Here is a 115343-nt window from a genome sequence, read left to right as displayed (position 1 = left end):
CTCGCAAGGCTCCTCCGTCCCGCGTTCCCGGCCCGACCCAGGTGTTCGTCAACGCCTGGCTGCTCCTGGCCCGTGGCGTCGGGGGTGGCGTCCGCGCGGCCGGGCGTCAGGCCTCGAGCGCGCGAGACTTGCCGCCCGAGCACCGGCGCGACGGTGCCGGTCTGCTGGTCCTGGCACTCGGGATCGTCGCGGCCGCCGCGCTCTGGTTCGACGCGGGTGGCCCCACCGGTGAACTGACCCGGATGGCCGTCCGCTGGCTGTTCGGCTCCCTCGCCGTCGCGCTCCCGGTCCTGTTCGGAGCGGCCGCCGTCCGGATGATGCGGACGCCTGCCGACCCGGAACACCGGGGCCGCATGCTCGTCGGATGGTCGGCGCTCATCCTCGGTTTACTGGGCCTGTTCCACCTCGGAGCCGGTGACGCGAAGAACCCCGACACCTGGACGCACGCCGGGGGAGTGATCGGGCGGTTCGCGGCCGGTCCACTGGTCGCCGCGGTCACCGCCTGGGTGGCGATCCCGATCCTGGTCCTGGTCGTCCTGTTCGGAGTCCTGGTCGTGACCGCGACGCCGATCGCGGCGATCCCGGCGCGGCTCGACCAGCTCTGGGGCCTCACCCAGGGCCGGGTTCGCGTGCTGCCGGAGGAGGACGACGAGGACGCCGGGCTCGACGTCGTCGACGACGCGATCGCCGCGGCGCCGAGGCCACGCCGGCGCCGCCGGACGCCCGAGGGCATCACGCCCGACAACGGCCCGGCCGGCGACCCCGAGGAGACCGGCGCGATCCGGCGCTCCGGGCCCGAGAGCGTTCCGGCCGCCGGCGTACCCGGCCCGCGGCCCGGCGTGCGACGCGCGTCGCCGTCCGACATCCCGGCCACGCCGCCGAAGCCCGCGCCCGAGCACACGCCGGCACCGACCCGTGCCGAGCAGCTCGCGCTCACCGCGACCGAGGGCGACTACAAGCTGCCGCCGCCCAACCTGCTCGCGTCCGGCCCGCCGGCGAAGACCCGCAGCCGCGCGAACGACACCGTGATCGCCGCGTTGACCGGCGTCTTCGAACAGTTCGACGTGGACGCCGCGGTCACCGGCTTCACCCGCGGGCCGACCGTGACGCGGTACGAGATCGAGCTCGGCCCGGCGGTCAAGGTCGAGCGGATCACGCAGCTGTCCCGCAACATCGCCTACGCGGTGAAGTCGCCCGACGTCCGGATCATCAGCCCGATCCCGGGCAAGTCCGCGGTCGGCGTCGAGATCCCGAACACCGACCGCGAGAACGTGTCGCTCGGCGACGTCCTGCGGTCGCACGCCGCGACGTCCGACGAGCACCCGATGCTGGCGGCGCTCGGCAAGGACATCGAGGGTGGCTTCGTCGTCGCGAACCTCGCGAAGATGCCGCACATCCTGGTCGCCGGCGCGACCGGCGCCGGGAAGAGCTCGTGCATCAACACGCTGCTCGTGTCGATCCTGAGCCGCGCCACGCCGGACGAGGTGCGGCTGGTGCTCATCGACCCCAAGCGAGTCGAGCTGACGCTCTACGAGGGCATCCCGCACCTGGTGACGCCGATCATCACGAACGCGAAGAAGGCCGCGGACGCCCTGCAGTGGGTCGTGCGCGAAATGGACATGCGCTACGAGGACCTGGCCGCCTCGGGTGTCCGGCACATCGACGACTTCAACAAGAAGGTGAAGAACGGCGGGATCGTCGCTCCTCCGGGAAGCGAGCGGGTCTACCGTCCGTACCCGTACCTGCTGGTGATCGTCGACGAGCTGGCCGACCTGATGATGGTGGCGCCGCGCGACGTCGAAGACGCCGTCGTCCGCATCACGCAGTTGGCGCGGGCGGCAGGCATCCACCTGGTGCTGGCCACCCAGCGCCCGTCGGTGGACGTGGTGACGGGCCTGATCAAGGCCAACGTGCCGTCGCGGCTGGCGTTCTCGACCTCGAGCCTGGCCGACTCCCGGGTCATCATCGACCAGCCGGGCGCGGAGAAGCTCGTCGGGCGCGGTGACGGGCTGTTCCTCCCGATGGGGGCGAGCAAGCCGATCCGCATCCAGGGCGCCTGGGTGAGCGAGTCCGAGATCGCCGCCGTCGTCAAGTTCTGCAAGGAGCAGCGCGATCCCGAGTTCCGTGAGGACGTCACCGCGCCGACCGTGGCGAAGAAGGACATCGACGAAGACATCGGCGACGACCTCGAGCTGCTGTGCCAGGCGGTGGAGCTGGTCGTGACGACCCAGTTCGGGTCGACGTCGATGCTCCAGCGCAAGCTGCGGGTCGGGTTCGCCAAGGCCGGGCGGCTGATGGACCTGATGGAGTCGCGCGGTGTCGTGGGTCCTTCCGAGGGTTCGAAGGCCCGCGACGTCCTGGTGAAAACCGACGAGCTCGATTCGGTGATCACGATCCTGCGCGGCGGCAGCGTCCCGGACGAGTAGAGCCGGTCAGGGGGTCCGGTGAGCCGCCATCGCGGCGGCTCGCGCACCGGCCTCCCGCGGGGTGAGGACCTCGCCGCCGACCACCACGGCGTCGAACGCGTCCAGTGGGATGCGCTCGAAGAGCGGGGAGCCGAGCGTCTCGAAGACGTCCGGCGGCACCAGCCGGTCTGGCGTCGTGACGATGACGGTGGGCAGGCGCCCGGCCAGTTCCCGGGTGCCGACGATGTTGAGGATCTCGGTCGGCCCGACCGCGTCCGCCCCGGCGAGCCCGGTCTGCCCGTCGAGCGTGACGGCCGCGGACGACCCGATCTCCGCCGCACCGACGCGCGCCAGCAGCCGCTTGGTGATTCCGCTGCTCGGGGCGGCCAGGAACCCGCCGGTGCGGCCGGAGAGCAGCTCGTAGGCCGTGTTCACGGCGGCTTCCGCGTCGTGCTCCAGCTGCGCCGCGAAGCGCGGCAGCTCCACCCGCGGGTCGCCCGACCGCAGCCGCCGCTCGAGGTGCCAGAGGCTCGCGTACCCGGAGAGTTCGCGCCGCAGAAAACGCATGCTCTGCGTTACGAGTTCTGATTGATCCGCGATTTCTTCGAGTTCGGAAATGGCGCGCAAAGTGACTCCGGTACATCCGACGCCGCGAACGGACGTCAGTGCGACGAGCTTTGCGGGGATATTTTGCTCGGTCACCGCATGCGACCTTTCGAATCGGTATCTCGTTACCGGAGAACTAAGCTACCGTGGAGGGGTAGCGGCACTTCATCCGCGGTCGAATACAGCCGATGCTGCCCGAATGTGTGGACGCATCGCTGCGGTATGACTCCCCGGTGCAACCTGCGTCCGCGCGCTGTACTGGGACGATGACACCGGGCACGTCGAGCGACCGCCGAGCGGTCTGGAGGGGACGGTGCCTGCGCCGGACCAATTTGTCCGCCCGGCGAAGCCGGAAATCATTCAACTGGACACCGCTGCAATTCCCCGGCCGGTGGACGCCCGATTAGCTCACTCGGCGGTCAAGCGTCAGCTCTATTCGGTCGACACGTATTTTCGCGACTCCTGGGAAGACCTTTTCCGGATTGCCGGTAACGATGCATTCGGTATCGCCGACCGGCACGCATTTGCGCTGCTCAAACCCGATGCCGTGGTGCGCCGGAAACTGTCGGCGGCATTGGAGTGGCTGTCCGTGCGGGGATGGCGGGTGGTTTATGCCCAGCGGTTCCGCGTCAACCGGTGGGCGGTGCGCGCGTTCTGGCAGTACCAGTGGAACACCGCGACCCGTGACCGGCGGGAGATGGCCGATCTCTACATGTCCGCGACCGACTCGCTCGTGCTCCTCCTGCGGGCGCCGGACCCCTCCCGGTCGCCGGCCGAGACCGCCTGTTCGGCGCTGACCAGGGTCAAGGGCTCGTCGGACCCGGCCCGCTGCCGCCCCGGCCAGCTCCGCTACGTCCTCGGTACGCTCAACCAGCAGCTCAACCTCGTCCACAGCGCCGACGAACCCGCGGATCTGGTCCGCGAGATCGGGATCTGCTGCACCGCGGCCGAACGCGCCGCGCTCTACCGTGCCCTCCACCGCGACGACCGGGCCGACGACCGCGCCGCGGAGCTCGCCGTCGGGCTGGAGTCCGAGCAGGAGCGCGTCGACCTCACGCTGGCGGGCACGGTCGCCCGCATCCGCGGCCGGTTGACGCACCCCACCCGCCTCGAAGCGCTCCTCGGCGACGCACTCGACGGCCGGACCGGCAACTGGCGGGAGATCGTCGCGCTCGCCGATCGGTCCGGCCTCCCGCTCACCGGCTGGGAGCGGGTCGTGCTCGGCACCTCGCTGCTGGTGCCCACGCTCCCGCACGTCGTCCCGCTCGTCCCGGACGCCTCCGTCAGTAGTGCCACCCCACCCCGGTACCCCGGTAGTCCGCCACCGGAATGAGCCGTTCGCCCGGTTCCAGCAGATGCGAGTACAGAAGGCCGTCGAGGTGGTCGATCTCGTGTGCCACCAGACGCCCGACGCTGCCGCCGAACGTGCTCCGTTCCAGCGTGCCGTCTTCGCGCTGGTGCTCGACCGTGAGCGCGAGCGGACGCCGCACCCGTCCCCGGACGTCGAAGAAGCTCAGGCAGCCCTCGTAGCGCGGGACGTCGAGCGTCGCGGACTGGTCGACGACCCGCGGGTTCACCAGCGTGATCGCCTCGTCGGAACCGGCCGGGAACACGATCGCGGCCCGCCGCGGTACACCGATCTGCGGAGCGGCGAGCCCCATGCCCTTACTGAACGTATGGACGAGACGGATCCGCCGGACCGCGTCCCGGAGCTGATTCATGGTTTCCGTCGCGAGCGCGGCGTCGAACGGGAACACGAATCCGTCGGCTGCGCACTGCAGACCGGGGTCGTCCTCCACCTGTGCGATCCCCAGCGCACGCATGTCCGCACTGGACGCGGAGCGAGCGGGGCCAACAGGCGTGAACGTTGTGACGGAAGTTGCTAGAGAGGCCACGGAAGCGCAGATTAGCGCTTCGACCCCGATTCCCGCTGACACCCCACCGGGGCGATACCGCCCCGGAACCGCCTTACCGGCGGGAATACTCATCCATTCTCACGCCGATGGGGCATCTGAGCGATTGCCTCCGCCCAGGTGTCGAATCACTCTGGGGTGTGTCGCACTTGCCGGGAAGTGAGGAAAGCCCACAGGATGACGTCGCGTTACGGGCCGTGTTGTTCGATATGGACGGCACCCTGGTCGCGAGCGACGACGTGTGGGACCAGGCCATGGCCGAATTGGCCGCCACCCACGGCGGTCAGTTACCGCCGGAGTTCTTCGTCCGCAGTGTCGGGTTGGCCACAGCCGAGGCGATGCTGATCGCCCACGAAGTGCTCGGCCTCCCGGACGACCATCTCGACCGTAACCTCGCCTGGCTCCAGGAGCGGGCGCTCACCCTTCTCGCCGAAGAGCCGCCGCCCTGGTTCGACGGGGCCCGCGAACTCGTCCGGACCGTCCGGGCCGCGGGTCTGCTCACCGGCCTGGTGACGTCGTCCGGGCGTGAGCACGTCGAGGCCGCGATCGCGGCCACCGACCGCGGCCGCTTCGACGTGATCGTCTGCGGCGACGACGTGGTGACCCCCAAGCCCAGCCCCGAGCCGTACCTGCGTGCCGCCCGCCTGCTGGGCGTCGACCCGGGGGCGTGCGCGGTGGTGGAGGACTCGGCGATCGGCGTCGCCAGCGCGGTGGCGGCCGGGTGCCGGGTCGTCGTCGTGGCACCCGTCACCAACGCCTGCCTCAACGCCGACGGGATCGGAGCGGTCGACCTGGACCTTCTCCGGTCACTGCACCACGGCCGGCCGTCTCCGGTTCAGGGCTGATCTCCGTACCGCTGAGCGCCCACCGTGGTCACTCCGGTCGGTGGGCTCGGTCCGGTCCGGACGGTCGACCGCCCGTCCGGACCGCGGCTCGGGCTCGGCCCGGGTCTGGAACTGCCAGAGCAGGCGGTAGCGAGCGTTCAGCTGGGGCTGCGGCACCTCCCAGAGCCACTCGACCTCACCTTCGGACGAGTGGCTCACCCGGGGGTTCGCGGCCAGCGGAGCACCGTCGGCGGTCATCGACGTCTCGGTGCCCCAGACCCGCGGCTCCAGGTGCGCCGGGAACCGCAGCCGCACCGAGAGATACCGGGTGGGCAGCCGGATCGCGCGCTGGAACCAGTGCCCCCAGGTGCCCTCGGCGACCGTGTAGGAGTACTCGATCCAGGTCCGCTCGCCCGGGTAGAGCGGGAACTCGTAGTCGCCGTTGCGGAACTGGAGCCAGACCTGCTTCACCGTCGGCTGGTCCTGCGCGACTCGCCAGTCCATCGGCTCGCCGTCGCAGGTCGCCTGCAGGTCGATCGTGTCCCAGTCGAGCGCGGACTCGGAGTCGTCGTCGCTGGAGATCTTGATCCAGTACAGCGTGACCGGCTTGCTGCCCACGTTGTGCAGGTGACGGCGGATCGTCATGACGTAGTTGCGCCCGTCGAACCGCATGGACGCCTCTTCGCGCTCGACCACCAGGTCGGAGTGCGGGTCGGCCGCGGTGGCCGACGTCGGCGCGGCCGGGCCGGTGGCGGCCTCGTGCCGTGAGCGGTCGTATTCACGCCAGAGCAGCCACAGCCGGCCGCCCGAGCCGAGGACGTCGTCCGCACGGCGGGCGAAGTCTTCCGTCGGTCGATGCCGGCCACTCTCGATGTGGCTGACGTACGACGGGTCGAACGACATCCGGCGCGCGAGGGCCTTCTTCGATAAGCCGGCCTCGACACGACGGCGCGTCAACTCCTTGCGAAACGCGTCCATCGTCGCTGTCACCTGCGTCACCGGGGTAGTCGTGACGTTCTGGTCCATGTGCGCACCTCACTGAGTGCGTGGACATACTCCACACACTGTAAGCCGTAGGAGCGTCACCCGGCGTTGTGTACGCGGACCTCGCCCGTTTTGTGGGCATTCAACCGTGAATCTGCACGCGGCTTCTGTCACGGTAGATGCACATCGGTTCCCCCCGCTACGTGTCCGGCTCCCTCGGTCCGGTAAGGAAAGCTCCGGAGTGCCGGTAGGCTCGCCGCATGCCTCGGAATGCCGGCGACCGACGGGTCGCCCTCGTCACGCTGGGCTGCGCTCGCAACGAGGTCGACTCCGAAGAGCTCGCCGGCCGGTTGGCCGGTGACGGCTGGGAACTGGTCGACGCCTCGGACGCGGACGTCGTCCTCGTCAATACCTGTGGGTTCGTCGAGCAAGCCAAGAAAGACTCGGTCGACACACTGCTCGCGGCCTCCGGCAGCGGCGCGAAAGTCGTCGCCGCCGGATGCATGGCCGAGCGGTACGGCAACGAGCTCGCCACCGCGCTGCCCGAAGCCGACGCCGTGCTGGGCTTCGACGACTACACGAACATCTCCGACCGGCTCAACCGGGTGCTGGCGGGCGAGGAGCTGGCCGCGCACACCCCGCGCGACCGGCGTACGCTGCTGCCGATCACGCCGGTGGAGCGGTCCGCCTCGAAAACCGCGATCCCCGGCCACGCCGACCTCCCGGAGGGCATGGCTCCCGCGTCCGGCCCGCGCGTTCTGCGGCGGCGCCTGGAGGGCGGCCCGGTGGCGCCGCTCAAGCTGGCCAGTGGCTGCGACCGGCGCTGCGCGTTCTGCGCGATCCCGTCGTTCCGCGGTGCGTTCGTCTCCCGGCGCCCCACCGAGATCGTCGAGGAGGCACGCTGGCTGGCCTCGCAGGGCGTCCGCGAGGTGGTACTGGTCAGCGAGAACTCGTCCTCGTACGGCAAAGACCTGGGTGATCCCCGGCTGCTGGAGGCGCTGTTGCCCGAGCTCGCCGCGATTCCCGGCCTCGTCCGCGTCCGGGTCTCGTACCTGCAGCCGGCCGAGACCCGGCCGTCGCTGGTGAAGGTCATCGCCGAGACGCCCGGCGTCGCCGCGTACTTCGACCTCTCGTTCCAGCACTCCAGCGAGCCGGTGTTGCGCCGGATGCGCCGGTTCGGCTCGACCGAGCGCTTCCTGGAACTGCTCGCCACCGCGCGCGAGCTCGCCCCGGAAGCCGGGGTCCGGTCGAACTTCATCGTCGGGTTCCCGGGCGAGACGAAGGCTGACGTCGCCGAGCTCACCCGGTTCCTCACCGAGGGCCGTCTCGACGCCGTCGGCGTCTTCGGCTACTCCGACGAAGACGGCACCGAGGCCGCCACACTGCCCGACAAGATCCGGCGCGACACGGTCACCCGCCGTTTCGACCGGATCTCCCGGCTGGCCGAGGAGCTCACCGCGCAGCGCGCGGAGGAGCGCGTCGGCACGCTCGTCGAGGTTCTGGTGGAGTCGGTCGACGAGGACGGTTCGGCCGAGGGCCGCGGCGAGCACCAGGCGCCCGAGGTCGACGGTTCGGTCACGCTCCGCGGCGACTGCCCGGTGCTGGGCCGTCTCGCCGTGGGCGACCTCGTGCGGGCCCGGGTGACCGGCAGTCTGGGTGTCGATCTGGACGCCGAGGTGCTCGGCGTCATCGACCGCGTGGGCGTCGATCAGGCCCGATCTGCCTTCGGAGCCGAGTTCGACGTCCGGGAGCCCACCGCCGTCGGCACCGGCGGATGAGCGACGTGGCGACCGGCGCGACGCCGTCCGGAGCCGCGCCGAAGCGGCAGGCGCCGCTGCTGAACATCGCGAACGTCCTCACCGCGGTGCGCATCGCCCTCGTCCCGGTGTTCGTCGCCGCGTTGATCGTCTCGGACGGGACGCACCAGGGCTGGCTGCTCGCGACCGCGGCATTGTTCCTGATCGCGTCGATCACCGACTACTGGGACGGCTGGATCGCCCGGGCCCGTGACCTCGTCACGCCGTTCGGCGCGATCGCCGACCCGATCGCCGACAAGGCGCTCACCGGGGCGGCGTTGATCGGGCTCTCCGCGTACGACCTGCTCCCGTGGTGGGTCACGGTCATCATCCTGGTCCGCGAGTGGGGCATCACCGCGCTGCGGTTCGGGGTGCTCCGGCACGGCGTGATCCCGGCCAGCCGCGGCGGAAAGCTCAAGACGCTGCTGCAGGTGATCGCCATCATCTGGTACCTGTGCCCGATCACCGGCCCGATCGACTGGATCGGCGCGATCCTGATGGGCGCCGCGTTCGTTCTCACGGTCGTGACCGGCGCCGACTACGTCGTCCAGGCGGTGGCGCTGCGACGCAAGGGCCGCGCCGCCGGCGAGCCCGCCGAGTGACCCACGCACCGGTCCCGCCGACCGAGCCGACCGCGGCCGGTGTCCTCGCGGCGCTTCGTGCCCGCGGCGAGACCCTCGCGACCGCCGAGTCGCTCACCGGTGGCCTGCTCGCCGCGCACCTCGTCGACGTTCCCGGCGCTTCCCGGGTGTTCCGTGGCGGCCTGGTGCCGTACGCGACCGACCTGAAGGCGGCGCTGGTCGGCGTCGATCCGGACCTCCTCGACCGGCTGGGGCCGGTGGCGGCCGAGGTCGCCGCCGCGCTGGCCGCGGGCACGGCGCAGCGGTGCGGGGCCGACTGGGGGATCGGCACCACCGGCGTGGCCGGGCCCGACCCGCAGGACGGCAAGCCGGCCGGCACCGTCTTCGTCGGCGTGGCCGGCCCGGCCGGGCCACCGGCGGTGCGGGCGCTGCACCTGGCCGGCGACCGTCCGGCGATCCGCGCGGCCACCGTCTCCGCGGCGCTCGCGCTTCTGGCCGAACGGCTCGACGGGAAGCCGTAGGAGCGTCCGGACGTTACCGACGCTGATGGCTGATGCAGACGGAACCCCACTCCTAGCCGACGCACGAGTAAACGGCGACCGGTTACGCCCTCGGCAAACGCGGACGCCCCGACGGCCCGTCACCGTGCCTCACGCTGGCCGCTCGGAGTACGGTGAGCCCATGCCTGATCCCTGGCAGCTGCGCGAGAGGGGTGCCTGATGGTCCTGCTGCGCCGGATCCTCGGCGACACGCTGCGATCGCAGCGGCTCGCCCAGCGACGCACTCTTCGTGAGGTCTCCTCGGCTGCGAAAGTCAGCCTCGGGTACCTCTCCGAGGTCGAACGCGGCCAGAAGGAGGCCTCCTCCGAGCTGCTGTCGTCGATCTGCGACGCGCTCGGGGTGCCGCTCTCCGAGGTGCTGCGCGACGTGAGCGACACGCTCGAGGTCGCCGAGACCACGCCTGCCGCCAGCGCGAGCGTTCTCAACGCGGTCGAGCCGGTCGCGGCCCTCACCGGCGCAGCCGTCGGTGGCGACGGCGCCGAGCTCGAGGTCGTCGGCACCGGTCCCAGCCGCCTCGAGGTCCACCTCGACCACGGCCACCACCTCGACAGCCACCTCGACGCGCGCACCCGGCACCGGGTCGTCGCAGCCGCGTGAGCGGCCCCATCCCGGGTGGCCCCATCCCGGGTGGCTCGGTTTCCGGTGGCCCGAGTCGGCCCGACGAGGGCTCCCGGGAGCTGCTGCGCGGCACTCGGGTCCGGGCCGGCAACGCGATGGGGCGCACCCGGGCGTCCCTGCTCGACGCGGCCGTCCGGCTGATCGCCGACCGCGGCACCCGGCGGACGTCGATGACCGATATCGCCCAGGCCGCCGGCATCGCCAAGGGCACGCTCTACAACCATTTCCGGAACAAGGACGAGGTTTTCGCCGCGCTGGTCGAAGCCGAGGTCGTCCTGATCGCGGACGAGTGCCGCGGCCTGCCGCTGGAAGACGCCCTCGCGGTGGCCGCCATCCGGCTCGACACGCACCCGGCGTTGCGTCGGGTTGCCGACGATGACCCGGCCGCACTCGCCGCCCTGGTAGGGGCACACCCGGACGCGCCGGGCCGGCGGGCCGCCCACGCCGCCGCCGCCGACGCGCTGTCGGCGAGCGGCCGCGACCCGCGCGGCGCCGAACTGGTCGTCCGGTGGCTGGCCAGCCATCTCGCCTGGCCCGACCCGGACGACTCCGAGGCGAGCGCCAGACTGCTCTCCGCGGTCCTTCCGCTACGAACCCTGGCTACGGTCTGACCCTGACGCCTACCCTGAGGTTGACCCTGAGCCTGGTCGCGGTCAGGTGACGATGGTGCGCAAGCCTGAGACGATAGGGGAAACGCACCGCATGTCGAGGGTCGAGCACGACTGGTGAACCGGCCGGCTCTGCCGCGGCCGGCTCCGGCCTGGTCGCACGCGCCACAGGGAGTTGAGGACACCGATGGCCAACCCGATCATCAAGGCCTGGAAGTACTTCATGGCATCGCTCGGCGCCACGGTTGACGCGCACGCGGATCCCAAGGTGCAGATCGAGCAGGCGATCGATGACGCCAAGAACCAGCATCGCGCGCTCGTCGAGCAGGCCGCGAACGTCATCGGCAACCAGCGCCAGCTCGAGCTCAAGCTCTCCCGCCAGATGACGCAGGTGGAGAAGCTGCAGAGCTCGGCCAGGCAGGCGCTGGTACTCGCCGACAAGGCGCGCGCCGAGGGCAACGAGCAGCAGGCCGCGCAGTACGAGAGCACCGCGACGGCGTTCGCGACCCAGCTGGTCGCCGCCGAGCAGTCGCTGGAAGACCTCAAGACGCTGCACGACCAGGCCCTCTCCGCCGCTCAGCAGGCGAAGCAGGCCGTCGACAGCAACGCGATGCTCCTCCAGCAGCGCCTGGCCGAGCGGGCCCAGCTGCTCAATCAGCTCGAGCAGGCGAAGATGCAGGAGCGGGTCGCCGACTCGCTGCAGGGCATGTCGCAGCTCACCGCCTCCGGCAACGTCCCCAGCCTCGACGAGGTGCGGGAGAAGATCGAGAGCCGGTACGCGACCGCGATGGGCCGCTCCGAGCTGGCCCAGAACTCGGTCGAGGGCCGGATGCTCGAGGTCCAGAAGTCCGCGCTCGACATGGCCGGCGCCTCCCGGCTCGACCAGATCCGGGCCAGCATGGCCGGTGGTCAGCTCGGGCAGGGCCAGCAGGCGCCCGCCGTCGGCCCGGCCGCCACGACGACGCCGCCCGCGGCCGTGTCCAACGGGTCGCTGCCGCTCGCGGAGCAGCGTCTCAAGGAGCTGCGGGACGCCGATGCGGCCTCCGGCCCGCGGCCGCCGGCGTAGGCCATGATCGGATCCCGAGGGCCGGACGCTCGGGCGCTGCACCTCCGCGCCCTGCGGAAGGCCAAGACCAAGGCCCGCACCTGGACCGTCTGGGCCGCCACGCTGGGCGGCTCGGCGCTGGTGGCGGTGCCCTACGCCGGCCTGGGCCTGCCCGACATCTTCTGGGCGGGCGCGGCCGGTGGGGCCACCGCGATGGCGATTCTGCGCAAGCGCGACCACCGCGAGCTGGCGGCGGCACCGGTGCCGGAACCGGAGCGGCGGCGTGAGCTGACGATCGGGCAGCGGCTGACCCCGCTGCTCGGTCCGCGGATCGGCGCGCTGATCGACTTCCCGCACCGGGTGGTGCTCCCGGCGACGTCCCCGGCGTTCGACGCCGCCCGGCGGCTGAACGAGGCCGCGCGGATCCTGCCGGAGATGCTCGACCGGCTCGGACCGTACCGGGGAGACCTTCCGGCCGAGGCCGACGCCGCCTACGCGACGCTGAAAGACCTCGGCAGCCGGCTCTCACTGATCGAGCGGACGCTGCCGTCCGCCACGCCGGAGGCCCGCCCGCAGATCCTGGCGGCACGGGACGAACTCGTCTCCCGGTTCGTCGAGGGCGTCGACGCGTACGAGTCGCTGACGATCGCGGCGGCCGAGTGTGTCGCCGCCGTGGCCCGCGGCGGCGAAGACAGCTTCTCCACCCGTCTCACCGAAGCCGCCGACCGCCTCGCCGGTATGTCGTACGGGCTCAACACCGTCCACGACACCAACCGCGAGCGCGGCGTCCAGCACTGACGACGGCGTCAGGCCGGCCCCTTCGGCGGGTCGGGCAGGGGCTGGCACGCCGGGCACCAGAAGACGGTTCGTTCGGCGTCGGTGCCTTCGGCGCCGGAGCCGAGCGGACCGGACCGGATGCGGGTGCCGCACCGCAGACACGGGCGTCCGCGGCGCCCGTAGGCGTACCGCTCCTGCCCGCGGAGGAGCGAACCGGTGGTCGACTGCTCGACCCGCGCGCGGTTCGCGAACAGCAAGCGGTGCGCCGTGTTCACCATCGCGGGCAGGTCCGCGACGTCGCCGGCCGGGGTTTCCGGGTGGACGCCCCGGAGGAACAGCACCTCGGCCCGGTAGAGGTTGCCGATCCCGGCCAGATTGCGCTGGTCGAGCAGGGCCAGGCCGATCGGCCGCCGCGGGGTGGCCCGTAGCCGCCGGACCGCCTCCTCGGGGTCCCAGTCGGGCCCGAGCAGATCCGGCCCGAGGTGCCCGACCAGCGACGACTCGTCGTCGGTCGAGATCACTTCCAGGTCGTGCAGCCGGGAGCCGACCGCGACCACCTCGTCGGTGGTGAGCACGACCCGCACCTGGTGACCCGGGCTGCGCCAGCGCTGACCGGGCCGGTAGATCCACCAGTTGCCGTCCATCTTCAGGTGGCTGTGCAGCGTGATCCCACCGGTGACGCGGATCAGCAGGTGCTTTCCCCGGGGCACGGCCTCGGTCACCGTGCGTCCGGACAGGTCCACCAGCGCGAGACGCGGGTGCCGCAGGTCGGACTTGACGATCCGTTGGCCGGCGAGAGCAGCGTGCAACCGGGCCGCGGTCCGGAAGACCACATCTCCCTCGGGCATACTCCTATTTTGACAGCACTCCGGCGGGGCGGCCGGGTCAGCGACAGCGAACGGAGAGCCGAGGTCGATGCCGACCGAGCCTGGTTTCCGGTACCGCCGCTCCGCGGTCACCGAAGCACGTCACGGCCAGGACCGCGTGGTCGCGGTCCGTCGCAAGCCGCGGCGGAAGATGATCGGCGTGCTGATCGTGATCCTGCTCCTCGTCCCGGCCGGCCTGCTCGCGGCGAAATCGCTCTACGGCACGATGAGCGGCTCGGTCGTCGACCCGGAGGTCGCGGCGGAGTCGTCCGGTCCGACCGCGCCCCCGCTCGACCCGAACAATCCGTTCGACGGCACGCCCGCCGACGAGTACCTCCCGCCCGAGCAGGGCATCCAGATGCCGACCGCGACGAAGACCGGGTCCTGGGCGGCCAAGGACGTCGGAACCGTGCTGGAGAAGACCAGGGCGGTGCTGATCGCGGCCCGCACCGACCCGGCCGTGCTCGGCGGTGACTCGTCCGATTACGTGAAGACGCTCGCGCCGAACGTCCAATCGCAGGTGAAGAAGGCGATCGTCAGCGGCACCGACACGCTCGGCTACGTCACGAACCTGGGCGCCGGGTACACGCTGGCCAAGCCGATCCGGGCCACCGGGTCGCTGACCGTCACGTCCGGCTCGCTGAAGCAGCTGATCGTGCGAGCGGACGTGGTCTGGATCTATCCGCTCGCCGGCCCGATGCCCGAGCAGTCCACCGGCGCCGGGGTCCGGCTGGTCGTGCTGCACACGGTGGAGAGCTACGAGTGGTTCCCGTCCAAGGGCTTCGCCGACGAGGACCAGGGCGCGCGGCCGGGTGAAGGCGAGCGGGCGGTGTTCAACGCCGACTGCCCGAAGTACCTCAAGGGTGCGCTGGCGCTGCCGGCCACGGCCGTGCAGGACCCGGTGAAGGGCAACGAGAAGGTGTTCGTCGTGACGACGCCCCTGACGTCCTTTCCCGCCGGCTGCTAGCACGGGCCGACCAGCTACTAGCACGGGCCGACCGGGAGGTCCCGCGCACGCGAGCGGCTGAGGTTCGCGCTGTACCAGGGCTCGTGGTCGGGCAGGTCGTAGAGCAGCGGCCCGAGCGCGCAGGCCCGCCTCGGTTCGGGTAGGCGATCCAGTGCGGGGATCGCGTCCGCCGAGAGACCGGACAGGTAGCCGACGTCGATGCGTCCGGTGCGCTCGTAGCGGGTCACGTTGTGATCGGCGATGAACCCGTCGGGGTTGAGCGCGGCCAGGCCGAGCAGGGTGAGCGCGCCGGTCGCGAGCACGGCGCGGGGGAGCCAGCGGGCCTCCAGCCGGAGGCCGGCGACGGCGATCAGCCCGAACACGACCCCGAGCCCCAGCTCGACGGCCTGGACCAGCACCCGGAGCCGGGTGAACCCGTACGCGTCCTCGTACAGCCACATCCGCCGCAGCGCGGACGCCACCACGAGCGCGCTGAGCAGGCACAACAGACCGAGGAGCGTACGCAGCGCGATCCGGTCCCCGCGGGTCGCCCGCCCGGCGATCCGCACCACGACCGCGATCACCAGCAACGTCAGCGCGGTGACCGCGAGCAACTGCCAGAACCCTTGCCGTGCGTAGTCGGCGTAGGTCAGGCCCGCCGTCCGCCTCACGTAGCGGTCCCCGTCCGCCAGAACCACGAGTTGGACGCCGACGAAGCCGGCGAAGAGCAGGTTCAGGGCGGTGAGCGGGATCGCCCATTCGAGGCGCGGACGGGTCGGGCGGGTCGTCGGGGCGAGCGCGTCGAAGTCCGGGGCCTGGTGGGCCAGCGTGGCGGCGAGCAGCGCGACACCGGCGGCGAACGCGAACAGGACCACGCGGCCGACGCCGGGCCCGGGTTCCGGGCGCGGGAGCAGGTTTCCGACGAGCTCGGCGAAGACCGGGTCGGCCCCGGCGAACAGTGCACCGAAGATCGTCAGCAGGGTGAGCGAGACCGCGGCGACGAGCAGCGCGCGGACGACCGGGAAGCGCCGCCGTTTGAGGCGGCTCGTGCCGCGGACGGTCCAGGTGAACGTGCGCAGCGGCGCGGTGAGCGGGGAGAGCGCGCCGAGCCCGAGGCCGGTCCAGGTGCGTCCGGCCGTCACCGAAAGGATGCCGGTGAGTACCGCGCCCAGGAGGCAGAGACCGACCAGCCAACCGGCCGACCGGATCGCGGCGACGCTGGTCAGCGCGAGCGTGAGCGCGGCGAAGGCGACCTGGCGGTGGCGCAGGGTGTGCGGGCGGGTGGCGAGGGCGGCGCCGAGCACCGCGGTGGCCGCGAGCACGATCCCGAGGCCGAGCCGGTCGGTGACGAGCGTGGCGGCGCCGATGCCGCCGGCGGCCACGGCCGCCAGGAGCACCCGGGGAGGCGCGCCGTCGCGGGTGAGCGGCCACACCTCCGGAGACCAGACCGGCTGCGGTGCGGGCCAGCTCGATCCGGACGCCCACGCCGGCTGTCCGGGCGCGGCCGGGGGCCGCGCGGCCGGGGCCGGGGCCGGGGGCCGGGCGGTGGTCGCGGTGGTGCCGGTGAGCGCGGTGCGCGGCGCGGGCGGCCGGGTAGCGGCGGACGTGTCGCCGGCGGGCGAGGCGAAGCCGCCACTCGCGGTCGCGGACTTTCCGGGCTCGGCCGCCTGGGCGGCCTGGTCTTCGGCGGGGTCCTTCTCGGGCACGACGCTCCTCGGGAGGGTTCACGGACAGGGCGGCAGGGCCGGATGGCGGTTTCGGCCACGCGGCGGGTTGCTACGGGGGTCAGGCGGGCAGCGTCACCTGGATGCGGCAGCCGGGTGCGGCGTCGGCGACCGAGATCGTGCCGCCGTGCAGCTCGACCGCCCAGCGGGCGATCGCCAGGCCGAGACCGGTGCCGCCGTCCCGGGCGACCCCCGGGGTCGAGCCGCGGCTGAACCGGTCGAACACCCGGGTGCGCTCCTCCGGCGGTATACCGGGACCCTCGTCGGTCACCTCGAGCAGCAGCCCGGGCCGTCCGCCGCCGAGCGCGGGCAGCCCGCGGGCCCGCACCAGCACCTGCCCTCCCGGCGGGCTGTGCCGGGCTGCGTTGTCCAGCAGATTGGCCACCACCTGGTGCAGCCGGGCCTCGTCCGCGTTCGCCTGCAGATCCCAGGGCAGGACGTCGACCTCGAGACGCACGTCCGTGCCCACGGCGGCGGCCTCGACGGCGGCGGTGAGGAACGGTCCGAGCTTCACCGGGCTGCGCCGCAGCGGCGCCACCCCGGCATCCAGGCGGGAAAGGTCGAGCAGCTCGGTGACCAGCCTCGACAACCGCTCGGTCTGCCCGAGCGCGGCCCGCAGCGTGACCGGATCCGGCTCGGCGAGCCCGTCGACCAGATTCTCCAGCACCGCCTGCAGCGCGGTGATCGGCGTCCGGAGCTCGTGCGAGACGTTCGCGATCAGCTCGCGCCGCTGCCGGTCGGCGGTCTCCAGGTCCTCGGCCATCCGGTTGAACGCCCGGGCCAGGTCGCCGACCTCGTCGCGGGACGACGTCGAGACCCGCTGGCTGTAGTCACCGCGGCTCATCGTGCGGGCCGCCGCGGTCATCGCCCGGATCGGCGCGGTGGTGCCGTGGGCCAGCAACTGGGACGTGATCAGCGCGACGGCCAATGCGGTGATCGTGGTCCACGGCGGTAGCCATCCGATGCTCAGCACGAACACCGCGAACCCGGCGGCGCCCGAGCCGACCAGCAGGATCGCGAGCTTGAGCTTGATCGACCGGATCCGCCCGAGCGGCTCCGGGAGCCGCCGCAGCGGGGTGGCGACGGTCTGCCAGAGGTGGCGGATCACCGGTTCGGCTCCCAGGCGTAGCCGATCCCGTGGACGGTCCGGATCCGATCGCCGCCGAGCTTGCGCCGCAGCGCCTTGATGTGGCTGTCGACGGCCCGGCTCCCGGCGCCGTCGGTCCAGCCCCACACCGTGGCCAGCAACCGCTCCCGGGGCAGCACCGCCCGGGGCCGGGAGGCCAGACACACCAGCAGTTCGAACTCCGTGCGGGTCAGATGCACTTCCTCGCGGCCGACCCAGACCCGCCGCTCGGTCAGGCTGACCTCGACGTCGTCGATCGTGATGCGTTCGTCCGCGGGCGAGTTCAGCTCGGCGGCCCGGTCGGTGCGCCGCAACAGTACGTGGGCCCGGGCGACCAGCTCACGCATGCTGAACGGCTTGGTCAGGTAGTCGTCCGCCCCGACGGCCAGCCCGACCAGCAGGTCGGTCTCGGCGTCCCGGGCGGTGAGCATCAGCACCGGCACGGCGCGGATCGCCTGCACCCGGCGGCAGACCTCGAGCCCGTCGTATCCGGGCAGCATGATGTCGAGGACGATCAGGTCGTGCGGGTTCGCGGTGAACGCCGCTACCGCGGCGGGCCCGGTGCCGGCCAGTTCCACCGCGAACCCTTCGGCCCGCAGCCGGGTCGCGATCGACTCGGCGATCGTCCGCTCGTCCTCGACCACGAGGACCCGCCGCTCGCTCATGGGCCTCACCGTAGGACCAGGTGGTGGCGGCGGGGCGCGGACGTTGTGGAGATCCGGTGGAGGTTACGCGTCCCGGCGCAGGAGGACGGTGGCGCCGACGCCCAGGAGCGCGGTCACCCAGAGCGCGAGGACGACGGCTCCGGCGGACGGACTCAGCAGGTGGATCGGCCCGTCGTCGCGGCCCTGCGTGTAGAGCGCCTGCGCCGCCGCGAGCGGGAGGTACCGCAGCGTCCGGTCCTCCAACGACTGCGACATCGTGGCCGGCAGCAGGGCCGGGATGATCAGGAACACCGCGACGAACACGGTGATCGCGGCCGCGCTGTGCCGCAGCGCCGTGCCGATCCCGAGCCCGATCAGCGCCGCCGCGACCGGGTAGACGGCGGCCCCGAGGACCGGCCGCACGGCATCGCCCAGCGACACCCCGTCGTCGCCCAGGAACGCCTGCGCGACGAGGAAACTCGCCACGCTGACGACGAGCGTGATCGGTGTCAGCAGCGCCACCAGCAGCAGCCCTTTGCCCGCGAGCACCCGCCACCGGCGCGGCACCGCGGTCAGCGTCGCCCGGATCGTGCGGGCGCCGTACTCACTGGTGACCTGCAGCACGCCGAAGACCCCGAGGATCAGCGCCAGCAGGTCGACGCCGAGATACGTCACGTCGACGGCCTGCGCCCGGCTCGCTGTCTCCTCCCCGGCCCGGATCGCGCCCTCGTACCCGTAGCCGAACGCTCCGGCCAGCGCGATCGTGAGCGCACCGGCCAGCGCCAGCGTGACCCAGTTCGATCGCAACGATCGCGTCTTGATCCACTCGGACTTCATGCGTACTCCACCGCTTCCCTGGTCAGGTTCATGTAGGCCTCTTCGAGCGAGGCCCGGTGCGGGGTCAGTTCGTGCAGAGCGAGCGACTCGCGGTTCGCGATCTCTCCGATCTCGGCGGCGGTGAGCCCGCGGACGGTGGCCGTCCCGGGATCGTCCGCGGTCACGGTGGCGCCGTTCCGGACCAGCGCGTCCCGCAGCGGGGTCGCGTCCGGCGAGCGGACCAGCACGGTGCCGACCTGCACCCGGTCGATCAGGTCCTCCAGGCCGGTGTCCGCGAGCAGACGTCCGCGTCCGATGATCAGCAGGTGGTCGGCGGTGACCGCCATCTCGCTCATCAGGTGGCTGGACACGAGCACGGTCCGGCCCTCCTGGGCCAGATCCCGGAGCAGGGTGCGGATCCAGAGGACGCCGTCCGGGTCGAGGCCGTTGACCGGCTCGTCGAGGATGACGACGCCGGGGTCGCCGAGCAGCGCGGCGGCGATCCCCAGCCGCTGGGACATTCCCAGCGAGTAGCCGCCCGCGCGCCGTTTCGCGGCCCCGGCCATCCCGACCAGCTCCAGGACCTCGGTGATCCGGCTGCGCGGGATGCCGTGGGTGGCGGCGAGGAACTCCAGGTGGGCGTGACCGCTGCGGCCCTTGTGGAGCGGCGCGGCGTCCAGGACGGCGCCGACCGCGCGGAGTGGTGCGTCCAGGGCGGCGTACGGCTTGCCGTCCACCGCCGCGGATCCGGAGGTGGGACGGTCGAGGCCGACGATCATCCGCATCGTGGTGGATTTGCCGGCGCCGTTCGGGCCGAGGAATCCGGTGACGCGGCCCGGTTTCACCGTGAACGTGAGTCCGTCCACCGCGACCGTGCCGCCGTAGCGTTTGGTCAGTGCGTCGAGTTCGATCATGGGTCCAGTCGACGCTTTCCGGGCCGGGGTGCGGCAGACCGCAACGTCGCGGCCGGCCCCGACGAACGTCGTCGCCCGCGGGTGCACCCGCGACTTTCGTCGGTTCCAGTCGGGCGCGGCCGAGCCGTACCGTTTCCGGTGTGAACCGGCCTTCCCCCCACGTGCGCGCGCTCGCGTACGACCTGGCCGCAGTCGGCCTGGCGATGGTCGTGGCGGTGCTGCTGATGCGGTGGTCGCCGTCGCCGTTGCGCCCGCTCGGCGGCGTCGTGCTGCTGCTTCAGTGCGCGCTCGCGCTGGGGCTGCTGGTGAGGCGGCGGGCACCGGTCGCGGTCGGGTGGCTCGTGGTCGCCGCCACGGCGGCGCTGGCGGTCGGTGAGGCGGTGGCACCCCGGTCACTGGTGTCAGTCGATCCGGCCGGGGACGGCTACCCGTGGCTCCCGGCCGCGGCACCGTTCGCGGCCTACGCGGCCACCGCCTACGGCTTCCGGCGCGGGCTGGCCCCGGCCGGAGTGCTGGCGGTGCTGGCGACGCACTTCTGGGCGCTGCCGGAGGATTCGCCGTGGCTGCTGCAGGGCCTGGTCTTCGCGGGCGGGCCGCCGCTCGTCGGCCTCTACGTCGGCGCCCGCAGGCGGCTGGTGGCGTCCCTGGTCGAGCGCACCGAGCGGGCCGAGCGGGAGCGTCACCTGCTGGCCGAGCAGGCCAGGGCCGAGGAGCGGTCCCGGCTGGCCGCCGAGATGCACGACCTGGTCACGCACCGGGTGAGCCTGATGGTGCTCCAGGCCGGAGCCCTACGGGTCACCGCCGGCTCCGGCGCGACGCGGGCGGCCGCGGACGAGATCCGGGCCACCGGGAGCCAGGCGCTGACCGAGCTCCGCGAGGTGATCGGGTTGTTACGAGGGCCCGCCGAGGCGGGCGCGGGATCAGTGAAGGCGGGCGTGACGTCCGCACCGGCCGGGGCGTTGTCGGTGCTCGGGGAGGCGGCACCGGGGAGTCTGGCCGCCTTGGTGGGAGAGTCGGGCGTACCCGCAACGCTCGTCGAGGACGGGGACGCGGCCGGGGTGCCGGCCGTGGTCGGGCGGACGGCCTACCGGCTGGTCCAGGAGGCGCTCACGAACGTCCGCAAGCACGCGCCGGGCGCGGACGCCACCGTGACGCTCAGCTACCGGCCGGACGGCGTCCGGGTCCGCGTCCGCAACGGGCCGCCGGTGTCGGCGCCCGACGCGGCGCTCACCGGCACCGGCTCGGGCACCGGGCTGCTCGGCCTGCGGGAGCGCGTGGAACTGCTCGACGGCGACCTGACCGCCGGGCCCGCCGCCGACGGTGGGTTCGTGCTCGAAGCCCGGTTACCGGCGTGATCCGGATCCTGGTGGTCGACGACGAGCCGATGGTGTGCGCGCACCTGCGGACGATCCTCGACTCGGCTCCCGATCTCGAGGTCGTCGAGCAGGCCCACGACGGTGCCGCCGCGGTCGAGGCGGTGATCCGGCACCGGCCGGACGTCGTGCTGATGGACCTGCGGATGCCCGGAGTGGACGGTCTGGCGGCGATCGAACGCCTCGGGCGGCTGCCGTCGCCGCCGGTGATCGTGGTGCTGACCACGTTCGACACCGACCACTACGTGACGCGGGCCCTGCGCGCCGGTGCAGCCGGCTTCCTGGTCAAGTCGACGCCGCCGGAAGACCTGATCGGGCTGGTGCGGGTCGCCGCCGACGGCCACACCGTGCTGTCGCCGGTCGCGACCCAGCGGCTGCTGGACGGCGCGGGCACCCGCGAGCGCGCCCGGGCGGTGCTCGAGGGCCTGACCGAGCGCGAAACGCAGGTTCTGGCGTGTCTGGGCAGCGGGATGTCGAACGCCCAGATCGGCGCCCACCTGTTCCTGGCCGAAGCGACTGTGAAGGGCTACGTCTCCCGGCTGATGCTCAAACTCGGCTGCGCCAACCGGACGCAGGCCGGCCTGCTGGCCCAGCAGCTCGGGTGCACGGCCCGCCCAGAGCGACGCTGACAGGCGAGCGCGATTTGCTTGTACGCGGCGGTCTCGCGCTCGACTGCCGGCGCCGCTCTGGGCGGGCTCCAGGTCAGAGCCTGCGCCTTTCGGCGTGCCTCAGGCGCGGAGGCGGAGTCCTCGGGGGGTCGGGCGGAAACCGGCGGCTTCCAGGGCTTCGGCCAGCGGGCTGCCGCCGACGTGGGTGCCGTCGGCGCGCTCGACCGCCATGCTGCCGAGCCAACCGGCCCGGACCGCGTCGCCGAGGGCACTGGCGGCCAGGGCCAGCACCGCCGGGTCGTCGTGGTAGGACAGCAGCGTCTTCCCGCCTCGCTCGACGTAGAGCACGAGTGCGCCGTCGACCAGCACGACGACCGCGCCGGCCTTCCGCCCCGCCTGGTGCCCGCGCCCGCGGCCCTTGGCCGCGAGCCCGTCCGCCGCCCGGCCCGCCACCGCGCTGCCGGTCGTGGTGCCGGCCGGGACGCCGGGTGCGGCGCCGGTCGGGGCGTCGAGGTCGGTGCCGTCGTCGGCCGCGGCGCCTCGGCCGGGCCACCCGAGCGCCGCGCCGTACGGGTTCGCCGGGTCGGTCGCGGCCAGCACCACGGCCTGCGGCGCCCGCTCGTCGGCGTCGAGTTCGGCCGCGACCGCCCGCAACCGCTCCACCGCGCCGGGCTCGGCGAACTGCGCCCCGCCCAGCCCTTCGACGAAGTAGCCGCGCCGCACCCGCCCGGTGTCTTCGGCCGCACCGAGCACCCGGTACAGCCCACCGAACCCGCCGGGCAGCCGCTCGGGCCCCACGGTGCCGCGCACGACGACCCCGTAGCGGTCGAGCATGACCTCCGCCGCCGCGTGCGTCCGCCGCGTCGGATCCAGCTCGCGTTCTCCCACCAGCGACCACCGCCCGGCCATGCTCGGCGGCCCCGTCCGGCTCGGCATCGTCGGACGGGCCGGGCGCACCCCACCGGTCAGCCCGCTGAGGCCGCCGCGCCCCGGGCGGCGCAGGCGTGACGCCGGGGCCGCGCGCCGCACCGGGTGGCGGGTCTTGCCACCGGTCTGCAGCGCCCGCAGCGGCGCCAGCGTGTCGTTCGTGACCAGGCCGGCCCACACCAGATCCCACACCGCCCCGGCCAGCTCCGCGTCGTCCGTCGTTCCGGCCGCGGCGCCCACCGCGTCGGACAGGTTCCGGAAGAACAGCGCGCGCCCGCCGTCGAGCGCCTTGAGCACCGACTCGTGCAACGGTGTCGCGCTGTACTCGGCGGGCGGCGGAAGCAGCAGCGGAGCCGCGTCCGCGTACGCGAGCGTCACCCACCCGTCGTTGCCCGGCAACGACCCGGCACCGCTCCAGACCACTTCACCGGCCGCGCACAGCTCGTCGAGCAACGCCGGCGAGTAGCCGGGCACCCGCGACGCCAGCACGAGCTGCTCCAGCGCCGACGCCGGTACCGCGAGCCCCTGCAACTGCTCGACCGCCCGCAGCACCGCGTCGGCGGCGGCGAGCCGGGGCCCGGCCGGACGCTTGCCCCGGGGAGCCTCCCGGGCCGCACTCACCTGCTGCCAGCGGGCCAGGAACGTCGCGTAGGCCTCGGCCCCGACCGGCTCGACCTCCTTGCGGAGCGCGGCCAGCGACCGGCGGCGCAGCGTCCGCAGCACCTCGGCATCGCACCATTCGGTACCGGCGCCGTCCGGCCGGAACTCGCCCGACGTCACCCGTCGCGACGCCGAAAGCCGTTGCAGGGCCCCGTGCACGACCGCGACGCCCAGCCCGAAGCGCTCGGCGCACTCAGCCGCCCGGAACGGGCCGTGCGTCCGGGCGTACCGGCTGACCAGGTCGCCGAGCGGGTCGCGCACCGGCTCGGTGAACGCCTCGGGTACGCCCACCGGCAACGCGACGCCGAGCGCGTCCCGCACCCGGCCGGCGTCTTCGATCGCGAGCCAGCGTTCCTCGCCCGCGATGCGCACCCGGATGACCCGCCGGGCCGCTTCCAGTTCGGCGAGCCACTCGGCGGTGCCACCCCGTTCGAGCGCCTCGGCGGTCGTCAGCCCGCCCAGGACGCGGAGCAGGTCGGCGGTGGAATCGAGGTCGTACGCATGCCGCTCGTCGGTGAGCCGCTGCAGCTGACGCTCGGTCTCGGTGATGACCGCCGGATCGAGCAGTTCGCGCAGCTCCGCCCGCCCGAGCAGCTCCGAGAGCAGCGACGAGTCGAGCGCGAGCGCCTGCGCGCGGCGCTCGGCCAGCGGAGCGTCCCCCTCGTAGAGGAAGGCCCCGACGTACCCGAACAGGAGCGAACGGGCGAACGGCGAGGGAGCCGGGGTCTCGACCTCGACCACCCGCAACGTCCGCGACTGCAGGTCACGGGTGAGCCCGACGAGCCCGGGGACGTCGAACACGTCCTGCAGACACTCCCGCATCGTTTCCAGGACGATCGGGAACGACCCGAACTCGGACGCGACGCCGAGCAGCTGAGCGGCGCGCTGACGCTGCTGCCACAGCGGCGTGCGCCGCCCGGGGTTCCGGCGGGGCAGCAGCAGCGCCCTGGCCGCGCACTCGCGGAACCGGGCCGCGAACAGCGCCGACCCGCCGACCTCGTCGGTGACCAGCGGCTCGATCTCGTCCGGCTCGAACAGCGCGAGCTCGGCCGTCGGCGTCGCCAGATCACCGGTGACGTCGGGCAGCCGGAGCACGATGCCGTCGTCGGAGTGCAGCGCCTGGACGTCGAGCCCGGTGCGTTCGCGCAGCCGGGCCGCGATCGCCAGCGCCCACGGGCCGTTGACCGGCGTCCCGAACAGCGAGTGCACGACGACCCGCCAGTCTCCGAGCTCGTCGCGGAACCGCTCGACGAGGATCGTCCGGTCGTCGGGGAGCCGCCCGGTCGCCGCCCGCTGCTCGTCGAGGTACGCGAACAGGTTCGTGACCGCCCGCTCGTCCAGCCCGGCGGCCGCCGCACGGGCGGACCGGGCTTCTTCGTCGAGGCCGGAGAGCTCACGGAGGAACCCGCCGATCGCGCGGCCCAGCTCGACCGGCCGGCCCGCGGTGTCGCCCTTCCAGAACGGCATCCGCGCCGGCTGGCCCGGCGCGGGCGTGACCAGCACCCGGTCGTGCGTGATCTCCTCGATCCGCCAGGACGTCGAGCCGAGCAGGAACACGTCGCCGACGCGGGACTCGTAGACCATCTCCTCGTCGAGCTCACCGACCCGGCGCCCGGGCTCACCCGGCTGCCCGACGATGAACACGCCGAACAGGCCGCGGTCGGGGATCGTGCCGCCGCTGGTGACGACGAGCCGGTGCGCGCCGGGCCGGGCGGTGAGCACGCCGGTCACGCGGTCCCACACCAGGCGCGGACGCAGCTCGGCGAAGTCGTCGGACGGATAGCGCCCGGCCAGCATGTCGAGCACCGACTCCAGCGCGGAGTCGGGCAGCTCGGCGTAGGGCGCGGCCCGGCGGACCAGCGCCACCAGGTCTTCCACCGTCCAGGGCTCCATCGAGACCATCGCGACGACCTGCTGGGCCAGCACGTCGAGCGGGTTGCGCGGGTAGCGCATCGACTCGATGCTGCCCGAGGCCATCCGTTCGGCGACGACCGCGCACGAGACCAGGTCGCCCCGGTGCTTCGGGAACACGACGCCCCGGGACGCGGCCCCGACCTGGTGCCCGGCCCGCCCGATGCGCTGGAGCCCGGACGCGACCGACGGCGGCGCCTCGACCTGGACGACGAGGTCGACCGCGCCCATGTCGATGCCGAGCTCGAGGCTCGACGTGGCCACGACGGCGGGCAGCCGCCCGGCCTTCAGGTCTTCCTCGATGTCTCGCCGTTCCTCCCGGGACACCGACCCGTGGTGCGCCCGGGCCACGAGGGGCGCCGCACCGGCCGCCGCACCGGCCTGAGCCATCACCTCGGCCGGCGCCCGCGCGGCCCGGTCGCCCCCGCCCGGCCCACCGGACACCTCGTCGGCCCGCTCTTCCGCGAGCTCGTTCAGATGCGCGCACAGTCGTTCGGCCAGCCGCCGCGAGTTCGCGAACACGATCGTCGACCGGTGCGCCCCCACCAGATCGAGCACTCGCTCCTCCACCGCGGGCCAGATCGAGTTGCGCCGCGGTGCCCCGAGCGCGTTCCCGTCTACCTCACCGGACGGCTCGCCGAGCTGCGACATGTCGTCGACCGGCACCTCGACCGTGAGCTCGACCTGCTTCGACGAGGGCGGCTGGACGATCGTCACCGGCCGGGCGCCGCCCAGGAACCGGGCGACCTCTTCCACCGGACGCACGGTCGCCGACAGCCCCACCCGCTGGGCCGGCGTTTCGAGCAACTCGTCGAGCCGCTCCAGGCACAGCGCCAGGTGCGCGCCGCGCTTGGTGCCGCACACCGCGTGCACCTCGTCGACGATCACCGTCTCGACGCCCTTCAGCGCCTCTCGCGCCTGTGACGTGAGCAGCAGGAACAGCGACTCGGGCGTAGTGATCAGGATGTCGGACGGGGCCCGGGTGAACGCCCGCCGGTCGACCGCCGGAGTGTCGCCGGTACGCATCGCGACCGTGATGTCGGGCGGCGTCTGACCCAGCCGCTGGGCCGCCTGCCGGATGCCCGCCAGCGGCGCACGCAGGTTGCGCTCGACGTCTGCCGCGAGTGCTTTGAGGGGGCTGACGTAGAGCACCCGGCAACGGCGGGCCGGATCGGCCGACAGGCCCTCACGACTCAGCCGGTCGAGCGCGGAGAGGAAGGCGGCGAGCGTCTTGCCGGACCCGGTCGGTGCGACGACCAGCACGTCTTCGCGCCGGGCGATGGCCGACCAGGCCCCGAGCTGCGCCGCGGTCGCGTCTGCGAACGCGGACCGGAACCACGCACGAGCCGGTTCGCCGAACGCCTCGACCGGGTCGGCACCCGGGAACGCCCAACGCGATTCTTCGCCTCTACCTACCACGCCACCATCGTGCCTCGACCCACCGACAGAAACGGAAAGGCGAACCGATCAAGATCCACCCTGGGGTCGACGCACACGAGTTCAACTCACCGTTACGGTCTTAACACGCTGAGCGTTCGAACGGCGGGGGGTCGGTCGGACGGAAGCGTGAAAACCGGGCGAAAGGGCGGTACGGAGTGTTATCCACCGCGCGTGTCTTGAGCCGGACCCACCTCCGGCTCAGGTGACGCCTACCTGATTGGCCCGGCCGGATTGAAACCCGGCAGGGTGACCTGCCGGGAACGGACCGGTTCGACCGGCCCGTACACGGCACGAGGAAACCACCGCGGGGACGCGGTGATCGGTCGGCAACTGCTGACGGTGCGTACGCCGCCCTGATTCAGGGCCGCGCGGTGAGATCGGTGAGCTGGTCGGATGGGGGTCCGGCTGGTACGACGGCGCTGATCGGACCGGGAGCATCGCTCCGGCTGCTCCATCCTCCCGCGGAGAGGGGACGCAGGGGGACCGGACGCCGGGCTCTGCCGCCTTCGGGCGGCAGGGGTCAGTGGGAAGCACGGCCGTCCAGCGGCTGGGCGGCGGAATCGAGGGGGTTCCGTCGTCCAGCCGCGCCATAAAGCAATAGGGAGCAGCCGCCGGCTGGTGTGTGGGGCACACGACCGACGGAAGGGCGCTCCCCGAGGGCGGTGGCACCAGGGAAACTCCCGTCTCCCGGTGCCGCCGCCCTTACGCGTGCAGCCGCGCCCGCAACCGGTCCCGGTTCGCCGGCCACTCCTCGCTGGTCATTCCGTAGACCACCGTGTCGCGCCAGGATCCGTCCCGGCGGCGCTTGTCCCGCCGCAGCACGCCCTCGCGGACCGCGCCGAGCCGCTCGATCGCGGCCTGCGACCGGAGGTTCCGGTTGTCGGTGTGCCAGGTGACCCGTTCGGCACCGAGCGTGCCGAACGCGTGGTCCAGCAGCAGCAGCTTCGACTCGGTGTTGACGCCGCTGCGCCACCACGGCCGGCCCAGGAACGTGTAGCCGATCGCCAGCGACGGCCGCTCCGGCGCGATGTCGTAGTAGGAGGTACTGCCGATCGCCTGCCCGGTGCGCACGTCGATCTGCGCGAACGGCACCCGGATCCCGCGCTGCGCGTCGGCCCGCGCGACCTCCACCAGCCTCGTCATCGCCTCGACCGTCGAGGGCACCGGGTGCGGGAGGTGTTCGTACACTTCCGGCTCACCGGCGTTCGCGACCAGGTCGTCGATGTGCTCCCGCCCCAGCGGCTCGAGGCGCACGAGCGTCCCCCGCAGGGTGGGAGGCCGGTACCAGGGCGTACGCGGGCCGGACCCGCGGGCGTAGGTCTTGAGGTAGGCCGGGACCGGCCGTTCGCCGAGGTCGGCGGAGGCGACCGGCGCGTCGGCGACGGTCCGCAGCGGGAGGAACCCGGCCCAGTGGGGGAGCGTGTCGTCTCCGGGCTCCTCGTCGACGACCGCGCCGGGGACGAGCCGGTCGCCGATCTTGGCCGAGGCCTCGTCGAGGCCGATCGCGAGCACCGCGGTCGCGGCCAGTTCCTTTTGGCTCGGCGGACGGCAGTCGGCGGCCCGGCCCGGGGCAGTGTGGTCGAGCAGCGCGTCGAGCACCTTGGCCTTCTCGGCCGGGTCGGTGACCGTGCGGGCCAGGCCGTGCACCACCACCGACCGGTAGTCGACCGAGTGGTTGAAACCGGACCGTGCGAACACCAGCCCGTCGAGCAGTGTGACCGTCACGCAGACCGGCGCCGGGGCCTCCCGCAGCGGGCGGCTGCCGGTGGATCCGTGCACGTAGAGCGTGTCGCCGACCCGGACGTGCAGCGTCGGGATCACCCTCGGTGCTCCGTCGATGACGATCCCGAGGTGCGCGACCAGCCCTTCGTCGAGGATCGCGTCGATCGTCGGACGGTCGTAGCGGGCCCGGTCGGCGTAGCGGGTGGGAACGATCCTGCTCGTCATGCTGGCCTCTTTGTTCTGGTACAAAGTTAGGTTTGTGTCGACACAATATCGGATCACCGGCTCCGGAGCTTCTGAGATTGCCGCCGCGGTCGAGCGGGGGATCCGCGACGGGGTGCTGGCTCCCGGTGGTGCGCTCCCGCCGGTGCGACGGCTGGCCGCCGACCTGGGACTCGCTGTGGCGACGGTGGCGGCCGCCTACGCCGACCTGCGCCGGCGCGGCCTGGTGGAGACCGGAGGACGGCGAGGGACCCGCGTCCGCCCGCGTCCGGCGACCGCACCGCTCCGCACGGATTCCCTGACCATTCCTCCCGGTGCGCTCGACCTCTCCTCCGGAGAACCGGACCTGACCCTGCTCCCGCCCCTGGGACCGGTGCTGACGCGCCTCGACCCGCCCTCCGTCGGCTATGCGGACGATGCGGTGCTGCCGTCCGTGCGCAGGCTCGCCGCGGGCCGGCTGGCTGCCGACGGAGTGCCGACCGAGGCCCTGACGCTGTGCGCCGGGGCGGCCGACGCGATCGAGCGGTGCCTGGCGACCCGCGTCCGTCCGGGGGATCGGGTCGCGGTCGAGTCGCCGGCCTGGGGGAACCTGCTCGATCTGCTGGCCGTGCTGGGCGTCGAGCTGGTCGGCATGGAGGTCGACGACTTCGGCCCGTTGCCGTCGGCGGTCGAGGCGGCGCTGGACCGCGGGGTGAGCGCGATGATCGTGACCAGCCGGGCCCACAACCCGACCGGCGCGTCGGTGAGCCCGGAGCGGGCGGCCACGTTGCGGGCGCTGCTGGCCGGGCGCGACCTGATGGTGATCGAGGACGACCACGCGGCCGAGCTGGCCGGGGTGCCGCTGGCGCCGCTCGCCGGGTGCGTGGCGTCCTGGGCGCACGTCCGGTCGTTGAGCAAGCCCTACGGGCCCGACCTGCGGTGCGCGCTGCTCGCCGGTGATCCGGTGACCGTCGCGCGGGTCGACGGCCGCCGCCGGCTGGGGCCGGGCTGGGTCAGTGGGCTGACCCAGCGGGTGGTGGCCTCGCTCTGGCAGAGCACCGAAGTGGACGCTCTGGTGGCGCGCGCCGCGGTGTCGTACGACGCCCGGCGAGGGGCGCTGCTGGGGGCGTTGCGGGAGCGGGGGGTGGACGCTCGGGGCCGGACCGGCCTCAACGTGTGGGTTCCGGTGGCCGACGAGACCGCGGCGGTGACCGTACTGAGGGACGCCGGGATCGTCGTGATGCCGGGGTCCCGGTATCGGGTACCGGGGGTTGCCCGCGCCGGCGGCGGATCGTCGTCGACGGCGGGACCGGCGATCCGGGTGACGACGAGCACGCTGCCGGTCGAGGACGCGGCGGGCGTCGCGACCGCCGTGGCGGCCGCCGCGGCCACCCACCAACCCGCCCCGCGCGCGTGAGGCTCTCGGCCTGCGTGCGGCCGGGGCGGGTGCGCGAAGGGAGCAGGTAGCCTGGCCGCCGTGCGTCTCACCGAATTCTGGCAACGGATGGACTCCGCCTTCGGGCGTGGCTACTCCCGGTCGATCGCGACCGACCAGGTCCTCTCGACGCTCGGCGGCCGGACCGTGGAGCAGGCCCTGGCCCAGGGCGAGGACGCCAAAGCGGTCTGGCGTGCGGTGCACGCCGCCTTCGAGCTCCCCGCTACGCAGCGTTGATCTTTCCGACACGCCTGGGAGCGGTGTTGCGCGATCGAACATAAGTTCGGTTAACATGGCCACACGCGCATCGTGGTCGACGTCCGAACCGGGGTATCCACAGATCCGAGTCGGATCAGAAAACTGTCGGACCCAGGCTCTAGCGTCAGCCGCGATGAAAACTTCCCGACGACTTCCCAAGGCGGCAGCCATGCCAGCAGCACCTGACCGCGACAAGGCGCTCGAGGTAGCACTCGCCCAGATCGACAAGCAGTTCGGCAAGGGCTCGATCATGCGCCTCGGCGACGACGATCGCCCGCCGATCTCGTCGATCCCCAGCGGCTCGATCGCCCTCGACGTGGCGCTCGGCATCGGCGGTCTGCCGCGCGGTCGTGTAGTCGAGATCTACGGGCCGGAGTCCTCCGGTAAGACCACCGTCGCCCTGCACGCGGTCGCGAACGCGCAGGCCGCCGGCGGTATCGCCGCGTTCATCGACGCCGAGCACGCGCTCGACCCGGTGTACGCCAAGGCCCTCGGCGTCGACACCGACGCGCTCCTGGTGTCCCAGCCCGACACCGGTGAGCAGGCGCTCGAGATCGCCGACATGCTGGTCCGCTCCGGCGCCATCGACATCGTCGTGATCGACTCGGTGGCCGCGCTCGTGCCCCGCGCCGAGATCGAGGGCGAGATGGGTGACAGCCACGTCGGCCTCCAGGCCCGGCTGATGAGCCAGGCGCTGCGGAAGATGACCGGCGCGCTGAGCAACTCCGGCACGACCGCGATCTTCATCAACCAGCTGCGCGAGAAGATCGGCGTCATGTTCGGCTCGCCCGAGACCACGACCGGTGGCAAGGCGCTGAAGTTCTACGCCTCGGTCCGGCTCGACGTCCGGCGCATCGAGACGCTCAAGGACGGTTCCGACGCGGTCGGCAACCGCACCCGCGTCAAGGTCGTCAAGAACAAGGTCGCGCCGCCGTTCAAGCAGGCCGAGTTCGACATCGTCTACGGCCAGGGCATCAGCCGCGAGGGCTCGCTCATCGACGTGGGCGTCGAGCAGGCGCTGATCCGGAAGTCCGGAGCCTGGTACACGTACGAGGGTGACCAGCTCGGTCAGGGCAAGGAAAACGTCCGCAAGTTCCTGGTCGACAACCCCGATCTCGCCGACGAGATCGAGAAGAAGATCAAGGAGAAGCTCGGCATCGGCGCCATCCCCGCCGTAGACGTCAACGGCGTCGCGCCGGCCCCGGTCGACTTCTGACCCCGGCTGACGGGGCGCCGAACACCCCACCTCACGCCGAGCGCCCGTCGGCCGCGCCCGGCGCCGGCCCCGATGGTGGGGCTGGTGGCTTCGGCGGTGTGGTCGGTGGGTTCGGTGGTGGGGCTAGTGGCTCCGGTGGTGGGGCTAGTGGCTCCGGTGGTGGGGCTAGTGGCTCCGGTGGTGGGGCTGGTGGCTCCGGTGGTGGGGCTGGTGGCTTCGGCGGTGTGGTCGGTGGGTTCGGTGGTGGGGCCGGCAGGCCTCGGTGGTTGGCTGGCGTATCTGATCCGGTGCCCGACGGCGATGGCCCGGTCGGCTGTTCTGCGCGGTTGGCTGGCGGGCCTGGGTGGTTGGCCGGCGGATCCGATGCGGGGTTCGCCTGCCCGAGCGGCGGGTCTGCTGCGGGGCCGGGGTGTTTGGCCGGCGGCTCCGGGCGTGCGGTCGGCAGCGTCGGTGGCGGTTCTGAGCGGGTGGCCGGTGGGGCGGTCGTTCTGGTAACGGTCGTCCGGGGTCGCTTCCCATCTCTTTTGGATCGAATCCGCGGTCCGGGGCGTTGGCTGATCGGCCCGGTGCTGAGTCCGAGCGTGTCGCTGGAGTCTTCCGAGCAGGGCCTGAGCGCGCCGTCGCGCCCGGTGCTGAGCCCGAGCGTTTCCCCGGCGCGTCGAGTGACGGGGTCCAAGCGTGTTGCCGGCGCGTCCGGGCGGCTGCCCGACGCTGATCCTTGTGCCGTTGGATGAGGCGCCTGGTGCTGAGTCGGATCGTTTCTCTGGTGCGTTCGGCGCGGTGTCTGTGGATGTCGCTGGCGCGCCGCGCTGAGCCTGTGCAGTTGGCCGGGGCGTGCGGTGCCGAGTCCGAGCGTTTCGGCGGCACACTCGACGTCGAGCCCGGGACCGTCGCCGTCGCGTCCGGCGACGGTTTGAGCGATTGGTCGGAGCGTCCGATGCTGAGCCCGAGGGGGTCGTCTGCGTGTCCGGTGTAGATCCCGACCAGGTCGCCGTCGCGCCCAGCGTGGAGCGCGGGCAGCTCTCCGCCCCACCCGATGCGGCACCGGAGCGCGTCGCCGGCGCGCGTGGCGCTGGGCCCGTGCCCGCGGCCAGTGATGCGGAAACCGGGCCGGATGCCGGACGCGCGGCCGGTGAGGGCGCGGCTAACACGCGCGCTGGTGCCGCAGACCGGGCGGCGTTGGCTCGGGCGGTGTTGGAGGAGGCAGAGCGCGTCGCGCGGTCGCGGACCGCATCCGGCGGTGCGGCTGCCGCTGAGGCGAGCGGCGCACGCACCCGGCGGCGCTCGAACGGCGATCCGGCGAGCCGCACCGACGCTCGGCGCTCCGGGGATTCGGAGGGCGCTGGGCGTTCCGAGGGCTCTGGGCGTTCCGAGGGGCCTGGGCGTTCCGAGGGCCCTGCGCGTTCTGGGGGCTCCGGGCGTTCCGACGGCTCCGGGCGTTTTGAGGGCTCCGGGTATTCCAGCCGTCCCGCAGGCTCTGGGCGTCCTGACGGCTCTGGGGGTTCTGAGGGTTCTGCGCATACCGAGGGCTCTGGGCGTTCCGGGCGTGGTGGGGCGTGGCGCTCGGGGCGCAGCGACTCGGAGGAGTCCGACCGTCCCTCTCGTCGGGGGCGAGGGCGTGGGCGCGGCGTGTCGGGGAGTGGGAATCGGGAGCGCAGCGGGGAATCCGAAGCGGCTTCCGGGTGGACGGACGGTGACGACCTCGACAGTGCCGGGGTCTCCGGGACCGACGACGACTCGGGCTCGGTCGCCGATCCGGAACAGGCGGCCCGGACGATCTGCCTGCGGCTCCTCACGACCCGTCCCCGCACCCGCACCGAACTCGCGACCGCGCTGGCCAAGCGCGACATCCCGGCCGAGGCCGCCGACGCCGTGCTCGACCGCTTCAGCGAGGTCGGCCTCATCGACGACGTCGCGTTCGCCCGGGCGTGGGTCGAGACCCGGCATCGGGGCCGGGGCCTCGGGCGGAGCGTGCTAGCCGGTGAGCTGCGCAAAAAGGGCGTCGATCGCGAGATCGTCCAGGACGCCCTCGACCAGATCGAGCCCGGCGACGACCTCGACGCCGCCCGTCGACTGGTCGAGAAGAAACTCGCTGCGACCCGCGGCCAGCCCGCCGACAAACGTGCACGCCGGCTCGTCGGCCTGCTCGCCCGCCGGGGCCACCCGGCCGGAGTCGCGTATCGGGTGGTGCGGGAGGCCCTCGCCGCAGAGGGGGCGGACCCCGACCTGGCCGGCGTCCCCGACCCGACGCTCACCGACGACTAGTCGCTGACCTGCGGTTCGATCGTCGGCCGGGGCGTCCGGATGGTTACTATCCGTGTCCGGGCATTGACCTCGGGTCGAACGTGAGCCTCGGATCCGTTCCTTGACCGGTCGGTAACCTCCACATAGCCTCACGGGTACTGAGATCGAGCCTGTGTACGTGACATCTGCTGATACGCACCCGCAATACCTATAGCTCCGCGTAGCGCGCCTTTGTGTGGATAGTCCGTCGGTGCCTGCCGCCTTCGCGGGCGGTATGTGCGGTCGGCGTCGGTGGCGACGACGTGGTGCGCTCCCGTCGCGTGCGGGCTCCTGTCGCTTGCTGGGCTTCTCTCGCGTGCCTCGGCACGAGTACGGCCCGGCTTCCGGACGACTCTGTTCCGTGGCGCCGCGTGCCGGGGACGAGGAGGAGCCATGGGCTTGCCGGGAGCCGCGCTGGTCGGTCTCGTCGTGGTCGTCCTGCTGGTAGCGCTCATGGTCGCCGTGGTGACGGCGTTCGTGGTGCTCCGTCTCCTGGTGCCGAAACTCCGGCTCTCGGAAGCCTCACCGCCGGCCCTGGCCGACCTTGGACGGCATAGCGCGCGCCCGAGCCCGGGCTCCGCGCCCGCCCCGCCTGCGCAACGAGCACTCACCACCGTCCCCGCGACGACCCGTGACGCCGGATCACCCGAAGCCACCGCCGCCATGCCAACGCTCACCGCACACTCGCCCGCCGTTGCCTCGCCCGCCGTTGCCTCGTCCGGCAGTGCTTCGGCCGCTAGTTCCTCGCCCGGCGGTGGTTCGTCTGGTGGGGCTCGCGCGGCTACTTCCCCGCTCGGGGGTGGCTTGGCCGGCGACGAGGGGGTCGGCCGCGTCCCGCCCGGCGCGGAAGCCGACGAAGGCGCCCGTGGCGTGGACTCGATCGGCGGTGCCTCGCCCGGCTCCTCGCCCGGCTCCTCGCCCGCTGCGGGCGCCGGTATTCAAGCAGACGGCGGCCTTGCGAGCGCGGATTCGACCACACCCGACGGCGGTTCCGGGCCGGCGTCCGGACCTGGAGTGAGCGGAAACCGGACCGCGGCGCCCGCCGTGCACGTGGTGGTGCCTCGGCAGGCCGCGGACGCGTTCGATCCGCAGGGGACGGAGACGGCTCGGAGCCAGGCCGACCGGGTGGTCGAGGCCGCGCAGGAGGAAGCGACCGAGATCGTCGCGCGGGCCCGGCGCCGGGCCGAGCGCGAGGCCGAAGACCTCCTCGCGGACGCCCGTCGCGCCGCGGAGCGGGAGGTGGCGAGCCTGCGCGCCGAGGTCACCGCGCGCCGCGACGAAGCCCAGCGCCGGGAGACGCGGGTGACCGAGCGCGAGGAGCGCGCGACCCGGTCGGAGGGACGCCTGGCCGAGCGCGAGACCGAACTCACGGCGCTCGCCGACGACCTGGCGACCCAGCAGGAGTCTCTGGTCGGCAAGGCCGACGAACACCGCGTCGAACTCGAACGGATCGCCGGACTCTCCGCCGACTCCGCGAAGACCCAGCTCATCAAGGAAGTCGAGACCCAGGCCAAACGGGAAGCCGCGATCCTGGTCCGCGACATCGAGGCCGAGGCCCGCGCGAAGGGCGAGGAACGCGCCAAGCGTATCGTGGTCGACGCGATCCAGCGGGTGGCCAGCGAACAGACCGCCGAATCCGTCGTCAGTGTGCTGCACCTTCCCGGCGACGACATGAAGGGGCGGATCATCGGTCGCGAAGGCCGGAACATCCGCACGTTCGAATCGGTCACCGGTGTCAACCTGATCATCGACGACACCCCGGAAGCGGTTCTGCTCTCCTGCTTCGACCCGGTCCGCCGCGAAGTCGGCCGCCTGACGCTCGAGAAACTCGTGCTCGACGGCCGGATCCACCCGCAACGGATCGAAGAGGTCTACGAGCGGGCCCGCGAGCAGGTCGAGGAGCTCTGCGTGCGGGCCGGCGAGGACGCGCTGGTCCAGGTCGGGATCGCCGACATGCACCCGGAACTGATCGCGACGCTCGGCCGGCTCCGGTACCGCACCAGCTACGGCCAGAACGTGCTGAAGCACCTGATCGAGACCGCGCACATCGCGTCGCACATGGCCGCGGAATTGAGAATCGACGTCGAGCTGGTCAAACGGTCGGCGTTCTTGCACGACATCGGCAAGGCGCTGACCCACGAGGTCGAGGGCAGCCACGCGCTGATCGGCGCCGACCTGGCCCGCCGCTACGGCGAGCGGGACGAGGTCGTGCACGCGATCGAGGCGCACCACGACGAGGTGGCACCGCGGACGCTCGAGGCCGTGCTGACGCAGGCGTCCGACTCCTGTTCCGGGGGACGCCCGGGCGCGCGGCGGGAGAGCCTCGAGACGTACGTGAAGCGCCTGGAGCGGATCGAGGAGATCGCGTCCGCGATGCCGGGTGTCGAGAAGGTCTTCGCCATGCAGGCCGGTCGCGAGGTGCGGGTGATGGTCGCGCCCGAGCAGATCGACGACCTGGCCGCCCAGATCCTGGCGCGGGACGTCGCCAAACAGATCGAGGACGAGCTGACCTACCCGGGCCAGATCCGCATCACCGTGGTCCGAGAATCCCGAGCCACGGGAATCGCCCACTAGCCCCGCGGAACCCCGCCGACCCGCTAAAGCGCACCGGGGCCGGCGCCGATGTCCTGCACCGGGGCCATCGGGGGAGCGGACGTACGGGCCCGTCCCATGCGGCGCTCCAGCCACGTGGCGAACCACGACAGCAGCAGGCACGTCGTCACGTAGATCGCGCCACCCACGATCACCAGCGGGATCAGCGGATACTCGAACTGGGGCGCGGTCGCCAGCTGCTTGAGCTGCTTGAGCAGTTCGTCGTAGGTGACCAGGAACCCGAGCGCGGTGTCCTTCAGCAGCACGACGAGCTGGCTGATGATCGCCGGCAGCATCGCCCGCACCGCCTGCGGGATCAGCACCGACATCATGACCTGGGTCTTCCGCAGGCCGAGCGCGTACGCGGCCTCCGACTGCCCGCGCGGAACGGACGCGACGCCCGCCCGGAACAACTCCGCGAACACCGAGCCGTTGTAGAGCGTCAGGCCCAGCACCACGGCCCAGAGCGGCGAGACCTTCAAGCCCAGCGACGGCGTCCCGTAGTAGAACAGGAACATCAGCAGCACCAGCGGGACGGCCCGGAAGAACTCGACGACCCAGAACGACGGCAGGCTGAGCCAGCGGTGGTCCGACAGACGAGCCGCCGCCAGCCCGATACCCAGCGCCAGGGCGAGCACCGCGGCGATCCCGGCTGCTTTCAGCGTGTTCAGGAAACCGTTGAGGATCGTGATCTGCGGCTGCTTGTACTCGAAGATCTCCCACTTCTTGGCCGAGAACTGCCCGGTCTCGTTGAAGCGGTAGAGCACGTACGCGAGCAGCGCGAGGATCACGGCCGAGCCGACGACCCCGATCAGCAGGTTCCGCCGCTGAGCGGCCGGCCCCGGAATGTCGAACAGGACAGCGGTGGTCGGGGTCTTCGTGCGCCGACGGCGGACAGCAACAGTCATCGGGCCACGCTCCAGCGACGCTCGAGGTTGCGCTGCGCGGCGGAGAGCGGCAGCACCAGGATCAGGAACCCGACGACGACCCAGAGCAGGCCGCCCAGCGCCGGATAGCCCAGCTCGGAGAGGTTGGCCCGGATCGAACCGGCCTCGGCGACGCTGAACCCGGCCGCGATCGTCGTGTTCTTCAGCAGCGCGATCAGGATGCTGGCCAGCGGGGGAACGACCGCCCGGAACGCCTGCGGCAGGATCACGTAGCGCAGCGTCTGGGTGAACGTCAGCCCGACCGCCCGGGCCGCCTCGGCCTGCCCGGCCGGCACCGTGTTGATGCCCGCGCGAACCGCCTCGCAGATGAACGCCGACGTGTACGCGGTGAGGGCGATCACCGCGAAGACCGTGAACGAGAAGTTGATCTCGAGGTAGGGGAACCCGAACGCGACGAAGAAGAACACCAGCGTCAGCGGGGTGTTGCGCACCAGGTTCACGTACCCGGCACCGAACCACCGCAGTGCGGGCACCGGCGAGACCCGGAACGCTCCGAGCACCGTGCCGACGATCAACGCCATCAGCCCGGACAGGACGAACAGCACGATCGTGTTCCAGAATGCCTTGCCGAACAGCGACCAGTTGTCGGTCAGCGTAGGCACGAAGTCACTCATCGGGCTCCCGGTTCACATGCGGCGGGGGCCGCCCCGGGGAAGGGCGGCCCCACGAACAACGACCGTCAGTACCGCTCGAGCGCCGGCGGCGTCGACTTGGATCCCGACTTACCGAGAGTGGCGTCGTAGATGCTCTGCCACTCGCCGTCCTTCTCGGACGCCTCGATGATGTCGTTGATCTTGCCGCGCAGCGCGCTGTCGTCCTTGTTCAGACCGACGCCGTACTTCTCCTCGGAGAACGGCTTGCCGACGACCTTCAGCTTGTCGGGCTGCTGGGCGGCGTAACCCTTGAGGATCGCGTCGTCCGTGGTCACCGCGTCGACCTGCTTGTTGATCAGACCGTCGACGCACTGCGAGTACTTCTCGAACTCGACCGTCTTCGCGTCCTTGTGCTCGTCCTTGATCCGCTGGATCGAGGTCGAACCGGTGGCCGAGCAGACCGTCTTGCCCTTCAGGGCGTCCGGACCGGTGATCGTCGAGTCGTCCGAGCGGACCAGCAGGTCCTGACCGGCCAGGTAGTACGGACCGGCGAACGAGATCTGCGCCTTGCGCTTGTCGGTGATCGAGTACGTACCGACGTAGTAGTCGATGTCACCGTTGACGATCGCCTGCTCGCGGTTCGCCGACGGGATCGCCTTGAACTGGATCTTGTCTTCGCTGTAACCGAGCTTGGCGGCGATCATCTTCGCGATCGAGATGTCGAAACCCGAGTACTTGTTGGTCGTCGGGTCCTTGTAGCCGAGGTTCGGCTGGTCTTCCTTGACGCCGATGATCACCGAGCCGCGGCTCTTGATCGCGTCGAACGTCTTCGAGCCGGAGACCGCGACCGCGCTCTCCACCGACGACGAGGGCTCGTCCGAGCCGCTGTCGCCTTCCTTGCCACAGCCGGTCAGTGCAAGTGCACCGGTAATCGCCAGTACGGCGAAGAGCCGGAGTTTCATGGGTTTTCTCCTGGGGATCCGTCGGATGGGGTCGGCGGGTCGGACAGGGTGCAGGTCAGAACAATCAGTGCGTCAGGATCTTCGAGAGGAAGTCCTTGGCCCGATCGGACGTCGGCTTGGTGAAGAACGTGTCCGGGTCCGCGGCCTCGACGATCTGCCCGTCGGCCATGAACACCACCCGGTCGGCCGCACGACGGGCGAAGCCCATCTCGTGCGTGACGACGACCATCGTCATGCCGTCCCGGGCCAGCGACGTCATGACGTCGAGGACCTCGTTCACCATTTCCGGGTCGAGCGCCGAGGTCGGCTCGTCGAAGAGCATCACCTTCGGACGCATCGCGAGCGCCCGGGCGATCGCGACCCGCTGCTGCTGCCCGCCGGACAGCTGCGCGGGGTACTTGTCGGCCTGACTGGCGATGCCGACGCGCTCCAACAGTTCCAACGCGTGTTTCCGCGCGGCGTCCGGAGACTCTTTGCGCACCTTCGTCGGCCCGAGCGTGACGTTCTGGACGATCGTCTTGTGCGCGAAGAGATTGAACGACTGGAACACCATGCCGACGTCCGAACGCAGCCGCGCCAGCGCCTTGCCCTCCGCGGGCAGCGGCACGCCGTCGATCCGGATCTCGCCGTCCTCGATCGGCTCGAGCCGGTTGATCGTCCGGCAGAGCGTCGATTTCCCGGACCCGGACGGCCCGACGACCACCACGACCTCGCCCCGGCCGATGTTCAGGTTGATGTCGCGCAGGACGTGCAAGTCGCCGAAGAACTTGTTCACGCCCTCGACTGCAACGAGCGGGGTGTCGGTCGGCTGATCCGGCATCGGGCTCCTCGGTCGGGACAAGTGCGGCCTGTGGTAGTCCCGAACACTATCGAGCGATTCCCGGTAGTTCCGATGCCGAGCGATCACGGACAAGTAACGAGCGCCGACATACCCGTAGGCTGTGAGCTGTTATGAGCACCCCCGTCGAACAGGCAGCGCGTACCTACTCGGTGCGCACCTTCGGCTGCCAGATGAACGTGCACGACTCCGAGCGCCTGTCCGGTCTGCTGGAGGCGTCCGGCTACCGGCCCGCCGAGGCCGGTACCGATCCGGACGTCGTCGTGCTGAACACGTGTGCCGTGCGCGAGAACGCGGACAACAAGCTGTACGGCAACCTCGGCCACCTCGCGTCGGTCAAGCGCCGCCACGACGGCATGCAGATCGCGGTCGGCGGCTGTCTCGCGCAGAAAGACCGCGGGACGATCGTCGAGAAGGCGCCCTGGGTCGACGTCGTGTTCGGCACCCACAACATCGGTTCGCTGCCGGTGCTGCTCGAGCGGGCCCGGCACAACCAGACGGCCCAGGTCGAGATCAAGGAAGCGCTGGAGACGTTCCCGTCGGCTCTGCCGGCCCGGCGCGATTCGGCGTATTCCGGCTGGGTCTCGATCTCGGTCGGTTGCAACAACACGTGCACGTTCTGCATCGTGCCGTCGCTGCGCGGCAAGGAGACCGACCGCCCGCCGGCCGACGTCCTCGACGAGGTTCGCGCGCTGGTCGGCGAGGGCGTACTCGAGGTGACGCTGCTCGGCCAGAACGTGAACTCCTACGGCGCCGAGTTCGGCGACCGCTCCGCGTTCGCGAACCTGCTCCGCGCCTGCGGCGAGATCGACGGTCTCGAACGCGTCCGATTCACGTCCCCGCATCCGCGGGACTTCACCGACGACGTCATCGCCGCGATGGCCGAGACGCCGAACGTCTGCCACCAGCTGCACATGCCACTGCAATCCGGGTCGGACGCGATGCTCAAGGCGATGCGCCGGTCCTACCGCTCCGACAAGTACCTGGGCATCCTCGACCGGGTGCGCGCCGCGATGCCGGAGGCGGCGATCACGACCGACATCATCGTCGGCTTCCCGGGCGAGACCGAGGACGACTTCCGCGCGACGCTCGACGTGGTGGCCACCGCCCGGTTCTCGCAGGCGTTCACGTTCCAGTACTCGCCGCGTCCGGGCACCCCGGCCGCGACGATGCCCGACCAGCTGCCCAAGACGGTCGTGCAGGAGCGGTACGAGCGGCTGATCGCGCTCCAGGAAGACATCTCCTGGAACGAGAACAAGACGGTCGTCGGCCGGGAGGTCGAACTGCTGGTCGCGACCGGTGAGGGCCGCAAGGACTCGGGCACCGGGCGGATGAGCGGCCGGGCCCGCGACGGGCGGCTGGTGCACTTCGCCGGTGACCCGTCGGTGATCCGCCCCGGAGACGTCGTCACGACGACCGTCACCTACGCGGCGCCGCACCACCTCGTCGCCGACGCCCCGATCCGCGAACACCGCCGCACCCGCGCCGGTGACAACGCCGAGGCCGGCCGCCGGCCGAAGACCAACGGTGTCGGTCTCGGGATGCCCACCCTGGGCCCGCCGGTGGTGGCGGCCGCCGCACCCGCCTGCGGCGCGTAGCGATGCGCGTCCTTCTGGTCGAGGACGACGACCGGGTGGCCGGCGCGCTGTCGGTCAACCTCACCCGCCAACGTATGGACGTCGACCGCGTCGGCACCGCACAGCGGGCACTGGAACGGTTACGCACCGGTGCCGGTCACGACGTCATCCTGCTCGACCTGGGGTTACCCGACCTCGACGGGCTGGCGCTGTGCAAACGGATCCGCGAGCTGTGCGACGTGCCGGTGATCATGGTGACCGCGCGCACCGACATGGCCACCCGGCTGCACGGTCTGCACGTCGGCGCCGACGACTACGTCACGAAGCCGTTCGACCCCCGCGAGCTGGTCGCCCGGATCCACGCCGTGACCCGCCGGGCCGCCCGCCCGGCGCCGGTCTCTCCGGTGTCGCCGGCTGAGGGACCGGACGGCTCGGTGCCCGAACCCCGGGCCGACGGCGGAATCGCCGGCCCGGGTGGCGTCCGCATCGATGTCGAACGGTGGGAAGTGACCGTCGACGGGGAACCGGTCGCGCTGACGCGCAAGGAGTTCAACCTGCTGGCGATGCTGGCGCGGCAGCCCGGGATCGTGTTCACGCGGTCGCGGATCCTGGCCGAGGTGTGGGATTCGGCCTGGGTCGGCAACCAGCGGACGCTCGAGGTGCACGTGGCCGCGGTCCGGGCGAAGCTCGGCGTGGCCGGCGTGATCGAGACCGTCCGCGGCGTCGGCTACCGCTTCCCGGCCGGATGACGCCGTGCGCGCCCGGCTGTTCGCCCTGCTCCTGACGCTGATCGCGCTGGTCGTCGTCTCGCTGCTGACGCCGCTGGCGACCAACTACGCGACGAACGCGCAGCGCCAGGTGTACATCGACCGGCTGCAGGACACGAACCGGTTCGCGCTGCTGCTGCGCGACGGGGCCGGCAGCTCGGAGCTCTCCGGGCTGCGCGACGAGATCGACCGTTACTACCAGGTCTACGGCATCCCGACGGTCGTGCTCGACGCCCACCGCCAGGTACTGGTCAGCTCCGCGGCCGTCGACATCGACGACGCGACGGTGAGCGATCGGATCGACACCGCGCTGTCCGGGCGCAGCACCGAGGAGATGGCGATCTGGCCTTGGCAGCACCATCCGCTGGTCGTGGCGGTGCCGTTCCTGGCCGGGGAGGGCGCCGGGGTCGCCGGGGTGGTCGTGACGGTGTCGCCGACCGGCGAGCTGCGCACCCGGGTCGGGACGGTCTGGCTGGTGCTGGCCGCGTTGAGCCTGGGCGCGATCGCGCTGTTCGTCGCGGTCGCGGACGCGCTCGCGACCTGGATCCTGCGCCCGGTGAAGAACCTGGACGCGGCCGCGCACGCGATCATCTCCGGCGACCTGGAGTCGAGAGCGCCGGACGCGACCGGTCCACCCGAACTGAGACGCCTGGCGCGGTCGTTCAACGAGATGGCCGCGACCGTCAGCGGCGCGCTCGACCAGCAGCGGGCGTTCGTCGCCGAGGCGTCGCACCAGATGCGCAACCCGCTGACCGCGCTGCTGCTGCGGGTCGGGAACCTCGCCGACGTGGTGGCCGACGAGCACGCCGGGACGATGCCGAACCCGGCGAAGGCCGAGTACGACGAGGCCGTCCGCGAAGGCCAGCGGCTGCAGCGGGTGCTGGAGGAATTGCTCGCGCTGGCCCGGGCCGAGCGGCACCTCGGTGCGGTGCGGCGAGTGGACGTGGGCCGCGTGCTCGACGAGCGGCTGTCGGCCTGGCGGGTCCGGGCCGATCTGCGCGGACAGCTGCTGGTCCGGTCCGGGGTGGCGTCGGCGGATGCGGTGGTCGATCCGGAGTCGCTCAGCCGGGCCCTCGACGAGCTGCTCGACAACGCGAGCCGCTACGCGGGTGACGACGGGGTGATCGTGGCCGCGGTGCGCGCCGGGGCCGGGTCGCCGGGCGTCGTCCGGCTGACGATCTCCGACGACGGCGACGGGCTGCCGATGACCGAGCTCGACAAGGTCGCCGGGCGGTTCTGGCGCAGCCCTTCGCATGCCAACGTGCCCGGCACCGGGCTCGGACTGTCGATCGTCACGTCGCTGCTCCAGACGTTCGGGGCGCGTCTGGAGGTGACGACGGGGCCGCAGGGCGGGCTGGCGGTCACCTGCGTGCTGCCCGCACCGGCGGTGGCGCCGACACCGCCGCCGGAAGAGCCGCAGTCGTCCAAGGACGGAGCCCCGGAGCCGAGCATTCAGGGTTTGACCGAGCGGTAGTAACGCATCGCACCCGGGTGCAACGGAATCGACGCGGTGCTGATCGCCGACCGCACGTCGAGCACCCGGCCGCTGGGCACCACCTCGGCGATCCGGGTCCGGTGGGCGAACAGCGCGCCGGTCAGCCGGAAGACGAGATCCTCGCTCAGCTTCGTGCTCGCGAGCAGGTAGCTCGGCACCGCCGCGGTACGGGTGTCGGGCACACCGGTGTACGTGCCGGCCGGCACCGTCGCCGACTGGTAGAACGAGCCGTACTGACGGTGCAGCGTGTCCACGTACCGGTCGAGCGGCAGCAGCCGGACCGGTACCGTGCTGGCCAGCGCGGCGACGGCGGCCGTCGGGAGGCCACCGACCCAGACGAACGCGTCCAGGTCGCCGCTGGCGAGCAGTTTCGCGGACTGGCTGACGCCGTACCCGCGCCGCCGGATGTCGGTCTCGTCGTTCATGTTCGCGGCGGCCAGCAGGCGCTTCGCGGTGATCTCCACCGACGAGCCGTTCGAGCCGACCGACACCCGCTTACCGCGCAGGTCCGACAGCGACCGGATCGTCGAGTCGCTGCGCACGAAGACCTGGACGTACTCGTCGTACACCCGGGCGATCGCGCGGATCCGCCCGGGCGAGCCCGCCTGCTCCTCGAGCGCCGGGACCCGGAACGCGGTGTCGGCGGAGATGAACGCGAGGTCGGCGCGGCCGTTCGCCATCTTGGACAGGTTGTCGACCGAGCCGCTGCTGTTCTCGACCGACACCTTCAGCCCGGGCATCTCGCCCTCGAGGATCTCCTGCAGCACCAGGCCGTACGCCTCGTAGACGCCGCCGACGCCGCCGGTGCTGATCACGATCCCGCCCGCGGGATAGGCGACCGAATCACACACCGGCGCACGGCAGCCACGTAAAGCGACCAGCCCGACCGCCGCGATGGCGAGTGCCACCACGGTGACCAGCAGGACCCAGCGCCGACGCCGGGTCATTGCGGGCATCAGCCGGTTTGCTCGGCGAGGTTGAGGAACTGACGCTTGGAGTCCAGGGCCTTCTGTGCCTCGGCGATCCGGCGCTGGTCACCCTGCGTCTTGGCCCGCTCGAGCTGCTTCTCGGCCTTGGCGACCTGCTCCCGCATCTGGGCGAGCAGCGGGTTGCTCTCGACGCTGCCGCGGCGCCACTCGGCGTCGGCGGCGACCCGGACCCGCTCCTCGACCGCACGCAGCCGCCGGTCGAGGTGCGCGACCGCCTCCCGCGGCACCCGGCCGATGTCGTCCCAGCGCGCCTGGACGTCACGCATGGCGGCCTGGGCGGACCTGAGATCGGTGCCCGGGTCGATGCGTTCGGCCTCGGCCAGCAACGCCTCTTTCGCCGTCTGGTTGCCCTTGAGCTCGGCGTCACGCTCGGAGAACGTGGCCGAGCGGCGCGCGAAGAACGTGTCCTGAGCGGCCCGGAACCGCTTCCAGAGCTGCTCCTCGGCGTCCCGGGGGGCGCGGCCGGCGGCTTTCCAGTCCGACATGAGCTGCTTGAGCCGGTTCGCGGTCGACTGCCAGTCGGTCGACTCGGCCAGCTCCTCGGCTTCGGTGACCAGCTGCTCCTTGATGCCCTGGACCTGCTTGCGCTGCTGGTCGAGCCCGGCGAAGTGGCTACCGCGGCGGCGGCTGAACCCGTCGCGGGCCGCGGCGTAGCGACGCCAGAGCTCGGTGTCGGTCTTGCGGTCGACGCCGCGGATCGTCTTCCACTCGGTGAGGATGTCGCGCAGGCGGTCGCCGGCGACCTTCCACTGGTTGGAGTTGTTCGCGATGTCTTCGGCCTCGGCCACCAGCGTCTGCTTGCGGGCGGTGGCCTCCTCGCGGGCGCGGGCCTTGGCGACCTTCTGCTCGTCGGCCTTGGCGGCGGACGCGTCGATCAGCGTGTTGAGGCGGGCGGCGAGCGCGTCGAGGTCGCCGATGACCGCGGCCGACGCGAGCGACTCGCGGAGGCGGGCGGCGGACGACTTGGTGTGGGACGCGTCGCTCATGCCGCCGGAGAGGCGGGCTTCGAGGAGTTCGACCTCGGTGACCAGGTCGTCGTAGCGGCGCTGGTAGTGCTGGATGCCCTCGTCGGGGGTGCCGGCCTGCCAGGAGCCGACGGAGCGGGCGCCGCCGGAGGTCTTGACGTACACGGTGCCCTCGGCGTCGATCCAGCCAAATTCGACGGCGGTGGCGCCCTCGCCGGGCTCGATCTGCTCGAGCACGCTCCCCGCGGCGGGCGCGTCCACGGTGGCCGGGGCGCTGGCCGGTTTGGCGGCGTCGGCGGCGTTGGCGGCAGCGGCCGGGGTGGCGGCGGCGGGCTCCGCGGCGGGCGGGCTCGGAACCGGAGCGGGCGGCGGGGTCGGGACGTGGTGCGCGACGGCGGCGACCTGTGCCGGCGACGGCACCGCGACCGGAGGCGCCGGAACCGGCGCGTCCTCGGCCGGTGCATCCGCCACCGCGGCGGGCACCACGTCCGCTGCGGCGGGCACCTCGTCCGCTGCGGCGGGCACCTCGTCCGCTGCGGCCGGGCCGGCGTCCGCAGCGGCCGCGGCGTGCGAGGGCACCGCGGTGGGGCTCGCGTCTGCGGCGGGTGCTGCGTCAGAGGGTGAGGCCGCGTCGGCGGTGGGGGCCGTTTCTCCGGCAGCTGCGGCCACGGGGGCGGCGGCCACGGGGGCGGTGGCCTCGGGGGCTGCGGACACGACGAGGACCGGGGCGGGGGTCGTTTCGGCGGCGGGGACCGGGACCGGCGTCGGCTCCGCAGCCGCGTCGGCGGTCGGAGCCGCCGCGGGGTCGGCGGCCGGGGTTGCGTCCGGGCCCTCGGCGGCACGAGCCTCATCCACAGCGGGGGCCTCGGGAGGCGCCGACTCCCCAGGCGTCGCCGCAGGCGGTGTTGCCGCGGTGCTGTCGCTGCCGGAAGTGTCCATGACCATCCTCGTTCCCGTTCCGGTGGCAGGTATATTCACCACCGCATCTGGTGCGCCACCCTAGTGATCCGGTCAGTGCCGTCGGTATACGGTCACCGGCCGGGTCCCGGGCTGCCTGACGAGCATTGTCACAGGTTCTGGCGAACTACTCCGCACCGATGCGGGCATCCGTTGCCTAATCGCTCCCTGACCCGCGTGCGAACTGGGCATTTCACGTTGTGTCGGGTTCCCGCCTCACTGCGCTCCCGCGCCTGGACGCCCCCACTCGGACGACGGTTACCCTTCCGGGGTGTTGCTCGCCGCCGCGGTCTGTCCGCATCCGCCCCTGCTCGTCCCCGCGCTCACCGGCGCGTCCGGCGGTCCGCCGACCGGACCGGCGGCGGACGCCGCCACGGCCGCCGCCGAGCTGCGAGCAACCTGCCTGGGCGCCGTTCGCGACCTCCTCGCCGCGGGCCGGTCCGCCGGTACCGATCTGGACGTCGTGGTGGTGGGCACCGGCCCGACGCCGGGCAGCGCGGCACCGGACGCGGTCGGCTCGCTCGCCGGGTACGGCGCCGATCTGACGCTGGGACTCGCCCGGGTGACCGGCGAGGCCCCGGCCGCCGTTCCGACGCTGCCGCTCTCGGTCACGATCGGGATCTGGCTCCTGCGCGAGGCCGGTCACGACGGGCCGGTGCGCGCCCGGGTAGTGACCCAGCACGCGACTCCGGCCGAGTGCGCCGACCTGGGTTCCCGGCTGGCGGCGTTCCCGGCCCCGACCGTGCTGCTGGTGATGGGCGACGGTTCGGCCAGCCGCGACGAGAAGGCCCCGGGCTCGCTCGACCCGCGGGCGCTGCCGTTCGACGCCGCCGCCGCTGAGGCGCTGGCCTCGGTCGACACCGCCGCGCTGGCCGCGCTCGACCCGGACCTCGCCCACGACCTGCTCGCGCCCGGCCGGGCACCCTGGCAGATCCTGGCCGGTGCGGTCGAGGCCGACGGGCGTGACTGGAAAGGCGAACTGCGCTCCGCCGACGCCCCCTACGGCGTCGGCTACCTGGTCGCGTTCTGGTCGCCCACGTGAATCCCCAGGTCGCGTCGCCCTCGGATGCGTCGCCCTCGGATGCGTCGCCCTCGGGTGTGGGGGGCGCGCCGGGCGGCCCGCCGGTGCTGGCCGTCGTCGGGCCCACCGCCACCGGGAAGTCCGGCCTCGGCGTCGCCCTCGCCCAGGCGCTCGGTGGCGAGGTGATCAACGCCGACTCGATGCAGCTCTACCGGGGCATGGACATCGGCACGGCCAAGCTGACGCCCGCCGAGCGCGAGGGCGTCCCGCACCACCTGCTCGACCTCTGGCCGGTCACCGAAACGGCCTCGGTCGCGGAGTACCAGCGCCGGGCCCGCCCGCTGATCGACGGCCTGCGCGCCGCCGGGCGGGTGCCGATCCTGGTCGGCGGCTCCGGCCTCTACGTCGACGCGGTGCTGGACCGGATGGAGTTCCCCGGCACCGACCCCGACGTGCGGGCCGCGCTGGAGGCCGAGCTCGCGGCGAGCGGTCCGGCGCCCCTGTACGCCCGGCTGACCGACGCCGACCCGGCGGCCGCGGCCGCGATCCTGCCCAGCAACTCGCGGCGGATCGTCCGCGCGCTGGAAGTGATCGCGCTGACCGGTTCGTTCACCGCCGAGCTACCACGTGAACCCGAGCCGTACTACGACGCCGTCCGGATCGGCCTGGACCGTCCGGTATACCAACTCGACGCCCGGGTGGAACAGCGCGTCGACGTGATGTGGGCGGCGGGGCTGGTCGACGAGGTCCGCGCGCTGGAGGCCGAGGGGCTGCGCGAGGGCCGGACGGCGTCCCGCGCGCTCGGATACGCCCAGGTGCTCCGGATGCTGGACGGCGACCTGGATGAAACCGGGGCGATCACGGCGACGCAGGCCGCCACGCGCCGATTCGTCCGGCGCCAGCGGTCCTGGTTCCGCCGTGACGAGCGCGTACGGTGGCTCGACGCGAGCGACGAAACGCGCGTACGGGACGAGGCGATCGCTCTCGTGCCACGGGAGTCACATTCACTCACTACGGAACCACGGGGAATAGCGGGACAGCCCTCGTAGGATCTAGTGGTGTGAGCGACTCTCCACCCCGATCCGGACGCACCCACCACGGGCCCGTGCCGTTCGCCAAGGGCCACGGCACGGAGAACGACTTCGTGATCGTGCCCGATCCGGACGGTCTCCTGGACATCTCGCCCCAGCTGGTGCGCGCACTCTGCGACCGCCGGGCCGGGATCGGGGCCGACGGGCTGCTGCGCGTCGTCCGGACGAGCCGGATTCCCGACGGGCTGGGGCTCGACGGCGAGTGGTTCATGGACTACCGCAACGGCGACGGTTCGATCGCCGAGATGTGCGGCAACGGCAGCCGGGTGTTCGCCCGGTACCTGGTCGAAGCCGGGCTCGCCCGGCCGGGGACGATGCGGATCGCGACCCGGGCGGGCACGAAGCTCGTCGTGGTGCCCGACGAGCACAGCGACATCACGGTCGACATGGGGCCCGCGGTGTTCGGCACCGAGGCCGTCGTCGAGGTCGGCGGGCGCCCGCTCGCCGGGATCGCGGTCTCGATGGGCAACCCGCACCTGGTGTGCGGCACGGTGTTGCCGGTGGCCGACATCGACCTGTCGTCCGCACCCGAGTTCGACCACGAGTCGTTTCCGACCGGCGTCAACGTCGAGGTCGTGAACGTGCTGGCCGGAGACCCGCGGGCAACGCCGGGCGTCCCGGCGCCGGAGGGGTACGACCTGGCCGTGCGGATGCGCGTGTACGAGCGTGGCTCGGGGGAGACCCGGTCCTGCGGCACCGGCGCGTGCGCGGTCGCCGCGGTCGCGCTGCGGTCGGCGGGCCGGTCCACCGGCCGGGTGGCGGTCGACGTGCCCGGTGGGCGGGTCTCGGTCACCGTGACCACCGCGACGACGCTGCTCGAGGGCCCGGCCGTGCTGGTCGGGGCCGGGCGGCTCGCGCCCGAGTGGGTCGCCGAGATCACCGGCGGCGGCATCCCCGCGACGCCGCCCAGCATGGTCGTCCAGGCCGAGCAGGGACGTCCGGTCGACGACGACGTGCCCAGCGGCCCGGGCCGCCACGGAGCCACCGCCCCGCGCTACGCGCCGGCCGACCCCGCCGACGTGCCCTCCGCCGCTGATCGCAGCCGTCCGGCGCCCGGCGCGGCCCGGCCCACCTCCGGGCCGCCGTCCACCGCTCCGCGCCCGGCCCCCGCGCCCCCGGCCGCTGAGCCGCGATTCACACCTGAGCCTCCCACCTCCACCCCGCCGCCGCACCAGCCCCACCCGGCCCCCGCGGCCGGCCCACACCCGAGCGGGCCTCCGGCGTCCGGGCCGCGCCCGACGTCTGCGCCTCCGGCGGTCGGCCCGCGACCCACTTCCGGGCCTCCTGCGGCTGGGCCGCGCCCGAGCGCTTCTCCTGCGGCTGGGCCGCGCCCGAGCGCGCTTACGGCGTCCCAGCCGAGCCCGAGCGGGCCTCCGGCGTCCGGGCCGCGACCCAATACCGCGCCACCCGCGGCCGGCCCGCGGCCGAGCGGGGCTTCGGCGGCTGGGCCGCACCCGGGCTCGGTGTCTCCGGGGGCGCCGCGGCCGGGGTCTGGGCCTTCGGCGGGTGCGCCGTGGGCGGCTCCCGCGCCTCCGAGCGGTGCGGAGCGGGCCGCCGCTCCGCGAGCCGCCGCCGCGGAGTGGCTCGCTTCCACGCGCCCGGGCGCTACCGAACGGCTGATCTCCCTGCCCCCGCCCGCTGCACCTCCGGGGGCCGCCGAGCGGCTGATTTCCGCGCCCCCGGGCGCGACGGAACGCGCTCCGGAGCGCGCCGGCGAACGCACCCCGGCGGACGCCGCCGACGGACGACCGGCCGCCGACGAACGGCCGGATCCCCGCCCGAAAGACCGGGCCGCGCACCTGCGTGCGGTCGCGGACGAGGCCGCGCACCGGGCCGTGCAGCAGGCCGCGACGGTCGGGCCGCGCGCGTGAGCCTCGACGCGGACCGGCTCAAGGAAGTCGCGGCCCTCGCCGGAACCGTGCTCGACGAGGTCACGCCGTACTTCGTCAGCGAGATCGGCGCCAAGGAAGAGGTCGTGAAGGGCGTCGGCGATTGGGCCACCGCGGCCGACCTCGCGCTGGAACGGCAGATCACCTCGGCACTGGTCGAGCGCACCGGACTGCCGGTGCACGGCGAGGAGTTCGGCGGCCCCGACCTGCACACCGGCGTCACCTGGGTACTCGACCCGATCGACGGCACCGCCAACTACACCGCGCGGATCCCGCTCACCGGCATCAGCCTGGGGCTCCTGCAGGACGGCCTCCCGGTCGCCGGGCTGATCCGGCTGCCGCTGCTCGGCGAGTCGTACGAGGCGATCGCCGGTGGTCCGCTGATCCGCAACGGCGAGGCGATGCCGACGCTGGAGCCCGGCCGGGTCGAGGACGTCACGATCACGCTCGGCAACGTCGCCCCCAAGGGCACGCACGGCGGCCCGACCCCGCGCTACCCGTTCCGGTACCGGATGGCGCTGGCGAACGCGATCGCGCACACCGCGATGCGGGTCCGGATGTTCGGTTCCTCGGCGGTGGAGCTGGCCTGGGCCTCGTCGGGGGCGATCGGCGCGACGCTCAACTTCGGCAACCACGCCTGGGACAACGCGGCCGGTGCGCTGCTGGTCGAGCAGGCCGGCGGGGTGCTCCGCGACCTCGACGGCGACCCGTGGAGCCTGCGCAGCCACTCGATCATGGTGGGGCGGCCGGGTGTCGTGGAGGAGCTCACCGATCTGATCGCCGCGCTCGGAGATCCGGCCTCCTTCGCGTAGGGGCTTGTGCTCGCGGCCCGGCGGGTCGACCGTGGAGGCATGGAGATCTGGACGATCGAGGTTCTCGACGGTCAGTTCTCGGCGGACGTGTGGTCCGCGTCGCACCGCGAGCACCTGGACGAGGCGGCGGTAACCCACGGGGCCAAGGACTGGCGATGGGTACGGCGGAGCTGGGGGCTCATTCTCGAGCTCGAGTTCGCCGACGAGGCGGACTGGTGGCGCTTCCGGGCCACGTCCGCCGTGCAGGCCGCGCTGGACGCGGTTCCCGACCCGGTGAACGGGCTGTTCGTCTACAGCGGCCCGGGCGGGAGCAGCGGTGTCCGCGCCCCGCGCCGGCCCCGCCCGATCCCGGCCGCCGGCGCCGCGGAGATCCCGCTGCCGGTCCAGCCGCCCCTCCGCGCCGCGCCCGAGCCGACGTTGCGCCCGCCGGCGAACGCGCTGGCGTGACGCCGCACGATCCGTAACGGCAAACGGCTGCATCGGCGGAAGCCCATACACCCATTCGCCGTCGCCGCGACCCCGCCCCGGGCCGCGACCCCGTGCCGAGCCGCGACCCCGTGCCGTGCCGGGCGGAACCCGTGCCGGGCGGAACCCCGTGCCGGGCGGAGCCCAACGCCGGGCGGAGCCCCGCGCAGGGCGCAACCACGCGCCGGGCGTGAGCCGGTGCGCGCGGCGGCTCGGGGGCGGCCACAGGCGGAGGCGAGGAGCGCGTCGCGCGCGGTCACCGCAGGCGCGGGCGCACCTGCGGTGGTTCGCCGGGCGGCGTGAAGATCAGGCAGTTGTCCTGCGGGCGGCCTCGGTGACGGCGGCGGCGACCGCCGGAGCGACCGACGGGTCGAAGACGCTCGGGACGATGACGCTGGGGTTGACCTTGTCGGCACCGACGACGTTGGCGATCGCCTCGGCGGCGGCCAGCGCCATCGGCAGCGTGAACTCGCGCGCCTGCGCGTCGAGCAGGCCCCGGAAGACGCCCGGGAACGCGAGGACGTTGTTGATCTGGTTCGGCTCGTCCGAACGGCCGGTCGCCACGACGGCGGCGTGCTCGCGGGCCTCGCGGGGGTCGACCTCCGGGTCGGGGTTCGCGAGCGCGAACACGATCGACCGGTCGGCCATCGTCGCGATGTCGTCGCCGGTCAGCAGGTTCGGCGCGGAGACGCCGATGAACACGTCGGACCCGCGCAGCGCACCCGCGAGCGAGCCCGAGAAGCCGTCCTTGTTGGTGTGCTCGGCCAGCCACTGCATGCTCGGGTTCAGGCCCTGCGACCCGCGGTGCAGCGCACCCTCGCGGTCGCAGGCGACGATGTCGCCGACGCCTTCCGCGAGCAGCAGCTTCATGATCGCGGTGCCGGCCGCACCGGCTCCGGACACGGCGATCCGGACGTCCTTGAGCTCCTTGCCGACGACGCGCAGCGCGTTGGTCAGCGCGGCGAGCACGACGATCGCGGTGCCGTGCTGGTCGTCGTGGAAGACCGGGATGTCGAGCTCGTCGCGCAGCCGGGTCTCGATCTCGAAGCAGCGTGGCGCGGCGATGTCCTCGAGGTTGATGCCGCCGTACACCGGCGCCAGCGCCCGGACGATCGAGACGATCTCGTCGGTGTCTTGCGTGTCGAGGCAGACCGGCCACGCGTCGACCCCGGCGAAGCGCTTGAACAGCGCGGCCTTGCCCTCCATCACCGGCAGCGCCGCGGCCGGGCCGAGGTTGCCCAGGCCCAGCACGGCGGACCCATCGGTGACGACCGCGACGGTGTTGCGCTTGATCGTCAGGCGCCTGGCGTCGTCCGGGTTCTCGGCGATCGCCCGGCAGACGCGGGCGACACCGGGCGTGTAGGCGCGGGAGAGCTCGTCGCGGGTGCGCAGGTTGACCTTCGGGGTGACCTCGATCTTGCCGCCGAGGTGCAGCAGGAACGTGCGGTCGGAGACCTTCCGGACCTCGACCTCGTCGAGCGAGCGGAGCGAGGAGACGACCGCGTCGGCGTGCGGGCCGTCGGCGGTGTCGCAGGTCAGGTCGACGAGCACCCGGTCGGCGTCGGAGTCGACGACGTCCAGTGCCGTGACCACGCCGCCGGCCGTGCCGACCGCGGTGGTGAGCCGTCCGACGCCGGTGGGGTCGGCGGGAGCGGCGATCCGGATGGTGATCGAGAAACCGGCACTGGGCATCGGGGTGGACACGGGATTTCCTCCGGTCTGGCCGGCCGTTGCGGGGCCGACGCGATGGGCGCTAGCAAATGACGCCGCGCGAGTCGTCGGAATCCTTCCAGAGTCCGCATGGCGGGATGAAATCTGGGGAATCCCTCGTGCCGCAGCGCCGTTTCAACGGTAGTCCTGGTGCTATTCCGGATGACCGTGCGCCGCTACCCGTGTCACGATGCCTGCACGGACTTTCCCCACGAAAGGACCCGCACTGACTACTGACGGAGTTGACCTGCCGATGAATCCGACCCCGTCCACGGCCGGTCGTCGAGCCGGTTCGCTCGGCGACAGCACGATTCGGCTCTCGCCCGACGATCTCGACGAGTTCGACGGCGAGCAGTTCGAGCGGGAGGAACGGCAGGCGCTGCGTCGCGTCGCGGGCCTGTCCACCGAGCTCGCGGACGTCACCGAGGTCGAGTACCGCCAGCTGCGGCTGGAGCGGGTCGTCCTGGTCGGTGTCTGGACCGAAGGCACCGTCGAAGACGCCGAGAACTCCCTCACCGAGCTGGCGGCGCTGGCCGAGACGGCCGGTTCCGAGGTGCTCGAGGGTCTGATGCAGCGCCGTGACCGGCCCGACCCGTCGACCTACATCGGTTCGGGCAAGGCGGCCGAGCTGCGAGAGGTCGTCCTGGCCTCGGGCGCGGACACCGTGATCTGCGACGGCGAGCTCTCACCGGCGCAGCTCAACGCGCTGGAGAAGGTCGTCAAGGTCAAGGTGATCGACCGGACCGCGCTGATCCTCGACATCTTCGCCCAGCACGCGCACACCCGCGAGGGTCGCGCGCAGGTCTCGCTGGCCCAGATGGAGTACATGCTGCCCCGCCTGCGCGGCTGGGGTGAGTCGATGTCCCGTCAGGCCGGTGGCGCCGGTGGTGGTGCCGGTGGCGGCGTGGGCACCCGTGGTCCCGGTGAGACCAAGATCGAGACCGACCGGCGTCGTATCCGCGAGCGGATGGCGAAGCTGCGGCGCGAGATCAAGGACATGAAGACCGCCCGCGACACCAAGCGCTCGTCCCGGCGGCGGAACTCGGTGCCCAGCGTGGCGATCGCCGGTTACACCAACGCGGGGAAGTCGAGCCTGCTCAATCGGCTCACCGGCGCCGGCGTGCTGGTGGAGAACGCGCTGTTCGCGACGCTCGACCCGACCACCCGGCGTACGTCCGCGGCCGACGGCCGGGAGTACACGCTGACCGACACGGTCGGGTTCGTGCGGCACCTGCCGCACCAGCTGGTCGAGGCGTTCCGGTCCACGCTCGAAGAGGTCGCGGACGCCGACCTGCTCGTGCACGTCGTCGACGGCTCGCACCCGGATCCGCTCTCCCAGGTGAACGCGGTCCGCGAGGTGCTCGCCGACATCGAGGCCGGGCAGGTGCCGGAGCTGCTGGTGATCAACAAGGCGGACGCCGCGTCGGCCGAGCAGCTACTGCAGCTGCGACAGGCGCTACCGGGCGCTCTGGTGGTCTCCGCGCATACCGGTCTCGGGGTCGACACCCTGCGTGACGCCATCGAAGACCGGTTGCCGCGGCCGGCGCTGGAGCTACATGTGCGGTTGCCCTACGACCAGGGCGGGCTGGTGTCGCGCGTGCACGCGGAGGGCGAGGTGCTCTCCAGCCGGCACGCGTCCGACGGCACCGAGCTCCACGTGCGGGTACACCCCGGGCTGGCCGCGCTGCTCCAGCCGTACGCGGGTACTACTCAGCAGGCCTGACCGGACTATTTCGGGTCCTCCGGACGGTTGAGCGGGTGAACAACCGGTGACACGCCTCTCGCTGTTACCGTCCGGAGTCTCACGCAACGCCGCCGATTGGTGTCCACCGGTCTGCAAGACTGGGGGCGTGACTCGGTGTGGACGGATCTTCGTAGCCCTTCTGCTCGGGGCGGCCTTCGGGCTGCTGCCGGGCGGTACGGCTGCCTTGGCCGCGCCGGCGACCGTTTGCACGGTGAACGACAACCGGCTGCCGGAGATCAGCGGCTTGGTGGCGGTCGACGACGGCTATGCGGTCATCACTGACAGTGACGACTCGGTCCAGCAGGTCGAGATCTACCTGCTGGACGCCAAATGCCAGGTGACGAAGAAACTCACCTCGGCCGTGGACCCGTTCGACCCCGAGGATCTGGCCCGGACGTCGGACGGCTCGTACTGGGTGGCTGACATCGGTGACAGCGATTCGGCGCCCGAGCGCGCGACGATCGCGGTGCACCTGTTCCCGCCGTCCGGTACGCCGACGATCCAGCGGATGCGGTACCCGGACGGCGCGAAGAACGCCGAGGCGCTGATCGTCCAGAACAACAACATCCCGGTGATCGTCACGAAGTCGGCTTCCGGCGTCGCGAAGGTCTACAAGGCCAGCAAGGCGATCAGCGGCCCGTCGAAGTCGGCCGACCAGGCGGTTCCGCTGACGCTGGCCGGCACCGTGACGCTCGGCGGGGTCGAGGCCGTGACCGGTGGTGCGCTGTCGCCCGACGGCAAGCGCGTCGCGCTGCGGACGTACTCCGCGATCTACGAGTGGACCGTCACCGGCGGCGACGTGGCGAAGTCGCTGACCAGCGGGAAGCCGAAGAAGACGCTGCTGACCGGCCAGAAGGGCCAGCTCGGCGAAGCGGTGGCGTACACCCCGGACGGGACGTCGTTCCTGACCGTTCCGGAAGGCACCAAGGAAAATCCGTCGTCGACGATCCAGAAGTGGCCGATCGCCAACGCGGTCAAGGCGGCTCCGGCGGCCAAGGACGGCGGCGGCTCCGACTCGGACTCCGGCGGCGGTCTGCTGAGCGGCATCAGCTTCTCGCAGCTCACCACGATCGTCGCGATCGTCGGCCTGATCGGTCTCGCGCTACTGGTGGCCGGCATCGTGGGCATCGTCCGGTTCCGGCAGCGGGCGCAGTCGCCCTCGTCCGGCGGCGGCTCGCGGGTTCCGCCGGGGGCCAACCGGGTCGGCAACGGTCCGGGCCCGGGCTTCGCGGAGATCGACGCGATGGGTCCGGCCGACTCGACGATGAACCTGCCTCGGGTGACCGGGTCGGTGTACGGCGCTTCGCGCGGGGGCGCGGCCGTGCCCCCGGCGCCCCGCGGTGCGGCACGGCCGCCGTCACCGGTCGGTGCGGCCTCCGGGCCGAACTCGCCGGTCGGCTGGTCGGCCGATCGGGGACCCGAGGGCGGGTTCCGATCGGAGGGCCCGGTTTCGGGTGCCGCCCCGGTGTCGGGGCCCGCGGTCGGTGGTGCGGCGATCGGTGGTGCTCCGGTGAGCGGAGCCGCCCCGGTGTCCGGGCCCGCGGGACGCGGGACGGTCTACGGCGGTGGCGGTGGCGGGTACGACGCCGAGTCGACCGGCGGGCGGGGACGACGGCCGGGCGCCTACGACCCCGAGACGACGGGCGGGCGTGGCCGAGGGCCGGGTGGGCCGGGTGGGCCGCCGCCCGGGAACGTACCGGCGCGCGGGTACGACCCCGAGACGACCGGCGGTGGCCGGGTCCGGCGACCCGGTGGGCCGCCCCGGAACGGTGATCCGGAGACGACCGGTGGCGGACGGGTGCGTCCGCCGGGAGACCGGATGCGACCGCCTCCTCCTCCCGCGGACCGCCCGGTGGACCGCTCGGCTCCGACGCGGGCACGACGGCCCGGTCCGCCGCCTCCGCCGCCCGGGACGACGTACGGCAGCAGCCGTGATCCCGAAGACTCCCGCGGTGGCCGGCGCGACACCGATGGACGCGGCTGGGACAGTCGCACCGGTGGACGTCCCCCGCGCGACGACCGTGATCCGGACTGGGAATCGACCGGGGGCCGTGGCGGCCGTGACCCGGAGTCCACCGGTAGCGGACGGGCCCGTCCGCCGGTCGACCGGATGCGCCCTCCGCCACCCCCGGGCGAGCGGCGAGGCTACCGGGACGACGACGGAAACCCTCCGCCGCCACCCGGAGGCCGGCGTCCGCCCCCGCCTCCCGCGCGCTAGCGAAGACGCCTCCGCGCTAGCGAAAACGGCGCCGCCCCGCTCGAACCGAGCGGGGCGGCGCCGTTTCGGCGTCGGTGATCAGAGGCGACGCAGCACCGTGACGACCCGCCCCAGGATCGTGGCCTCGTCGCCGGGGATCGGCTCGTAGGCCGCGTTGTGCGGCACCAGCCAGACCTGACCGTCACGTCGGCGCAAGCGCTTCACGGTGGCCTCGCCGTCGAGCATCGCGGCCACGATCTCGCCGCTGTCGGCGTCGGGCTGCTGGCGGACGACGACCCAGTCTCCGTCGCAGATCGCGGCCTCGATCATCGAGTCACCCACGACCCGCAGCAGGAACAGGTTGCCGTCACCGACGATCTCGCGGGGGAGCGGGAACACGTCTTCCACGGCCTGCTCGGCCAGGATCGGCCCACCGGCGGCGATGCGCCCCAGAACCGGCACGTGCACCGGAGCCGGACGCCCGTCGGCCTCGGCCGCCTCCGTCGCGCCGACCGCGCTGACGCCGCCACCGATACCGACCACCGTGTCGCGCCCGTTGCCGTTGGCCGGCGTCCGGATGTCGACCGCGCGTGGGCGGTTGGGGTCGCGGCGCAGCAGGCCTTTCTCTTGCAGCGCCTGGAGCTGGTAAGCCACGCTCGACGGCGACGTGAGCCCGACGGCCTCGCCGATCTCGCGGACGCTCGGCGGGTAGCCGCGCTTCTCGACCGAGTCGCGAATGACCTCGAGAATTCGGCGCTGGCGCGGGCTCAGCGGGGTGCCGGCCGTCGTCGTGCTGCGGCGCCCGCGGCGGCGAGGGGCGTTCTTCTCCGCGCCGAGGGCTCCGTCGGAGACGGCCTCGACCCGGTCGGTGCCCGCGGCCTCGGCGACAGGTGTGCCACCGGCCCCATCCGTCGCGCTACCGCCATGTCGACGTTCCGTCACGGTGTCCTCCTCGTCTCACGGCACCACCGCCGTCACCTCGCCCGTTGACCGTAACCACTGTGGACGAGGATTTCAAACAAACGTACGACGTCGGTGTGTCGGGTGGTGTTGGTGGGGAAGGCCCGCGCAGCCGAGGAGGTGCTGCTCGAACGTGTGATCCGAACATACGGTCGAAATAATTGCGCGCGCAAGCCTGGTATCGGTGGGGCGGTCGTGATAAAAGTTCGTACACGCGTTCGTCGAACTTTCGTACGCCTCTCCTTCCGGGGGTTCGTGTGGTCACGCTCAAGCTGGTGCCGGTCGCGGTCGAGTCCGGGCTCGAGCGCGTCGATCCGTTCGAGCAAGCCGTCCAGGTCGGCGCCGGGCGGGTACGGCGTCTTCGCGCGGTGCCGCCGGCGCCGCGCACGCCCGGTCAGCGTCTGCCCGGTGAGCGTCTGCCCCGGCAGCGGGGGGCGGAGTGTTCGGGTGCCGGTTCGCGGCCGCGGGCGTCCCGCGCGCCGCGGGCCGCCGCCCCTCGTCCGCCGTCGGCCGCCGTGGCCGGGGAGGTTGCCAGAAGGGTCGCCGGGCCAGCGCCGCGGGTGCGGCTCACCCGGCGGGGCCGGGCGCTCCTGCGCACGGTGGTGCTGCTCGCGCTGGCCATCGCCGCGCTGGCCATCGCGGTGTCGACGAGGGCGGACGACGTCACCCCGGTCTCGTCGCGCAGCATGGTCGTCACCGAGCACGACACGCTCTGGACGATCGCCGAAGAGACCGCGCCCGGCCGCCCCCGGAGCGAGACGATGGACGAGATCCGGCAGCTCAACCACATGCCCGACGCCACGGTCCACGTGGGCCAGCGCCTGCTGCTCCCGGCCTCCCGTTAGGCTGGCACCCCGGCGCCCAGGCCGCGCCGGGACGGAGCGCGCATGGATGCCGGACGACGAGAACCGGGCCGGCCGAACCGCGCCCGCCGCGTCGCGCTGATCTACGTGGGGCAACCGGAGAGCGAAGTCCGCCCGGTGATGAGCCCGCCGATCGGCCCGCAGCTTCTGGGCACGCTGCTGCTGCAGCACGGCGCCGACGTCGCGTTGTTCGACTCCCGCCTGCAGCCCGCGGGCCGGTTACTCGCCGCGGTCGACGACTTCGACCCGCACCTGATCGGGTTCAGCTACCTCTCGCCGAACGCCGCCGAGGCGGTGGAGCTGGCCAGGGCGGTCCGGCGTCCCGGCCGGGCGGTGGTGGCCGGGGGTGTCCACGCCAGCATCCACACCGAGGCCACGCTGGCCACTGGCGTGTTCGACACGGTGGTCCGCCGTGAGGGCGAGTCGGCGATCCTCGACCTGTACGACCGGGTCGTCGCCGGTGAGCCGCTGCCGCCGATCGTGGAGGGCACGGCCTGGCCCGACGTCGACACGCTGCCGCCCTACGCCGACTTCGACTGCTACCGGGAGGTGTACGCGCAAGACGGCTACCGGCCCGTCTACCTCCAGCTCGGGCGCGGCTGCCCGATGCGGTGCACGTTCTGCGAACTGCCGAACCGGTCGGTCTTCGAGCCGCCCCGGCGCCGGTTCCGCACGGTCGACACGGTGATGGCCGAGGTGCACGAGTACGTCCGCCGCTGGGGCGTCGACTTCGTGACGATCGCCGATCCGATCGCCACGCTCAACCTTCCGCTGCTCACGGGCGTCGTCCGGCGCATGGACGCCGAGCTGCCGGACGTCGGACTGATGTTCAACGGGCACGTCAACCGGTTCAGCGCGGCCCTGGCCGAGGTGCTGGGCGAAGCCCAGGCCGGTCGGACCCGCGATGGACAGCGGATCACGGTGTGGTTCGGGTTCGAGAGCGGGTCCCAGCGGCTGCTGGAGTTCATGCGCAAGCGCACGTCGGTGGCCGACGGGGTGGCGGTCGCCCGGCTCTGCCGGGACCACGACGTGCAGGTGGGCGCGAACCTCCTTCTCGGCGTCCCGACCGAGACGGCCCAGGACTACGCGGCCCACCACGCGTTCATGGACGAGATCGAACCGACGTTTCCGAACCCGAACATCCTCAACCCGCTGCCGGGCACCGAGATGTACGACTACTGCGCGTCCCGGGGGCTGCTGCGCGACCCGGCCGACTACTCGATCTGGCGCGACACCGACATCGCCGCACGGGGTGAGGGGCCGGTGCTCGGCATCGACTACGAGCGCGTGCTCGCGACGTACCGGCACTACCGCGAGGAACCGACGCCCGAGTCCGAATCGCGCTACCGGTCGTGGGCGGCGGACGACGAGACCACAACAGGTTGTGGATAACTCGGCTCTGCGCACCACTCTGTGTCGTCGGTGATCCACGGGTTGTAGAAGTTGTCCGTGTTCTGGGATTTACCGGCGGGTCGGCTTGCAGTCGTGGGGTTGCAGGCCTACTGTCGCCACTAGATCTAGTGCTTACGGGCGTGTAACTCACCTACCGGTTGAGTCGGGGAGGAGGAAGTGCGGTGAAGTGTCCTTACTGCCAGCACCCCGACTCCCGAGTGGTCGACTCGCGTGAGGCCGAGGACGGAAAAGTCACCCGGCGGCGGCGTTCTTGCACCCAGTGCTCCCGGCGCTTCACCACGGTGGAGGAGCCGGTGCTGGCGGTCGTGAAGCGCAGCGGCGTCAGTGAGCCGTTCAGCCGGGAGAAGGTCGTCTCCGGCGTCCGGAAGGCTTGTCAGGGCCGCCCGGTCGACGCGGATGCGCTCGCGGTGCTGGCGCAGAAGGTCGAAGAGGCGATCCGGTCGCGGGGCGCGGCCGAGGTTCCCTCGCACGAGGTGGGCCTCGCGATCCTCGGGCCGTTGCGCGAGCTCGACGAGGTGGCTTACATCCGGTTCGCGAGCGTTTACAGGTCGTTCGCATCGTTGGAAGACTTCGAGGCGGAGATCGCGTCGCTCCGCCGCCACGGGCCCGGTGGGTCCGGAGCGCCCGGCGAGTCCGGAGCCCGGCCGGTCGCGAACGTCACCGCGTCTCCACCGCTGCCCCACGGCGGCAAGGGAGACGAGGGCGGCGGCCGGGACGACCGCGGCGGCGAGCCGGCCGAACTCGTGGACGCGCATTCCACCAGCCCCTAGCGGCCGCACAGACGGTCCGGCGACGAGGCCGGGCGGGCAGTACACACCAACACACACTTACGGCGGTTCGGCTCGGGGCGGATCCGAAACGCCGGGGGCGCAGCCTTGTGGGCGCGTCCGGAAGTAAATCCAAACACACGGCAGTACGGCGGGCGCGCCGTCAGCGTGCGCTTCGCCATGCCCACACACCGTGGGCCTAGGGCTTTGAACACGGGCGAGATCACGAGGGACAGGGGACGCCGATGACCGAGACGGTTGGCTCGTCAACAGGGAGTGGGGCCGCGCCGGCTCCGCGAGCGCGGAAGACCGCGGCCAAGCCTGTTGGCGGAAAAGGCCTGACTGTCGAGCGGGTGTACACCACGGCGGGCGTTCATCCGTACGACGAGGTGACCTGGGAGCGCCGCGACGTCGTCATGACGAACTGGCGCGACGGCAAGGTCAACTTCGAGCAGCGCGGCGTCGAGTTCCCCGACTTCTGGTCGCTGAACTCCACGAACATCGTCACGACCCGGTACTTCCGGGGTGCGCTCGGGACCCCGCAGCGCGAGAACAGCCTGCGGCACCTGATCGACCGGGTCGTCCGGGTGTACCGCGCGGCCGGCATCGAGCACGGCTACTTCGCGTCGCCGGAAGACGCCGAGATCTTCGAGCACGAGCTCGCCTGGATGCTGTTGCACCAGGTGTTCAGCTTCAACTCGCCGGTCTGGTTCAACGTCGGCACGGCTGCGCCGCAGCAGGTTTCGGCGTGCTTCATCCTGTCGGTCGACGACGAGATGGACTCGATCCTGAACTGGTACCGCGAGGAAGGCCTGATCTTCAAGGGCGGCTCCGGTGCCGGCCTGAACCTCTCCCGCATCCGTTCCTCGAAGGAGCTGCTGGCCAGCGGTGGTACCGCGTCCGGCCCGGTCAGCTTCATGCGTGGCGCCGACGCCAGCGCCGGGACGATCAAGTCCGGTGGTGCCACCCGCCGGGCCGCGAAGATGGTCGTGCTCGACGTCGACCACCCCGACATCGAGGAGTTCGTCGAGACCAAGGCGCGCGAGGAAGACAAGATCCGCGCGCTGCGGGACGCCGGGTTCGACATGGACCTGGGCGGCAAGGACATCAACAGCGTCCAGTACCAGAACGCGAACAACTCCGTCCGCGTCTCGGACGAGTTCATGCAGGCGGTCGAGGACGGCAGCGAGTTCCACCTGCGCGCCCGCCTGGACGGCTCGGTGATCGACACCGTCGACGCCCAGGGCCTGTTCCGCAAGATCGCCAAGGCGGCCTGGGAGTGCGCCGACCCGGGCATCCAGTACGACGGCACGATCAACGACTGGCACACCACGCCGGAGTCGGGCCGCATCACCGCGTCCAACCCGTGCTCGGAGTACATGCACCTCGACAACTCGTCCTGCAACCTCGCCTCGCTGAACCTGATGCGGTTCCTCCGTCCGGACGGCACGTTCGACGGTCCGACGTTCGTGAAGGCCGTCGAGCTGGTCATCACCGCGATGGACATCTCGATCTGCTTCGCCGACTTCCCGACCGAGCCGATCGCCGACACCACCCGGAAGTTCCGCCAGCTGGGTATCGGCTACGCGAACATCGGCGCGCTGCTGATGGCGACCGCGCACGCCTACGACTCCGACGGCGGCCGTTCGCTGGCCGGGGCGATCACCTCGCTGATGACCGGCACCGCGTACCGTCGCTCGGCCGAGCTGGCCGGCGTCGTCGGCGCGTACGAGGGATATGCGCGCAACGAAGAGGGCCACAAGCGCGTCATGCGCAAGCACGCGGCGGCCAACGACGCCGTGCGTCCGGTCGGTGCGGACGCCGCGCGCGTCCTCGAGCTGGCGACCGCCGAGTGGCAGAGCGGCCTGCGGATCGGCGAGAAGAACGGCTGGCGCAACGCGCAGGCCTCGGTGCTGGCCCCCACCGGCACGATCGGTCTGATGATGGACTGCGACACCACCGGCATCGAGCCCGACCTGGCCCTGGTCAAGTTCAAGAAGCTCGACGGCGGCGGCTCGATGCAGATCGTCAACCAGACGGTCCCGCAGGCCCTGCGGACGCTCGGCTACCAGAACGAGCAGATCGAGGCGATCGTCGAGCACATCGCGCAGAACGGTCACGTCGTGGACGCCCCCGGCCTGCGCCGCGAGCACTACGAGGTGTTCGACTGCGCGATGGGCGAGCGGTCGATCCGCCCGATGGGCCACGTCCGCATGATGGCCGCGGTGCAGCCGTTCATCTCCGGCGCGATCTCGAAGACCGTCAACTTGCCCGAGTCGGCGACGATCGAAGACATCGAGAAGGTCTACGCCGAGGGCTGGCGGCTGGGCCTGAAGGCTCTGGCGGTCTACCGGGACAACTGCAAGGTCGGCCAGCCGCTGTCGGTGGGTGGCAAGAAGGCGGACGCGGCCCGGGCGTCCGCTGCGGCTGCTCCCGAGCCGGTCATCGAGTACCGGCCGGTGCGCAAGCGGCTGCCGAAGACGCGGCCGAGCACCACCACGTCGTTCTCGGTCGCCGGCGCGGAGGGTTACCTCACCGCGTCGACCTACCCGGACGACGGTGTCGGCGAGGTCTTCCTCAAGCTCGGCAAGCAGGGCTCGACGCTGGCCGGAATCATGGATGCGTTCTCGGTCGCGGTGTCGGTCGCGCTGCAGTACGGCGTCCCGCTGGAGACGTACGTCGAGAAGTTCCGCAACATGCGGTTCGAGCCGGCCGGCATGACCGACGACCCCGACCTCCGGATCGCGAGCTCGGTGATCGACTACATCTTCCGGCGGCTGGCGCTCGACCACCTGCCCCGGGAGACCCGCGCCGAGATGGGCATCCTGACGAACTCCGAGCGGGCGGCCGAACTCGACGGTGCGCCGAGCGACGACGTGGACATCGCCGGCATGGCGGTGTCGGCACCGGTGTCCTCCGCTCCTTCCCAGGAGCCGAAGGCAGCGGCACCGCGAGACCTGAGCTCGGCGCACTCGTCGACCGAGCTGCTGGAGCTGGTGCAGGGCACGGCGGCGGACGCTCCGCTCTGCCTGACCTGCGGCACGAAGATGCGGCCGGCCGGTTCGTGCTTCGTGTGCGAGGGCTGCGGCAGCACGTCCGGCTGCAGCTGACGTCGTGACGCCGTAGGGCCTCGGGGGTTTCCCCGGGGCCCTACGGCGTGTCTGGTGGGGTTCACAGGGTTCGCGGCAACACTGGCCCCATGCCGCTCACGTACGTGTCCCACCAGGTGCCGGCGTTCGCCGCGAAACTCGTCGCCGCGCAGTGGTTCGACGGGACCGCGCTCGCGCTGGGCTCGATGTCGCCGGACTGGCCGTTCGCGCTGGCCGGGACGCGGTGGCAGGTGAACGCGCACAGCACCGCGGGCGTCGTATTGCTCTGCGTGCCGGTCACCACGGCGGCGGCGCTCGCGGTCCGGAGCCTGGCGCCGGTCGCGGCCGCCTACCTGCCGGAGTTCCCGGGGCTGCCGCTGCGGCGGCTGGCCCTGCTCGACTACCGGCAGCCGCCGTTGGCGATGACGGTGCTGAGTGCGCTGGCCGGGGCCTGGAGCCACGTCGCCTGGGATTCGTTCACCCACGATGGACGCTGGGGCGCACGGCGGCTGCGGTGGCTCGCGTCGACGCACCACGTGAACGGGCATCCGATCAGTGGCGCGATGCTGGCACAGCACGGGAGCACGGTGGTGGGTGGCGTCGTCGGGCTGGTGCTGCTGTCGCGGGTGCTGCGTGAGCTGCCGGTCTGGGCCGAGGCGAAGCCGGTGGGTTGGTCGCGTGTCGAGCCGGCGGGGGTCGAGGAGTCCGGCGCGGGCGTCGAGGGCGCTGGCGTCGGGGCGGCCGGCGTCGAGGGGGCCGGTGCTGGGGCGGGGGGCTCGGCGCAGCCGGGCTTGGTCGCTGGTTGGGCGCAGGAGGGTTGGGCGCAGGCGGGGTGGGCGGCCGGTGGGCCGGCGGATGGGCCGATTCCGGGGCGAACGGAGTTCTGGGCCGCGGTCGCGGTGGGTACCGCGACGGGTGCGGTCTGGGGCAGCCGCGGCGGCTGGGACGGACGGTTCAACATCGCGGTCCTCGTGATCCGGACCAGCATCGGAACCGCTGCGGGAGCGGTCGTCGGCGCACTACGGGCCCGCCGTAAGCTGCGGACGCCAACCAGCGCGTGACCGTCGGGTGAGGACCGGACGGCGGCCGGGTACTGGCTGTCGTGGAGGTGCCCGGTGAAGAAGAAGCTCGTAGTCGTGAGTATGGCGCTGGCGGCCGTGCTGGCCGGTGCCGGATGTGACGGAATCGAATTCGTCGACCCGGCCGCGTCGGCGACCGGAACCCCGGCGGCCCAGGTCCCGGCCGACCCGGGCAGCGTGGCCAAGCCGTCGAAATCCTCGATCGCGCAGGCGCGCAAGACGTTGAGCGGGATGACGATCAAGACGATCCCGGGCAAGGACCCCAGCTACGAGCGGGACAAGTTCGGCGACGCCTGGAGCGACGCCGCGAAGGGCGTCACGTTCGCCGGTAACGGCTGCGACACCCGCAACGACATCCTGCGGCGGGACGCGGTCAAGGGCACGGTGCGGACGAAGAACGGCACCGAGGGTTGCAAGGTGATCGCCGGTACCTGGGTCTCCCCGTACAACGGCGTGAAGTACACGTCGACGAAGAAGGTCCAGATCGACCACATCGTCCCGCTGGCGCGGGCGTGGGCCTCGGGCGCGAAGCGGTGGTCGGCCGCGCGGCGGCTGGCGTTCGCGAACGACCCCGACAACCTGGTGGCGGTGGACGGTTCGTCGAACCAGTCCAAGAGTGACAAGGGGCCGTCGGTGTGGCGGCCGGCGAAGGCGTTTCAGTGCGTGTACGCGGTCCGGTACATCCGCTCGGCGACGAAGTACCAACTGCCGATCACCAGCGCGGACAAGTCGGCGCTGAGCTCGATGCTCAGCGACTGCCCGAAGTAGGCCGGCCGGGTCAGCGAGGCTGGCCGGCCGGGCCACCGAAGTAGGCGGCCGGGCCACCGAGGTGGGTCGGCCGGGTCAGCGAGGCGGGCCGGCCGGCCTCGGTCAGCTTTCCGCGGCCAGGACCAAGGGGTAGACGGCGTCGGCGCCGGCACGGCGCAACGTCCTCGCCGCGACCGTCAGCGTCCATCCGGTATTGACTCGGTCGTCGACCAGCAGCACGGTCCTTCCCTGCACCGCCGACGGATCGGACAGCACGTACCGATCGGCCACCGCCCGCAACCGCTGCGCCGAGTTCATTGCCCCTTCGCCGGTGCCGGCGCCACCGACGATCCGGAACGACGTCAGCATTGGGATCACCGCGTACCGCGAGAGACCGTTCGCGATGTGCGCGACCAGCGTCGGATGCGTCAACGAGCCGAAGTGGACGATCCCGTCCGGGACGCCGGAACCGAACTTCCACGCGTCCAGCACCTGCACCAGCGCGTGCCGCAGCGGCACCGGCAACTCGCCGTCCGGCGTCCCGGGCGCGAACAGCTCCCGGAGCTGGTTACCCCAGCCCAGGTCGGTGAGGCGTGCGATCGCCCGTCCCGGCTCCGCCTGCTCGCCGGCCGCGATCTTGCCCTTCAGCTCGACCCCGATCGCGGCCATCCCGGTCGGCCACATCCGTCGCGTCTCCACCGGTATACCGGGACGGCTGAGCCGATCCGTCGCCGCTTCCAGGCTGGCCGCGTCGGTCGCGGACGACAACGCGAGCCCGCCGCAGTTGTCGCACCGGCCGCAGGGCTGGGCCTCCACGTCGTCCAGCGCCCGCCGGAGGTACACCATCCGGCAGTCGGACGTCGTCAGGTAGTCGAGCATCGCCTGCTGCTCGATGCGTCGCGTCGCGCTGACCCGCTCGTACCGCTCGGCGTCGTAGCTCCACGACTGGCCGGTCGCCGTCCAGCCCCCGCGCACCCGGCGCACCGCGCCGTCGACGTCGAGGACCTTGAGCATCATCTCCAGCCGCGTCCGGCGCAACGGGACGTAGGTCTCGAGCACCGCGGTCGACATCGGGCCGTCGTGGTCGGACAGCACCCGCAGTGTTTCGCGCACCTCGTGCTCGGGCGGGAACGCCAGCGAGCCGAAATACTCCCAGACGTCGCGGTCCTCCCGGCCCGGCAGCAGGACGACGGTGGCGCGCGACGTTCCTCGGCCGGCGCGTCCGACCTGCTGGTAGTACGCGATCGGCGACGGCGGCGCACCGAGGTTGATCACCCAGCCGAGGTCGGGCTTGTCGAAGCCCATGCCCAGCGCCGACGTGGCGACCAGCGCCTTCACCCGGTTGTTCAGCAGGTCGTCTTCGGCCGCCAGCCGCTCGGTCTGCTCGGTCTGGCCCGAGTACGCCGAGACGACGTAGTTCCGGGAACGCAGGTAGTCGGCCACGTCCTGGGTCGCGGCGACCGTGAGGCAGTAGATGATGCCGGAGCCCTCGAGCTCACCCAGGTGGTCACCGAGCCAGGCCAGCCGGGCCGCCTGATTCGGCAGCGCGACGACGCCCAGGTGCAGCGACGACCGGTCGAGGCTGCCACGCAGCACGAGCACGTCGTCGAGCGTCCGGGACCCGGTGATCGACAGTTGCTCGGCGACGTCACGCGTCACCCGCTCGTTGGCCGTCGCGGTCGTCGCGAGCACCGGTATACCGGCCGGGAGGTCGGCGAGCATCGTCCGGATCCGCCGGTAGTCGGGCCGGAAGTCGTGTCCCCAGTCGGAGATGCAGTGGGCCTCGTCGATCACCAGAAGCCCGGCGCTGGCCGCCAGTTCGGGCAGCACCTCGTCACGGAACTCGGGATTGTTGAGCCGCTCCGGCGAGACCAGCAGGACGTCGACCTCACCCGCCCCGATCGAGCCGTAGATGCGCTTCCAGTCGTCGGAGTTCGTCGAGTTGACGGTGGTCGCCCGCACGCCCGCCCGTGCCGCCGCGGAGATCTGGTTGCGCATCAGCGCGAGCAACGGCGACACGATGACGGTCGGCCCACCCCCCGCGGCCCGGAGCAGGGCCGTGGCGACGAAGTAGACCGCCGATTTACCCCACCCGGTGCGCTGGACCACCAGTGCCCGGCGCCGATCGGCCACCAGGGCCTCGATCGCGGTCCACTGATCGTCCCGGAGCCGGGCGGCGGGATCGCCGACGAGCTCGCGGAGATGGTGCTCGGCGCGCTCGCGGAGCGCGGCGCGGTCGCTGTGCGCGGCGCGGTCGCTGTGCGCGGCGCGGTCGCTGTGCGCGGCGCGGTCGCTGTGCGGGATCGCCTCGTCCGAGGCAGACATGTCGTCCCCCGTGTCAGTCGGAATTCGGTCCGGTCGAGTTCGTGGTCCGGTCGTCGCGGATGTAGACGAGGAGGTCGCCGGTCTCGAGCTGACGCGTCTCGGGGTCGGCCAGCTGCACCACGCGCCCCCGCCGGACCACCGCGATGACGACCTCGTCGAGCGTCCGCGGTGATTTGCCCACCTCGTCGCGGACGACCGAGCGACAGGCGAAGGCCATGCCGTGCCCGGGCGTGAGCAGGTCTTCCACGACGTCGATCACCGGCGGGTCGGTCGTCGCCAGGCCGAGCAGCCGCCCGGCCGTCGCGGAGGACACCACGACCTGGTGCGCGCCGCTCTGCCGCAGCAGCGGGGCGTTCTCCGCCTCCCGCGCGGTCGTGACGATCCGGACCTGGCCGTTCGTCAGCTGCCGGGCGGTGAGCGTGGTCAGCACCGCGGCGTCGTCGGCGTCGGGGGCCACGATGATCGCGGTCGCCCGTTCGACGTGTGCCTGGGACAGCACCGCCGAGCGTCCGGACGAGCCCTCGACCACCGCCAGACCGGCGTTCACCGCGTGCTGGGCGACGCGGTGGTCGCGTTCGACCACCACGATCTTCTCCCGCGGCACGCCGTTCTCCAGCAGCGCGTCGACCGCGCTGCGGCCCTTGGTGCCGTACCCGCACACCACGTAGTGGTCTTTCACCGTCTGCCTCCACCGCTCCCGCCGGAACTGCCCGCGGTACTGCTCGGTCAGGACCTCGAGCGTGGTGCCGACCAAGATGATCAGGAACAACACCCGCGCCGGAGTGATGAAAATTACGTTCACCAGCCGGGCCGAGGGCGAGGCCGGTGCGATGTCGCCGTAACCGGTCGTCGACAGCGTCACCACCGAGTAGTACGCCGCATCGAGCAGGCTCAGCGGGCTGCCGGTGTTGTCGTGGTAACCGTCGCGGTCGATGTACACCATCGCCACCGTGACGCCGACCAGCGCAAACGCGGCGAACAGCCGCAGACCGAGTGCACGCAGCGGCGAGGACCGCTTCTGCGGTAGCCAGACCGTTGCCCTCGGCAGCGCGGTCGGAGGAGCGGGACGCGTCACGATCTGCAGACGGTAGCGGCAACAGGCGTTCGCGGCAGCGGGGACTCGCCTGCCTGTGGACAGCGGCACCCGGCGCTGACCCCGGCAATGACGAAGGCCGCCCCGCGGAACGGAGCGGCCTTCGGGTACGCCGACCCGCCGGGTCGCCTCTCGGCGGAAGGTCGCTCGCAGCGACTTAGTTGGGACCGGGGGCCTGGATCGAGCCGACGCACTGAGGTCATTTTACAGGGCCGGATGTGAATCCTGTCGACGCTGGATCGTGCAGAGGCGCCGCGTGTTCCCCTCGCTCTGCTTACGCTGGAGTGGTCCCATCCCTTGCGTCCAGGAGGTCGCCTTCGTGTCAGAACCTCCCCGTCATACCCGTCCGATCCTCGCCGCCGACCTCGAGCGTCTGATCGAGGGTTCGGTCGCAGGCGAGCCCTCGGCCCGGCTGGAGCTGGCGCACGCCACCGCCGCGGCGCTGGTTTCGGTCGGGCGCGACGCGGCAGGCGATCCGACCGACCGCTTCGTCCGCCTCGCCGACACCGTCGGGTTGGACACGCTCGCCGACCTGTGGCGCGGCGCTCCGGCCGACTCGCTGCCCGGCGCGCTCTGGGCGCTCTACCTGCTCCAGACCTGGTGCACCGAGAACGGCACCGAAGTCGCCCGTCTGTATCGCACCGGCCGTTCGCTCGCGCCGGTCGACGAGGTCGTGGCCGGCGTCCGCGACGACGCCGACCCGGACGCGATCGCCGCGGTGGCGGATTCCGTGCTCAGCGGGCTCTACGACGGCGATCTCGGGGTCGCGCTGGAGCGGGGTGCCGCGTTCTTCCGGGTCGTTGCGGCGGGGCGGCTGTTCCTCGCGGCCGAGGGCCCCGACGGTGATGCCGAACGCGATCGGTCCGGCCGCAACCGCGCCTGCGCCGAGGGCCTGACCCGGGCCGCCGCGGCCTGGCGCGCCGGTACCTTGCGCTAGCGGGCGTCTGCCGTCGTCCACAGGGCGGCGGGTTGTCCCCAGCGGGAGGCCGAGCACCCCCGTCGGAGTGGTGACTTCCCGCATGCTCCGGTGCCATGAACTCCCTCTCGTCCCCGCCCGGCCAGCCGGTGGTGCAGCTCCGCACTCCGCCGGAGATCGTCCGCGCGGTCCCGCAGCTCCTCGGATTCCATCCGGCGGCGAGCGTCGTCCTGCTCGGTCTGGCCGGCCCGCACCTCCGGTTGCGGATGACGATGCGCATCGACTTGCCCGAGGCCGGCCTCGAGCGGCCCGCGGCCGAACATCTCGCCGGTCGGCTGGCCGCCGAGAACATCTCGGCGTGCGTCGCGGTCCTGTTCACCGCCCCGCCCCCGGACGCCCGCCCGACGCCGGCCTTTCCGCGGTCTGCGGCCTTTCCGGGGTCTGTGGACGTTGCGGGGTCTGCGGGCGCCGTGGGGCCGGCGGGTAGCGCGGGCGCGGGCGCCCTCGGAGCGGCGGGCGCCGCGTCGGTGCCATCGGCATCCGAGCCGGTGCGAGTCGCAGGGGAGGGGCGCACCTACCTGCCCGGGGCCCCCATGGCGTTCGCCGTGCGGGCGGCGCTGCACGACACCGGGCTCGAGGTGCGGGAGCTGCTCCGGGCCGAGGCCGGCCGCTGGTGGTCGTACACCTGCGAAAACCCCTGCTGCCCGCCCGACGGACTGCCGCTCGGGTCGGGGCCGACGTCACTGCTGGAGGTGCTCCGGGTCGCGGCCGGGCGTCCGGTGTTCAGCGACCGGTCGGCGATGGTCGGATCGGTCGACCGAGAGCCCGGCGAGCCCAGCAAGGGCTTGGAAGCGGCCCTCAGCGCGCGCGAGGACGCACTGGCGGGCGAAGCCCAGGCCGCCCAGGCCGCCCGAGACCTGGCCGCGATCCAGGGCCGCCTGACCCGCGACGCCGCCCGCCCCGACGGCTCCGCCCGCCCCGAGGCCTCCGAGGCCTCCGGGGGCTCCGCCCGCTCCGCGGGCTTGGGCGGCGCCGGCGGCCCGGCCGCCGGGCTCGACGGCTCGGCGAGGGATGACGGGTCTGAGGGCCCCGAGGAGCTCGGGCGGTACGACGACCGGATGGTTGCGCTGGCCGCGGTGGCGTTGCGGAACCTCGCGGTCCGGGACGCGTCGTTCGCCTGGACCGGCGGCCCGCTCGCCGATGCTGCGGCCGCGCTCTGGCGCGCGCTGGTCCGCCGGGTCCCGCCGCCGTACGCGGCCGCGCCCGCGACGCTGCTCGCGGTGAGCGCGTACCGCCAGGGCGACGGTGCGCTGGCCGACGCGTACCTGCGGCGCGCGCTTGCCGACGATCCCGACTACCGGATGGCCGACCTGGTCCTCACCAGCCTCGAAAACGGCTTCCGGCCTTCCGACGTCGAGTCGGCCCTGGGTCTGAGCAGTCCCCACGCCGGGACACCTGCCCCGGCTGTGCACGACGCCGACGCCGACGGCCGAGAGTCGGGCACGGTGCCGAAATCCACCGGCGGTAACGCCTCCCCGCGCCGGGCGGGTGGTGCCGATGCGCGATGATGGCGGCCGAACTGTCCGCGCCTCAGGAGGCGCCGCCGAACTGTCCGCGCCGCAGAAGGCGCAGAAGCCGGAGGAGCCGGAGATGCGTCCCCCCACCCGCCTGCTCGGCGTCGCGCTCGCGCTCGGGGGCCTGGTCGCCACCGCGGCCTGCACCGGGGACGACGCCGACCCGTCGTCCGACAAGAAGACCGCGGTGGCCGCGCCGACGGTCGGCACGACGGCCTCGGCATCGCCGTCGGCGTCGCCCTCGCCGTCCGCGATCCCGACCAGCGTCCCGCCGGCTGCTTCGGCCGGCGGGATCTGCAAGTCGATCACGTTCAGCGAGGTGCGGACGTATCTCGGGCTGACGTTCCAGGCCTCGGCCGCGAGCGGCAAGGAGGGCGGTGTCCGCACGTGTGTGCTGATGACGCTCGACGAGGCCCTGCCCGATCTCACGTTCGTCGCGACGCCGCTGGAGGGCGAGGTCTCCGAGGACGACTACGAGAAGGACTTCGTCCCCGACAAGGCCGACGACCAGGGCGGCCTCGGCCGGGCGGCGTACAAGCGGGTGATCGCGCCGAGCGGCACGAACGGCCCGGCCGCCGAGGTCGGCTGGCTCGGCGACGAGACCGCGTACACGCTCACGCTCACCACCCCCCAGGCCACCGGCACCGCGGGTGCTACCGCCTACCTCTCCAAACTCGCGGGCCTGGGCCCCAAACTCATCGCCGGCTAACGCCGAGCCCGCCGCAGTCCGCGCCGCGCCGACCGCGCCGATCCGCGCCGCGCTGACCCGCGCCGCGCTGACCCGCGCCGCGCCGATCCGCGCCGCGCTGACCCGCGCCGCGCCGATCCGCGCCGCGCTGACCCGCGCCGCGCTGACCCGCGCCGCGCTGACCCGCGCCGCGCCGATCCGCGCCGCGCTGACCCGCGCCGATCCGCGCCGCGCTGACCCGCGCCGCGCTGCCGAGCGCCCCGCGGCGCAGGGTCGCGAGGCGTCCCACCCCCGGAAGCGAAGCACGCCCCGGGCGGGGCCGCAGGGACGTCGCCTCGGCGAGGCCGAGCGAGGGCCGCGTCGTGCAGCGCGGCGATCCCGCGACGCCAGGCGTAGGCCGGGCCGCGCGTCGTGCGCCGCTCCCGCGACACCAAGCGAGGACGGGGCGCGTAGGTGGCGCCTCCGCGAGGCTAAGCGGGAGTCGGGTGGCGCGGCGCCCCCGCGACGCCAGACGAGCGCAGGGCCGTGAGGAGGTCGCCTCCGCGACGCTGTAGGGACGTCGCCTCCGCGACGCTGTAGGGACGTCGCCTCCGCGACGCTGAGCGGGGGTAGGGCCGGGCGGCGCGGCGACCCCGGGACGCCAGGCGAGAGCCGGCCATGTCGCTTCTGCGAGGCCGGGCGAGGGCCGAGCCGCGCGGCGCGGCGCTCCCGCGACGCCACGCGTGGGCCGGGCCGCGTCGCCCGGCGACACCGCGACGCCGAACGAGGGCAGCGCCGTGGGAGACCTCGCCTCCGCGACGCCACACGGGCCCGAGTTGGGTGGCGTGTCGCTCCCGCGACGCGAGGCGAGGGGCAGGTCGCGAGGGCGTCGGCTCCACGACGCTTAGCGAGGGCAGGGCTGTGGGGGCGTCGCTCCCGCGACGCCGAGCGTGGGCCGGGCATGGGAGACGTCCCCTCCGCGAACGCCGAGCGCGAAGGCCCGGGCCGGGTGGCGCGGCGGCCCTCCGACGCCAACTGCCCCACGGCGGGCCGCGGCATGCGCCGCCGCACAGCACCCCGTCGGCGGCTCCGCGGTCCTCAGCGTCGCCCCGGTGACGCGGGGTGCCCGGTGACGCGAGGTGCCCGGTGACGCGAGGTGCCCGGTGACGCGAGGTGCCCAGCAACGCGAGGTGCCCAGCAACGCGAGGTGCCCAGCAACGCGAAGCGCCCCGCGGCCGGGCCGCGGGGCGCTTCGTCGACTCGGAACGCTCAGCCCGCGGTCACGAACACCAAGTTGGCCAGCGACCGCGGAATCTTCACGGTCGTGTCGCCGTGAGTCAGCGTCACCTCGCGGTCACTGCGATCCACCATCACCGAAACCCCCGGCTCCACGCCCGCCGAGTGCAGGTCGTGGATCAGGTCCGTGTCGGTCTGCAACTGCTCCGAGATGCGCTGGATCACGACCTCGTCGCCGGTCGGCGTCACCGCGAGCGTGACCTCGCGGCCCGGCCGGACGTCTCCGTCGATCACGTCGGTGTCGAGCTCGGCCAGCCCCGGGATGCGGTTGCCGTACGGCGAGACCCGCGGACGCCCCAGCAACTGGTAGACCTTGCGCTCGACCTCGGCGCTCATCACGTGCTCCCAGCGGCAGGCCTCGGCGTGCGCGGCCTCGTACTCGAGCCCGATCACGTTCACCAGCAACAGCTCGGCGAGCCGGTGCTTGCGCATCACCGACACGGCGCGGTGCCGGCCGACGTCGGTCAGCTCCAGGTGCCGGTCGCCCTGAACGGTGAGCAGCCCGTCGCGCTCCATCCGCGCCACGGTCTGGCTCACCGTCGGACCGCTCTGGTGCAGGCGTTCCGCGATCCGGGCGCGCAGCGGGGTGATGCCTTCTTCCTCGAGTTCGAGGATCGTGCGCAGGTACATCTCCGTGGTGTCGATCAGGTCACTCACGTCGCCGCCTCGCTTCATTCACCGCTGCCTACGGGTTCGCACGGGGAGCACGCTCGCCACTGGCAAGAGTCGTTCAGCCAGAAGGCTCGCATCTTGCCGGTCGTGCCCCAGCCCATGGCGCGGACCGCCTTCTGGCGGCAAGCATACCCCCTCCCGCCATAATCTTGAACGACTCAAGAATAAGCCGAATCCAGGTCTACCAGCCCAGATCTCGAGCAGCCGGTACGACCGGGAGCCGCGCGTGATGAGATGGAACGGTGACGACGCAGACACAGGAATCCGAGATCACCGCGGAGACGTCGGCCGCTCCGGTGACGGTGGTCTGGGACCCGGCGGTGACGACGTACAACTTCGGCGATCACCCGCTCGATCCGGTCCGCGTGGAGCTCACGATGGCCCTCGCCCGCGACCTCGGCGTCCTCGATCGCCCGAACGTCTCCGTGGTGAAAGCCGAACCGGCCAGCCGGGAAACGCTGCGCCTCGTCCACCAGGAGGCCTACCTCCTCGCGGTGCAGGCCGCGCCGCGCGACCCGTTCTTCCGCGGCTGGGGCCTGAACACCAGCGACAACCCGCTGTTCGAGGGCATGCACGAGGCCGCGTCGCTGATCACCGGCATGAGCGTCCGGGCCGCCGAGGCGGTGATGAGCGGCGAGGCGCTGCACGCGGTGAACGTCGCCGGCGGGCTGCACCACGCGATGCCCGACCGGGCCAGCGGCTTCTGCGTCTACAACGACCCGGCGATCGCGATCGCCCGCATGCTCGAACTCGGGGCCGAGCGGGTCGCGTACGTCGACATCGACGTCCACCACGGCGACGGGGTCCAGGCCGTGTTCTGGAACGACCCGCGGGTGCTGACGGTGAGCCTGCACGAGTCGCCGGTCTCGCTGTTCCCTGGCACCGGTTTCCCGACCGAGGTCGGCGGGCCGAACGCCGAGGGCGGCGCGGTCAACGTCGCGCTCCCGGCGGGCACCGGAGACGCCGGGTGGCTCCGCGCGTTCCACGCGGTCGTGCCGTCCGTACTCCGCGCCTTCCGTCCGCAGGTCCTGGTCAGCCAGTGCGGCTGCGACTCGCACTACCGCGACCCGCTCGCGAACCTCGCGCTCTCGGTCGAGGGCCAGCGCGCGGCCCAGCTCGAGATGCGCAGGCTCGCGCACGAGCTCACCGGCGGCCGCTGGGTCGTGTTCGGCGGTGGCGGGTACGGCCTGGTCGACGTCGTCCCGCGCACCTGGTCGCACCTGCTGGCGACCGCGACCGGCGCGCCGGTCACCCCGTCGCACGCCACCCCCAACACCTGGCGCGAGTTCGCCGCGTCCAAGCGTCCGGCGGCTCGCATCCCGACCGTCATGGGTGACGGCACCGATGCGTCCTACCAGCCCTGGGAACCGGGGCGGGCCGATCCGGTCGACCGGGCCATCCTGGCCACGCGACGCGCGGTGTTCCCGCTGCACGGCCTCGACCCCGATGACCCGCGCGACTGAGACACTCAGCCATGCCTGACGACCCGACCGCCGCCGGCCCGCCCGACCCCCGCGCGGCCGCCGACCCGGCAACCCGGGCCACCCCAGACCCGGCAAGCCGGGCCACCCCCGATTCCCGCGCCACCCCAGACCCGGCAAGCCGGGCCACCCCGGACTCCCGGGCCACTCCCGAACCCAAGCCCTACCCCGAGCACCGCCAGGCCGACGTCGTCCTCTCCGACGGCGGCACCGTCCACGTGCGTCCGATCCGCCCGGAAGACGCCGACGGAATCGTCGCGCTGCACTCGCGCTTCTCCGACCGCACCCGGTACCTGCGCTACTTCTCGCCCTACCCGCGGATCCCGGCCCGCGACCTGAAGCGCTTCACCGAAGTCGACCACGCCGGCCGCGAGGCCCTGGTGGCCGTCCTCGGCAACGACCTGATCGCGGTCGGGCGGTACGAGCAACTCGACGACCCCGACACCGCCGAGGTCGCGTTCGTCGTCGAAGACGCCCACCAGGGCCGCGGGATCGCCAGCGTGATGCTCGAGCACCTCGCCGAGGCCGCCCGCGAGGAGGGCATCACCCGGTTCGTCGCCGAGATCCTGCCGCAGAACGGCGCGATGATCCGCGTCTTCACCGACGCCGGTTACGACGTCGACCGCAGCTTCGCCGACGGCGTCGTCCACCTGACGTTCGACACCCGCGAGACGCCCGCCGTCCTGGGCGTCCTCCACGACCGCGAGCAACGCACCGAGGCCCGCTCCATCAGGAGGCTCCTGAACCCGGCCACCATCGCGGTGATCGGCGTGAGCAAGCACCGGGGCGGCATGGGCCGCGCGGTCTACGACAACATCCGCAACGCGGGCTTCACCGGCGAACTGCACCGCGTCAATCCGAACGACGAAACCGCCTTCCGCAGCGTCCAGGACATTTCCGGCCCGGTCGACCTCGCGCTCATCGTGGTTCCGGCAGCACAGGTCCAGGCGACCGTCGAAGAGTGCGCCCGCAAACAAGTCGCCGGTCTGGTCATCTTCTCCGCCGGCTTCGCCGAGATCGGCGAGGACCGGGCCCAGGCCCACCTCGTCGAGGTCGCCCGCATCAACGGTATGCGCGTGGTCGGCCCGAACTGTTTCGGGATCGCGAACACGGATCCGGCGGTGTCCCTCAACGCGACGCTCTCGCCGAGCGTCCCCGGCCGCGGCCGGGTCGGGTTCTTCACCCAGTCCGGAGCGCTCGGCATCGCGCTGCTCGCTGAGGTGGAGCGCCGCGGCCTCGGCCTGTCGACGTTCGCGAGCGCAGGCAACCGCGCCGACGTGTCCGGCAACGACCTGCTCCAGTACTGGCGCGACGACCCGGCGACCGACGTCGTCATGATGTACCTGGAGACCTTCGGCAACCCGCGCAAGTTCACCCGGCTCGCGCGCGAGCTGGCCCGGCGCAAGCCGGTCGTCGTCCTCAAGAGCCGGGGCGTGACGCCCGGCCTCACCGGCGGGCCCGGCGAGCGCGGCCTGCAGGCCCTCTACCGGGCGTCCGGCGTCATCCGCGCCGAGGCGCTGGGGGAGATGTTCAACATCGGCCAGCTGCTGGCCTACCAGCCGCTGCCGACCGGCCGCCGGACGGCGGTGATCGGCAACTCGGCGGTGCTGGTCGCGCTCGCGACCGACGCCTGCGAGGCCAACCGCCTCGAGGTCCCGGTCGAGTGGCGCGTCGACGTCGGTCCCGAGGTCACCCCCGACGAGCTCCGGACCGCGCTGAGGGCGGCCGTCGAGGAGCAGGCCATCGACGCGGTCCTCGTCGTCTTCGTCCCCGCGCTCGCGGTGCCGGAGTCCGCCTACGCGGACGTCCTCCGGGAGATCGGCGCCGACGCCCGCGTCCCGGTCATCGCCTCGTTCCTCGCCGCGAACGGCATGCCCGAACGTCTCCGCCGCCTGGTGCCGGCCGCCTCGGTCCCCGCCGTCCCTTCCGCCCCGGAGCCTTTTTCTGACGCGACGCAAGGCGCCACCGCAACAGACGCACCACCGCCCGAACCGGAAATCGGCACCGACCCCGATCGCACGGTCCTGCTACCCAGCCCGGAATTCGTGATCGCCCGCGGCTCGGTGCCCTCCTACGCCACCCCGGAAGCCGCCGCCCGCACGCTCGGCAAGGTCGCCACCTACGCCGAGTGGCGGGGCACCCCGGCCGGGCAGCTGCCTTCCCTCCCGGACACCGACCCCGGCCGCGCCCGGACGTTCGTCGGCCGCACGCTCGACCGGCACCCGGACGGCGTGGACCTGGAGGACGCGGACGCCGCCGACCTGCTCGCGGCCTACGGCATCACGGTCTGGACGAGCCGCCGGGTCGTCGGCGTGGAAGCGGTCGTCGAAGCCGCGGACGAGCTGGGCTACCCGGTCGCGGTGAAGGCCGCCGACGAGACGCTGCGCCACCGCGCCGACCTGGGTACGGTACGGCTCGACGTCGACTCGCCCCGGGATGCGCGGGCGGCCTACCACGGCATCGCGGCGGCCTCCGGTGACCCGAACCCGGCCGTGCTGGTGCAACCGATGGCCCGTGGCGGCGTCGTGTGCGTCGCCGAGGTCGTGCAGGACCCGGCGTTCGGCCCGGTGGTCGGGTTCGGGCTCGGCGGCATCGCGACCGAGCTGATCGGCGACCGGGCCTGGCGGGCCGCCCCGCTCACCGACTCCGACGCCGCCGACCTGCTGCGCGAGCCGCTGGCCGCCCCGATGCTGTTCGGCTACCGGGGCGCCCGGCCCGTGGACGCCGGAGCCGTGGAAGACCTGCTCCTCCGGGTCGGCGCGCTGGCCGACGAGATCCCGGCGCTGAGGGCTCTGACGCTCAACCCGGTACTGGCGTCCCCCGAGGGCGTCACGGTGCTGCACGCGACCGTGCGGATGGAACGTCCCTCCCGCCGGCTCGACGAAGGTGCCCGCCGCCTGCGCTGACGCCCCTGGGTGGCCACCGTCCGGCGGTGGTGGGGCGGCACGCGTAGAAAAAAGAAGCGGCCGGACCCGGGGAGGGTCCGGCCGCGTACGGCGAGGTGCGGTCAGCTGACGTAGGCGCGCAGCGGCTCGGCCCGCAGGGGGTCGCGGAGCTTGGCCATCGTGCCCTTCTCGATCTGACGGATCCGTTCGCGCGAGAGGCCGAAGTCGCGGCCGATCTCGTCCAGCGTGCGCTGGCGGCCGTCGTCCAGGCCGAACCGCAGCCGGATGACCTCGCGCTCGCGCTCCGACAGCGTGGCCAGCACCTTGTTGACCTCGGCCTTGAGCAGCGCGTACGAGACGTTGTCGGCCGGGCTCAGCGGGTCGGAGTCGGCGATGAAGTCGCCGAGCTGGCTCTCGCCGTCGTCACCGACGGTCTGGTCCAGGCTGACCGGCTCGCGGTCGTAGCCGAGCAGCTCCACCACCCGGAACGGCTCGATCCCCAGCTCGGTGGCGAGCTCGGCCGGAGAGGGCTCGCGCCCCAGCTGGATCGAGAGGTCGCGCCGGGCCCGGACCAGCCGGTTGATCTGCTCCACCAGGTGGACGGGGAGGCGGATCGTGCGGGACTGGTCGGCCATCGCCCGGGTGATCGCCTGCCGGATCCACCAGGTCGCGTAGGTCGAGAACTTGAAGCCCTTGGTGTAGTCGAACTTCTCGACCGCACGGATCAGGCCCAGGTTGCCCTCCTGGATCAGGTCCAGCAGCGACATGCCCCGCCCGGTGTAGCGCTTGGCGACGCTGACCACCAGCCGCAGGTTGGCCTCGAGCAGGTGGTTCTTGGCCGCGACCCCGTCGCGGGACACCTCGGCCAGGTCGCGGCGGTCGTCGTCGGTCATCGGGCGGGCCGGATCGGCGAGCGCCTGGCCGGCGAACAGCCCGGCCTCGATGCGCTTGGCCAGGTCGACCTCTTCGACCGCGGTCAGCAGCTTGGTCTTGCCGATCCCGTTCAGGTAGGCCCGCACCAGGTCGGCCGAGACGCCTCGGCCCGAGTCCTCGGAACGGGTGCCCCGGGTGCGCCGGGGCGCCTCGGGTTCGTCTTCGGTCCCGTCGATGCGGGAGCGGACGGTGGTGGGCTCGACGCCGTCGTCGAGGTCGTCACCGCTACGGCGGGCGTCGGCGTTGTCTGCGTCGACATCCCCGGGTACGAGGTACACGTCGAACGCTTCCTCGATCATGAGCGGAACGGACACCCGGCTCGCCTCCTCGTGGCGCGGGAGGTGGACTCTCCCGCGTACCGTCTGTCGTGGAAATGAGGTTCGCGCTCGCGCCGTTAAGCCGTCGTGAGGCCGATGTGAGATCGGTGTGAGGTGCGCGCCGCCGCAGGCCAGGGCAACCCTGGTGACCTGCTGCTACACCCGTTAACGCCGTCGGGGTCGTCCGGTCGGCGGTTACTGTCGGCTACCCGACACCGGTCCACGGAACTTTGCCCGTCCGTATTGATCCGGTCTAAGCGGGTCAGAGCGGCGGCTCCCTCGATCGGACCATTGGCCGCCCGCTTTCTACGTTCCGTAGACTGGGGGCCAGCCCCTCGCGGTGGAAGGAGACCCCCATGGCCCGATTGGGCGAGCTGGAGCGTGCGGTGATGGAGGTCCTCTGGTCCGCGGACGCTCCGAGAACCGCGCGTGAAGTCGCTGACTCGCTGGCGAACCGTGAACTGGCCAAGACCACGGTGCTGACCGTGCTGTCGCGCCTGGAGTCGAAGGGCCGGGTCGAGCGGTGCCGCGACCGGTGGGCGCACACCTACACCCCGACCGCGACGCGCGAGGACTACATCGCCGAGCTGATGGACGAAGCGCTCGGTGACGCCGCCGACCGCACCGCGGCGCTGGTCCGGTTCGCCGGTCGGGTGAGCCCGGAGGAGGCCGAAGCCCTCTCCGGTGCCCTCGATCAGGCCCTGCGCCGGGCGGGCAAGGCCTCGGCCTAGGCCCGCGTCGTGCTCCCCACGGTTGCGGGTCTCGGCGTGGTCGCCGTGCTGTTGATCGGGCCGGTGCCGGCCGTGCTGTCCCGGGCGCACTGGGTGCAGCGCGAGCCGCGTGCGGTCCTCGTGCTCTGGCAGGCGCTCGGCCTGGCCGCCGGCCTGGCCGCGGGTGGCGCGGTGCTGGCCGCCGCGCTGGCGCCGCTGGCCGGTTCGCTGCCCCGTGCGCTCGCCGCGTACGTCCGGGCCGGTGCGCTGACCGGCGGTCTCGACGTCCTGCACCTGTTCCTGCTCGGTGCGGCGGTCGGTCTGTTCGGCTGGCTGCTCGCGATGACCGGGGTGTCGTCGTGGCGGGCCGGCCGGATGCGCTCGCGTCAGCGTGAGCTGGTCGATCTCGTCAGCACTCCCTGGCCCAACCGGGTCAGCCCGGCTCGGGCCACCGGCGCGGGCGCCCGGTTGATCGAGCACCCGGCCGCGGCGGCCTACTGCCTGCCCGGGCCGAGCTCCCGGGTCGTCATCACGACCGGTGCGCTGTCCCTTCTCGAACCCGACGAACTGGACGCGGTGCTGGCGCACGAACACGCGCATCTGGCCGAGCGCCACGACCTGCTGCTGTTGCCGTTCGCGGCCTGGTCGGAGGCGCTGTTCGGGCTGGCCGGCACGCAGCGGACGCGACTGGCGGTGGCCCAGCTCGTCGAGATGCTCGCCGACGACCGGGCCTGCCTCGGGCGCGACCGGAACGTGCTGGCGGCCGCGCTGGCTCGGGTCGGGGTGGCCGGGGCGACCGGGGTGGCACCGACCGGCTCGCTGGCGTCGACCGAGCTCGCGCTGTTGCCGCGGGTGCAGCGTCTGCTGGCGCCTCCGGCCCCGTCGCTGTCGCTGCGGACGTTGTCTTACGCGGCCGCGGTGGTGGTCGTCACCGCCCCGTTCTGGGCGTTCGTGCTACCACTGGTCGTCGCTTAGCACGTAGCGATCGTGACCGTCGTGGTCGCGGTCTGCGCGGCGCCGTCGGGCGGGGTCAGCTTGGCGGTGATCGTCCACTTCGTGTTGCAGCGGGGCGCCGCCGCGAGGGCGGCCCAGGCGTACTGACCGCTGCCCAGGTCCGCGTACTGGGTCTCCTTCTTCAGGACGTACGACCCCGACCAGGTGAGCGCCGAGTCCAGCAGCGCTTCGTCGAAGCCGGACGGGACCGCGACCGAGAGCGTCACCTCGGCCTGGTCGGCGCCGGAGGCGTTCACGGTGCCACCGGGGCCGGTGATCCGCAGCGTCCCGAAACCGGCGAACGGGTTGGCGGTCCGGGCCGGCGTGCTCGGGGAGACCGAGCCCGCGACTGTACCCGCGACCGGGCGGATCGACGGCGACCGGGCCGGGACCCGGGAGGTCCTGGCGACCGGAACCTCGAGGTCGTCCTTCGGCGTGGACCTCGGCGTCGGCGAGGCCGACCGCCGGACCGGGGCGGCATGCGCACCGGCCGGTGCGGCGATCGGCGAGGGCTTCGCACTCATCGGATCGGTGCGGTCGGCAGCCGCGAGTTTCTCGGTCACGCCGGTCGGCCGGCGGTACGAGTTCAGGGCAACCGCCCCGGCCGTACTGAGCACCAGCACCGCCACCACGACCGTCACGGTGGCCGCGCCGGCGAACCGCCGCTGCGGCCCCCGGGGCCTCGCGGGCTCGGGCGCGGGCTCCGGCCCGGGTTCCGGTTCCGGCTCCAGGAGCGTTCCGGTGGCGCCGTCGATCACCGCGTGCGTGCCGGTATCGACGCGGATCACGTCGGTGCCGGTGTCTTCGATCGCGCGCAGCGCCCGTTCCATCCGGTCGAGGATCACGTCGTTCAGGCCGGTGGGCACTGCGGTGAGCGGCAGCAGGGCGGCGAGCGCGGGCAGCGGCCAGCGCTCGTAGGCCGCCGCGCACCTCGTGCAGGCCGGCGTTTTGCCCCGCCCGGAGAGGTGCGCGTGCACCTTCTTCCGCGCCGCCGCGTCCGGTTCCTTGGCCGAGTACCGCAGCGTGTCCCGCAGTTCCGGGCAGTCGTCCAGCGACCGTGCGGCCAGGACGTCGGCCACCACGTGCTCGCGGATCGCGTCGAGCCGCTTCGCGATCGCGTCCGGCTTCTCGGCGTCGACCGCGGCCGCGATCGACCGCCCGGTCAGCCCGGCCCCGGCCGAGACCGCGAACAGGATCCGGTCGGGCCCGCTCAGGTCGCCGGCCGCGCGCCAGGCGACCAGCCGCAGTTCCCGGGGGTCCGGCGCGGCCGGCGGCTGCTCGCCCTTCCGGCGCAGCCAACGCTTCTTGCCCAGTTCCTGCTCGACCTCGAGGCACGCGTCATGGATCAGCCGGATCATCGCCGGGCGTAACTCCCGGGCCCCGGCCAGCCGCGTCCGCACCGACACCTCGAACACCCGCGCGGTGGCCTCCTGCGCGGCGTCCGGGTCACGAAGAGCGTTCAGGCAGGTGGAGTACGTCCAGCCGTGGGTCTCCTCGAACAGGTCGGCCAGCGCCTCTTCGTCACCGCGCTGCACCGCAGTCACTAGCGCCACGTCGTCCATGGACCGCACGGTAAACGCAATCCGGTGGCAACAGAAGCCAGGGGTACCAGCTATGGCCGAATCGACGACCCAGGCCTTAACGGGGCTTCGTTCCGTCCTTAAGCGCCCTTAAATCTCGAGAAGGATGGTCTGCGGCCCGACGTTGACCGACGCGACGAGCATGTGCGCCCGGAATCGTCCTGTTTCGACCTTCGCGCCGCGCTCGCGAAGTGCGGCCACGACCGCGTCGACGAGGGGCTCGGCCTGCTCGGCCGGAGCCGCCGCCTGCCACGACGGACGCCGACCCTTCCGGGTGTCGGCGTAGAGCGTGAACTGGCTGACGACGAGCAGCGGCGCCCCGACGTCCGACGCCGACCGCTCGCCGTCCAGGATCCGCAGCTCGTGAACCTTGCGGGCGAGCAGCGCGGCCTCGGCGTCGGTATCGGTGCGGGCCACGCCGACGAGCACGAGCAGCCCGTCGGAGATCTCCCCGACGACCTCGTCGCCGACCGTGACCGACGCCGACAACACGGTCTGGATGACGGCCCTCATGCCGGCAGCAGCATTCCGCGCTCGACCATCTGCCCCACCAGCGGGATCGCGACCGTGGCGAGCGCGATCGGCTCGGCCTCGTACGCGGCCGCGAGCACCGCGAGCTGGTCGCCCAGCGTCACGCTGCCGTCGCAACCACCGACCAGGGCCACCGTCACCGGGTCGATCTCCTGGGCCCAGCGCCAGCCGCTCTCCATCGCCAGGATCTGGGTGTCGACGTCCCAGCCGTCCTCACCCATCGACGCGTGCTGCCGCAGCCGCAGCGACGGCGCGGTGACGAACTTCGTCGCCAGCAGGTCCGCGCCCCGGACGAAGGAGACGCGCTCGAACCAGGCCGCGACCTCCGGGCCGAGCACCGCGTCGTGCTCCTGCATCGCCTCCTCGACCCGCACGATCGGCTGGTCCGACCCGGACGCGTGGACGCTGATCAGCCCGAAGCCGACCGCGTCGATGCGGTTCTCGGCGAACCAGTCGAGCCACTCGTCGGTCCGGCGCGCGGCGGCCTCGCTGGTCAGTTCGCCGGCGTCGCGGAGCCAGAGCGCCACGTAGCCGGCCGGGTCGAGCGCCTCCCGCTGCACCGCGTGGGCGTCCAGCCCGGTGGCCGACAGCCAGGCTCCGACCCGCTCCTCCCAGGGCACACCCTCGACGTGTAGCCAGTTGGCCAGCAGCTGCCCGTACCCGCCCGGGTTCAGCAGGTCCGGCAGCGCGGCGACGAGTTCGGCGCAGATGCCGTCGCCCTCGCGTCCGGAATCGCGGTAGACCATGCGGTCGGCCTCCGACCGGCGTGGGCCGACGACGAACGGCGGGTTGCTCACCACCAGGTCGAACCGGCGACCTGCAACCGGTGCCGCCAGATCGCCGCGGAGCGCCTCCCAGGAGAAGCCGTTGAGTGCCGCGTTGGTCACCGCGAACCGCACCGCACGCTCGGAGAGATCCGTCACAGTGACGGCCTCGACGTGCCGGGAGAGGTGCAGGGCCTGGACCCCGCAACCGGTCCCCAGATCCAGGGCACTCCGGACATCCGGCCGGACCGTCGACTGCGCCAGCGTCACCGACGCACCCCCGATCCCGAGCACGTGGTCGCTGCGGACCGGACCGGGCCGGACGTCCGAACCGAGATCGGACAGTACCCACCAGTCACCGTCGTCGTCGCCGTAAGGCGAGAGGTCGATCGCGGCTCTCACCTCGTCTCCTACCTTCTCGACGAGCCCGGTGGAGATCGCTCCGGCCAGGCCGAACGCGCCGAACGCGGCCTCGGCGGCCTTCTCGGAGACGGTTCCGCCGGTCGGAAACAGATCGATCAAGGTGCCCCGCGGGTCGTTGTCGCCGCGGTCACGGATCGTGTGCCGCACCGCGAGGAACTCGCCCCGGCCGAGCGCCCCGCCCGCGGTCTCGCCGAGGTAGTCGGCGACCCCCTGAGGGGTGAATTCCGCGTTCCGCAAAGCGGTACGCAGCGCGTCGATCTGGTCGGGAGCGAGCAACGGGTCGGTCACCCGGCCATCCTCTCCCTCCGCCGAGTCTCCTGCGCCCCCGGGGGAGCGGAGGGGGCCCGGCGTGGCACGCTGGTCCCATGGTGACGCTGCGGCTGAGCCAGGACGTCGATGCCGACGCGTTCCTGGCCGACGACCCGCTGGCCTTGCTGGTCGGCATGCTTCTCGACCAGCAGTTCCCGATGGAGCGCGCGTTCGGCGCGCCCTGGTTGCTGGCCACCCGGATGGGCGTCTCGCGGTTGGACGCGGCGGCGATCGCCGCCTTCGACCAGGAGGAGTTCGCCGCGCTGTTCGCGACGCCTCCCGCCCTGCACCGCTACCCCCAGTCGATGGCCGGCCGCGTGCAGTCGCTCGCGTCCACGCTGCTGGACGCCTACGACGGCGACACCGCCCGGCTGTGGACGACGGCGGTCAGCGGAGCCGAGCTGCTGACGCGGGTGCGGGCGCTGCCGGGCTTCGGTGAGCAGAAGGCCCGCATCTTCGTGGCGCTGCTCGGCAAGCAGTTCGGCGTGCGGCCCGAGGGCTGGCGCGAGGCCGCGGGCGCGTACGGCGAGGACGGGTCGAGGAGATCGGTCGCCGACGTGACCGGCCCGGAGACCCTGCAGGCGGTCCGGGAGTTCAAGAAGGCGGCGAAAGCCAAGGCGAAGGAGGCTGCTCGATGAGCTGTGCCGACCCGAAGCTCTGGCCGCTGGCCGGGCTGCGCGTCCGTGCCGGGAACATCGAGCTGCGCCCGCCGACCGACGAGGATCTGCCCGCACTGGCGGCGCTGGTCCCGGTCGAGGCCGGGCACGACCCGTCGCTGCCGATCAGCGGTGTGACGACTCCGGCCGAGGTCGCCGCTCAGGCCGTGCTGCGTCACATCTGGCGGTCGCGGGCCGAGCTGGCGCCGACGCAGTGGCGCATCTGCCTGGCCGCGTACGTCGACGGCGTGCTGGTCGGCCAGCAAGACCTGATGGCCGACGATTTCCCGCGCCGCCGGATCGTCGAGACGTCGTCCTGGCTCGGAGCCGAGCACCGGCGTCAGGGGCACGGGAAGGCGATGCGGGCGCTCGCGCTGCACCTCGCGTTCGTGGGCTTCGGCGCCACCGCCGTGGAGAGCCAGTCGGCCGAGGGCAACGACGCGGCGCTGGGCGTCACCCGGTCGCTGGGTTACAGCCCCTGCGGTGACACCTACGAGGTGCACGACGGGGCGGTCACGCACATGCTCTGGTCCCGGCTGACCCGGGAGCGCTGGGCCTTGCACAAGCAGGGCTACGGCCTGGCCCAGGTCGAGTGCGAAGGCGTGGACGCCGGCCGCCGCCTGATCGGGTTGCCGCCGGTCGAGCCGAGCCCGGTGAACAACGGCCAGCGTCCGGCGAAGGGTGTTCAGCCCGCTCCGGCCTGACTCGCGTGGCGCACAGCGGTGCGCGGTGCAACGATGGAGGGAACGGCGAGCAAACGAAGCGGGTGTATTCGCGTGTCCACACGGCGACCGCGGGTCGAGGTGATCACCGAGGCCGAACAGAGCCCGGCCGACCAGCTCCGCCGGCGCCAGTACCAGTACTTCGGCCTGATGATGCTGCGGGTCCTGTGCCTGATCCTGGCGGCGGTCCTGGTCAGCCTCGACGTGCCGTACGCGCTGGCCTGGGTGGTGATCCTGACGGTCGGGATGTGCCTGTTCCCGTGGATGGCGGTGATGATCGCCAACGATCGTCCGCCGCTCGAAGAGAACAGGTTCCGCAACCGCTTCCGCCGCGTCCCCGCCGGTGCCCGCGCACTCGGCCACCCGTCCGAGGAACCCCCGTCGACCCCGGAACTCCCCACCCGGGAGTTACCGCCGTCGTCGGCGCGCGTGATCAACCACGACGACTGAGGTGTCAGGGCCTCGCGCCCGGCAGGCCGACGGCCAGCGTGCCCGCGCGGGCTCCGGCGGCCAGTGCGCCCGCCGGCCCGGCGCCGCTCAGCCACGCCGCCAGCAGGCCGGCCGCGAACGCGTCGCCGGCTCCGGTCGTGTCGACGACCCGGCGGGCGGGCTCGGCGGCGACCCAGGCGGCACCGTTCTCGCCGCGCCACCACGCCCCGCCGGCGCCGTCCTTGACCACCGCGGTGCGCACCACGGTCGCCAGCCGGGCCGCGGACACCGACGGATCCGCCAGCCCGGTGAGCACCGCCGCCTCGGCCGCGTTGGCCAGCAGCAGATCGATACCGGCGATCCAGCCCAGGAACCGCTCCGCTCCGACCGCCTCGAGCGGTGCGGCTGACGCCGCGTCCACCGAGACCGTGATGCCACGCCTGCCCGCGGTCTCCAGCGCGGCCAGCCCGGCCTTGCGCGACCCGGCGTCCAGGAGCGCGTAGCCGGAGAGGTGCAGGTGCCGGACGTCCGGGCGTTCGACGGCCGCGATGACGTCGGCGGCGTCGAGCCGGTCGGCGGCGGCCCGGTCGGGGAACATCGTCCGCTCGCCGTCGCCGTCGACCAGCACCGCGATCGACGCGGTGGGCAGCTCGGTGTCGATCGCGACCGCGGGCTCCACGCCGGCGGCGACCAGCTCGGCGATCCGGTCGCGGCCCGGGGCGTCGTCGCCGACCCGGGCGGCCAGCGTCACCGGTACCCCGGCCCTGGCGAGCCAGGCCGCGGTGTTCGCGGCCGCGCCGCCACCCGAGTAGCGGATCTGCGCCGGCCGGTCCGAGCCGACCGCCGGTGGCCCCTCGGTGCGGATCACGATGTCGGTCGCCAGGTCACCGACGACCATCACCCGCCCCGCGCCGGTACTCACGACGGGTCAGCTACCGGACCGGCGCGAAATCATGCGAGGACCGTACGGGACCCGGCGAAGGCCACTGCGATCCGCCCGGCGAGTTCGGCGTTGCGCAGGATGATCCGGGTGTTCACGGTCAGGCTCTCGCCGTGCGTCGCCGAGTGGAAGTGCGCGAGCAGGTACGGCGTCACGTCCTTGCCGGTGACGTGCTCGCGTTCGAGCCCGGCGAGGCCCTCGGCCAGCACACGGTCGTGCAGCGCCGGGTCGAGCTGCTCGTCGACCGGCAGCGGGTTCGCCACCACGACCGCGCCCGACCCCAGCTTGAGTTCGCGGGCCGCGCGCAGCACGTCGGCGATCTCCTCCGGGTTCTCCGCGCGCCACCCGATCGGGTAGCCGGAGTCGGAGAGGTAGAAGCCCGGGAACCGGTCGGTCCGGTACCCGAGGACGGTCACGCCCGAGGACTCGAGCCGCTCCAGCGTCGCCGGTACGTCCAGGATCGATTTGACGCCCGCGCAGACCACCGCGATCGGCGTCCGGGACAGTGCGCCGAGGTCGGCCGACTCGTCGAACGTCGTCGACGCGGCGCGGTGGACGCCGCCGAGGCCGCCGGTCGCGAACACCGCGATACCGGCCGCGGCCGCGATCGCCGCCGTGCTGGCGACGGTCGTCGCGCCGTCCAGCCCCTTGGCCGCCACCACCGGCAGGTCGCGGACGCTGGCCTTGGCCACGCCGTCGGTCAGCGCCAGGTGCTCGAGCTGCCCGGCGTCGAGGCCGACCCAGATCTCCCCGCCGAGCACGCCGACCGTGGCCGGTACCGCGCCCGCGGCCCGGACCGTACGCTCGATCTCGCCGCCGACCTCCAGGTTCATCGGACGCGGCAGCCCGTGCGACAGGATCGTGCTCTCCAGTGCGACGACCGGCGCGCCGGTGCCCAACGCCTCGGCGACATCGGCACCGAGACGGATCCGGTAACGCCCGAGCGGCGGTTCGATCTCCACGCGAACACCGTACTTCCCGCTGATAACTGCCCGCGTGCGCGGGAGACCGGGCGGTCATGCGGCAGAATGGGGTGCGTTCCGTCGACTGCATGGAGAGGAAGCGCTGTGGGAGCCACCGAGACGCTGGAGCGGCCAGAGACTCGTGAGCGCGAGACCGACAATGGCCCCGAGGTCTTCCACTACGTGAAGAAGAACAAGATCGCCGAGAGCGCGGTGATGGGCAACATGGTCCAGGCGCTGTGCGGCGAGGTCTTCCCGGTGACGAAGTCCCCGAAGCCGAACTCTCCGGTCTGCCCCGCTTGCAAGGAGATCTACGAGTCCCTGCCCAGGGGCGGAGACAAGTAGGCGAGACCCACTGGGGCCGGCTCGGCGACCATGCCGAGCGGCCCGTCAGCGGTGCTGGACGGTTTCTCGTGATCCGCGCGGTCGTCGGCCTCGTGTTCGAGTTCGGTGCGGTCGTCCATCAGCTCGCTCTCGTCCGGCGGACGCTCGCCCCGGACCGCGCCGGCCAGCTTGCGACCGGCCCGCGCGAGCCGGTGCAGGTGCCGCGGACGCGAGCCCGCCGGGTACAGCTGCTCGAGCGTGCCGTTGAGCTCGGCACCGAGCAGCACCGCGAACGCCAGCACGTAGAAGTACAGCAGCGCGACGATCGGCGCGGCCAGCGTCGCGAACAACAGGATCTGGCCGCCGACCCGGCCGATGTAGAGCCGCAGCACCCACGACAGGCCGACGAACAGCAGCAGCGACAGCGCGGCACCGGGCAGCGCCCGCCGCCAGCGCAGTCGCGTCGGCGTCGCGTAGTGGAAGAAGGCCGAGAGCGCGGCGAACACGATCGCCGCGGTCAGCGGCCAGTAAGCCAGCCGGATGGTCGATTCGGCGGCCGAGTGCCAGCCGTCCGGCAGCCGGGCGACGAGGAAGTCGGGCCCGAGGATCACGAGCGGCACCGCGACCGTGGCGGTCGCCAGCGTGCACACGTAGAGCCAGAGGGCCAGCAACCGGCTCTTCACCGCGCCGCGCAGCTCCCGCTGCCCGTAGGCGATCGAGACCGTGTTGACGAACGTCGCGGTCGACGACGACCCGGCCCAGAGCGCCAGCACGATGCTGATCGTGGCCACGCCGCCGCGTCCGTGCCGCAGCAGCTCGCCGACGATCGGCGTCACGACGTCCTGCTGGACGGACGGGCTGACCAGCCTGGCGGTGAGCCGCAGCGCGTGGGCCTCGGTGCGGTTGATCAGGTCGGTGCCGGTCCAGCGTCCGGCGTACCCCAGCACGCCCAGCACCGCGAGCATCAGCGGCGGAACCGAGAGCAGCTGCCAGAACGCGGCTTCGGCCGACAGGCCGAGGATGCGGTCACCCCAGGCCTTCGCGAGCGTCGCCCGGGCCAGCCGCAGCGTCGTCACGACCGGACGGAGCGTAGCCGCCACCGGCCCGAACGCCGGCCCCAGCACCCGGTGCGCGACGCGGGACGCCACGGCGCGGAGCCGCGCGGCGCGTCCGGCGGGAAGTGTGACCATCTCAACCGTTCACGCTACGGGGTGAACGGGTCCGCGTCGCGTCGGGACCCGTCTCGATGTCCTCGGGTAGGCTCGGCGTCAGCCCTCGCGCCGCGAACAGCCGCCCGGGGGCGCACTGGTGTTCGGCTACCTGGCGTGGAGGTTGTGGTTTGACGGCCAACCCAGTGGACGCCTCGGCCGGCACGGTCGGGGGAGCGGCTCCGCCGCTGCGTACCTGGCAGCGCAAGGCACTCGTGGAGTATCTCCGCAGGTCACCTGAGGACTTTCTCGCGGTCGCGACCCCGGGCGCTGGTAAGACGACGTTCGCACTCCGTATCGCGGCCGAGTTGCTCGCCGACCGGACCGTCAGTCAGATCACGGTCGTCGCTCCGACCGAGCACCTGAAGACCCAGTGGGCGCAGGCGGCGGCCCGGGTCGGCATCCAGCTCGACCCGACGTTCTCGTCGAGCGGCATCACCTCGTCGGACTTCCACGGCATCGTCGTGACGTACGCCCAGGTCGGGCTGTACCCGGCGATCCACCGGCGCCGCTGCACGGCCCGCTCCACGCTGGTGATCCTGGACGAGATCCACCACGCCGGTGACTCCCGGACGTGGGGAGAGGGCGTACGGGAGGCGTTCGCGCCCGCGACCCGCCGCCTGGCCCTGACCGGAACGCCGTTCCGTTCGGACGCCAACCCGATCCCGTTCGTCCAGTACGAGCGCGACCGCAACGGGCTGACCCGCTCCCGCTCGGACTCCAGCTACGGCTACGCGGACGCCTTGCGCGACAACGTCGTCCGGCCGGTGCTGTTCCTGGCCTACTCGGGCGAGGCCCGATGGCGTACCAGCGCGGGCGAGGAGCTCTCCGCCCGCCTGGGAGAGCCGCTGACGTCCGAACAGACCGCGCAGGCCTGGCGGACGGCGCTCGACCCGCGTGGCGACTGGATGCCGCAGGTGCTTCGAGCCGCCGACGCCCGGCTCACGGTCGTCCGGCAGCACGGGATGGCTGACGCCGGTGGGCTCGTCATCGCGACCGACCACGCCTCGGCCAAGGCCTACGCCGAGTTGCTCCGGAAGGTCACCGGGAAGGCGCCGGTCGTCGTGCTGTCCGACGACGGCACGGCGAGCGCCAAGATCGCCGCGTTCGGGGCGTCCGACGACCGCTGGATGGTGGCGGTCCGGATGGTGTCCGAGGGTGTCGACATCCCGCGGCTCGCGGTGGGCGTCTACGCGACCAGCGCCAGCACCCCGCTCTACTTCGCTCAGGCGATCGGGCGGTTCGTCCGCGCCCGCCGTCTGGGGGAGACCGCGACGATCTTCGTGCCGAGCGTCCCGGTGCTGCTGGGGCTGGCCGGTGAGATGGAGGTCGAGCGTGATCACGTGCTCGACCGTCCGCACCGGGAGAAGCTGCTCGACGACGACCTGGTCGCGGCCGCGAACAAGCAGGAGGACGAAGACACCGACGACAAGCCGAAGTTCACCGCGCTCTCCGCGTCCGCGCATCTGGACCAGGTGATCTACGACGGCGCGTCGTTCGGTACCGGGGCCGCGCCCGGCACGGCCGAGGAGGAGGAGTACCTCGGGCTACCCGGGCTGCTGACGTCGGATCAGATCTCGACGCTGCTGTCGAAGCGTCAGGCCGACCAGGTGGCGGCGCAGAAGAGGGCCGCGGCCGACCGGAAGGCGGCCGGCGGTCCGGCGGTGCCGGAGCCCGTGGCCGTACCGACGTCGAGCTTCGCGCGGCGGCAGATGCTGCGCAAGCAGCTCAACACGCTGGTCGCGGCGCAGCACCACCGCACGAACCGTCCGCACGGCCAGATCCACGCCGAACTCCGCCGCCTCTGCGGCGGCCCCCCCAGCGCCCAAGCCACCATCGAGCAGCTGGAAGAACGAATCGCCACCATCCAGACCTGGTCTTAGGTGGGCGGCCCGCTGAGAACGACGCTGACAGCCGCGCCACACGACTTGAGTACGACGTGTACGCGGCGTCGTGTGGCGCGGATGTCAGCGCCGCCCTCGGCGGGCTCCAGGTTCGAGCAACGACAACGCCCCCCGGCCTAGGCCGGGGGGCGTTAGTCGACTTGGTTGGACTTAGTCCTCTGCACGGAGAATGCTTACCGCGACCTTTTCGAGGTCTTTGGCGTACTTCTGTCCGTGATGTCCGCAGAAGACGAGGTCGCCGCCGCCGGGCAGAACTGCCCGGACCTTGGCTGCCGCACCGCACCGGTCACAACGCTCGCCAGCTGACGGCGCCTCGGTCGGCGGCGGGGTCAGGGTCGGGGTCATTGGCCTCCTCCTCTGCTCTCACCGTGCTGTTCGATGTTCTTACCGCTCACACATCGTCCAACACATCAGTGTGCTGAGACGTTCCTGATCCACCGGCATGTTCCATGTCACACAGCGAGTGACCAGGTGTCTCGGGCCCGCCGCGCACGATGACCGGCGGTCCCACCACCAGAGTGCCACGCGAATCGGTTCTGCGGAGATCGGATCTCGGACAGACATCCTGGCCCGGCGAAACACTTCCCGTACATGCGGGATTTATGCCGCAAAACACCCCGGTTGGCCCCGTTTCGACACGCGCCGGTCACCAAGTTGGAACACGCCGACAGGGCCCGTTCAGGCCCTCGCAGGGTGGTTTCCCCGTCGTTCATCGCCCGGTTCCCCGGCCGGAAAGCGGTCGGGACGGCACCCGCCCGGGCGCCGTCCCGTCACGCACAGTAACGGATAAGTGACTCAGTCGAGGTAGTCCCGAAGAACCTGCGACCGCGACGGGTGGCGCAGCTTCGACATCGTCTTCGACTCGATCTGGCGGATCCGCTCCCGGGTCACGCCGTAGACCTGACCGATCTCGTCCAGCGTCCGCGGCTGGCCGTCGGCCAGGCCGAATCGCAGACGGACGACGCCGGCCTCGCGCTCGGACAGCGTCTGCAGCACCGACTGGAGCTGGTCCTGCAGCAGCGTGAAGCTGACCGCGTCGACCGCCACCACGGCTTCGGAGTCTTCGATGAAGTCACCGAGCTGGCTGTCGCCCTCGTCGCCGATCGTCTGGTCGAGCGAGATCGGCTCCCGGGCGTACTGCTGGATCTCCAGCACCTTCTCGGGGGTGATGTCCATTTCCTTGGCGAGCTCTTCCGGCGTGGGCTCGCGACCCAGGTCCTGCAGCAGCTCACGCTGTATGCGGCCGAGCTTGTTGATGACCTCGACCATGTGCACCGGGATACGGATCGTCCGCGCCTGGTCGGCCATCGCGCGGGTGATCGCCTGCCGGATCCACCACGTGGCGTACGTCGAGAACTTGTAGCCCTTGGTGTAGTCGAACTTCTCGACCGCGCGGATCAGACCCAGGTTGCCTTCCTGGATCAGGTCGAGGAACGCCATGCCGCGGCCGGTGTAGCGCTTGGCCAGCGACACCACCAGACGGAGGTTCGCCTCGAGCAGGTGGTTCTTGGCGCGCTCGCCGTCGCGGATGATCCAGTTCAGGTCGCGGCGAAGCTGGTGCTGCATCTTCTCGCCGCGGTCTTCGCCCTGGCGCATGCGCTCGGCGGCGTAGAGACCGGCCTCGATCCGTTTGGCGAGGTCGACCTCCTCCTCCGCGTTGAGCAGCGCGACCTTGCCGATCTGCTTGAGGTAGGCCCGGACGGAGTCGGCGGACGCGGTGAGCTCGGCGTCTTTGCGCGCCTGCTTCAGCGCCTCCGACTCCTCCTCTTCCTCGTCGAACGCGAACTCCTCTTCCTCGCCGTCGGCGGCGACCACGGCCTCGCCGTCGGCGGGGCCGTCAGTCGCCGGGCCGGTGGCGGGGGCGCCGTCGGCGGGCTTGCCACCGGCGGCGGGCCCGGCGCCCGGAGCGGCCTTCTTGGCCGCCGTGCGCTTCACCGGGCCACGAGTTGCGGGCGCCTCGGCCGGAGCGGCAGCGACCGCCTCAGCGGGCGCACCAGCGGCCGGAGGGCCGGGGCGGCGGGTCGTCTTGGCGGTCGTCGCCTTCGACGCCGGCGTCGTCGCCGCACGAGCGGCGGCCACCCGGCGGCGGGTGGGACGCGGATCGGCGGAGCCGTCGACCACGACGGTGACACCCGCCATCGACAGGCCCTGCAGGATCTTCTTTCCCTGAGCGGGTGAAACCCCCGCCCCACCGAGCACCCGCGCCACCTCGTTGGAGGTGAGAGAGGCGGTATCACCCGCCCGCGCTGTCAGCGTGTCGACGAGGGAACGGACGATGTCGGCCCGCGGAGGGGTGCGGTCGGCGTCTGTCACGAAGTGACCTTCCACGTGTCGGTGCGGCGGGGCACACACCTCACCGGTCAAGGGACTGACCGGGGGGCTGATCTCCAGGAGCGTCCTCCGGGGCGATTGCTTCCCGGTGGTGGCAACGAATTGTACCGCCGGGTTGCGGGAGTCGGTTCCCACCGTCGGTCCATACCGTTCCGTCCGGTTGGTGGGGGCCGCCCGGCCTAGCGGGGCTTCGCGCCGTCGTGGACTGTACGTCGGGTTCCGGTGTTCTGGCCACGACCGCCACGGGGCAAGATTCGCCGTGACCAGCAGGGAACGATTCAGCGATCGATTCAGCTAGGAGTTGTGACCGCAAATGGCGACAACGGGTTCACCCGAATTGCTGAGTCTCGCAATCGATCTGGTGCGGCGCGCGGCCACCCTGGTCGGGGATTCGCGATCCGCGGCCGTGACGTCGATCGAGACCAAATCGACGCCGACGGACCCGGTCACCGAGGCCGATCGGGCCGCGGAACGGCTCGTGGTGCAGGGACTGGCCGCGGCGCGGCCGGGAGATCTCGTGCTGGGAGAGGAAGGTGGCTTCCGCCCGGTGGGTGACGAAGCCGGGGCGGACGCCGTGCGCTGGCTGCTCGACCCGATCGACGGCACGGTCAACTTCGTGTACGGGATACCGGCGTACGCGGTGTCGCTGGCGGCCGAGGTGGACGGCGTCGTGGTCGCCGGCGTGGTGCGCAACGTCGTGACCGGTGAGGAGTGGACGGCCGTCCGGGGTGGCGGGGCCTGGCGGGACGGGCAGCGTCTGCGGGGATCGGGCGTGACCGAGCTGAGCCGGGCACTCGTCGGCACCGGCTTCGGGTACGCGGCCGAGCGGCGTCAGCGCCAGGCCGAGGTGCTGCTGCGGGTGCTGCCCCGGATCCGCGACATCCGGCGGATCGGGTCGGCCGCCCTGGACCTGTGCGCGGCCGCCGAGGGACGGCTGGACGCGTTCTACGAGCAGGGCCTGAACCCGTGGGACAGCGCGGCGGGCGGCCTGGTGGCGGAGGAGGCGGGGCTACTCGTCACCGGGCTGCGCGGCGCACCGGCGGGCACCGACATGACGCTGGTGGCCCCGTCCACCATCCACCAGGAGTTGCACGACCTGCTCGTGTCGCAGGACTAACAGGCCACCGGGGTCGCGGTGGGCTGCGGCGGTTCGAGGTTGGCCAGCGCGGCCGGCACGTCCTTCTCCGCGGTGAGCTCCTTGTAGGCGATGCCGAGCACGACGTCGACCGAGTTGTCTTCCCGGGCGTCGTCGACGATGACGCTGCCCAGGACCGTCGCCTGGAGGAGCTGGGCGGCACCGGCGCCGGTCGGGCCGTAGCGGATCTGCGCGGTCTGGGTGACGGGCTCGTTCTGCGGGTCGTTGCCGACCGCGATCACCTGGAATCCGCGCTTCTTCAGCTCCTTCTGGACGGTCGTCGCCAGCCCGGTCTCGTCGGTGCCGTTGTAGACGCGGACCCGAACCTGTTTGGGGTTGGGAATCTTCGTCTGCACGGTGTTGCACCCGGCCGCCGTCGTCCCGGTCTGGTCGTCGGTGACGATCGCCCACACCACCGTGATGACGGCGACGAGCGCCAGAACACCGATTACCGTCAGCGCCCTGACACGCGCCAGGCTCACCGCCCCACCACCCCGGTCGTCATGGGGCCAGACTGTAGCGTCCCGGGTCATCCCGGGTAATCACCTGGCAACGGGGTCGTGACCAGCAGCACCCGGGCGGGCCCCCGACCGGCCCGGCGAGGGGCTCAGGCGCCACCGGCCAGAGGCCGGCGGCCGCCGCGGGGACCCGCCCGCCACCGCGCCCGGGAGGCCGCCCTGGTCCGGGTCAGGTAGCGCTCGGCCAGCCAGTCGGCGTCGGTGCCCGGCTCGCCCGCCGCGCAACCCGGCGTGTCCAGCAGGACGCCACCGCCCGGGAGCAACACCAGCCCGGACCCGGATCCGGTGCCGGCCAGAGCGTCCACCAGAGCGGTTTTGCCGGAACCCGGAGGACCGACGACCGCCGCGGTCGTGGCGACCGGGAGGAGCCGCCGCAGGCGCGGCAGACCGGCCTCGCCGGGGTGGCCGGGGACCGTGCTGACGCCGACGACCGGGGTGCCCGGGCAGTTCTCGGCGAGCACTGCGAGATCGGCGAGCACCGAACGCAGGACGGCACCGTCGGGCGCGAGGTCGACCTGGCTGAGCACCAGCACCGGGTCCGCGCCGCTCGCGGCGGCGAGCGCGAGCATCCGCTCGACCGGCTCGGGAGTCAGATCGGGGGAGAATGCGAGCACCACCAGCACCACGTCCGGATTGGCGGCGAGTACCTCCCCGCGGACGTCGTCCGGGCCGCGGCCCCGGCGGACCGCGGACGCCCGTGGCAGCACCGCGATCAGGTCGTCACCGGCCAGCACCGCCCAATCGCCCACCACCGGAAATAGCTCGCGAGCAGGCACGGCGAGCACCGGACCGGCAGCGGTGAGACAGCGACAACCAGAGCTGTCGACCGCTGCGACGCGGGCCGGCACAGGAGTCGCCCCGGGCCACATCCGGTACGTCGGTTCGCCGTATCCGCGTACGGTCCGCGTCCCGCCTGGTGAACGACCCGGTCGGGTGCCCCCGATTTCGTCGATCCATTGGGTAAGGTGCCCATCCGCGACCCGGGAATCCGGCGTCGTGGGGGATCTGCCAGTTGCCGTAGCCATCCGGTACCGTGCGTCCCATTCGTCCGACCAGCCGAGGCGGCGGAGCCGAGCTCGGCTTCGCCGTGGTGCAGGGAAGACGGGCATCGGTGTCACCTCGATCACATCGGGAACACATCCGGTGGGCTGTGCGTATTAGGGGCGCTGGAAACGGTAAGGTTCCGCGCTCGCCGGGTCGAACGGGTTTCCTACCTGGCCGGGGAGCCTGGCCGTTGACGGCGCGATCCGGGCTGTCAAACCGAAAGAAAGAAGAGGACCACGATGGCCACCGACTACGACGCGCCACGTCGAACCGAGGAATCGGAGATCGGCGAGGACAGCCTCGAGGAGCTGAAGGCACGCCGGACCGATTCGCAGTCCGGCAGTGTGGACGTCGACGAGGCTGAGGTTGCCGAGGGCTTCGAACTGCCGGGCGCAGATCTGTCCGGCGAAGAGCTCACGGTCAAGGTTCTGCCGATGCAGAACGACGAGTTCCGCTGTTCGCAGTGCTTCCTCGTCCACCACCGCAGCCAGCTGGCCGAAGAGAAGAACGGCCAGTACGTCTGCACCGAATGTGCGGCCTGAGCCCCCGGAGGGCCGCAGAGAACTGGCAACGGCCGGGGCACCCGGGGGTAGGCCCCCGGCCGTTCGGGGTAGAGCAAGGGCGGTGCCAGTGGCGCGGGTATCCGACAATCGTCGGTACCGCGCCGGCACTTACCCCGCTAGCCCCGAGGGATCGCCGCCATGACGACACCGCACGAACCCACCGCTCCTACTGACACCGACCCGGCGCAGTCCGTCGAGACCGACGCGGACTCGTCCGGAACGCTCACTCCGGAGAACCCCGTCTCGCCCGAGACCGCCGATGCGCTGGCCGGGCTGGCCAATTCGGATCTCGAGCCCGCCGATCGCCGGAAGCTGCTCGGCCGCGCGGTCACCGGCCTCGGCAAAGGGGCCGGACGCGCGTTCCGCGGCCCCCGTGCCGCCGCCAACTGGGCCGCCGATCTCGTCATCGCCGCTGCGCCCCACCTCGCGATTCGCGACCTGGACACGCTGCGCCGCCACTTCGACGGCAAGACGGGCGAGGATCTGGCCGACGCGCTGATCCGTAACGCCTCCCGCACCACGGCCGGCCTCGGTGCCGCCGGTGGCAGCGTCGCCGCGGTCGAGTGGACCGCGCCGCCGGCCCTGTTGTCCGCGCCGGTGCTGATCACGGTCGAGACGGCCGCGGTCGTGGCGGTCGAGGTCAAACTGATCGCCGAGCTGCACGAGGTCTACGGACTCCCGGTCGGCGGATCGGCGAGCGAGCGCGGCAGCGCGCTGCTCGGAGCCTGGGCCCGCCGCCGCGGAGTCACGCTGCTCCAGGCCGGACGCGGATTCAGCACCGTGCTCGGCGCCGGTCTGCGCAAGGAGTTGCGCGATCGGCTGCTGCGCCGGATGGGACGCAATCTGACGACGCTCGGCCCGCTGCTCACCGGGGCGGCGATCGGTGCCGAGCTGAACCGGCGCGCCACCCGCAAGCTGGGCGACGAGGTACGCGAAGACCTGCGGAAACAGCAGCGAAAGGCGCTGCGTTAGGGCTCTTCCGGCGCCGGGAGCGGCAGGTCGAGGGCCTGCAGCAACTGCTCCGGGCGACGGGACGAGACGATCCAGTACGGCGTGGGGTCGTCCGGGTCGTCCAGATAGACCCGGACGGTGCCCCGCACCCAGGGCCGGTGGACGACGAACGCGACCGGGTCGAGTTCCGGGCCGAGCGCTTCGCGGCGCTCGTCGGCGTTCAGCGACTCGGCCGCGAGCAGGAACCGGCGCGGGATGTGGGCGTCGTCGACGCGGAGTTCGTCGTCGCCGACCGCGAGCGTGATCCGGCTCAGCGCCGCGACCGAGACCAGCGCCAACGGCACCAGTACGACGTACGGCAGCCAGGCCCGCACGCCCGGCTGCCCGAGGTGGATCTCGGCCGCGAGCAACACCGCGAGCGCGAGCGCGCCGACCCAGCCCCACCACGGCACCGTCCACCGTTCCCGGTGCGTGGCGGTCTCGACGGCCGGTCGGGTAGGCATAGCGCCAGCCTAGAGCCGGGGATGGGTATCGTCCCGGACGGCCCTGTCCATACGTGAACGGAACCGGATGACCGTCGAAGTACTCGTACAACTCCTCGACCCGGATCTGCCCCCGCCGGCGTACTCGCACCCGGGTGACGCCGGGGCCGACCTGGTGACCGCCGAGGACGTCACGCTGGCTCCCGGACAGCGCGCTCTCGTCGCGACCGGTGTGGCGATTGCGCTCCCCGAGGGCTACGCCGGTTTCGTGCACCCGCGGTCGGGCCTGGCCGCGCGGTTCGGGGTTTCGATCGTGAATGCACCCGGTACCGTCGATGCTGGATACCGGGGCGAAATCAAGGTGAACCTCATCAACCTCGATCCCACCGAGACCGTGACACTCGCGCGCGGCGACCGGATCGCCCAGCTCGTCGTGCAGCGCGTCGAGCGGGCCGAATTCCGGGTGGCGCCCGCGCTGCCGGAATCGGTCCGGGGGGCGGGTGGCCACGGTTCGACCGGGGGGCACCGCGCCCTGGTCCCCGCAGGAGAGGAGTAACGGGTGTTTCGACGTCGGCGTGGCCGGCACGCGGCGGACGGCCGGGAAGAGGAGCTCGAGGCCGGCGGCCTCGAGACCGAGCCGGGCATCGGTCCGTGGGATGCCGAGTCCGTACCCTCTGACGACGTACAGCGCGTCGATCTGGGCGCTTTGCGGGTCCCGACGCTCCAGGACGTGGAGCTGCGGGTCGAGGCCAACCAGCAGGGCCAGGTCGCCTCGGTCGTACTGACCGACGGGGCCAGCGCGCTCGAGCTGGCGGCGTTCGCGGCACCGCGCACCGAGGGCATCTGGGACGAGGTGCGGGACGAGCTCGAGGCCGGCATCCGCGCCGAGGGCGGTGTCGTCGAGCACGAGCACGGCGAGTTCGGCCCGGAACTGCGCGCGATGGTGAAGGTGCCGGATGGCAGCAAGCAGCTGTTGCGGTTCGTGGGGGTGGACGGGCCGCGGTGGTTCCTGCGGGCCACGTTCACCGGTGCGGCGGCGGCCGATCCGGCTGCCGGGCCGCAGCTGATGGAGTCGGTGCGCCAGGTGGTCGTGGTTCGCGGTGACGACGCGATGCCGGTGCGCGATCCGCTGCCGCTGCAGTTGCCGCGGGACGTCGTCGAGCAGGCGGCGAGCCAGCAGGACTGAGTTTCTCCGAGGCCCGGCCCGCGTTCGAGCGGGCCGGGCCTCGTCGTGCCGCCGCCCGGACGCGCACTCGCCCCGCCCGCCGTGCCGTGCGCGCGGCGGGACGGCGTGCCGGAGGATGCGTGGCCGGGCGGGCGTGCGGGTGGAGGATCTCGGGGGACGACGGTGGGCACCACGGCTACGGGCGGACGGAGGCGAGATGGCACGGGGCACGTTGCGGATCTACCTCGGCGCGGCGCCCGGCGTCGGCAAGACGTTCCGGATGCTCGAGGAGGGCCGCCGGCGGGCCGCGCGCGGAGCCGACGTCGTCGTCGGGTTCGTCGAGACGCACGGCCGGGCCGAGACCGCCGCGCAGGTCCGGGACCTCGAGATCGTCCCGCGCTCGCGCGTCACCTACCGCGAGGCCGAGTTCGAGGAGATGGACCTCGACGCGGTGCTGGCCCGGCGCCCGGAGATCGCGCTGGTCGACGAGCTCGCTCACACGAACGTCCCGGGCAGCCGCCACGCCAAGCGCTGGCAGGACGTCGAAGCTCTGCTCGACGCCGGCGTCGAGGTCGTCTCCACCGTCAACATCCAGCACCTGGAGTCGGTGAACGACGTCGTCCGGACGATCACCGGCGTCCCGCAGCGCGAGACGGTCCCGGACGCCGTGGTCCGGGCCGCCGACCAGGTCGAGCTGGTCGACATGGCCCCGGAGGCGCTCCGCCGCCGGATGGCCCACGGCAACATCTACCGAGCCGACAAGATCGACGCCGCGCTCGGCAACTACTTCCGGATCGGCAACCTGACCGCGCTGCGCGAGCTCGCGCTGCTCTGGACGGCCGACAAGGTCGACGAGGCCCTCCGCCGGTACCGCGACGAGCACGACATCCAGGGCGTCTGGGAGGCCCGCGAACGGGTCGTCGTCGCGGTCACCGGTGGTCCCGAGGGCGACACGCTGATCCGCCGCGCGGCCCGGATCGCCGCGCGCAGCCAGAGCGGCGACCTGCTCGCCGTCCACATCTCGCGCGGCGACGGCCTGACCGGCGCCGACCCGGCCCGGGTCGAGCGGCAGCGCGAGCTGACCGAGTCGCTCGGCGGCACGTTCCATGCGGTGGTCGGCGACGACGTCCCGGCCGCGCTGCTCGACTTCGCCCGCGGGGCCAACGCGACCCAGCTGGTGCTCGGCACCAGCCGCCGTCCGCGCTGGCAGCGGGCGCTGTCGGAGGGAATCGGCTCGCGAGTGACCGCGAGATCCGGCCCGATCGACGTCCACATGGTGACGCACGCGGAGGCGGCCGGGCAGCGACGGCTGCGCTTGCCGCAGCTGACCGGCGGCCTGACCGCCCGGCGGCGGATCTACGGGTTCGTGCTGGCGGTGATCGGCCTGCCGGTCCTCACGTTGGTGCTCGAGGCGGTCCAGGGTCAGCTCGACCTCTCCAGCGAGCTGCTGCTGTTCCTCGGTTTCGTGGTGGCGGTCGCGCTGGTCGGCGGCGGCTACCCGGCGGTGTTCGCGGCCGCGGCCGGCACGGTGCTGGTCAACTTCTTCTTCACCCCACCGGTCCGGACGTTCGCGATCGCCGAATTCGACAACCTCGTCGCGCTGAGCGTGTTCGTGCTGGTCGCGCTGTCGGTCGCGGGGGTCGTCGACGTGTCCGCGCGACGGCGCCGGGAGGCGTCCAGGGCGCAGGCCGAGGCCGAGATGCTCTCCGCGCTCAGCCGCGGGGTCCTGGCCGGCGGCCGGGCGCTGCCGGCGCTGCTGACGCAGGTCAGGGACGCGTTCGGGCAGGACGCGGTGACGCTGCTGGAGCGCACCGACGGGCGCTGGACGGTGATCGACAGCGTGGGGACGCCGTCCGAGACCGGGGACGTCGACGTACCGGTCGACGAGACACTGCACCTGGTGCTGCGGGGCCGCCGGTTGGCGGCGTCCGACCGGCGGGTGCTGGCCGCGTTCGCCGCCCAGGCCGCGATCGCGCTCCGGCAGGCCCGGCTGAGCGTCCGGGCCGCCGAGGCGGCGGAGCTGGCCGAGGGCAACCGGATGCGGACCGCCCTGCTCGCCGCGGTCAGCCACGACCTGCGGACGCCGCTCGCGTCGATCAAGGCCGCGATCTCGGCGCTGCGCATGGACACCGTGGAGCTCGATCCCGACGACGTCGACGAGTTGCACGCGACGATCGACGAGTCCTCCGACCAGCTCGTCGCGCTGATCGACAACCTGCTCGACATGAGCCGCCTGCAGACCGGGGCCGTCGACCCGCTGCGCCGCGAGATCACGCTGGACGAGGTGGTGCCGCGGGCGGTCGCCGACGCGGGCGTCCCGGGGATCGGCATCGAGGTCCCGGAAACGCTGCCGCCGGTGCTCGCCGACCCGGGCCTGCTGGAGCGGGCGGTGGCGAACCTGGTGAGCAACGCGGTGCGGCACGGTGCCGGTGCGCCGGTGGTCGTCCGGGCCAGCACGCTCGGCGACCGCGTCGAGGTGCGGGTGGTCGACACCGGGCCGGGCATCCCGGAGGAGGACCGCGACCGGGTCTTCGGCCCGTTCCAGCGGCTCGGCGACCGGCCGGCCGGGAACGGGGTCGGCCTCGGGCTGGCGGTCGCTCGCGGGTTCGTCGAGGCGATGGGCGGGACGCTGGAGCCGGAGGACACCCCTGGCGGAGGGCTGACGATGGTGGTCTCGCTCCCGGTCGGGAAGCCGTCACCGGAGGTGGACGAGTGACCCGCGTCCTGGTGGTCGACGACGAACCGCAACTGCTGCGCGCGCTGCGGATCACGCTGCGGGCCCGCGGCTACGACGTCGAGGTCGCGGCCACCGGGAAGGCCGCGCTGGAGGCGGCGGCCTCCAAGCGTCCCGAGCTGATCGTGCTCGACCTCGGCCTGCCCGATCTGGACGGGATCGAGGTCATCGAAGGGCTGCGGCCGTGGTTCACCGGCCCGATCGTGGTGCTCTCGGCCCGGCAGGACAGCGACGACAAGGTGCTGGCGCTGGACGCCGGCGCCGACGACTACGTGACGAAGCCGTTCGGCATGGACGAGTTGCTGGCGCGGCTCCGGGCGGCGCTGCGGCGGGCCGCCCCGGCCCCGGACGCGGTCGTCGTCACCACCGGCGCGTTCACCGTCGACCTCGCCGCGAAGCGGGTCACGGCCGGTGGCGCCGACGTACGGCTGACACCGACCGAGTGGGGGATGCTCGAGGTCCTGGTCCGTAACCCGGGGCGGCTGGTGCCGCGCAAGCAGTTGCTCCGCGAGGTCTGGGGCCCCGCTTACGGTGACGAGAGCAACTACCTGCGCGTGTACATCGCCCAGCTGCGCCGCAAGCTGGAGCCCGACCCGTCCCACCCCCGCTACCTCATCACCGAGGCCGGCATGGGCTACCGCTTCGAACCCTGACGACGGCCGGTCACCCGCGCCGAGCCGCCGAAAGGGCCGGACCTAGTTGGCTCGCTGCATCAGCGGACGCGGATGAAGAGGACGTTGTAGTTGGAGTCGGTCCGCCGGTTGCGGACGTAGACGCCGTCACCGCTGTTGTCGTTGCCCTCGACGTGGGTGTTGCCCTCGACGGTGGTGAACGACGAACCACTGACGCTCCGGACGATGCCGATGTGCTCCTGGCCGCCGGTGTAGTTGTTGTTGCCGTCCCAGTCGAACGCCACGATGTCGCCCGGCGCCGGGCTCGTCGTCACCGAGAGACCGTGCTGGCCGGCCCGGGCCGCCTTGACCCAGTTGTAGACGTAGCTGTGCCGGAAGTCCGTGGCGCCGGTCTGCTGGGCGACCCAGCTGACGAACACCGCGCACCACGCGTACCCGCTGGTCGAGATCGAGAGCCCGACCGACTGGCCGTACGAGTTCGCCCGCGCGCTGCCCTCGCGGACGCCGGCGTCCGCCTCGGCCTGGGCGACCCGCAGCATCGCCGAGTACCCGCCACCCGGCGGGGGCGAGGACGGCGGCGTCACGACCCCGTAGAGCGCGGCCTTCGTGTTCGGGCCCACCCGGCCGTCGACCGAGAGGCCCGCGTCGGACTGGAAGCGGCGCACGGCCGAGTCGGTGAGCCCGCCGAAGTCACCGTCGACGGCCAGTGCGGCGCCGTGGTGGTTGAGCAGGCTCTGCAGCTCGGTGACGCAGCCGCTCTTCTGGCCCTTGACGATGTCGGTCGGGCAGGACGACGAGTTCAGGTTGATCGGCGACGGGACACCGGACGTGCCGGCGTAGAGCGCGGCCTTGGTCTGCGCTCCGACCTCACCGTCCACACCGATGCCGGCCGACGACTGGAACGCCCGGACGGCGGCCGCGGTGTTCGGTCCGAACTCGCCGTCGACCGAGACGCTCTGGCCCTTGCCGTTCAGCAGCGACTGCAGCGTCGAGACGCACAGCCCCGACTGTCCCTGCACGATGTTGGACGGGCACGCGGACGACCGGAGATCCACCCCGAGGCCCTGCGACGGACCTTCGTCCAAGTTGTACAGCGCGGCCTTGGTCTGCGGACCGACCCGGCCGTCGACCCCGAGGCCGTTGGCCGACTGGAAGCTGCGGACCGCGCTCTCGGTCGCCGGACCGAAGTCGCCGTCGACCTCGACCCGGAACCCGTAGTGCCGCAGCAGGTTCTGCAGTTCGACGACGCAACCGCTGTTCTGGCCCCGGACCACGTCGGCCGGGCAGCTCGCCGAGCGCAGATCGACCGGGGCCGGGTACAGGCCGCTGAAGATGTAGAGCTTGTCCTTGGTGATCGGACCGACCCGGCCGTCGACGCCGATCGCCGCCGACGCCTGGAACTGCTTGACCGCGGCCAGCGTTCCGCCGCCGAAGTTGCCGTCGACCGAGATGTTCGCGCCGTGTGCGTTGAGCAGGTTCTGCAGCTCGGTGACGCAGCCGCTGGTCTGTCCCTGGACGATGTCGGTGGGGCACGAGCTCGACAGCAGGTTGATCGCGGCCGGTGCGGCCGCCTGCGCCGGCGAGGCGCTGAGCACGCCGGCGACCAGCGCCGCCGCGAGCAGGAGGGCCCGAACCATCCGGGCCGCTCGAGTGGTTAACACGTCGCTCTCTCCTTGACTGAGTTCCCCCGTGAACGGCGCTCAGTGTGCGGAGAAGATCGCTTTCGGTGGCCGGGATCGGCGTCCCACGCTGTCCCATCCCATCCCAGAAGTCTCACCGGCGCCGGGCTGCCGGGGATGTGACACAGTTGGCGGTTGTCGCGGAGGAATAGGGACGTACCCTGATCAGGACGGCGCGGTACCGGGTATGACCGGAGAACGCAAACGCGTTAAACGGCATAGCCGCGCCGATTCGTCACTGAGGTGCCCACCATGACTGACACGCTGCCGCGGACCCACGAAGAGACCGGGCTGAAACGGTTGCTCCGCCGGTTCACAGCCTCCGACCGCGAACTCGACGCCGAAGACCTCCAGCAGGTCAGCGCGCGTTCCGGGGCGGAAAAGGTCTGTGATTGCCCGCGGGGCCGCCTCACCACGGTCACCGGCCGGTTGACGTCCGTCCGGTACACCCCACGTACCAATCAGCCGACGCTCGAGGCCGAGCTGTTCGACGGCAGCGGCTCGGTGACGATCGTGTTCCTCGGCCGGCGCCGGATCGCCGGGATCGAGCCCGGCCGGTCGCTCACGGTCGAGGGCCGACTCGCGCTGCGGGATGGACGTAAAGTGATCTTCAACCCCGCCTACACGCTGGAGCCGACCACACCGTGACCGACCACCGCGCCCGGCCGTCCGGCGACCGCACCGAATCCGCCGGAACCGGGCAGCGGCAGTCCGAGGACGAGACGCTCGAGCAGGCGGTCTACGGCGACGACCACCCGTCGAACCGGGTCGCGGACATCATCGCCGAAGAGGCCGCCGAGCTGGTCGCCGATGTGCCGCCGGGCGACCCGGCCGGTTATGGCCGCCACGCGGCCCCGCCGGCCGAGACGGCCCCGGGCCGTGCGGTTCCCGCCCACGGTGGTTCGCCGCGTCGCGTAAAGATCACCCCGCCGGAGGCGCCGGACGAGGTGCGGGCCGACGACGACGAGCAACCACTCTCGATCGCGGATCAGGTCCGCGATCAGCTCGGAGGAATCCGGGGGCTGGTCGAGAGCAGCCTGCCGGTCCTCGTCTTCGTCCTCGTCAACATGGCGACGTCGCTGAAGCCGGCGTTGTGGGCGGCGGTCGGATCCGCCGCGCTGATCGCGGGGTACCGGCTGCTCAAGCGCGATTCCGTGCGGCACGCGCTCAACGGGCTGTTCGCGGTGGGGATCGCGGCGCTCATCGCCGCCCGTACCGGCCAGGCGGAAGACTTCTACCTGCTGAACATCGCCCGCAACTCCGGCGGGGCCCTGGTGTGCGCCGGGTCCGTGCTGATCCGGCGGCCGGTGATCGGGTACGCGTGGCGTTTCATCGCCGAGATCCCGGCCGAGTGGCGCGATCGGCGGCCGATCGTGCGGGCGTTCAACCTGATCACGCTGGTCTGGGCGTTGATGTTCGCGATCCGGGCCGCGGTGCAGATCTACCTCTGGCTGCAGCACAACGCGGACGCGCTGGGCTGGGCCTCGCTGGCGATGGGCTGGCCGATGTTCGGGGCCTGCCTGCTGTTCACGGTCTGGTACGGCCGCCGCGCGATCGCCGCCGAGGCCGACGAGCCGGTGTCAGTTCGGCGTTGAGCCGTCGCCGCTGACGACCGCGTGCACGCGGTCTTCGGCGTCCGGCGGGCAGAGGAACATCAGCTCGTCGCCGGACTCCAGCGGGTCGTCCGGCGTCGGTACCAGCACCCGCGCGCCGCGGAGGATCGCGACCAGCGCCACGTCGGACGGGATCGGCACCTCCCGCAGCGGACGCCCGACGTAGGGGGCGTCCGGCGCGAGCGTGATCTCGACCAGGTTGGCCTGGCCCTGCCGGAACGACATCAGCCGGACCAGGTCGCCGACCGTGACCGCCTCCTCGACCAGTGCCGCCATCAGCCGTGGCTTGCTGACCGAGACGTCAACGCCCCACTGGTCGTTGAACAGCCACTCGTTCTCGGCCCGGTTCACCCGCGCCACCACCCGGCCGACCGCGAACTCGGTCTTGGCCAGCAGCGAGACGACCAGGTTGACCTTGTCGTCCCCGGTCGCGGCGACGACCACGTCACACCCGGCCACCCCGGCCTCGTCCAGCGACGCGAGCTCGCAGGCGTCGGCGAGCACCCATTCGGCCTCGGGGACGAGGTGGCTGCGCATCTGCCGGGGGTCGCGGTCGATCAGCAGCACGTGGTGGCCGTTCTCGACCAGCTCGTTGGCGACCGAGCGTCCGACGTTGCCCGCCCCTGCGATCGCGACGCGCATCAGTGCTCCTTGGACTCGGCCGGAGCGGTGCCGGCGATCTCGCTGACCTTCTCGGTCTGGCCCTCGGGCACCAGCAGGAAGATCCGGTCGCCCTCCTGGATGACGGTCGACCGGCTGCAGAGGTGCCCGACCCCGAACCGGGTCAGGTACGCGACCCGGAAGCCGGTCGCCTCCTCCAGCGCGGAGATCTTCCGGGTGAGCCAGCCCGGGTGCAGCGGCGGCTCGATCATGACGACCGAGCCGGACGGGTCCCGCCAGCTCTCGGTCGAGCTCTCCGGGAGCAGCGACCGCAGCACCTGGTCGGACGTCCAGCGGACGGTGGCGACGGTCGGGATGCCGAGACGCTCGTAGACGGCCGCGCGGCGGGGGTCGTAGATGCGGGCGACGACCCGCTGGACGCCGAACGTCTCGCGGGCCAGCCGCGCAGAGATGATGTTCGAGTTGTCGCCGCTGCTCACCGCGGCGAACGCGTCGGCCCGCTCGATGCCGGCCTCCTCGAGCGTGGGCCGTTCGAAGCCGACGCCGGTGACCGTGGAACCGGAGAAGCCGGGGCCGAGGCGGCGGAACGCGTCGGGGTTCTGGTCGATGACCGCCACCGTGTGCCCGCGCTTCTCCAGGCTCTGCGCGAGCGTGGAGCCCACCCGGCCGCAGCCCATGATGACTATGTGCACCTCGGGGAGTCCTTCCGAGCCAGTACGGGCCGACTGGGCTGGACGCTACACGGGTGTATCGGGTACCGCGTACGGATGGGGTGCCCGACCCGTTCGCCCGGGCGGGACGGACGTACGCTAGCGCGGTGCCGTCCCCGACGTCCGTGTTCAAGCGCCTCGTCATCGGACGGGCGCTCCGGAGCGACAAGCTCGCCGAGACCCTGCTGCCGAAGCGCGTCGCGCTTCCGGTGTTCGCGTCCGACGCACTCTCGTCGGTCGCCTACGCACCCGCGGAGATCTTCGCGACGCTGAGCGCGGCGGGCCTGGCCACCTACCACCTCTCGCCGTGGATCGGCCTGGCCGTGGTCGTCGTTCTGCTGACGGTCGTCGCGTCCTACCGGCAGAACGTCCACGCCTACCCGTCCGGCGGCGGTGACTACGAGGTCGCCAACACCAACCTCGGGCCCGGGTTCGGGCTGGTCGTCGCGAGCGCGCTGCTCGTCGACTACGTGCTGACGGTGGCCGTGTCGGTGGCCTCCGGCGTCGACAACCTGGCGTCCGCGGTACCGGCGCTCGACGGCCACCAGGAGCTGATCGCGGTCTTGGTGGTCGCGGTCCTGACGTCGCTGAACCTGCGCGGGGTCCGGGAATCCGGGGTGGCGTTCGCGATCCCCACCTATGGGTTCATGATCGCGATCTTCGGGATGGTCGGCTGGGGCCTGCTCAAGATCTTCGTGCTCGACGACACGGTCCGGGCCGAGAGCGCCGGTTTCCAGTTCCACGGCGAGGAGACGGTGGCCGGCATCGGGCTGGTCTTCCTGCTCGCCCGGGCGTTCTCGTCCGGATGCGCGGCGCTGACCGGCGTGGAGGCGATCTCCAACGGCGTACCGGCGTTCCGGAAGCCGAAGAGCAAGAACGCGGCGACGACGCTGCTCCTGCTCGGGCTGATCTCGGTCGCGATGATGCTCTGCATGATCTGGCTGGCCCGGCTGACCGGCCTCCAGTACGTGGACAACCCGGCGACCCAGCTGGGCGGCGCGCCCGCCGGGTACGTGCAGAAGACCGTCGTCGCACAGCTCGCCGACGCGATCTTCGCGGGCTTCACGCCCGGCTTCTACTTCGTCACGTTCATGACCGCGCTGATCCTGGTGCTCGCCGCGAACACCGCGTTCAACGGATTCCCGGTGCTCGGCTCGATCCTGGCCCAGGACCGGTACCTCCCGCGTCAGCTGCACACCCGCGGCGACCGGCTGGCGTTCAGCAACGGCATCCTGTTCCTCGCGGTCGCGGCCGGGATCCTGCTGGTCGCGTTCAAGGCCGATCCCAGCGCGCTGATCCACCTCTACATCGTCGGCGTCTTCGTCTCTTTCACGCTGAGCCAGACCGGGATGGTGCGGCACTGGAACCGGCTGCTCCGGGTCGAACGGGATCCGGCCGTCCGGCGGCGGATGCGGCGGTCCCAGGCGATCAACGGGTTCGGCCTGGTGATGACCGGCACCGTGCTGATCATCGTGCTGGCCACGAAGTTCACCCAGGGCGCGTGGATCGCGATCGCCGCGATGGGCTTCATCTACCTGCTGATGCTGGCGATCCGGAAGCACTACACCCGGGTGGCCGAGGAACTGCGGCCGACCGACGAGAGGCCGATCCTGCCGTCGCGCAACCACGCGGTGGTACTCGTCTCGACGCTCCACCAGCCGACGTTGCGGGCACTGGCCTACGCGAAGGCGACCCGGCCGGACACGCTCACCGCGGTGACGGTCAACGTGGACGACGCGTCGACCCGCGCGTTGCAGGAAGAATGGGACCGGCGCGGCATCCAGCTGCCGCTGACCGTGGTCGAGTCGCCGTTCCGGGAGATCACCCGGCCGATCCTGGACTTCGTGCACGGCCTGCGGACGGATTCGCCCCGGGACGTCGTCACGGTGTTCATCCCGGAGTACGTCGTCGGTCATTGGTGGGAGCACCTGTTGCACAACCAGAGCGCGTTGCGGCTCAAGGGCCGGTTGTTGTTCGAGCCCGGGGTGATGGTGACGAGCGTGCCCTGGCAGTTGCTGTCGACCGCGAAGCGCGATCCGGATCGGGCCGATCGGGTGGTGGGGCCGGGTGCGGTGCGCCGCGGTCTGCACACCGAGCGATCGGTTCCGGCGGAGACGCCGGCCTCCCGGGAACCGGAGTCGTCTTCCTCGTGACCTCGTGGATCGGTACTGAGTTCGAGCTGGACGTCGAGGCGGTCGCGCACGGCGGGCACTGCGTGGGGCGGCACGACGGCCGGGTGGTGTTCGTGCGGCACGCCCTGCCGGGCGAACGGGTCGTGGCCCGGGTGACCGAAGACCGGGGTGGGTCGTTCTGCCGGGCCGACGCGGTGTCGGTGCTGCGTTCGTCCGACTCCCGGGTCGAACCGCCGTGCCCGTACGCGCATCCGGGCGGGTGCGGCGGGTGCGATCTGCAGCACGCGGCTCCGTCCGCGCAGCGCTCGTTGAAGGCCGACGTCGTGCGGGAGCAGCTGACCCGGCTCGGGGGGCTGTCGTCGGCGCGGGTCGCGTCGATCTTCGCCGGCGTGGAGGAACTGCCCGGCGGGTCGCTGGGGTGGCGGACCCGGGTGCGGTTCGCGGTCGACGCGTCCGGGCGGGCGGGGCTGCATCCGCACCGGTCGCGGGAGGTTCTCCCGATCGAGAGCTGCCCGATCGCCGACCCGCGGATCGACGCGCTCGGTGTGACCCACCTGGGCTGGCCGGGACTCGGCAGCGTCGAGGCCGTGGCGTCGGCCGCCGGGGACGAGGCCGTCGTCCTCGAGGCCGGCGACACCGAGGCTTCCGGCGCCCGCGGCGGCGGGCCCGGACGACACCCCGGCCGCGGCCGGGGTGGGGCGCGAGGCGCCGGGCGGGGACGCGGCCCGCGGCGGGGATCCGGACGTCCGGCCGCGCCGGCGGTCGTCGTGGACCTGCCGGAGGAGCTTTCCGAGTCGGTCGCCGTCGTGAAGGCCGGTGCGGACTCGGTCCGGGGGCACCGGCGGGTGCGCGAGATCGCGGCCGGCCGGCGCTGGTACGTGCGCGCCGACGGGTTCTGGCAGGTGCACCCCGCGGCCCCGGATGCGCTGGTCAGCGCGGTCACCGAAGCGCTGGCGCCGGAGCCGGGGGAGTCCGTGCTCGACCTCTACGCGGGCGCCGGGCTCTTCGCCGGGGTACTCGCGGACGCGGTCGGGCCCACCGGCCGGGTCGTCGCGGTCGAATCCGATCGCGATGCCTGCGACGACGCCCGCCGGAACTTGCGCGACACGTCCTGGGCCTCGGTGGTGACCGCCCGCGTCGACCACGCGCTGGCACACGGGCTCAGTGAGCCGGCCGACCTCGTCGTGCTCGACCCGCCGCGTTCCGGCGCCGGTGCCGCGGTCGTCCGCGCGGTCGCGTCCCGGGCCCCGCGAGCGATCGCGTACGTCGCGTGCGACCCGGCCGCGTTCGCCCGTGACGTCGCCACGTTCGCCGAAGAGGGCTACACGCTGCAGCACCTGCGAGCCTTCGACGCGTTCCCGATGACCCACCACGTGGAGTGCGTGGGGACGCTGGTCACCGGCTAGGCGAGGGCTCCCGCAGCACCAGGGCGACCGCTCCGAGCGCCTCGGCCCGGCCGCCGAGCGTTCCCTGCACCACGTCGACCGCCTCGACCGCGCTCGGCACCGCCGACCGCCCGAGCGCGTGGCGCAGCGGATCGAGCAGTACTTGCCCGGTGGCCGCCAGTTCGCCCCCCACGACCACCCGGTCGGGGTTGATCAGGTTCACCAGCCCGCCCAGCGCCACGCCGATCGACGATCCGGCGTCCGCCACCAGCCGCCGGCACGGCGCGTCACCCTGGGCGATCAGCTGGACGACGTCGGCCAGGGAACGGATCTCGGGCCGGCCGCGGCCGAGGATCGCCACCAGAGCCGCACCACCGGCGACGAGCTCGAGACAGCCGCGGTTGCCGCAGCGGCAGACGTCGCCGGCCGCGTCGAGGCTCAGGTGGCCGATCTCTCCGGCGGTGCCGGAGATCCCGCGGAACAACCGGCCGTCGATCACCAGACCGCCACCGATGCCGGTACCGAGCTTCAGATAGACCAGCGCGTTGCTCCCCCGGCCGGCGCCCCAAGTGTGCTCGGAGAGCGCTCCCAGATTGGCGTCGTTCTCGACGTGCACCGGTAGCCCGAGCCGCCCGCCGAGCTCCAGCGACGGCGCGAGACCCGCCCACGCAGGCAGAATGTTCGACGCGCCGAGGAGCCCGGTGCCGCTGACGACCGGTGCGGGCAGCCCCAGCCCGACGCCGATGACGTCGGCCAGCGTGTGCCCGGATTGTTCGACCGCGGCCACGACCAGCGCGGCCGCCCGATCGAGCATGACCGAGGCGGTGTGCTCCTCGTCCGGTGCCAGGCGTTCGCCGCGCTCGGCGATGACGGTGTGGGCCAGGTCGGCCACGGCGACGTTCACGTGCCGCCGTCCGATGTCCACACCGGCCACGACGCCGGCGCCCGGAGCCAGCTGCACGACAGCGGCGGGACGTCCACCGGCCGGCCCGGCGGGCGCGGTTCCACCGGGTTCCACGACCAGTCCGAGGTCGGCGAGGTCACTGAGAGTAGTGGAGACCGTGGCTCTGGAGAGTCCCGTCGCGGAGGCCAGATCTGCGCGAGTACTCGGTCCCATCGCCCGCAGGGCATCGGCCAAGCGGCGCTGATTACCGCCGAGGTCGGTGACACCTGACTCCTGGTCAGTCATGCGGGCATATTCCGGTGTGTCGCCAGTTCTGTCAACTGACGTCAAAACTGAATGCTCAGGCGTCCCAAGGAGTGCACTCTTCGAGGCTTTCGTCGGCTTTACCGATACAGTGAAGTGTCGTGTCCATGACGAAACCAAACCGTTATGGGTGTTGGTTGACAGAACCAAGGCCCGCGACGAGTCTCCTGGTCACCGGCCGAGTGCGCTGGTGCAAGGTTTCCCATTGGGAGGTTTGGTGTTCACTCTGCGTCGCGGCGTCGCTGTTGCCGCTGCTGTGCTGCTGGCGCTCAGCGCGGCAGCCTGCGAGAGCTCGGATTCCGGTTCCGGCTCCGGCAGCAGCAGCGACACCGCCAAGATCGCCCTGCTGCTCCCGGAGTCCCAGACGACCCGGTACGAGCAGTTCGACAAGCCGCTGTTCGAGGCCAAGGTCAAGTCGCTCTGCTCGACCTGCAAGGTGGTGTACAACAACGCCAACCAGCAGACCGACACGCAGCAGCAGCAGGCCGAGGCCGCGCTGAACGACGGCGCGAAGGTCCTGGTCCTCGACCCGGTCGACGGTCAGGCGGCCGCGAGCATCGTCACCACCGCGGCGGCCAAGAAGGTCCCGGTCATCTCCTACGACCGGCTGGTGACCGGCGCGGACGTCGACTACTACATCTCGTTCGACAACGAGAAGGTCGGCGCGCTGCAGGCGACCTCGCTGGTGGAGAAGCTCAAGAAGGACGGCAAGACCAGCGGCAACATCGTCGAGATCAACGGCTCGCCGACCGACAACAACGCGAAGCTCTTCAACAAGGGCGCCGAGTCGGTGCTGAAGACCTCCGGCTTCACCACGCAGCCGAGCACGCCGTACTTCACCCAGGAGTGGAAGCCGGAGAACGCCCAGACGTTCATGGACGGCCAGATCTCCAAGCTGGGTAAGACCGGCTTCGTCGGCGTCTACGCGGCCAACGACGGCACCGCCGGTGGCGCGATCGCCGCGATGAAGGCCGCGGGCGTCACCCCGATCCCGCCGGTCACCGGTCAGGACGCCGAGCTCGCCGCGATCCAGCGGATCGTCGCCGGCGACCAGTACATGACCGTCTACAAGGCGATCAAGCCGGAGGCCGAGAAGGCCGCCGAGATCGCGGTCGCCCTGGCCCAGGGCAAGGACGTCACCGGCGCCGACGCGACGGTGAACAACGGCAAGAAGGACGTCCCGTCGATCCTGCTGACCCCGGTCGCGGTCACCAAGGAGAACATCAAGACGACGGTCGTCGCGGACAACTTCTACACCGTGGCGCAGATCTGCACCGCCGACTACCAGGCGGCGTGCAAGACGGCCGGCCTGCAGTGACGGCCGACCTTTCCTGAACGTGCGGGGGGGGGGGGGGGCGGCCCCGGGGGGGCGGGCCCCCCCCCCCCCCCCCCCCCCCCCCCCCCCCCCACCCCCCCCCCCACCCCACCCCCCCCCACCCCCCCCCCCCCCCCCCAACCCCCCCCCCCCCCCCCCCCCCCCCCCCCCCCCCCCCCCCCCCCCCCCCCCCCCC

The 115343-nt window shown here is 72.3% G+C and carries 94 protein-coding genes and 2 pseudogenes (1 of these 96 running past the window's edge); 58 read left to right on the top strand and 38 right to left on the bottom strand.

All coding sequences use genetic code 11. The annotated features are described in order from the left end of the window. Positions 1-2426, top strand: partial view of a DNA translocase FtsK 4TM domain-containing protein gene (locus ACIBZJ_RS24790; protein WP_395933427.1) — the 3' portion only. It extends 145 nt beyond the left edge of the window; the window shows 2426 of its 2571 coding nt (coding positions 146-2571); its start codon lies beyond the left edge, outside the window; it ends in the stop codon at positions 2424-2426. 6 nt (positions 2427-2432) lie between these two features. Here ACIBZJ_RS24790 and ACIBZJ_RS24785 read toward each other — a convergent pair whose 3' ends face one another. Continuing rightward, positions 2433-2972 (bottom strand): hypothetical protein, encoded by a 540-nt coding sequence (locus ACIBZJ_RS24785; protein ID WP_395933425.1) that lies wholly within the window; start codon positions 2970-2972, stop codon positions 2433-2435. Positions 2973-3402: 430 nt separating this feature from the next. Between ACIBZJ_RS24785 and ACIBZJ_RS24780 the strand changes: the two genes are divergently transcribed. Continuing rightward, complete coding sequence (locus ACIBZJ_RS24780) at positions 3403-4344, top strand: nucleoside-diphosphate kinase (RefSeq protein WP_395933423.1); 942 nt, start codon at positions 3403-3405, stop codon at positions 4342-4344. On the opposite strand, the gene ACIBZJ_RS24775 is transcribed toward ACIBZJ_RS24780, so the two are convergent. Further along, positions 4295-4834 carry a peptide deformylase gene (locus tag ACIBZJ_RS24775; protein WP_395933421.1) on the bottom strand — a complete coding sequence of 180 codons (540 nt, stop codon included), beginning with the start codon at positions 4832-4834 and terminating at the stop codon, positions 4295-4297. The two genes, ACIBZJ_RS24780 and ACIBZJ_RS24775, sit on opposite strands and share 50 nt — an antisense overlap. Before the next feature lie 230 nt (positions 4835-5064). On the opposite strand from ACIBZJ_RS24775, the gene ACIBZJ_RS24770 reads away from it, so the two are divergent. Beyond that, complete coding sequence (locus ACIBZJ_RS24770) at positions 5065-5769, top strand: HAD family hydrolase (RefSeq protein ID WP_395933419.1); 705 nt, start codon at positions 5065-5067, stop codon at positions 5767-5769. Here the strand turns inward: ACIBZJ_RS24770 and ACIBZJ_RS24765 are convergent. Further along, positions 5731-6774, bottom strand: a complete 1044-nt coding sequence (locus tag ACIBZJ_RS24765) for a helix-turn-helix domain-containing protein (protein ID WP_395933417.1) — start codon at positions 6772-6774, stop codon at positions 5731-5733. The two genes, ACIBZJ_RS24770 and ACIBZJ_RS24765, sit on opposite strands and share 39 nt — an antisense overlap. A 218-nt stretch (positions 6775-6992) precedes the next feature. Between ACIBZJ_RS24765 and rimO the strand changes: the two genes are divergently transcribed. The 7 genes from rimO to ACIBZJ_RS24730 all read left to right on the top strand — a co-directional run bounded on the left by rimO (position 6993) and on the right by ACIBZJ_RS24730 (position 12738). Beyond that, complete coding sequence (gene rimO / locus ACIBZJ_RS24760; protein ID WP_395933415.1) at positions 6993-8510, top strand: 30S ribosomal protein S12 methylthiotransferase RimO; 1518 nt, start codon at positions 6993-6995, stop codon at positions 8508-8510. Then, positions 8507-9130 carry a CDP-diacylglycerol--glycerol-3-phosphate 3-phosphatidyltransferase gene (gene pgsA / locus ACIBZJ_RS24755; protein WP_395933413.1) on the top strand — a complete coding sequence of 208 codons (624 nt, stop codon included), beginning with the start codon at positions 8507-8509 and terminating at the stop codon, positions 9128-9130. Before rimO ends, pgsA begins: the two co-directional genes overlap by 4 nt. Then, a complete protein-coding gene (locus tag ACIBZJ_RS24750) occupies positions 9127-9630 on the top strand; it encodes a CinA family protein (protein ID WP_395933411.1) in 504 nt (167 codons plus the stop codon). The genes pgsA and ACIBZJ_RS24750 overlap by 4 nt, the downstream gene beginning before the upstream one ends. Before the next feature lie 198 nt (positions 9631-9828). Beyond that, a complete protein-coding gene (locus ACIBZJ_RS24745) occupies positions 9829-10266 on the top strand; it encodes a helix-turn-helix domain-containing protein (protein ID WP_395933409.1) in 438 nt (145 codons plus the stop codon). After that, positions 10263-10898: a helix-turn-helix domain-containing protein gene (locus tag ACIBZJ_RS24740; protein WP_395933407.1), complete on the top strand. Its 636-nt coding sequence runs from the start codon at positions 10263-10265 to the stop codon at positions 10896-10898. Before ACIBZJ_RS24745 ends, ACIBZJ_RS24740 begins: the two co-directional genes overlap by 4 nt. A 184-nt stretch (positions 10899-11082) precedes the next feature. After that, positions 11083-11961: a PspA/IM30 family protein gene (locus ACIBZJ_RS24735; protein WP_395933405.1), complete on the top strand. Its 879-nt coding sequence runs from the start codon at positions 11083-11085 to the stop codon at positions 11959-11961. Between the two features lie 3 nt (positions 11962-11964). After that, complete coding sequence (locus ACIBZJ_RS24730) at positions 11965-12738, top strand: hypothetical protein (protein ID WP_395933403.1); 774 nt, start codon at positions 11965-11967, stop codon at positions 12736-12738. Between the two features lie 8 nt (positions 12739-12746). Here ACIBZJ_RS24730 and ACIBZJ_RS24725 read toward each other — a convergent pair whose 3' ends face one another. Beyond that, the gene (locus tag ACIBZJ_RS24725) at positions 12747-13565 is read right to left on the bottom strand and encodes an Fpg/Nei family DNA glycosylase (protein ID WP_395933401.1); all 819 of its coding nucleotides are present in this window, start codon (positions 13563-13565) and stop codon (positions 12747-12749) included. 67 nt (positions 13566-13632) lie between these two features. Between ACIBZJ_RS24725 and ACIBZJ_RS24720 the strand changes: the two genes are divergently transcribed. Further along, the gene (locus ACIBZJ_RS24720; RefSeq protein ID WP_395933399.1) at positions 13633-14550 is read left to right on the top strand and encodes a hypothetical protein; all 918 of its coding nucleotides are present in this window, start codon (positions 13633-13635) and stop codon (positions 14548-14550) included. 17 nt (positions 14551-14567) lie between these two features. Here the strand turns inward: ACIBZJ_RS24720 and ACIBZJ_RS24715 are convergent, their stop codons facing one another. The 5 genes from ACIBZJ_RS24715 to ACIBZJ_RS24695 form a co-directional block, all read right to left on the bottom strand. After that, positions 14568-16235 (bottom strand): DUF4153 domain-containing protein, encoded by a 1668-nt coding sequence (locus ACIBZJ_RS24715; RefSeq protein WP_395933397.1) that lies wholly within the window; start codon positions 16233-16235, stop codon positions 14568-14570. A 79-nt stretch (positions 16236-16314) separates the two neighbouring features. Then, positions 16315-17361 carry an ATP-binding protein gene (locus ACIBZJ_RS24710; protein ID WP_395933395.1) on the bottom strand — a complete coding sequence of 349 codons (1047 nt, stop codon included), beginning with the start codon at positions 17359-17361 and terminating at the stop codon, positions 16315-16317. Further along, complete coding sequence (locus tag ACIBZJ_RS24705) at positions 17358-18044, bottom strand: response regulator transcription factor (RefSeq protein WP_395933393.1); 687 nt, start codon at positions 18042-18044, stop codon at positions 17358-17360. Before ACIBZJ_RS24705 ends, ACIBZJ_RS24710 begins: the two co-directional genes overlap by 4 nt. A gap of 63 nt (positions 18045-18107) precedes the next feature. Next, a complete protein-coding gene (locus ACIBZJ_RS24700) occupies positions 18108-18860 on the bottom strand; it encodes an ABC transporter permease (RefSeq protein WP_395933391.1) in 753 nt (250 codons plus the stop codon). Next, complete coding sequence (locus ACIBZJ_RS24695; protein WP_395933389.1) at positions 18857-19753, bottom strand: ABC transporter ATP-binding protein; 897 nt, start codon at positions 19751-19753, stop codon at positions 18857-18859. The genes ACIBZJ_RS24700 and ACIBZJ_RS24695 overlap by 4 nt, the downstream gene beginning before the upstream one ends. 140 nt (positions 19754-19893) lie before the next feature. On the opposite strand from ACIBZJ_RS24695, the gene ACIBZJ_RS24690 reads away from it, so the two are divergent. Together ACIBZJ_RS24690 and ACIBZJ_RS24685 are read left to right on the top strand one after the other, a co-directional pair. Then, complete coding sequence (locus tag ACIBZJ_RS24690; protein ID WP_395933387.1) at positions 19894-21108, top strand: sensor histidine kinase; 1215 nt, start codon at positions 19894-19896, stop codon at positions 21106-21108. Then, the gene (locus tag ACIBZJ_RS24685) at positions 21105-21755 is read left to right on the top strand and encodes a response regulator (RefSeq protein ID WP_395933385.1); all 651 of its coding nucleotides are present in this window, start codon (positions 21105-21107) and stop codon (positions 21753-21755) included. Before ACIBZJ_RS24690 ends, ACIBZJ_RS24685 begins: the two co-directional genes overlap by 4 nt. A 99-nt stretch (positions 21756-21854) precedes the next feature. Here the strand turns inward: ACIBZJ_RS24685 and ACIBZJ_RS24680 are convergent, their stop codons facing one another. Together ACIBZJ_RS24680 and ACIBZJ_RS24675 are read right to left on the bottom strand one after the other, a co-directional pair. Then, positions 21855-26651 carry an ATP-dependent helicase gene (locus ACIBZJ_RS24680; protein WP_395933383.1) on the bottom strand — a complete coding sequence of 1599 codons (4797 nt, stop codon included), beginning with the start codon at positions 26649-26651 and terminating at the stop codon, positions 21855-21857. Between the two features lie 723 nt (positions 26652-27374). After that, a complete protein-coding gene (locus ACIBZJ_RS24675) occupies positions 27375-28619 on the bottom strand; it encodes a bifunctional pyridoxamine 5'-phosphate oxidase family protein/GNAT family N-acetyltransferase (protein ID WP_395933381.1) in 1245 nt (414 codons plus the stop codon). A gap of 34 nt (positions 28620-28653) precedes the next feature. Here ACIBZJ_RS24675 and ACIBZJ_RS24670 point away from each other — a divergent pair, with 34 nt between their 5' ends. The 5 genes from ACIBZJ_RS24670 to rny all read left to right on the top strand — a co-directional run bounded on the left by ACIBZJ_RS24670 (position 28654) and on the right by rny (position 36361). Further along, a complete protein-coding gene (locus ACIBZJ_RS24670; RefSeq protein ID WP_395933379.1) occupies positions 28654-30012 on the top strand; it encodes an aminotransferase class I/II-fold pyridoxal phosphate-dependent enzyme in 1359 nt (452 codons plus the stop codon). Between the two features lie 60 nt (positions 30013-30072). Continuing rightward, a complete protein-coding gene (locus ACIBZJ_RS24665) occupies positions 30073-30267 on the top strand; it encodes a DUF3046 domain-containing protein (protein WP_395933377.1) in 195 nt (64 codons plus the stop codon). Between the two features lie 190 nt (positions 30268-30457). Continuing rightward, positions 30458-31504 carry a recombinase RecA gene (recA, locus tag ACIBZJ_RS24660; protein WP_395933375.1) on the top strand — a complete coding sequence of 349 codons (1047 nt, stop codon included), beginning with the start codon at positions 30458-30460 and terminating at the stop codon, positions 31502-31504. Between the two features lie 1629 nt (positions 31505-33133). Beyond that, positions 33134-33769 (top strand): regulatory protein RecX, encoded by a 636-nt coding sequence (locus ACIBZJ_RS24655; protein WP_395933373.1) that lies wholly within the window; start codon positions 33134-33136, stop codon positions 33767-33769. A gap of 822 nt (positions 33770-34591) precedes the next feature. Beyond that, positions 34592-36361, top strand: coding sequence for a ribonuclease Y (gene rny / locus ACIBZJ_RS24650; RefSeq protein WP_395934083.1), 1770 nt, complete (start codon positions 34592-34594; stop codon positions 36359-36361). A 23-nt stretch (positions 36362-36384) separates the two neighbouring features. On the opposite strand, the gene ACIBZJ_RS24645 is transcribed toward rny, so the two are convergent. From ACIBZJ_RS24645 to ACIBZJ_RS24630, 4 genes are all read right to left on the bottom strand, one after another. Further along, the gene (locus tag ACIBZJ_RS24645) at positions 36385-37287 is read right to left on the bottom strand and encodes an amino acid ABC transporter permease (protein WP_395933371.1); all 903 of its coding nucleotides are present in this window, start codon (positions 37285-37287) and stop codon (positions 36385-36387) included. After that, positions 37284-37928: an amino acid ABC transporter permease gene (locus ACIBZJ_RS24640; protein ID WP_395934081.1), complete on the bottom strand. Its 645-nt coding sequence runs from the start codon at positions 37926-37928 to the stop codon at positions 37284-37286. The genes ACIBZJ_RS24645 and ACIBZJ_RS24640 overlap by 4 nt, the downstream gene beginning before the upstream one ends. Positions 37929-38005: 77 nt before the next feature. Next, positions 38006-38881 (bottom strand): glutamate ABC transporter substrate-binding protein, encoded by an 876-nt coding sequence (locus ACIBZJ_RS24635; RefSeq protein WP_395933369.1) that lies wholly within the window; start codon positions 38879-38881, stop codon positions 38006-38008. A gap of 64 nt (positions 38882-38945) precedes the next feature. Further along, positions 38946-39701 carry an amino acid ABC transporter ATP-binding protein gene (locus tag ACIBZJ_RS24630; RefSeq protein WP_395933367.1) on the bottom strand — a complete coding sequence of 252 codons (756 nt, stop codon included), beginning with the start codon at positions 39699-39701 and terminating at the stop codon, positions 38946-38948. 131 nt (positions 39702-39832) lie between these two features. On the opposite strand from ACIBZJ_RS24630, the gene miaB reads away from it, so the two are divergent. The 3 genes from miaB to ACIBZJ_RS24615 are packed head-to-tail and all read left to right on the top strand — an operon-like array spanning position 39833 to position 43537. Then, positions 39833-41317, top strand: a complete 1485-nt coding sequence (gene miaB, locus ACIBZJ_RS24625; protein WP_395933365.1) for a tRNA (N6-isopentenyl adenosine(37)-C2)-methylthiotransferase MiaB — start codon at positions 39833-39835, stop codon at positions 41315-41317. Between the two features lie 2 nt (positions 41318-41319). Continuing rightward, entirely contained in the window at positions 41320-42045 is a 726-nt protein-coding gene (locus ACIBZJ_RS24620; protein WP_395933363.1) for a response regulator transcription factor, read from the top strand. A 4-nt stretch (positions 42046-42049) separates the two neighbouring features. Further along, positions 42050-43537 carry an ATP-binding protein gene (locus ACIBZJ_RS24615; RefSeq protein ID WP_395933361.1) on the top strand — a complete coding sequence of 496 codons (1488 nt, stop codon included), beginning with the start codon at positions 42050-42052 and terminating at the stop codon, positions 43535-43537. Here ACIBZJ_RS24615 and ACIBZJ_RS24610 read toward each other — a convergent pair. Then, positions 43516-44505 (bottom strand): TAXI family TRAP transporter solute-binding subunit, encoded by a 990-nt coding sequence (locus ACIBZJ_RS24610; protein ID WP_395933359.1) that lies wholly within the window; start codon positions 44503-44505, stop codon positions 43516-43518. The two genes, ACIBZJ_RS24615 and ACIBZJ_RS24610, sit on opposite strands and share 22 nt — an antisense overlap. Before the next feature lie 8 nt (positions 44506-44513). Then, positions 44514-45737 carry a DUF349 domain-containing protein gene (locus ACIBZJ_RS24605; RefSeq protein ID WP_395934079.1) on the bottom strand — a complete coding sequence of 408 codons (1224 nt, stop codon included), beginning with the start codon at positions 45735-45737 and terminating at the stop codon, positions 44514-44516. A 1003-nt stretch (positions 45738-46740) separates the two neighbouring features. Between ACIBZJ_RS24605 and ACIBZJ_RS24600 the strand changes: the two genes are divergently transcribed. From ACIBZJ_RS24600 to ACIBZJ_RS24580, 5 genes and pseudogenes are all read left to right on the top strand, one after another. Further along, a complete protein-coding gene (locus tag ACIBZJ_RS24600; protein WP_395933357.1) occupies positions 46741-47511 on the top strand; it encodes a hypothetical protein in 771 nt (256 codons plus the stop codon). Between the two features lie 56 nt (positions 47512-47567). Then, positions 47568-48539: a tRNA (adenosine(37)-N6)-dimethylallyltransferase MiaA gene (miaA, locus tag ACIBZJ_RS24595; RefSeq protein WP_395934077.1), complete on the top strand. Its 972-nt coding sequence runs from the start codon at positions 47568-47570 to the stop codon at positions 48537-48539. 56 nt (positions 48540-48595) lie between these two features. Continuing rightward, positions 48596-49441, top strand: a pseudogene (dapF, locus tag ACIBZJ_RS24590) (diaminopimelate epimerase); the annotation flags it as partial. Positions 49442-50448: 1007 nt separating this feature from the next. Further along, entirely contained in the window at positions 50449-51282 is an 834-nt protein-coding gene (locus ACIBZJ_RS24585) for an inositol monophosphatase family protein (RefSeq protein WP_395933356.1), read from the top strand. A 39-nt stretch (positions 51283-51321) separates the two neighbouring features. After that, on the top strand, positions 51322-51729 hold the full coding sequence (locus ACIBZJ_RS24580) for a hypothetical protein (protein WP_395933354.1): 408 nt from the start codon (positions 51322-51324) through the stop codon (positions 51727-51729). A gap of 324 nt (positions 51730-52053) precedes the next feature. Here the strand turns inward: ACIBZJ_RS24580 and ACIBZJ_RS24575 are convergent, their stop codons facing one another. Next, on the bottom strand, positions 52054-53439 hold the full coding sequence (locus ACIBZJ_RS24575) for an NAD-dependent malic enzyme (protein WP_395934075.1): 1386 nt from the start codon (positions 53437-53439) through the stop codon (positions 52054-52056). A gap of 271 nt (positions 53440-53710) precedes the next feature. On the opposite strand from ACIBZJ_RS24575, the gene hflX reads away from it, so the two are divergent. Further along, on the top strand, positions 53711-55180 hold the full coding sequence (hflX, locus tag ACIBZJ_RS24570; RefSeq protein WP_395933352.1) for a GTPase HflX: 1470 nt from the start codon (positions 53711-53713) through the stop codon (positions 55178-55180). A gap of 232 nt (positions 55181-55412) precedes the next feature. Continuing rightward, on the top strand, positions 55413-57419 hold the full coding sequence (locus ACIBZJ_RS24565) for a transmembrane domain-containing protein (protein ID WP_395933350.1): 2007 nt from the start codon (positions 55413-55415) through the stop codon (positions 57417-57419). Positions 57420-57497: 78 nt separating this feature from the next. On the opposite strand, the gene lexA is transcribed toward ACIBZJ_RS24565, so the two are convergent. After that, positions 57498-58340, bottom strand: coding sequence for a transcriptional repressor LexA (lexA, locus tag ACIBZJ_RS24560; RefSeq protein WP_395933348.1), 843 nt, complete (start codon positions 58338-58340; stop codon positions 57498-57500). Between the two features lie 275 nt (positions 58341-58615). Here lexA and ACIBZJ_RS24555 point away from each other — a divergent pair, with 275 nt between their 5' ends. The 6 genes and pseudogenes from ACIBZJ_RS24555 (at position 58616) to ACIBZJ_RS24530 (ending at position 66337) form a co-directional block, all read left to right on the top strand. Beyond that, positions 58616-59203: a LysM peptidoglycan-binding domain-containing protein gene (locus ACIBZJ_RS24555; RefSeq protein WP_395933346.1), complete on the top strand. Its 588-nt coding sequence runs from the start codon at positions 58616-58618 to the stop codon at positions 59201-59203. A 42-nt stretch (positions 59204-59245) separates the two neighbouring features. Further along, positions 59246-60613 (top strand): B12-binding domain-containing radical SAM protein, encoded by a 1368-nt coding sequence (locus ACIBZJ_RS24550; RefSeq protein ID WP_395933344.1) that lies wholly within the window; start codon positions 59246-59248, stop codon positions 60611-60613. A 182-nt stretch (positions 60614-60795) separates the two neighbouring features. Then, positions 60796-61230, top strand: a pseudogene (gene nrdR / locus ACIBZJ_RS24545) (transcriptional regulator NrdR); the annotation flags it as partial. Between the two features lie 416 nt (positions 61231-61646). Further along, complete coding sequence (locus tag ACIBZJ_RS24540; RefSeq protein WP_395933342.1) at positions 61647-64511, top strand: vitamin B12-dependent ribonucleotide reductase; 2865 nt, start codon at positions 61647-61649, stop codon at positions 64509-64511. An 89-nt stretch (positions 64512-64600) separates the two neighbouring features. Continuing rightward, on the top strand, positions 64601-65551 hold the full coding sequence (locus ACIBZJ_RS24535; protein ID WP_395933340.1) for a DUF4184 family protein: 951 nt from the start codon (positions 64601-64603) through the stop codon (positions 65549-65551). Positions 65552-65605: 54 nt separating this feature from the next. Then, positions 65606-66337 (top strand): HNH endonuclease family protein, encoded by a 732-nt coding sequence (locus tag ACIBZJ_RS24530; RefSeq protein ID WP_395933338.1) that lies wholly within the window; start codon positions 65606-65608, stop codon positions 66335-66337. 102 nt (positions 66338-66439) lie between these two features. Here the strand turns inward: ACIBZJ_RS24530 and ACIBZJ_RS24525 are convergent, their stop codons facing one another. Further along, entirely contained in the window at positions 66440-68641 is a 2202-nt protein-coding gene (locus tag ACIBZJ_RS24525; RefSeq protein ID WP_395933336.1) for a RecQ family ATP-dependent DNA helicase, read from the bottom strand. Between the two features lie 13 nt (positions 68642-68654). After that, positions 68655-69716, bottom strand: a complete 1062-nt coding sequence (locus ACIBZJ_RS24520; RefSeq protein WP_395933334.1) for a potassium channel family protein — start codon at positions 69714-69716, stop codon at positions 68655-68657. A 337-nt stretch (positions 69717-70053) separates the two neighbouring features. Between ACIBZJ_RS24520 and ACIBZJ_RS24515 the strand changes: the two genes are divergently transcribed. The 3 genes from ACIBZJ_RS24515 (at position 70054) to ACIBZJ_RS24505 (ending at position 72933) form a co-directional block, all read left to right on the top strand. Continuing rightward, positions 70054-70671, top strand: a complete 618-nt coding sequence (locus ACIBZJ_RS24515; protein WP_395933332.1) for a hypothetical protein — start codon at positions 70054-70056, stop codon at positions 70669-70671. 95 nt (positions 70672-70766) lie between these two features. After that, the gene (locus ACIBZJ_RS24510; protein WP_395933330.1) at positions 70767-72218 is read left to right on the top strand and encodes a DUF4192 domain-containing protein; all 1452 of its coding nucleotides are present in this window, start codon (positions 70767-70769) and stop codon (positions 72216-72218) included. Between the two features lie 82 nt (positions 72219-72300). Further along, positions 72301-72933: a hypothetical protein gene (locus ACIBZJ_RS24505; protein WP_395933328.1), complete on the top strand. Its 633-nt coding sequence runs from the start codon at positions 72301-72303 to the stop codon at positions 72931-72933. 1227 nt (positions 72934-74160) lie between these two features. On the opposite strand, the gene ACIBZJ_RS24500 is transcribed toward ACIBZJ_RS24505, so the two are convergent. Continuing rightward, positions 74161-74817 (bottom strand): iron dependent repressor, metal binding and dimerization domain protein, encoded by a 657-nt coding sequence (locus tag ACIBZJ_RS24500; RefSeq protein WP_395934073.1) that lies wholly within the window; start codon positions 74815-74817, stop codon positions 74161-74163. 311 nt (positions 74818-75128) lie between these two features. Here ACIBZJ_RS24500 and ACIBZJ_RS24495 point away from each other — a divergent pair, with 311 nt between their 5' ends. Both ACIBZJ_RS24495 and ACIBZJ_RS24490 read left to right on the top strand, forming a co-directional pair. Then, positions 75129-76322: an acetoin utilization protein AcuC gene (locus tag ACIBZJ_RS24495; RefSeq protein WP_395934071.1), complete on the top strand. Its 1194-nt coding sequence runs from the start codon at positions 75129-75131 to the stop codon at positions 76320-76322. Positions 76323-76333: 11 nt separating this feature from the next. Further along, a complete protein-coding gene (locus tag ACIBZJ_RS24490; protein ID WP_395933327.1) occupies positions 76334-79246 on the top strand; it encodes a GNAT family N-acetyltransferase in 2913 nt (970 codons plus the stop codon). 101 nt (positions 79247-79347) lie between these two features. On the opposite strand, the gene sigB is transcribed toward ACIBZJ_RS24490, so the two are convergent. Beyond that, positions 79348-80472, bottom strand: coding sequence for an RNA polymerase sigma factor SigB (gene sigB, locus ACIBZJ_RS24485; RefSeq protein WP_395933326.1), 1125 nt, complete (start codon positions 80470-80472; stop codon positions 79348-79350). A gap of 359 nt (positions 80473-80831) precedes the next feature. On the opposite strand from sigB, the gene ACIBZJ_RS24480 reads away from it, so the two are divergent. Next, positions 80832-81206 carry a BlaI/MecI/CopY family transcriptional regulator gene (locus tag ACIBZJ_RS24480; protein WP_035856877.1) on the top strand — a complete coding sequence of 125 codons (375 nt, stop codon included), beginning with the start codon at positions 80832-80834 and terminating at the stop codon, positions 81204-81206. Positions 81207-81215: 9 nt separating this feature from the next. Further along, positions 81216-82160, top strand: coding sequence for a M56 family metallopeptidase (locus ACIBZJ_RS24475; protein WP_395933324.1), 945 nt, complete (start codon positions 81216-81218; stop codon positions 82158-82160). On the opposite strand, the gene ACIBZJ_RS24470 is transcribed toward ACIBZJ_RS24475, so the two are convergent. The 3 genes from ACIBZJ_RS24470 to ACIBZJ_RS24460 form a co-directional block, all read right to left on the bottom strand. Further along, positions 82157-83740, bottom strand: coding sequence for an RNA polymerase sigma factor (locus ACIBZJ_RS24470; RefSeq protein WP_395933322.1), 1584 nt, complete (start codon positions 83738-83740; stop codon positions 82157-82159). The genes ACIBZJ_RS24475 and ACIBZJ_RS24470 overlap by 4 nt on opposite strands. A 108-nt stretch (positions 83741-83848) precedes the next feature. Then, complete coding sequence (gene dtd / locus ACIBZJ_RS24465) at positions 83849-84271, bottom strand: D-aminoacyl-tRNA deacylase (protein WP_395933321.1); 423 nt, start codon at positions 84269-84271, stop codon at positions 83849-83851. Continuing rightward, entirely contained in the window at positions 84268-85764 is a 1497-nt protein-coding gene (locus tag ACIBZJ_RS24460; RefSeq protein WP_395933319.1) for a methyltransferase, read from the bottom strand. The genes dtd and ACIBZJ_RS24460 overlap by 4 nt, the downstream gene beginning before the upstream one ends. A gap of 77 nt (positions 85765-85841) precedes the next feature. Here ACIBZJ_RS24460 and ACIBZJ_RS24455 point away from each other — a divergent pair, with 77 nt between their 5' ends. The 3 genes from ACIBZJ_RS24455 to ACIBZJ_RS24445 all read left to right on the top strand — a co-directional run bounded on the left by ACIBZJ_RS24455 (position 85842) and on the right by ACIBZJ_RS24445 (position 87613). After that, on the top strand, positions 85842-86423 hold the full coding sequence (locus ACIBZJ_RS24455; protein ID WP_395933317.1) for an HhH-GPD-type base excision DNA repair protein: 582 nt from the start codon (positions 85842-85844) through the stop codon (positions 86421-86423). Beyond that, a complete protein-coding gene (locus tag ACIBZJ_RS24450) occupies positions 86420-87145 on the top strand; it encodes a GNAT family N-acetyltransferase (protein ID WP_395933315.1) in 726 nt (241 codons plus the stop codon). The genes ACIBZJ_RS24455 and ACIBZJ_RS24450 overlap by 4 nt, the downstream gene beginning before the upstream one ends. Before the next feature lie 72 nt (positions 87146-87217). Beyond that, complete coding sequence (locus ACIBZJ_RS24445; RefSeq protein WP_395933313.1) at positions 87218-87613, top strand: DUF3099 domain-containing protein; 396 nt, start codon at positions 87218-87220, stop codon at positions 87611-87613. Positions 87614-87617: 4 nt separating this feature from the next. On the opposite strand, the gene ACIBZJ_RS24440 is transcribed toward ACIBZJ_RS24445, so the two are convergent. Next, positions 87618-88490, bottom strand: a complete 873-nt coding sequence (locus tag ACIBZJ_RS24440) for a carbohydrate kinase family protein (protein ID WP_395934069.1) — start codon at positions 88488-88490, stop codon at positions 87618-87620. 53 nt (positions 88491-88543) lie between these two features. Continuing rightward, positions 88544-89488: a pseudouridine-5'-phosphate glycosidase gene (locus ACIBZJ_RS24435; protein WP_395934067.1), complete on the bottom strand. Its 945-nt coding sequence runs from the start codon at positions 89486-89488 to the stop codon at positions 88544-88546. 111 nt (positions 89489-89599) lie between these two features. On the opposite strand from ACIBZJ_RS24435, the gene ACIBZJ_RS24430 reads away from it, so the two are divergent. Beyond that, the gene (locus ACIBZJ_RS24430) at positions 89600-89839 is read left to right on the top strand and encodes a DUF3039 domain-containing protein (RefSeq protein ID WP_395933311.1); all 240 of its coding nucleotides are present in this window, start codon (positions 89600-89602) and stop codon (positions 89837-89839) included. Here the strand turns inward: ACIBZJ_RS24430 and ACIBZJ_RS24425 are convergent. Beyond that, complete coding sequence (locus tag ACIBZJ_RS24425) at positions 89806-91008, bottom strand: YihY/virulence factor BrkB family protein (protein WP_395933309.1); 1203 nt, start codon at positions 91006-91008, stop codon at positions 89806-89808. The genes ACIBZJ_RS24430 and ACIBZJ_RS24425 overlap by 34 nt on opposite strands. Before the next feature lie 56 nt (positions 91009-91064). On the opposite strand from ACIBZJ_RS24425, the gene ACIBZJ_RS24420 reads away from it, so the two are divergent. After that, complete coding sequence (locus ACIBZJ_RS24420; protein ID WP_395933307.1) at positions 91065-92909, top strand: DEAD/DEAH box helicase; 1845 nt, start codon at positions 91065-91067, stop codon at positions 92907-92909. A 171-nt stretch (positions 92910-93080) separates the two neighbouring features. On the opposite strand, the gene ACIBZJ_RS24415 is transcribed toward ACIBZJ_RS24420, so the two are convergent. After that, complete coding sequence (locus ACIBZJ_RS24415) at positions 93081-93275, bottom strand: hypothetical protein (protein ID WP_395933305.1); 195 nt, start codon at positions 93273-93275, stop codon at positions 93081-93083. Positions 93276-93725: 450 nt separating this feature from the next. Next, complete coding sequence (locus ACIBZJ_RS24410) at positions 93726-95243, bottom strand: RNA polymerase sigma factor (RefSeq protein ID WP_395933303.1); 1518 nt, start codon at positions 95241-95243, stop codon at positions 93726-93728. Positions 95244-95574: 331 nt separating this feature from the next. On the opposite strand from ACIBZJ_RS24410, the gene ACIBZJ_RS24405 reads away from it, so the two are divergent. Next, positions 95575-96378 carry an inositol monophosphatase family protein gene (locus ACIBZJ_RS24405; protein WP_395933301.1) on the top strand — a complete coding sequence of 268 codons (804 nt, stop codon included), beginning with the start codon at positions 95575-95577 and terminating at the stop codon, positions 96376-96378. Here ACIBZJ_RS24405 and ACIBZJ_RS24400 read toward each other — a convergent pair. Together ACIBZJ_RS24400 and rsgA are read right to left on the bottom strand one after the other, a co-directional pair. Further along, the gene (locus tag ACIBZJ_RS24400; protein WP_395933299.1) at positions 96375-96878 is read right to left on the bottom strand and encodes a LytR C-terminal domain-containing protein; all 504 of its coding nucleotides are present in this window, start codon (positions 96876-96878) and stop codon (positions 96375-96377) included. The two genes, ACIBZJ_RS24405 and ACIBZJ_RS24400, sit on opposite strands and share 4 nt — an antisense overlap. A gap of 125 nt (positions 96879-97003) precedes the next feature. Continuing rightward, on the bottom strand, positions 97004-97690 hold the full coding sequence (gene rsgA, locus ACIBZJ_RS24395) for a GTPase RsgA (protein ID WP_395933297.1): 687 nt from the start codon (positions 97688-97690) through the stop codon (positions 97004-97006). Positions 97691-98197: 507 nt separating this feature from the next. Here rsgA and ACIBZJ_RS24390 point away from each other — a divergent pair. Beyond that, the gene (locus ACIBZJ_RS24390; protein WP_035856868.1) at positions 98198-98500 is read left to right on the top strand and encodes a DUF4193 domain-containing protein; all 303 of its coding nucleotides are present in this window, start codon (positions 98198-98200) and stop codon (positions 98498-98500) included. A 159-nt stretch (positions 98501-98659) separates the two neighbouring features. After that, a complete protein-coding gene (locus ACIBZJ_RS24385; protein ID WP_395933295.1) occupies positions 98660-99493 on the top strand; it encodes a hypothetical protein in 834 nt (277 codons plus the stop codon). Here ACIBZJ_RS24385 and ACIBZJ_RS24380 read toward each other — a convergent pair. Then, complete coding sequence (locus tag ACIBZJ_RS24380) at positions 99490-99975, bottom strand: DUF3093 domain-containing protein (protein ID WP_395933293.1); 486 nt, start codon at positions 99973-99975, stop codon at positions 99490-99492. The two genes, ACIBZJ_RS24385 and ACIBZJ_RS24380, sit on opposite strands and share 4 nt — an antisense overlap. Before the next feature lie 67 nt (positions 99976-100042). Here ACIBZJ_RS24380 and dut point away from each other — a divergent pair, with 67 nt between their 5' ends. The 4 genes from dut to ACIBZJ_RS24360 all read left to right on the top strand — a co-directional run bounded on the left by dut (position 100043) and on the right by ACIBZJ_RS24360 (position 104506). Next, entirely contained in the window at positions 100043-100510 is a 468-nt protein-coding gene (gene dut / locus ACIBZJ_RS24375) for a dUTP diphosphatase (RefSeq protein WP_395933290.1), read from the top strand. A gap of 3 nt (positions 100511-100513) precedes the next feature. Then, positions 100514-101140, top strand: a complete 627-nt coding sequence (locus ACIBZJ_RS24370) for a DUF3710 domain-containing protein (RefSeq protein ID WP_395933288.1) — start codon at positions 100514-100516, stop codon at positions 101138-101140. 196 nt (positions 101141-101336) lie between these two features. Continuing rightward, positions 101337-103835, top strand: coding sequence for an ATP-binding protein (locus ACIBZJ_RS24365; protein WP_395933286.1), 2499 nt, complete (start codon positions 101337-101339; stop codon positions 103833-103835). Continuing rightward, entirely contained in the window at positions 103832-104506 is a 675-nt protein-coding gene (locus ACIBZJ_RS24360) for a response regulator (protein WP_395933284.1), read from the top strand. The genes ACIBZJ_RS24365 and ACIBZJ_RS24360 overlap by 4 nt, the downstream gene beginning before the upstream one ends. 59 nt (positions 104507-104565) lie before the next feature. Here ACIBZJ_RS24360 and ACIBZJ_RS24355 read toward each other — a convergent pair whose 3' ends face one another. Next, entirely contained in the window at positions 104566-106146 is a 1581-nt protein-coding gene (locus ACIBZJ_RS24355; protein WP_395933282.1) for a peptidoglycan-binding protein, read from the bottom strand. A 270-nt stretch (positions 106147-106416) separates the two neighbouring features. Between ACIBZJ_RS24355 and ACIBZJ_RS24350 the strand changes: the two genes are divergently transcribed. Then, positions 106417-106812 carry an OB-fold nucleic acid binding domain-containing protein gene (locus ACIBZJ_RS24350; RefSeq protein ID WP_395933280.1) on the top strand — a complete coding sequence of 132 codons (396 nt, stop codon included), beginning with the start codon at positions 106417-106419 and terminating at the stop codon, positions 106810-106812. Further along, the gene (locus tag ACIBZJ_RS24345) at positions 106809-107759 is read left to right on the top strand and encodes a DUF3159 domain-containing protein (RefSeq protein WP_395933278.1); all 951 of its coding nucleotides are present in this window, start codon (positions 106809-106811) and stop codon (positions 107757-107759) included. Before ACIBZJ_RS24350 ends, ACIBZJ_RS24345 begins: the two co-directional genes overlap by 4 nt. Here ACIBZJ_RS24345 and ACIBZJ_RS24340 read toward each other — a convergent pair. Next, on the bottom strand, positions 107745-108419 hold the full coding sequence (locus ACIBZJ_RS24340; protein ID WP_395933276.1) for a potassium channel family protein: 675 nt from the start codon (positions 108417-108419) through the stop codon (positions 107745-107747). The two genes, ACIBZJ_RS24345 and ACIBZJ_RS24340, sit on opposite strands and share 15 nt — an antisense overlap. Continuing rightward, the gene (locus tag ACIBZJ_RS24335; RefSeq protein WP_395933274.1) at positions 108419-109090 is read right to left on the bottom strand and encodes a potassium channel family protein; all 672 of its coding nucleotides are present in this window, start codon (positions 109088-109090) and stop codon (positions 108419-108421) included. Before ACIBZJ_RS24335 ends, ACIBZJ_RS24340 begins: the two co-directional genes overlap by 1 nt. A 125-nt stretch (positions 109091-109215) precedes the next feature. Between ACIBZJ_RS24335 and ACIBZJ_RS24330 the strand changes: the two genes are divergently transcribed. Further along, entirely contained in the window at positions 109216-111261 is a 2046-nt protein-coding gene (locus ACIBZJ_RS24330) for an APC family permease (protein ID WP_395933272.1), read from the top strand. Continuing rightward, positions 111258-112646: a class I SAM-dependent RNA methyltransferase gene (locus ACIBZJ_RS24325; RefSeq protein ID WP_395933270.1), complete on the top strand. Its 1389-nt coding sequence runs from the start codon at positions 111258-111260 to the stop codon at positions 112644-112646. The genes ACIBZJ_RS24330 and ACIBZJ_RS24325 overlap by 4 nt, the downstream gene beginning before the upstream one ends. On the opposite strand, the gene ACIBZJ_RS24320 is transcribed toward ACIBZJ_RS24325, so the two are convergent. After that, positions 112636-113814, bottom strand: coding sequence for an ROK family protein (locus ACIBZJ_RS24320; protein ID WP_395933268.1), 1179 nt, complete (start codon positions 113812-113814; stop codon positions 112636-112638). The two genes, ACIBZJ_RS24325 and ACIBZJ_RS24320, sit on opposite strands and share 11 nt — an antisense overlap. A gap of 235 nt (positions 113815-114049) precedes the next feature. On the opposite strand from ACIBZJ_RS24320, the gene ACIBZJ_RS24315 reads away from it, so the two are divergent. Beyond that, positions 114050-115150, top strand: a complete 1101-nt coding sequence (locus ACIBZJ_RS24315) for a sugar ABC transporter substrate-binding protein (RefSeq protein WP_395933266.1) — start codon at positions 114050-114052, stop codon at positions 115148-115150. The last annotated feature ends 193 nt before the right edge of the window (positions 115151-115343 follow it).

The organism is Cryptosporangium sp. NPDC051539 (genome assembly GCF_044454545.1).
Lineage (GTDB): Bacteria > Actinomycetota > Actinomycetes > Mycobacteriales > Cryptosporangiaceae > Cryptosporangium.
This window is presented reverse-complemented; position numbering and strand designations above follow the sequence as displayed.

What these genes read in the sequence shown, in the direction of transcription:
- ACIBZJ_RS24610 (WP_395933359.1), bottom strand. Translation starts at nt 44,505, where the DNA reads ATGACCCGGCGTCGGCGCTGGGTCCTGCTGGTCACCGTGGTGGCACTC.
- ACIBZJ_RS24675 (WP_395933381.1), bottom strand. Translation starts at nt 28,619, where the DNA reads ATGACGAGCAGGATCGTTCCCACCCGCTACGCCGACCGGGCCCGCTAC.
- ACIBZJ_RS24340 (WP_395933276.1), bottom strand. Translation starts at nt 108,419, where the DNA reads ATGCGCGTCGCGATCGCAGGGGCGGGCAACGTCGGACGCTCGGTCGCC.
- ACIBZJ_RS24415 (WP_395933305.1), bottom strand. Translation starts at nt 93,275, where the DNA reads ATGACCCCGACCCTGACCCCGCCGCCGACCGAGGCGCCGTCAGCTGGC.
- ACIBZJ_RS24440 (WP_395934069.1), bottom strand. Translation starts at nt 88,490, where the DNA reads ATGGTCGTCGGTGACCTGGCGACCGACATCGTGATCCGCACCGAGGGG.
- dut (WP_395933290.1), top strand. Translation starts at nt 100,043, where the DNA reads ATGACCGTCGAAGTACTCGTACAACTCCTCGACCCGGATCTGCCCCCG.
- ACIBZJ_RS24405 (WP_395933301.1), top strand. Translation starts at nt 95,575, where the DNA reads ATGGCGACAACGGGTTCACCCGAATTGCTGAGTCTCGCAATCGATCTG.
- ACIBZJ_RS24420 (WP_395933307.1), top strand. Translation starts at nt 91,065, where the DNA reads ATGTCCTCGGGTAGGCTCGGCGTCAGCCCTCGCGCCGCGAACAGCCGC.
- ACIBZJ_RS24775 (WP_395933421.1), bottom strand. Translation starts at nt 4,834, where the DNA reads ATGCGTGCGCTGGGGATCGCACAGGTGGAGGACGACCCCGGTCTGCAG.
- ACIBZJ_RS24525 (WP_395933336.1), bottom strand. Translation starts at nt 68,641, where the DNA reads ATGTCTGCCTCGGACGAGGCGATCCCGCACAGCGACCGCGCCGCGCAC.
- ACIBZJ_RS24580 (WP_395933354.1), top strand. Translation starts at nt 51,322, where the DNA reads ATGGAGATCTGGACGATCGAGGTTCTCGACGGTCAGTTCTCGGCGGAC.
- ACIBZJ_RS24720 (WP_395933399.1), top strand. Translation starts at nt 13,633, where the DNA reads ATGCCGACCGAGCCTGGTTTCCGGTACCGCCGCTCCGCGGTCACCGAA.
- ACIBZJ_RS24425 (WP_395933309.1), bottom strand. Translation starts at nt 91,008, where the DNA reads ATGGTCACACTTCCCGCCGGACGCGCCGCGCGGCTCCGCGCCGTGGCG.
- ACIBZJ_RS24700 (WP_395933391.1), bottom strand. Translation starts at nt 18,860, where the DNA reads ATGAAGTCCGAGTGGATCAAGACGCGATCGTTGCGATCGAACTGGGTC.
- ACIBZJ_RS24455 (WP_395933317.1), top strand. Translation starts at nt 85,842, where the DNA reads ATGGTGACGCTGCGGCTGAGCCAGGACGTCGATGCCGACGCGTTCCTG.
- ACIBZJ_RS24620 (WP_395933363.1), top strand. Translation starts at nt 41,320, where the DNA reads ATGCGCGTCCTTCTGGTCGAGGACGACGACCGGGTGGCCGGCGCGCTG.
- ACIBZJ_RS24500 (WP_395934073.1), bottom strand. Translation starts at nt 74,817, where the DNA reads ATGTACCTGCGCACGATCCTCGAACTCGAGGAAGAAGGCATCACCCCG.
- ACIBZJ_RS24380 (WP_395933293.1), bottom strand. Translation starts at nt 99,975, where the DNA reads ATGCCTACCCGACCGGCCGTCGAGACCGCCACGCACCGGGAACGGTGG.
- ACIBZJ_RS24390 (WP_035856868.1), top strand. Translation starts at nt 98,198, where the DNA reads ATGGCCACCGACTACGACGCGCCACGTCGAACCGAGGAATCGGAGATC.
- ACIBZJ_RS24365 (WP_395933286.1), top strand. Translation starts at nt 101,337, where the DNA reads ATGGCACGGGGCACGTTGCGGATCTACCTCGGCGCGGCGCCCGGCGTC.
- ACIBZJ_RS24505 (WP_395933328.1), top strand. Translation starts at nt 72,301, where the DNA reads ATGCGTCCCCCCACCCGCCTGCTCGGCGTCGCGCTCGCGCTCGGGGGC.
- ACIBZJ_RS24550 (WP_395933344.1), top strand. Translation starts at nt 59,246, where the DNA reads ATGGATGCCGGACGACGAGAACCGGGCCGGCCGAACCGCGCCCGCCGC.
- dtd (WP_395933321.1), bottom strand. Translation starts at nt 84,271, where the DNA reads ATGAGGGCCGTCATCCAGACCGTGTTGTCGGCGTCGGTCACGGTCGGC.
- miaB (WP_395933365.1), top strand. Translation starts at nt 39,833, where the DNA reads ATGAGCACCCCCGTCGAACAGGCAGCGCGTACCTACTCGGTGCGCACC.
- ACIBZJ_RS24470 (WP_395933322.1), bottom strand. Translation starts at nt 83,740, where the DNA reads ATGGACGACGTGGCGCTAGTGACTGCGGTGCAGCGCGGTGACGAAGAG.
- ACIBZJ_RS24385 (WP_395933295.1), top strand. Translation starts at nt 98,660, where the DNA reads ATGACGACACCGCACGAACCCACCGCTCCTACTGACACCGACCCGGCG.
- ACIBZJ_RS24535 (WP_395933340.1), top strand. Translation starts at nt 64,601, where the DNA reads ATGCCGCTCACGTACGTGTCCCACCAGGTGCCGGCGTTCGCCGCGAAA.
- ACIBZJ_RS24745 (WP_395933409.1), top strand. Translation starts at nt 9,829, where the DNA reads ATGGTCCTGCTGCGCCGGATCCTCGGCGACACGCTGCGATCGCAGCGG.
- ACIBZJ_RS24350 (WP_395933280.1), top strand. Translation starts at nt 106,417, where the DNA reads ATGACTGACACGCTGCCGCGGACCCACGAAGAGACCGGGCTGAAACGG.
- ACIBZJ_RS24645 (WP_395933371.1), bottom strand. Translation starts at nt 37,287, where the DNA reads ATGACTGTTGCTGTCCGCCGTCGGCGCACGAAGACCCCGACCACCGCT.
- ACIBZJ_RS24320 (WP_395933268.1), bottom strand. Translation starts at nt 113,814, where the DNA reads ATGACTGACCAGGAGTCAGGTGTCACCGACCTCGGCGGTAATCAGCGC.
- ACIBZJ_RS24510 (WP_395933330.1), top strand. Translation starts at nt 70,767, where the DNA reads ATGAACTCCCTCTCGTCCCCGCCCGGCCAGCCGGTGGTGCAGCTCCGC.
- ACIBZJ_RS24735 (WP_395933405.1), top strand. Translation starts at nt 11,083, where the DNA reads ATGGCCAACCCGATCATCAAGGCCTGGAAGTACTTCATGGCATCGCTC.
- ACIBZJ_RS24785 (WP_395933425.1), bottom strand. Translation starts at nt 2,972, where the DNA reads ATGCGTTTTCTGCGGCGCGAACTCTCCGGGTACGCGAGCCTCTGGCAC.
- ACIBZJ_RS24705 (WP_395933393.1), bottom strand. Translation starts at nt 18,044, where the DNA reads ATGAGCGAGCGGCGGGTCCTCGTGGTCGAGGACGAGCGGACGATCGCC.
- hflX (WP_395933352.1), top strand. Translation starts at nt 53,711, where the DNA reads ATGAATCCGACCCCGTCCACGGCCGGTCGTCGAGCCGGTTCGCTCGGC.
- ACIBZJ_RS24450 (WP_395933315.1), top strand. Translation starts at nt 86,420, where the DNA reads ATGAGCTGTGCCGACCCGAAGCTCTGGCCGCTGGCCGGGCTGCGCGTC.
- recA (WP_395933375.1), top strand. Translation starts at nt 30,458, where the DNA reads ATGCCAGCAGCACCTGACCGCGACAAGGCGCTCGAGGTAGCACTCGCC.
- ACIBZJ_RS24635 (WP_395933369.1), bottom strand. Translation starts at nt 38,881, where the DNA reads ATGAAACTCCGGCTCTTCGCCGTACTGGCGATTACCGGTGCACTTGCA.
- ACIBZJ_RS24765 (WP_395933417.1), bottom strand. Translation starts at nt 6,774, where the DNA reads ATGGACCAGAACGTCACGACTACCCCGGTGACGCAGGTGACAGCGACG.
- ACIBZJ_RS24730 (WP_395933403.1), top strand. Translation starts at nt 11,965, where the DNA reads ATGATCGGATCCCGAGGGCCGGACGCTCGGGCGCTGCACCTCCGCGCC.
- ACIBZJ_RS24630 (WP_395933367.1), bottom strand. Translation starts at nt 39,701, where the DNA reads ATGCCGGATCAGCCGACCGACACCCCGCTCGTTGCAGTCGAGGGCGTG.
- pgsA (WP_395933413.1), top strand. Translation starts at nt 8,507, where the DNA reads ATGAGCGACGTGGCGACCGGCGCGACGCCGTCCGGAGCCGCGCCGAAG.
- rimO (WP_395933415.1), top strand. Translation starts at nt 6,993, where the DNA reads ATGCCTCGGAATGCCGGCGACCGACGGGTCGCCCTCGTCACGCTGGGC.
- ACIBZJ_RS24480 (WP_035856877.1), top strand. Translation starts at nt 80,832, where the DNA reads ATGGCCCGATTGGGCGAGCTGGAGCGTGCGGTGATGGAGGTCCTCTGG.
- ACIBZJ_RS24695 (WP_395933389.1), bottom strand. Translation starts at nt 19,753, where the DNA reads ATGATCGAACTCGACGCACTGACCAAACGCTACGGCGGCACGGTCGCG.
- ACIBZJ_RS24575 (WP_395934075.1), bottom strand. Translation starts at nt 53,439, where the DNA reads ATGCCCAGTGCCGGTTTCTCGATCACCATCCGGATCGCCGCTCCCGCC.
- ACIBZJ_RS24490 (WP_395933327.1), top strand. Translation starts at nt 76,334, where the DNA reads ATGCCTGACGACCCGACCGCCGCCGGCCCGCCCGACCCCCGCGCGGCC.
- ACIBZJ_RS24540 (WP_395933342.1), top strand. Translation starts at nt 61,647, where the DNA reads ATGACCGAGACGGTTGGCTCGTCAACAGGGAGTGGGGCCGCGCCGGCT.
- ACIBZJ_RS24725 (WP_395933401.1), bottom strand. Translation starts at nt 13,565, where the DNA reads ATGCCCGAGGGAGATGTGGTCTTCCGGACCGCGGCCCGGTTGCACGCT.